Source organism: Confluentibacter flavum, assembly GCF_002843175.1.
Lineage (GTDB): Bacteria > Bacteroidota > Bacteroidia > Flavobacteriales > Flavobacteriaceae > Confluentibacter > Confluentibacter flavum.
On record NZ_PJEO01000011.1, the window covers coordinates 1 to 115,343 of the forward strand.

Genomic DNA, 115,343 nt, shown 5'->3' on the forward strand with positions numbered 1-115,343 from the left:
GGGTTTGTTGTATCGTCAATGGTAATTGTTTGGGTCACGTTTATGCTGTTACCGTTTCCGTCATTGACGTTGTAGGTTCTTGTAATTGTGCCGTCGTTCACCAGCGGGCTGGCAGAATCGCTCACGAAGGTTACCGTGGGCGTTCCACAGTTGTCCGCTTCATCGTCCACGACCGTTACGTCTGGCGCGGGCACGTCCGCAAGGCACTGCACGCTTATTGGCGCAGGGTTGGAAGCCGTCGGGTTTGTTGTATCACTAACATTAAAAGATCTTGTTGCAATATTTGTAATTGAAGGTGATTCAATTTCTAAAGTAAGTAAATAATCATCCGAGGAAGGAGGAAGAAAGCTTCCAGTTGTGGTTATGGTTTCATTAGCTAATGAGCCACTAGTAGGACCAGTTGATTGTGATATTATATTGTTACTGGAATCTGTAATAGTCCATGTAAAATTCACATTTGTATCTGGACCACTAAATCCTCCGGTAAAATTTATTGTGCTTCCCGGACAAACAGTATTAGGGTCACTTGGCGGAATAGATATTATTGCTTTTAAAGTTCCTCCGGCTGTAACTATCTCTCCAAATGAATATACCCCTGATCCACCTCCGGCACAAGCTGCATATACTTCACCATTAATAATGATTTGATCATTGTTAGTGCAATTACCTGTGATTGTACCACCGTTATCAATTAGAACTGCTGCATTGGCACTCGGAAAAGTTAAATGCACTTTGTTGCCATCAAATGAAAGTATTCCGCTAGAACTTATTGTTAAATTTTCTGTTGTTAATGTTGTTATGTGCTGTGAAGATGTGCCATCTCCTAATATTAATGTTCCATCTATTATAACATCACCTAAATTTTCTGTTGTCAAGTTAGTGTCAATCGTAATGGTATGACCAGTAAAAATGGTAACATTTGGGTAAGGTGGTGTTTTAATATTCTCCCCAGGATATTCTGTAGCTGTATCCCAAGTAGCTCCATTGAAAACTTCCCACGATGCGGGGTCATCCCAATCACCACTTCCAATTGATCTAAAATCTCCTGTAACATCAGCAGCTACGGTGAACGTTGTTGATGTTAATAAGTTTGAACTTGTAACATGATATAGCTTGCTAGACTTGGTATTACTATATTTTTTAGCATCATCATTTTGTTTCATTGTATTTTCAGAAAACAAATCAACAAAAAAGCTAATGATTTTGTATTGTAAGTTATAGGTCGGTAGTGAGCTGGTATAAAAGACATCAGCATTAGTATAGCTACTAATAAGAAAGATGCAAATTAAACTGTATAATTTTAAAAAAGTAATTTTTTTCATATATAGCTAATATTTAGGGCACTGCAACAATATAAACATACTGTCTAATGAATTTTTAATTCAAAGACAATCGTTTTTGGTTTAAGTTGCTATTAACCAAGTTATATGAGGGATGTTGTAAAATTACTACTAAGCCAAGCCATTGATAAAAAATACTCGTTGAAATACATTTTTATTCTTTAGTCAGTATTAATTAAATTTTAATTCATGGATTAATATGGCTTTACTGATTTATTTACAGGGCTAATATATAATTATTTTTTCTTTTTACTCGATAAAAAACAAATAAATCCGATAAAAAGCGTTATTTCTAATTAAAAAGTCCCAGAGATTTGTTTTCGGAATCATTACTATCAAATAGAGAGTGGAATTTTTTTACAATAAAAGTGTATTACCTTATTAGTACTTTTTTAGAAATGGAGCCTTCTTCAGTTTGTATTTTAATTATATAGACTCCTGTACTTATCTGATTTGTTTTATACTCCATATAATCATTAGAAGTACCTACATTGAATTTATTAATAGATTGCCCTAGAATAGTCATTATTTCAACAGATTTCAATTGTTTTAAAGTGGGATTATGAATGACAATGCTTTCTTTTTCACTTGAAAAATATACTTGAATAGTTTCATTTACAATGTCATCGGAATTTAATGATTGTGAGTCCGAATTTTTAAACACAATTTCAAAACGATTTAAATAACTGCCGGGAGAAAGATAAACTTCATAATTACTTTCTTTTAAAGGGTGCTGGATGCTTAATTCTTTGTCATTTAAGTAAATTTTCAGGTTATCAGGTATGTTTTCAAGTATGTCCATTTTAATTTTTGCCATTCCCTCTTTGCTTACTTTAATTCCTAAAGGAAGTTTTTGAGTATCACTGAAATTATCAACACCTTGAATCACATATTGATCATTACCAGATATCCAAAACATATCTTCTTTATTATTTTCAATCAATGGCGCATCATAGCCTCTATCAAATCCACTTGAAGCTTTTTCATCAACACCGGCCACTATTTGTCTGTGATAACCTTTGGGAGAGTCGAACATTAATTTGAATTTTTGTCTTTCGTCTACCTCAGAATCTTTTATTTGGGCTGTTTTAGATTTTGTATTGCTTGGCTTTATAAATAGTGAAGGGTCTAATGCTTCTGTTTTAAAATCACGTTGGCTGTTTTTGAATGTTACGGTTCCACCGGCATCGGATACTACAAAAAACCCTTGGCTTAGGGGAATGTATTTTTTTGGTGTTTTTGCCCCGCTTACCCCTGTAGCATTAATTCTTGTGTCGGTTGATACCGCTATGGCACTAGACATTAGGTTGTAGGTAGCATAGCCGCCTTGATATTCTGCCAGTACATGTGTATTGCTTGCAAAATGATCCCAATAATATAAGGTACCATCAATGATATCTGTTGCAGCTTTTCCACCACTTGCAACACTAATATTGTCTTTTATAAACTCATCGGCATCTAATGCTGATGGGTAGGGATTCCCAATCAAATAATCATTTCCAGGTGATAAAGTAAGGGTTATATCACCATTATTGGGTTTCCCGTTGAACACATAGTTTTGTTGCGTTGTAATGGCTCCTCCCGTATTTTGAACACCCTTCATGGTAAAACCTTCGCCTGCTAATACAGTGCCAGTACTTCTTACATGTTGCCATTGCGAATAGGTGTTACTGGTTCTATTTGAATATTTCCATATCCAATAGTCTGCAATACTTATGGGTGTTGTGCCGGGGTTACCAGGATTACCATTATAACCGGAACCTAAAAAAGTGATGTTAACGGGTGCTGCAGCAACCGAACCATCCCTTAAAATACTTGGAAGTGTAAAACTATTGTTGTTGCTGGAGTTATTACGTATACCTACTGGTGATGACCAATAATTATATGTAAATAAATCTTTGGTCCCTTGTTGATCTCTTTCAATATAACCCTCGCTTGTTATATCTATTTCACTATCTGCTCCCTGAACCAGTTGTGATTCATCTTCTAAATCTATAAAACCATCTAATTTTAGATACCAGCTTATATTCAGTTCAGAATTATTTTGAATACTAAATTCGATAGGATTTGAACTTGCATCAGTGGCATCGACTATAAGGCCAACATGCTTTTGGTATGCATTATATGTAACATCATCGTGTGAAATTTTTACGATTGACCAATCATAATTTATAACATCGTTTCCATTAACCCCAGTTGCAGGAATATCAACTGCTGAAGCTAAATTTCCACTTTGTTGTGTTACAAAAGGTAGCGGCGCCGATTGTACGTCAATTATTTTGGTGTTGTAAATATGAGCTCCTGTTCCAGTGTCTATACTGGCTGTTGTTAGATCGTCTATGATATCATCTTTGTAGGCATCCATTCTAAAATAGCGTGCTAGGCTAGACCAGTTGAGAGGTGTAATGGTGCTTTCATCTACAAAATCCGTTACAATTCTAGGGATGATAACGCCGCTGGTTACACCCGAATTATCTTCAATTTCTTGATAAATCATTTTGTGCAATTCATCTTCAGATAGGGCTTTGTTAAATACCCGGAATTCATCCATGTAGCCATGAAAGTGTTTGTTGCCTGCTGATGATCTTCCTATCATAAAGTTTGATGTATCCAATATGCCACCCGAAGTGTGGCTAGCCTCTTCAACACCATTAATATAAAGTTTGGTACTACCAGATTCTGTAGTTGCTGCAATGTGTGTCCAAATTCCATCTGTTATAGCAGTGGAAGACGTCAGTGTTATTCCTTCAACAACGAGGCTTATTGTGTTATTGATATCATTGACCCTTAAATAAAAGTCATTTTGTCCTCCAATGATTCTATCTTCATTTAATGTATTGTTTCCATTGGATTTGATAAAAACCATGATACTGGCTTCTCCAGAGCTTATCACATTTGCATCTTCGCCATAATCATTGCGACCATCAAAGAATAAATGTAATTTTCGGTCTAAATTCCTTGGTGAACCAAAAACATTATCATCTGTATCAAACAAATCCACAATACCATCTCTGTCTAAATCATTGGTATCGTCTATGACGCCATCGTTATTGGCGTCAAGACTAGCGTACAAAGTTCCTGCAATATCATAAGTAGAACCATTGGACGTTGTGTCTATATAATCTGGAATGCCATCTAAGTCGGTATCTTTAACATAATAAACCGTTCCGGTAACCGTACCTTGGCTACTATTGCCATAGGCATTGGTATAGTTATTGGCAGAACTATGAAAATCATAGATGTCCAATATGCCATCTCCAAAGTATTCGGGGATACCATATCCGTAAACATCCTTTTCACGAAATGCTTCAGATTCTGGGCCATCCCCAACACCATCGCCGTTAATATCGCCATCTCCATTTTGGAAGTAAACGTCTCCAGAATTTCCGGCGCCAGATTCATCTACGTCGAAAATACCATCATTATCACTGTCTAAATCCAGATAATTTGGCACACCATCGCCATCTGAATCTAATGCTATGTTGCCCGCAGCACTATCGTGTAAACCATCACCATTGGCATCCACCCATGCAACATCCATTTTTCCGGTTCCATTACTCAAGTTGCCTAAACCTATTTCAACAATGTCTGGAATACCATCATTGTCTGCATCGAGATCAAATATATCTGCTATGCCATCATTGTCATAGTCACATAAGGTTTGTCTTATTTCGATATCATCAATAGCTAAATCATTACCCAATCCTCCAGGAGCATTGTTGATAAAAATGACTTGAAATTCATTAACACTTAAAATCAGGTCTTCAGAATAATTAAACCAGCCATTGTCTGGATTTGCTGGGTTCCATGGATCAATATCGCCAGTTTCAAAAAAAGCATCTGCTGCCCCAGGTATCGCTAAATTATCTAGTATATTGCCATTTAAGTCTTGAAATTCAACCCTGATGTTTGGTCTTATACGGGTTGCTATGTCTGGGTGATCAAACCTATCAAGATTTAGGGCATAAAAACTGTAGGTAACGGGTACATTTGGTAGGGCTCCCGTAATTTGAGCCGTATAGAAAACACCGGGATCAAAAGAAGCATTAAAAACCGCCATTCTACCGTTGGTATCTCCAGGCGTATGGTCATCACCAGTATACCATAAATTATCAGCCCAACTGGCAAGTTCGCCATTAGGCGTTTGATTAATGCCATCTCCATTTGCAACTTTATAGTATACCGTATATTCGCCATCATCTAAATCGGCATCATCACTAGCTGTATTCATACAATCGTCGCCAGTACCATCTTCCCAACAATAATCGGTCATGGCAGCATAACTTGTATTAATGGTTGTTCTGGCAGTGCCCGTCCCGAATGTTTCTTCTAGGAATTTGTAATTTACGGAATAAGATATTGGTGAAGAGCTACAGTTGTTTTCTTCCTCTGAATCAATAATACCATCGTTATCGTCATCGATGTCCTGATCATCAAACACACCATCATTATCACTATCATAAAATAATTGTACCGTAGTGCCTTCAATCACAAAATCATAAACCGCCTCATCGGAGTCGTTATTATTGATGGTTACCGTACATGTTTGTGAACCAACACTAATTCCTGTATAAGTGATGCCAAAAGTTGTTGTGCCACCCGATGTAACAGGAGTACTGTATGCTGTTGTAATTGAAAAATTAGTGGTGTTTGATAGTGTGATGCTGGAAATTGTCAGATCTGCCGTTCCTGCGGTATTATCAATGGTAAAAATTTTTTCTAATGAATTACCCATGTTTACATTACCAAAGCTGGTGCCATCTGCACTTTGCGGTGTTGTGTCACCATCTACTATTTCTGTAAGCACAGAGCCTCCCATGACTTTTATTTCTGGAGTGGGAACGGCACCTGTTCCTGTAATATTAAAATTATATGGGTTCTCGTTACTGTCATTATTGGCAATGGACAATGTTGCCGTTTTAACCCCCGCTGAAGCAGGGTTGAATTGAATGCTAAATGTGGTGCTACCGGCACTCGCAATTGTGGGGTTAGGTATAACGGTTACAGAGAAATCGGAAGCATTTGCTCCAGAAATAGCAATGTAGGGAGATACATCTGTTAAACTTAAACTGGCATTTCCTGTATTTTGAATGGTAAATGTCTTGGTTGTTGGAGAACCAACATAGATGGTACCAAAATCGGTGTTGTCTGTAAGTGAAGGAGATGAGTCTCCATCAACTATGGTAACCCCATTGCCTTGAATGTTTACTTCTGGACCTCGTATGGCTCTTATGGTAAAGGTCCAAGCATTGTCGCCTCCATCGTTGCTGGCATTACTGCTTGCTACGGTTACTGTTGATGTATAAGTTCCTACTGTCAGCGAATTTAATGTTATTATAAAAGAAGTCTCAGCATATTTTCCTAGACCCACAGGTGCTGGATTTGTTGTTATCGTAAAATCGGTTGAATTGGATAATGTAATACTCGTTACATTCAAAGTTGTGTTTCCTGTACCTTGACTATTTTCTATAAAAAATGTTCGTGAGGTAGTATTTCCAAAATCGGTATAATCTGCTGTTTGTGGAGTTGTATCGCCATCTGTTATAGGAACAGTATTTCCTCTGACAGTAATTTCCTGTGCGCTCAGGGTATTAACTAAGAGCAATAATATAAGTATAGAAAAAGCGAGAGTTAATTTTTTCACAATAGGTTAAATTTTAGCTTGGGACTAATCATTCGCTGTCAAATATATAATTATTATCGACGTAAAGCAAAAATAACCGATTAAATGTAATGTTAAATATATAATTGATTGATTTTCAATAAATTAAATGTTTTGTTAAAACTGAATGGCAGAATTATTTATTATAATCTTTATCCAAATTGCATAAATTTTAATGTTTTTTAGTTAAAAAAAATGGTTGATTTTAAAATCAACCATTTGATAATGAAAACATTATAGTATTAAAGAATATCCTGTGAACTGTCGGTTTAAACTAGAATGAACTGTTGAACATTTCAACAATAAAAATGAAGAATGCTAAAGGAAATTGTTGTTAGCTTTTGTTTTGTGTCTGGTTTTGTATCGTTTTTAAAACCCTTTTATAATATGGCCTATTTGAAGCTACAAAATGTCCATTAGTGTCACTGTGTTTCAGTAAATTTTCAAATTCATCAAAAGAGACTAGTTTTAAGGATTCAACTTCTTCAATTTGAAGTTTTAATTCAGATAATGGTACTTTTAATTCAGCTATAAACGTGTTATGGAATTCATTATCAATAATACCGCTTTCATAACTTTGGAAACATTCAAAAACCCCTATTTTTTTTAAATCTGATTCTGATAACGTTAAACTAATTTCTTCTTGGCATTCCCTAATGGCTCCATTTATAATACTTTCTCCTGCATCAACGTGGCCAGCTACTGAGACGTCCCACATGAGCGGACAAATACTTTTAGAGGCTGAGCGTTGCGCTAAAAGTATCTCGCCCTTTTTTGTGTATAGCCAAATATGTGCCGTGTGGTGGTATAATCCTTTTTGATGGATGACCGATTTTAATTCTGAAATCCCCATCAATTTTCCCGAAGCATCGGCAATATCTATAAATTCATCCATTTAATTCGTTTTTAATGCGGTCGACAAACATTCGAAAAGTATTTCAAAATCTTTACTTGTGTTGAATACGTGACAGGACACTCTAACATAGTGGCCCCTAAATGCTACAGAAACATGTCGTTTTTCAAATTCAGCTTTTAAAATATCAATATTTGTATCTTTGGGTAATTCTATTCCAAACAAGTGCTTCGCCCTAAATTCGGAATCTTCCATGTTACAACCTAATTTTTTTATATTTTCTATGACATCTTTTGAAATGGTATGGCAATACTTTTGAATAGCTTCAGGAGTCCATTCCAACAATAATGCAATGGATTCCTTAAGCATCGATACAGCAATGAAATTAGCATTTTCACCTACATTGTATCTGCTTGCATAAGGTTTATACGTATCTTCATAATTGGTCAGCCCGGTAAAATTTTCACTGTGAAGGCGGTTGGACCAGTTTTCCTCAATGGGGATGCCATGATCGAAATAAGGACCATAATAAGCCAATCCGCTCGAATAGGGTCCAAATAACCATTTGTAACCGGCACAAATTAAGGCATCGGGTTGTATCTCTTTGACAGAAAAGGGGAGAGCACCAACAGATTGGGACCCATCAATAATAAGTAGTGCATTGTATTTTTTTGTCTTTTCCTTGATGGCTTTTAAATCGAACAAAGTGCCATCAGACCAGTGAATATGACCCATGGCAACAACTGCTGTTTTATCTGAAATACCATCTAAAATGTCCATGTTCCAATGTCTGCCACAATGTTCTTTGGATGAGGGCTTTTTTACAGTTTTTATAACAGCATTGTATTTTTCTGCCAGACGTTTCCAAGAGTAATAATTACTAGGAAATTCGTTTCCAATCAGTAAAATTTCATAACCAGCATGCAGTTTTATATTATTTGCAACCGTAGCAATACCATAGGAAGCCGACGGAATACTAGCAATACGTAGAGGTTCATCTACATCTATAAGTTTAGCATAACTGGATTTAAGTTCTAAAAGCGGATTAAAAAAATCATCCGCTTTAGTTATGTATGGTCTGCTTTTTCTGTCTATGGCCTGTTTACCAGCTTCATTAGTCACATTAGGTAGCGGCGATAGATTTGCTGCATTTAAGTAAACAATATCATCAGGAATATCAAATAGATGCTTTTTGTTTTCCATAGAAAGCGCTTAAATTTTTAATACTAATAAAAACTATTCAAAATAACTAAACGTATCGTTGTTTTTGATGCTTAAAAGACTTTCGTAAATCAATTTAATAACATTTTCAACATCGTCTCTATGAACCATTTCCACAGTAGTATGCATATAGCGTAGCGGTAACGAAATTAAAGCCGATGCCACGCCGCCATTGCTATAAGCAAATGCATCGGTATCGGTTCCTGTCGCTCTTGAGAGTGCGTTACGCTGAAACGGTATTTTTTTTGCTTCTGCGGTATCGGTTATTAAATCACGTAATTTTTGTTGCACAGCAGGAGCGTAAGCAATAACGGGGCCTTTACCAATTTCCAAATCACCTTGTATTTTCTTTTCAATCATAGGTGTGGTGGTATCGTGTGTGACATCGGTTACAATCGCCACATTCGGTTTGATGCGGTGTGTAATCATTTCAGCACCACGCAAACCAATTTCTTCTTGCACCGCATTTACAATATACAAGCCGAATGGTAAGGTTTTTTTGTTTTCTTTCAGCAATCTGGCGACTTCGGCAATCATAAAGCCTCCCATGCGATTATCGAGTGCGCGACAAACAAATTTATCACCATTTAAAATATGGAATTCATCAGGATAGGTAATAACACAACCCACATGAACCCCTAATTTTTCAACATCATCTTTGGTTTTACAACCACAATCAATAAAAATATTCTCGGGTTTTGGTGCTTCTTCTTTAGATTTATCTCTGGTGTGAATAGCTGGCCAGCCAAAAACGCCTTTTACAATACCATTTTTAGTATGGATATTTACCACTTTACTCGGTGCTATTTGGTGGTCACTACCGCCATTTCGTATGACATAAATTAGACCGTTATCACTAATATAATTCACATACCACGATATTTCATCGGCATGCCCTTCAATAACGACTTTATATGTTGCTTTCGGATTGATAACGCCCACCGCAGAGCCATACGTATCGGTAATAAATTCATCGACATACGGTTTTAGGTAATCCATCCATAATTTTTGCCCTGTCCATTCATATCCAGTTGGGGCTGCATTGTTCAAATATGTTTCTAAAAAGTCCATTGACTTTTTATTAAGTATGCTCTTGTTTGCCATCTATAAAATTTTGCACTAAAATAATAATATAAATACAAAAAGAATGTTTTACAGAATGTAAATTATTAATTTTGGTGTATAATGGCTCCAACACATTTATAGATGATTATTCTAAGGTATATATTCTTAATTTTTCCGGTTTTACTTGTTGCGCAAACTGTTGATACACTCAAAGATGCAACATCCGAAGGTTATGTTTTTTTTGAAGGTGATTCTATTCCTACGATAGAGTTAAATGAAGTAGTTATTTTGAACAAGCTTAATTTTGGTAACAGAGAAGATAGGTTACGTTATTTAATTTTAAGACGGAAAACATTAAAAGTATATCCGTATGCAAAACTGGCCGCTGACAGATTGGATTCCTTAAACAACCGTTTGGCAATGATGAAGCGACGAAGTGACAGAAATCGTTATACCCGAATGATTCAAAAATATATTGAGGGCGAATTTTCTGACGAACTAAAAAAAATGACCCGTACTGAAGGTCAGATATTGGTAAAACTCATTCATAGGCAAACAGGAGAAACCACTTTTGGGTTGGTAAAAGAGTTGCGGAGCGGTTGGCGTGCCTTTTGGTACAACACCACGGCAAGTATGTTTAATATTTCATTAAAGCGAGAATTCGACCCTATGAATGTTCAAGAAGATTATTTAATTGAAGATATTTTAGAGCGTAGCTTTCGAAGTGGCTTATTACCGCGTCAGGACTCGGCATTAGATTTTAATTTTGCCGATTTAACCGAAAAATGGGCCACCAAAGCTAAATAACCTTATGTAATGCGCATACAATCCGATTTTGAAGAAAGACTTAATGCTATCTCTCATGGTATTGGTGCTCTGCTAGGTATTTGCGCTTTGATTCTATTAATTGTTTACAATACCAACAAAACAGATTATAGTTTGTTTAGCGTTATTGTATACGGCATATCCATCATCGTGCTGTTCTCAGCTTCTGCCTTATACCATTCCGTTAAAAACGAAAAAAACAGACATCTTTTCAGAATTATAGACCATATTAGTATTTACTTTTTAATTGCCGGAACGTACACGCCTGTGCTGTTAATCACTTTAGAGCAAAGTAGTGGCTGGATCTTATTTTATACGGTTTGGGGCATAGCATTATTTGGTGTGGTTTTAAAGTTGTTTTTTACGGGGCGGTTTGAAATATTCTCCACCTTGTTGTACTTGGTTATGGGTTGGCTTATTGTATTCGATTTTTCAAATTTATCCAAAGCCATTGGAAGCAAAGGTATTTTATGGTTATTTGCAGGAGGCTTATCCTATTCCATTGGTATTATTTTTTATGCCATTAAGTTGATTCCTTACAATCATGTTATTTGGCACCTCTTTGTTTTGGCTGGTGCTATATGTCATTTTTTTATGATTTTCCTTTACGTCATATAGAAAACCTTTAATTTGTATCCTGAAGAAAGCGCTATGATTAAAATTAAGCCAGCCACTACTAAATCCGATTTTGAATGCATTTCAAAATTGGCGCACGAGATTTGGCATGAACATTATCCTGCCATCATTAGTTTAGAGCAAATAGCCTATATGCTGGAAAAATTTAATTCCGTAACGGCTATTGATAACCAAACCAAAACAGGGTCTCAATTTTTTTATATGACGTACAATGATGTACCAGTAGGTTATGCGGCCATTAAAAAAGAATCGGACTTTTTATTTTTAGAAAAACTTTATATTTTAGAAGGGTACAGAGGAAAAAAAATGGCCACAGCCGCCATCCAATTTATGGAAGCGTTTGCTAATTACCTAAGCATATCCAAGATAAAACTTAACGTTAATAAATATAATGTGAATTCTATTCTAGCCTATAAAAAAATGGGTTTTGTAGAAACGAAATCCATGGTTACGGATATAGGCAATGGTTTTGTTATGGATGATTATGAAATGGAGAAAGTATTTTGAGTTAAGAGTTAAGAGTTAAAAGTTAGATAGTCATAAGGTTATATAGTTAGAAAGTTTAATTTTGCCAACAGCCAACAGCCAACAGCCAACAGCCAACAGCCAACAGCCAATTTAATCCTCAATCACCTCTCGATACTCCTCAAAAAACGCTTCAAATAGAGCCATTTTCTCATTAAAAAAAACCATCACATCTCGCCAATTGTTTTTATTGTGTATGGATACTTTTTGGTCTAGAAGCACATAAATCCTAGAAATTTCTTTACCGTTTTCCAATAGGAATGCTTCTTCATATATAGCTTCAGGTAAATACTCTTCTGTTAAAATGAATTTTAAAGCTACCAATTTTTCCCAGAATCTAATTCTATATTCCATCCCGATAGCTATCGGGACATCTAAATCCAATGCGACCAAAGCAGACTTCGTATCAAAATGAAATTTAAAAGAGAATCCTTTTAGTTTGGTGTCGTACAAAATCCATTTTCTGGGAAACGATTTCCCATAACTGGTCCAAAATTCCTGTCGTAATAAGCGTGATTCTTCTTTGCTAAACACGTTTTAAGTTAAGAGTTAAGAGTTAAAAGTTAAGAGTTTAAAAGTTTAATTTTGCCTACAGCCTAGAGCCTACAGCCTACAGCCTACAGCCTACAGCCTACAGCCAGCACCCAAGACCTCCTAAATCAAATAAGCCATAGCAACCCCTAAAATAATAGCTACGAGTTTCGATAAATTGAATTTATGTCCTTCGCTACTTTCAAATAAAATAGTTGTTGAAATATGAAAAAAGATACCAATTACAAAGGCATTGATGACATGAACATAATCTTGGACAACATCAACCGTATTTGAAATTAAGGTTCCAATAGGTGTCATTAATGCAAAGACAATCAAGAAACTAGCTATTTGTATTTTGTTGTAGTTAGACCGAAGTAAAAACATAGAAATAAGAGTGGCAATCGGTATTTTATGTACCAATATACCATACACCATATCGTTATGGTCATGAATGGAAAAGCCTTCTAAAAAACTATGGATGCAGAGACTTATAAACAACGCCCAAGGAAAAGCAGTAGCGTTTTTGTGGATATGGATGTGTCCGTGTTCGGCACCTTTAGAGAAAAATTCCAATACAATTTGCAATAAAATACCACCCATTATAAAAAGGCCAGCAAGCTTTGTGTCCAAATGTTCGTAAACCTCGGGGAGCATTTCAAATAAGGTTAACGCCAATAAAAACGCCCCACTAAAAGAGAGTAGGAGTCTGGTGTTAAACATTCTTTTTTTAGTGGAAATGATGGCTAGAGCCACTCCAAATATAACTGCCAATATAGGAAAAAGATAATTGTTCATGTATTTTACAAAGGCTATTTAAAAATCATTACCAAACGTTCCGAAGTTTGCGGCCTAAATTTATTCAATTTATAGTCACCAAAAACATCTAATAAATACGTATCTGCTTGTTCAAAAAGGGCTTCAAAATCTTTCAAGGAAAACGCTTTTACTCGTTCTTGGTAATGATGCGCTTCGCCATCCGCTTCAAAGGTAATATCTTTTATAATATATCCATTTTCAACAAAGCGTTTCAAGTTAAAATCAATCTCCCCAACAGTTTTAATTTCTTCAGGTACGAGATTTTCAATCACCAGAGCACTGTTCATAAAATCAATCACACCAAACCCAGTCTCGTTTAAATTGGCTTTGATGGCTTTGATGGTATTTAGGTTATCTACATCAAAATCAAAATAGCCAAAGCTGGTATATAGATTAAAAACCGCATCGAATTGGCGTTTGTAGGGTTTGCACATATCGTGCACATCAAAACGCAAACGGTGGTTTTCATGTTTTTTGGCATGCTTGATATTGTTTTCAGAAAGGTCAACGCCGGTCACATCATACCCAATGGTATTGAGGTACATGGCGTGGCGGCCCCTACCACAAGCCAAATCTAAAATAGTGCCTTGTTCTGGAATGTTCAAGTAATTGGTAAGCGTATCCATAAACGCATGCGCCTCGGTATCATTGCGATCCCTGTATAAAATGTGATAATATGGTGTGTTAAACCACGATGAAAACCAATTGGAAGTGTCTTTACTCATATACTTTTTTAGAAGGTTTTCACAGATAACCTTAAATATCAATAAACATGACGTTTGCCACAAAATTACATTATTTTTGTAATGTATTTAATGTAAATAATGGAAGATAATTTTAACATGGTAGCCAAAACCTTATTTGGTTTTGAAGAACTATTAGCAAATGAATTGACCCAACTGGGTGCACAAAATGTAAAAACGGGCATTCGTAGCGTGAGTTTTACGGGTGATAAAGGCTTTATGTATAAAGCCAATTTGGGCTTACGTACCGCCATTAAAATTTTAAAACCCATAGAAACCTTTACGGTAAGCAATGAGCAAGATTTGTATAACAAGCTCTACGCCATGTCATGGGAAAACTACATGACATCCACAGGCACCTTAGCGGTTGATGCGACTATCCACACCGAATTATTTACAAACTCCCTATATATTGCCCAAAAAACCAAAGATGCCATTGTCGATAAGTTTAGGGATACGACAGGCGACCGCCCAAATGTGGATTTAAAGTTTCCCGACTTAAAAATCAATGTGCATATTGATAGGCAACAGTGCACCATTTCGTTGGATTCTTCTGGGGAGTCCCTGCATAAACGAGGCTATAAAACAGCGACCAACATCGCGCCCATCAACGAAGTATTGGCAGCAGGATTGATTATGTTGTCCGGTTGGGACGGACAAACCGATTTTATGGATCCCATGTGCGGGTCTGGGACCATGTTGGTAGAAGCTGCCATGATAGCCTGCAACATTCCGCCAAACTTAATGCGTAAGGAATTTGCTTTTGAGCGTTGGCAAGATTGGGATGTGGATTTATTTGAAAAAATTGAAGAATCCCTGCTTAAAAAAACACGGGATTTTCATCATAAAATTACGGGCTATGATAAAGCCCCAAGTGCGGTGATCAAAGCCAAGGAAAACATTAAAAATGCCCAGCTTGATGACTTTGTTGAAGTAAAACACGAAGATTTCTTTAAAACCCAAAAAGGAGGTGATGCCAAATTGCACATGGTATTTAACCCGCCCTATGGTGAGCGTTTAAATATTGATTTACAAGACTTTTATAAAAACATAGGTGATACCCTAAAACAAAACTACCCGAATACCGATGCGTGGTTTATTACCAGCAACCTCGAAGCCTTAAAGTTTGTGGGTTTACGTCCTTCAAGAAAGATACATTTGTTTAATGCCAAGTTGGAGGCCCGTTTGGTAAAGTTTGAAATGTATTCAGGTAGTAAAAAGGGGAAGTATATGAAGTAGGGTTTGGGAGTTGCGCTTATCTGTCTCGTGTATGAGTAGTAGCGGATTTTTACGCTCAAACTTTTCGGTTGTGTATGACCTTTGTTTTATGTTTTTTACTATCGATTTATCACTTAAAGCGCTAATTCTTATACACATCTAAAGTTAGGCAATCATTTTTATTTTTTACTTTGCAATTTTCAAGTATTGACCTTTGGTTAAGATCAAGTATTCTCAAATTTAATTTTCTCTATTAAATCTATGAAATATTGAGGGCTCCAAATATTTAAAACATCATCATTTTGGATAAACCTAACAACATCATCTTTAATACTGCTAAAAGAAACTGATTTGATTTTGGTATCTAATAGATTGATAATTTGTTCATTAGAAATGCTATCATCTTGCCAGTCGTTTGTATCTTTTGCCCTAGTTATAAAATGATTTACATCCAAAGGAATTCCTTTTTTGATATACCATTCTAAGTCATACCAATCCCTTCCTTTGACTCTGTTTTTCCACTTTCTAAATAGCAGGGCATGGATTTTACCTGCAAATAAACTTGGTTTCGTAAAACATTTCACGTAAAAAGAAAATGGACGGAGTAATAACTTTTCTTCGGTTTTGAAATTTAATGGAGGCTGTCGGTCAACTTCTATTTTTATTTTCAAAGTCTTGTTAGAACGTACCCCAGTTTCTTTGATGATGTCTTCGAGTACAATTTCTTGCCAAACTGTTTCAGCTTTCAGAAAAGCAGAATCAATAGCTGTTAGTTTTGTTTTTTTCTTTTCCTTAATACTAACAGTCAGTCCCAATGACTTAAATTCATCTAGAATAGCTTTGAAATATGGCTCAATTGAAAAATTAGAATTAGGTTTAAGTAAAGAAAAATCCAAATCTTCTGAATATCTATCCAACCCATAAAAAATCCGGAGAGCGGTTCCTCCATAGAAAGCTGCTTTCTCAAAAAAATCAGTTCTTGATAAACCTGCTAAAGTAATTTCTTGCATTATTTCACGTAATGCAGATACTCTTTCTTCTTCATTTTGAGGGTTATATTCCTCTATCCACTCTTTTATCATAATTCTATAAGCGTTTTAATTAGCATTTTTAGACTACTTTTTTTAGGAGCATTTTTAATCCATAATTCCATAACTTCCGTATCTAATGTACTTAATACTTCACTATCCATACGAAGATCTTCCATTAAAAATTCTCGCGTTTGTTTGATACTTCTAAGATAAATTTTTGGTGTAAGCACAATTTTGTCACACAAAGCTTTTTCAGGTGAGGCAACTAACATTGTTTGCTTAGGTGAATATCGTATGTTTTTTATTCCATAAGAATAATAAGGAATCTTTAATTGTTGGTAACTAAATCGTCCTACAGGAGTTTTATATAATTTTGAAGTTTTTATGGTTACTGAACTTATTTCATAAGCTTTTTCTGGTATCATGGCCCAATAAGACAATGCTGACTCTAATGACACATAACTTGGTCCTCTAAGGTGATTCGCTATTAGAAAAGGTTCTGGTGTTGTTAAGTCCATTTTAGGTCCAGTTATATATAGTCCTCTTCTAATAGAAATAAGCTCTTTGCTCTTAAGTAGCTCACTGATTTTATCATTTGGACTCTGATAATCGTTTAGTAATTCTAAAATTAGATGTCTAGATATAGGAGCTTCAGTATATTCCTTTATTTTTTTTCTAAAATTCATATTGTAATTATTCTGTATGATAATCGTATAATATCCGATTAACACATGTAAATATAGTAATAACATGTGAAAAAACAAATAAATAATCGGAATAATTCCGATTATTTATTTAAATTATTACAATTATTTTATAGGAGGTTATTTAATCTACTTCGTTATTTCCACATAAGCACATGTTTTGCAAGAGCTAGGATGGTTGAAGACGACCCGCTTATAACTAGCTTTAATGTTACCACGATTAGGGATATGAATCTGTTTTAATGATTTATATCTACTGAAACAAGTTCAGTACGGATAAGCGAAGTTAAAATTTTATTATCAGAAAATAAATATGTGATTATAAAGAGTTTTGAACAAATAAACTGTTAAATAATAACAAAAAACATCCAATATATTCAGCTGGAGGTTTATAAATAAGTTTTTATATTATAATAGCATCCCGCCGGTAACTTCTATGCGTTGGCCGTTGACCCATTTAGCATCTTCGGTACATAAAAAAGCGACCACACCTCCAATATCGTCGGGTTGGCCTATGCGCCCCAATGCGGTTGAGTTTGATATGAAATCTATTTTTTTGGTGTTGGTTTTGTTTTCACCGCCACCAAAATCGGTTGCAATGGCACCAGGAGCGACTACATTGGCCGCTATTTTTCTGTGTGCTAATTCTTTGGCTAAGTATCTGGTAAAAACTTCTATGGCACCTTTCATGCAGGCATAAGCTGAGGCACTTGGGAATGAATACCGCACCAATCCCGAGGAAATATTTATAATCCTTCCACCATCATTTAAATAAGGCAATGCTTTTTGTGTTAAGAAATAAACGCCTTTAAAATGGACATTGTACATCTCGTCAAATTGGTCTTCGGTGGTGTCGATGATGTTTTGGTAAATACCTGTCCCAGCATTGTTTATAAAAAAATCGAAACTGCTTTTTCCTGTTTCCGATATTAAATAGCTGGAAAGCTGACCAAAAAAATCATCAAACCCTTTGGTGTTACTGGTATCTAATTGAAATGCCTTTCCTGTTTTACCTAATTTGGTGATTTCGCCAATGACTTCATTGGCAGCAGAGGTGTTGGAATGATAGGTAATCATAACGTTGATGTCTTTTTTTGCTAGACTAATAGCTATATCCCTCCCTAAGCCTCTACTGCCACCTGTTACAAGTGCAAATTTATTTTTTGACATGTTGTATGCTTTTTGTTTTTTATATATTGATATTCAATTAATCCCACCAGGCCTCACCATCAACCAAATATTTTTCCTTAATGAGTTTTTCATTCAGTTCAATACCAAAACCAGGTCGGTCACTTAATTGGATATGACCGTTTACAATCATTTCTTTATCATAGCCCAACACATCTGGGTCGCCATTAATGCCACGACCAGCTCGATTTATAGGGTTGAATATAAAGGCTTCGTGTGCTACAAACTCACGCACCGATGCAGCGAAATTAGCCGAGGCAATGGTCGCCACAGGACCTGCCACATTATGTGTACAAACAGGCATATAATACAGTTCCGCCAAATCCGCTATTTTCTTGGCTTCCAGTAAGCCACCTGCCATAGAGACATCAATTTCAATCATGTTCACGCCTTGGTTAACGATAAACGGACGGAAATCATCACGTGTGTATAGATTTTCACCCGTTAATACAGGCACAGGTGATTGTTCTGTTAATTTCACCCATTGCTCATTATAAGCAATAGGAAGCGGATCTTCAATCCATGCAGGACGCATGGGGGCTACGGCACGACATAGGCGCAGGGAACTATCGAAATCAAATTCCCAGTGGCAATGCACGGCAATATCAAATTCAGGACCTAAAGCTTCACGCATGTTGGTAAAACCTTTGGCAATGGTATCAACTCCTGTATTGGATAAACGACGATTGTCCAGTTGATTCCATCTTTGGTCGCGGTCTATATCACTTTTACAGGCCGTCCATCCTTGGTTTTTCATGAGTTCAGCAAATTCCTGTACCGAATCCATTTCCAACATATTTCGAGGTCGGGCAGAGGCATAGGCACGGACTTCATTTACGTGGGCACCACCACCTAATATTTTGCGCACGGGTTGGTCGGTAATTTTACCAATCAAATCCCAAAGGGCAAATTCTACACCTGTAATGGCGTGGGTTGCCAATCCGTGATTGCCTCCGTAGTAGGAGGTTCGGGTACTCATTTTAAATATCAAATATTCTAGATCCATTGGATCTTTGCCCAGTAAAATGGGTTTACAAACATTAAGAACAATGTCCTTTGCGCCATGGCCATTTTCGTCGTGGTGGCATTCGCCAATACCTACTAAACCGGCATCGGTAGTGATTTTTACCAATGGACTCACACGCATACTGCCCATTTTAGTAAGCACACATTTAACGTCTGTTATTTTTACCTTTTTAGCTAGTGGATTTGCCCAAAGGTTGTAATAAGGCACAAACATCATGGCAGGTGTGGTGATGGCCATGTTGCGAATAAACGTTCGTCTTTTCATTGTTGTTTAGTTTGAGTTGGTCAATAAATATAAAAAATATAGGTAATTAGTTGAAGCTCTGAATCTAAATTTATTTCTTTTGGAAAACCATTCAATGCATTTTTCTACTATATATCACAAATAGTAACGCCTTGTTTTAGGGCAGCTATTGGATCGTCCCAAGAAGGCACAAACTCTTGAGCGACATAGCCTTTGTAGCCCGTTTTTAAAATGGCTTTCATGATAGCAGGATAGAACAGCTCTTGGGTGTCGTCAATTTCATGTCTTCCCGGGTTTCCTCCTGTATGGTAATGGCCAATATAATGGTTATAATCTTGAATGTTTCTAATAATATCCCCTTCCATGATTTGCATATGGTATATATCGTATAATAGCTTTATATGATTGGAATTCAATTTTTTACAGAGTTCCACGCCCCAAGATGTGTGATCGCACATATAATCTTTGTGGTCTACTTTGGAGTTTAGTAGTTCCATCTGTAAAACAACGCCATGCTTTTCTGCGAGCGGCAAAATTTGTTTCAAACCATTTACACAATTTTGTAATCCTATTGAATCATCCATGCCTCTGCGATTGCCACTAAAACAAATAAGATTTGTATAGCCGGCTTTTGCTACTTTAGGAATCATTTCAGTATAATTTTTAATCAATTGTGCATGGAATTTAGTATCGCACCAACCATCGGTTAGACCAAGTTCTGCTCCCCAGCACATCGATGCGTGAATGTTATATTTTTTCAATAGCGGCCAATCTTCTGGGCCTACCAAATCCATTGCTTTTATGCCTAAGGTATTGAAGTGTTGTAATAATTTCTCTAAAGGAATGTCTTTGTAGCACCAACGGCAAGCACTGTGGTGTATATTGTTTTTTAATTCTGAAAATTTTTGATTTAGATTAGTTGATGGGAAAGCTTCTAAGTAGGTTAAGGTTCCTACTGAGACAGCCATAGTTGAAGCAATAAATTTCCGTCTTTTCATTTTAGTTTTAGTTTAGCACTTAAATATAAAAAAACTCCAGCGTAAAACGTTGGAGTTCAAAAGTTAAAATTTTATAAGTCTTAAATTAATTAGGTTTATAGCCTAATTTTTGACTTGCCCAAGGAATAAAATGTTGAAAGTTTGGGGCATCGGTATGTCCTCCATCATGTTGTCTCCAAGCAAGTTCACCGTCAAGCATATCGGTTAACATGGGAGGCATCACTTCTTCATTATAATCGTTAGAAACACCTAAATCTTTTGCACCAAGTAGTTTAAATACAGAACCAGCGGCAATGGTTGCTTGATAACTTCCTTTTTGATCCAACCAAAGTGCATCACCTTTTTCAGGAATGCCATAACTTATAAACGTTAGTTTAGGCGCTGTCAATGCAATCAGTTGATGGGAATCAACCGATAAATCACAACCTGTCATTTTTCCGAGTTTGCCTTTTTCGGAAGAATATTTAATGTAATTACCAGCCATCCAATGATATTCACCAGAACTACCAAGGTTTTCAACAGCTTCACCAAATACGCGACGGTGTAAGGTCGCACCGCCTTTTCCTGAAGAACCAATCAGTCCCAAAGCGAAACGTGGTTCAAAAGCTAAGGTTACAAGAGCGGCTTTTCCGTAACGGGAAACCCCTTCTATGCCTACTTTTTTAGCATCTACTAAGGGGTCTGTTTCTAAATAGTCCAAACCACGAGCAGCCCCCCAAGCCCAAGCCCTAAGTGCTCCCCATTGTTCTGGAGTACGTGCTTGTCCTTTATTAGTTAATCCAATAATACCTCTTGTAAGTCCAGCACCATTGTCTGCTTGAATACTACCAGTTGATATGGTGGCGTAACCCCAGCCCGCAGCCAGTAATTGCTCGGTTGGTGGCGAGTTACCATCTACAGGAGGCGCAAAAAATCCAGGACCGGCTAATCTTGTGATGGGTTCGTATGCTGGATAACGCTCAAAAACGGCTTTCATGTCAGGGTCATTGGAAATCATCATGGCTTTGAAACTTTTATTGATTTTCTCCAAATCATCTGGGCTTGGTTGTGCAGGAGCTGGTAGTCGTGGGTTACCAAACATCATGAGTACTGGCACAGGGCCTTTTACATTAGTAGGTAAAACTACTACCATTTCTATGTCGACATTAATTAGAGGATAGGCGCTATTATCGACGTGGCCAACTAATTTTTTTGCAATGACGGGAATGCGTCCAACTCGTTCATTATCAGTTATTTCAACTTCCCAGGTTACATTGGGTACATTATCAGGAATGCTCCCATAAACTTCACGTTCGAATGCTTCAACAATCTCTGGTCTTCGGGTATTCCACCACATATCAGGAGTGGTGACTTTTTTGCCATTATTGGTGACCAAAATTTCAGGTAATTCTGGGCATGGGTTGGCTACAGCTTCGTCATAGTTAGCCGAGTTTGGGTTTGTGGGGTCGCCACTTTTGCCCGGTCTTACCTCGGTAATGCCGAATTGCTGCATCATATTAGCATGGTCTTCTTGAGCTGTGAAAGTTGTTAATGGAGGGTATTTACTAGTGTCAATGGGCGCGTTTTGTGCAACGGCAACGTTAATGGCGCTTAACATCAGTGTAAATAGTACTAGTTGTTTCATAATCTTAGTTTAGTTTGTTAATATAGGTGGTAACCAAATCTAAACTTTTTTTATAAGCCTAATATAAAAAATATGTTAAAATGCATTTGGTATCTGATTAATCAGGGGGCAGTACTGTCGTGGATTAAGAATGTTATTTTAATGTCAATTGAAATTCGATTTTGAACTTTATTAAAAACAATGGTCTAAGTTTCGACTTCCCGTTTCATTTTTCTACTTTTGCAAAAAAAATAAGCAAAGTATTATGTTATCAGTTTCAAACCTTTCAGTTCAATTTGGCAAGCGCATTCTTTTTGATGAGGTAAGTACCACGTTCACACAAGGAAATTGCTATGGTATTATTGGCGCAAACGGTTCTGGAAAATCGACATTTTTGAAGATTATTTCTGGTAAGTCAGACCCAACATCTGGACAGGTACATTTAGAACCTGGTAAACGTATGTCTGTGCTAGAACAAGACCATAATCTGTATGATGAGCATACGGTTTTAGAAACGGTTTTGATAGGTAATAAACCACTTTTTAAAATTAAAAGTGAGATGGATGCTTTGTATGCCGATTATTCTGATGAGAATGCCGATAAAATTGGCGAATTACAAGTACAGTTTGAAGAAATGAACGGTTGGAATGCTGACAGTGATGCCGCCGCCATGCTATCAAGTTTGGGGATTAAAGAAGAGTTTCATTATATTTTGATGAAAGACCTTGATGGTAAACAAAAAGTACGTGTGCTTTTAGCACAGGCCTTATTTGGAAATCCGGATGTGTTGATTATGGATGAGCCAACCAACGACTTGGATTATGAAACAATTCAATGGTTGGAAAACTTTTTGGCTAATTACGAAAACTGTGTGATTGTGGTGTCTCACGACCGTCATTTTTTAGATGCCGTTTGTACCCACATTTCTGATATTGATTTTGGAAAAATTAATCATTATTCCGGTAATTATACATTCTGGTACGAATCCTCACAATTAGCGGCTCGCCAACGCGCGCAACAAAACAAAAAAGCTGAAGAAAAGAAAAAGGAACTGGAAGAATTTATCCGTCGTTTTTCTGCCAACGTAGCCAAAAGTAAACAAGCTACAAGTAGGAAGAAAATGATTGACAAACTTAATATTTCTGATATCAGACCAACAAGTAGACGTTATCCTGCCATTATTTTTGAGCGTGACAGGGAGGCAGGCGATCAAATTTTAAATATTCAAGGCTTAGCAGCTTCAACAGAAGGTGAGGTATTGTTTAAGGATATCGATTTGAATCTTACCAAAGGTGATAAAATAGTGGTTTTTTCAAAAGATTCAAGGGCAACCACCGCATTTTACCAAATATTAAATAACAAAGAAAAACCAGATGCAGGAAAGTTTGATTGGGGTATTACAACCACGCAATCTTATCTTCCGTTAGATAATAGTGAATACTTCGACAATAATTTATCATTAGTAGATTGGTTACGCCAATGGGCAACGACTGAAGAAGAACGTGAAGAAGTTTATATCCGTGGCTTTTTAGGAAAAATGATTTTTAGTGGGGAGGAAGCCTTAAAAAAATCGAATGTGCTTTCTGGAGGTGAAAAAGTGCGTTGTATGTTAAGTAGAATGATGATGGTAAGAGCCAATGTTTTGATGCTTGATGAACCAACGAATCACTTGGATTTAGAAAGTATTACCGCCTTTAACAATTCACTTAAAAACTTTAAGGGTACTATGTTGTTTACAACCCATGACCATGAGTTTGCCCAAACGGTTGCCAACAGAGTAGTGGAGTTAACACCAAATGGCATTATTGATAGATACACAACGTTTGATGAGTATATGCAAGACTCTAAAATTAAAGAGATTCGTAACAAAATGTACGCAGAAGCAGTTTAGTTAAGCTTCTAAATCTGAAGTAACGCTTTCTACAATTTCTATAGCTTCGTTAAGTTCATCTTTATTTACAAAAATTTGTTGAAGGCCGGGATTGGTGGCACCAAAAACGGATATAAGGCCAGATTCAGTTTCGTCTTTCACCACAGGGCTAATACCAATAGCATTTAGTCTATCGGCGATGAGTTGTACAACTATAAAACTTCCTGTAAATACTTTTATATAATTAGAATCAGTCATGGCTCTTTTCGTTTAGTACGTTCTTTAAATATACAAAAAATAAAGCCAGATAAACTGGCTTTATTTTTTTATTAACATTCAAAATAATATAATTACCTCAATTCAGCACCTAATTGGCTTTCAAATTGTGTTTGAAGCGTGCTCATTATTTTATCTATTTGCTTATCAGTAAGTGTGTTGTTTTCGTCTTGCAACGTAAAACTAACCGCATAACTTTTTTTGCCTTGTGGTAAGTTTTTGCCTTGATACACATCAAATAAATTGATGCCCTTTAATAAACGTTTTTCACTTTGCTTAGCAATAGTATGGATGGATTCAAACGTGACGCTTTCGTCAATTAATAAAGCAAAATCCCTGCGTACTTCAGGATATTTAGGAATGGCTTTAAACTTAATCGAGTTGGACTTTATAACCTCTAAAATGGTATCCCAATGTACATCGGCAAACATTACGTCTTGGGAAATATCAAAATGTTTAAGAATGGATTTTTTAACAAGGCCGAAATCAACCAATTGCTTTTTTCCAAGACTTATAGCCAAACCTTCACTAAACAAATCATTATTAATAGGGGTTTCATTATATCTTGAAATTCCTAATCGCTCTAATAAAGCATTAATTGTCCCTTTAAGAAAAAAGAAATCACTTTTTTCGTTTGGAGCATGCCAATGTTCTTGATTTTTATTTCCAGATACAAAAACGGTGAGGTGTTTAAATTCCTCTCGTTTCTCGTTAAAAGCATGATAGGTCTTACCAAATTCGAACAATTTTAAATCGCCACGTTTTCTATTGATATTATATGAAAGCGCTTCTAGTCCAGAAAACAATAAAGATTGTCTTAACACAGATAAGTCGCCACTTAGTGGATTTAATATGGTAATATTATGTTCTTCTTTTAATTGACCGGTTAATGCAATATAGCTGGGCGTTGTAAGCGAGTTCGCCATAATTTCCAAAAACCCTTGTGCCGCTAGTTGGTTGCCGACAACGTTTTGTATTTTATGGTCTTCAAAACGAGATAAACTGGAAACGGAAGCATTTAGTTTTTCGGATGTTTTAATGTTATTGTAGCCATAAACACGCAGAATTTCCTCGATAATATCAGCTTCGCGAAGCACATCATTTCTATAAGCTGGCACGGTTAGGCCTAACCCCGTTTCTGTTACGTTGTTTACTTTTATTTCTAAGGATGTTAAAATGCGCTTAATTATTTCCTTCGGAATTTCTTCACCTATTAGTTTTTTGGCGTTTTCAAAACTTAAACGCACCTGAAAATCCTCGATTTTTTTAGGATAAATATCAACAATATCACTAGTAATTTCACCACCAGCAACTTCTTGAATCAATAATGCAGCACGTTTAAGTGCGTATTCGGTAATATTGGGGTCAATACCTCGCTCAAACCTGAAAGACGCATCGGTATTCAATCCGTGTCGTTTTGCGGATTTCCGAATGCTTACAGGATTAAAATAAGCGCTTTCCAAAAAAATACTGGTGGTATCATCTGAAACACCTGAGTGAATACCACCAAAAACACCAGCAATACACATGGGTTTTTCAGCATCACAAATCATTAAATCATCTTCATGCAGTTCGCGTTCAACACCATCAAGGGTTGTGAATTTTGTTCCAGATGGGACTGTTTTAACTTCAATTTTATGGCCTGTAATTTTAACGGTATCAAATGCGTGGAGTGGTTGCCCCAAGTCGTGCAACACATAATTGGTGGCATCAACAATGTTGTTTATTGGTTTTAATCCTATGGCTTTTAAACGGTTTTGCAACCAAGCGGGAGATGCTTCAACCTTTATTCCAGAAATGGTTACACCGCAGTAACGAGGTGCCAATTCTTTATTTTTAACATCAACATCTATTTTTAATGTTCTATTATCAACATGAAAGGCACTAACGGATGGCGTGATAAACTCCAAACTTATGTCTTTTTGAATCAACCCAGCTTTTAAATCGCGAGCAGTTCCTAAATGGCTCATGGCATCAGCCCTGTTTGGGGTTAAACCAATTTCGAAAACATGGTCGTTTTCAACCTCAAAAATCTCTGCTACAGATATACCAACTTGAAAGGTATCGTCCATAACCAAAATGCCTTCGTGCGATGCCCCCAAACCAAGTTCGTCTTCGGCACAAATCATACCATGGCTTTCTTCCCCGCGAATATTTCCTTTTTTAATAGTCCAAGACTCACCTTCTTTGGTGTAAAGGGTCGTTCCAATAGTTGCTACAGGTACTTTTTGACCAACAGCCACATTAGGAGCGCCACAAACGATTTGCAAAGGATTGTCTTCTCCTATATTAACGGTTGTGATTCTTAATTTATCTGCATTGGGGTGTTTGATACACGTTAAAACCTCGCCAACAACAACACCTTCTAGGCCCCCTTTTACAGATTGATAGGATTCTATGCCTTCTACTTCAAGTCCTAAGTCTGTTAGTAATTCGCTGGTTTGTTCCGGAGTCCAATCAATTTTAATAAATTGTTTTAACCAGTTGTATGAGATTTTCATGAAGTATTACTGTTTTAATAAGCTAGCAAAGATAAAATATTGACGTTAGCATTCAAACATTGCTATGTAATTTATGGATAAAATAGTAAGCGGATTTTTTAGCCGTGTATGGTTTCAGATTTGCCATAGTTTTTTATAACATGGCTTTCAAATTCAACAAGTTCTTTCCAGCGTTTATCGACGTCAATGTCTTTTCCGTATTTTCTAGCGAAGCCTATAAACGTTGTGTAATGGCCCGCTTCGCTTATCATTAAATCATTATAGAATTTTGAAAGTTCTGGGTCTTTTATTTCTTTGGAAAGAAGTTTAAAACGTTCGCAGCTTCTGGCTTCAATCATCGCTGAAAACAACAGTCTATCTACCATACATTGCAGTCTGTTTCCACCTTTATTCATGAATTTATAAAGTTCGTTTACATAACTATCCTTACGTTCCCTGCCTAGCTTGTAACCGCGCTTCTTAATGATTTCGTGAACCATTTGAAAGTGTTCCAATTCCTCTTTCGCAAGTTCTAACAAATCTGTAACCAAATCGGTATGCTCAGAATTTAAAGTAATTATGGTGATGGCATTCGTGGCTGCTTTTTGTTCGCACCAAGCATGGTCGGTCAGTATTTCTTCAATATTACTTTTTACAATATTTACCCACCTGGGGTCGGTTTCTAATTTTAAATGGAGCATGATTTAAATTTTAAGTAAATATAAATAATTGCAATACGAATAAACCTTTGCTTAAATAAATTACACCAAAAGAGTCAGTTTAATAAATTAAAAGGCAATAAAAATAGAATTATTCTACAACCAATTTAGCAGAGTATAAATTATTTATGCTGCTTAAAGTAAGAAAATAAAGGCCTGATTTTAAATATCCTATTTCCAATTCTTCAATATCGTTTTCGAATGTTAGATTCACTTTCCTCGATACTTGTTTGCCAACAATATCCATAATTGTAACTTTATAGGAATCTGGTTGTATACCAGTAATAGATATTTTGTTAGAAGCAGTTGCTGGGTTTGGAAAAACCTTGAATTTTTTTGCATTGATATTATCAGTAACCGATAATGTGTTATTGGAGCATGTTGCTTCTTCAATACTTGAACCAGTAGGATTGGATACAACGCTTTTGCTTAATACGATTCTGTCTAGTAGATGGAATTCTGATCGTGCAGATATTTCCATGGTATATATTCCAGGATCATCAAATTGCACAAATATCTCATAGCCATTGTTGTCGTTTGTGAGTGTAGACCAAGTCCAATTGGTAGTTCCGCTTGAGTATACCTTAAACCAACCATCAGCTCCTGCACCTTCTGGATTCGGAGTTTTACCGCTTCCTTTTGGATAAATAATGCTTGAGCCTTTTTGTGCGAAGAAATCATCAGCATCCGGAAAACGCAGCCAAGAATCATTTTCATCGGTAGAGCTCGTACCAGCACCCACTTTGCTACGCCATTGAAATTTGTAAACTCCAGTGTTATTTATCTTTATTTTTACAGAAAATTTACCGTTGCCTGGGGTGTTAAAATAACTCCCATTTCCCCATTCTAAATATCCACTACCTGAAAATCCCGTAACAGCATTTTCAACGGACCATTGACCGCCTGTGTCTATATCTTCAGCCTCTATAGCAACAATATTGTTTGATTCTTCATAAAAACAAGTTGAGTTTTGAGAAAATACACCACAGTGTATAAATATAATAGTGCAACAAGTAATAAATTTCATTTTTAGAGGGATTAAATTTTGTATTGAGAGCTTAATAAGAAATTGTGTTTTTTCTGTTGGCAATATTAGTGATTAAATTCTTTAAATGAAAATTAAATTCCCCACTAATTAATGCATTATCAACATACTAAATAAGAAAGGTTTTAACAAGTTAACTTATATAATTCCAAATATTCTTAAATTTTGCTAATTCTTGATACGTGTTAAGAATGACTTTATTTTTAGAAGTAGATAGTGATGGGTCGGTATTTAAAACCTTTTTTGCATAAAATCGAGCGTTTTGTAGTATGTCTTTATCCTTGATAATATCGGCGATTTTTAAATTTAAAACACCACTTTGCTGTGTACCCATAATATCACCGGGGCCTCGCAAACGCAAATCGACTTCTGCGATTTCAAAACCATCACTGGTTCTAACCATGGTTTCCAGCCTTGTTTTGCTGTCGTTGCTTAATTTATGGCTTGTCATTAAAATACAATAGCTTTGTTCGGCTCCTCTTCCTACACGTCCACGTAATTGGTGTAATTGCGATAAACCAAAGCGTTCGGCACTTTCAATAATCATCACAGACGCATTTGGCACATTAACGCCAACCTCAATAACCGTAGTGGCTACCATAATATTGGTTTCACCTTTTATAAAGCGTTGCATTTCATAATCTTTATCGGCTGGTTTCATTTTTCCATGTACAATGGAAATTTGATAATTTGGTTTAGGAAAATCACGCTCTATGCTGGCGTATCCATCCATCAAATCTTTATAATCCATGGTTTCGCTTTCTTGGATTAACGGATATACAATATAAATCTGCCTGCCTTTTGCAATTTCATCACGAATAAATTTGAAAACATTCAATCGATTTTTGTCATAACGATGTACGGTTTTTATCGACTTTCTGCCTGGTGGTAATTCGTCAATAATAGAGATGTCTAAATCACCATAAACCGACATGGCTAAGGTCCTTGGAATGGGCGTTGCCGTCATGATTAAAACGTGTGGAGGGATGAAAGAAGCCCCGCCAACCTCCCCAGAAGGGAGGCTTTTATGCCACAATTTACTCCGTTGCTCCACCCCAAAACGGTGTTGTTCATCTATAATAGCGAGCCCCAAATTTCTGAATTTTACTTTGTTTTCGAGTAATGCATGTGTGCCAATTAGGATGTCTAATTCACCATTTTCCAACATATGGTGAATTTCTTTTCGTTCTGAAGTTTTAGTTGAACCAGTCAATAGTTTAATACTGATATTCAATTTATTACACAACTCGACTAATCCGTTATAGTGCTGGACTGACAAAATTTCAGTCGGAGCCATTAAACACGCTTGAAAACCGTTGTCAAGTGCGATTAACATTGACATAAGAGCCACAATGGTCTTACCAGAACCCACATCACCTTGTAAAAGCCGATTCATTTGTGCATTGCTACCCAAATCATGTCTAATTTCTTTAAGAACGCGCTTCTGTGCATTGGTCAATTCAAAGGGCAAATGGTTATTAAAAAAGGCATTGAAATAGGTACCAACTTTTTCAAAAGGAAAGCCTTTTATTTTCGATTTATGAATAAGATTTTTTAGAATAAGTTGCAACTGAATATAGAATAATTCTTCGAACTTTAATCGGTATTGCGCACGTGCTAATAGCTCTTGGTTTTTTGGAAAATGCACGTTAAAAAGCGCTTCACTTTTGTTAATTAATTTTAGTTCAGAAAGTATATTTTCAGAAAGCGTTTCCTTAAACCTACCATTGGTTTCCAAAAAAAGTTGTTGCATGATTTTACTAATCACACGATTTGTGATGCCTTTATTGGATAGCTTTTCTGTGGATGGATAGACTGGTTGCATGGCAGAACGTAGATTTTTTTCATGGTCTTCAAGTAATTCCATTTCGGGATGCGGCATACTAAATTTGCCATTGAACCAGTTGGTTTTTCCGAAAATAACATAAGGTGTGTTTAATTTGATGCTTTCCCTAATCCATTTTTGACCTCTAAACCAAACCAATTCCATAGAGCCCGTACCGTCTTGAAAGGTAGCAACCAAACGTTTCCCTTGTTGTTGTGCTACTTCTTTAAATTCAGTAATTTTTCCAATCACTTGCACATCGGCATTATTGCGTTGTAGGTGGTTGATTTTATAATATTGTGTTCTGTCAATATATCTGTTTGGGAACAAGTTAATTAAGTCCTGATAGGTGTGAATACCCAATTCCGTACGCAGCAAATCGGCCCGATTTGGACCAACGCCTTTTAAATAATCTATAGGAGTTTGAAGATTGGTAATCATAGAACTAAAATACTGCTTTTGGTAATAATGACAAGGATTATTATTATTTTGGCTTAACCTTTGTTACAAACACGTTATGAAGTTAATTACCAATCTTTTTATCATATTTTTTTGTGCCTTTATACAAGCGCAACAAACTGAATATGTCGATTTTAAAACGGCAAAAGCTATGCTTTATATTGATCCTTATAAAGCTGAACTAATTGGGAATATTGAATATACATTTGACATTTTAAAAGAAACAGATTCAATTGTCATAGATGCTAATAATATTGATTTCGATTATGTAGAAGTTAATGGGTTAGAGTATTTGATAAACTTACCTAATATGGCTAAGTTCGATGGCAAAATTTATTTTCAAATAAAACCATCAAAGAATAATGTTATGATTTTAAAATATCATTCTAAACCCAAAAGGGCTATGTATTTTATTGATTGGGAGAATGGAGGTGACAATCAACAGGTTTGGACACAAGGACAAGGAAAATACTCGAGCAATTGGTTGCCTAGCTTTGATGATATGAATGAAAAGGTTGAATTTGATTTAACCATCACCTTCGATAAAGACTATGAAGTCGTTGCCAACGGAAAACTAACAAATAAACAAATCAACGACTCAACAACAACATGGCATTACGATATGAAACAGCCCATGTCCAGTTATCTGTTAGCATTGGCAATTGGTAAGTATGATAAGAAAACAGAAACATCAAAAAGCGGTATTCCTTTGGAAATGTTTTATTACCCCAATGATTCATTAAAGTTGGAACCAACGTATCGTTACACGAAACACATGTTTGATTTTCTAGAGGAAGAAATTGGAGTCCCTTATCCTTGGCAAAATTATAAACAAATACCAGTAAAGGATTTCCTTTATGCCGGCATGGAAAATACCAGTGCCACCATTTTTTCTGATACCTATTTGATAGATTCTATTTCGTTTATTGATAAGAATTATGTAAATGTTAATGCCCACGAATTGGCGCACCAATGGTTTGGCAATTTGGTAACCGAAACTTCTGGAACCCACCATTGGTTACAAGAAGGCTTCGCGACCTATTATGCATTGTTGGCTGAAAAGGACATTTTTGGAGAAGACCATTACTACTGGCAATTGTATCAATACGCTCAAGAATTGTTGGAACAAGATAACGCTGGAGGAGGCACCTCGCTTTTAGATCCAAAATCAAGTAGTACTACATTTTATAAAAAAGGAGCTTGGGTATTGCATATTTTGAGAGAGCTGGTGGGCGATGAGGCTTTTAAATTGGCTGTTAAAAATTATTTAGAAAAGCATCAGTTTAAAAATGTTGAAACCAATGATTTTATAAGTGAAGTAGAGAAGGCAAGCGAACAAAGTTTGGGTGAGTTTGTTGAAGTTTGGTTGAAAAGTGAGATGTTTGATTATGAAAAAGCCATGGAGAGTTTGAAAAAATCTACGTTTATTCAAGAATATTTAAAGATCGATTGTAAGGAGAATACCTCTAAATGTGCTGAATATTTAACTTCAAATATGTCTGATGAAGCCAAAATTAAAGTGGTTTCACAAATATTTAATGAATTAAAAAAAGAGCATTTTAATATCGGTTTAAAAGTCCGCCAAGCGATTGCAAAATTTCTTTCTAAAATCCCTTCAGAATTAAAAGCAGACTACGAAACGCTTTTAAATGATAAATCATATATAACCATCGAATTGGCACTGTATAATCTGTGGAATAATTTCCCAGAAGATAGGCAAGTATATTTAACCAAAACAAAACACATTCATGGTTTTAATGATAAGAACATAAGAATGCTTTGGTTAACATTAGCCTTGGTTACTGAAGACTTTGAACCAGAAAATAAGTCGACATACTTCGAAGAAATGACTAATTACACAAATCCAAAGTATCATTTTGAAATACGCCAGAATGCCTTTCAATATTTAAAATTGATAAACGCTTGTAATGAAACCTGCCAAGCAAATTTAGAAGACGCTGCAAAACATCCTGTTTGGCAATTTTCGAAAATGGCAAAAGACTTGCTTAAAAAATAGTTGCTATTTTTAAAATGTTATATTTAACCATTAAATTTTCTAAATGAAAGCATTAGTCATTTCTGGAGGTGGTAGTAAAGGGGCATTTGCAGGCGGTGTTGCGCAGTATCTTATTGAAAGCAAAAGGTGTGATTACGATATGTTTATTGGTACTTCTACAGGGAGTTTACTGGTGTCTCACTTGGCTTTAAACAATGTTGAAAAAATCAAAGAAGTCTACACAAGTGTTTCGCAGGATTCTATTTTTGATATTTGTCCGTTTCTAATCAAAAAGAAAAAAGGAGGTATTGAAACCATAAAAATACATCACTTTAATGTGATTAAAAACTTTTTAAAAGGAAGTAAAACATTTGGAGAAAGTCATAATTTAAGACTACTTATAAAAGAAACGTTAACACAAAGTGAATTCGATATATTAAAAAAGGGTGGAAAAGATATTATTGTTACGGTTTCAAATTTATCATTAAACCAAGTGGAATATAAATCCATCAAAGATTGTGATTATGAAGAGTTCTGCGAATGGATATGGATTTCATGTAATTATATCCCTTTTATGTCTTTGGTGAAAAAAAATGGTTGCGAATATGCTGATGGTGGTTTAGGTTCTATGATTCCCATTGAAGAAGCCATAAAAAGAGGGGCTAAAGAAGTAGATGCCGTTATTTTGCAAACTGAAGTCACCCAATTAAATAGAATGCCATCATTAAATGCTTTTTCATTATTGACCAATATGTTTTCGTTTATGCTTGACAGAATAGAATCCCAGAATATAAAAATTGGCAAGTTTGTTGCTTCCAATCAAAACGCTATTATTAATTTTTATTATACGCCTACCGTATTAACAACTAATTCCTTAATCTTTGAAAAAGAGAAAATGACCAAATGGTGGCAAAGCGGTTTAGATTATGCCAAATATAAAAACGAACAAGTAAGCCCCCTAAAAGAAGAATGAGAGCATTAGTAATATCTGGAGGAGGTAGCAAAGGAGCCTATGCAGGTGGTGTTGCCCAATATTTAATTCAACAAGAAGGTAGGGAATATGATTTGTTTTTGGGAACGTCAACAGGTAGTTTATTGATACCCCATTTGGCAGCTGGTAAAATTGAGAAAATTCATAAAGTATTTACCAGTGTCAAACAAGGCAATATTTTTAATATTAACCCTTTTGTGCAACGCAGAAAAGAAGGTAGGGAATTTGTTTCCATTAACTTTTTAAATACACTTATTCAATTCGCAAAAAGGAAACGAACTTTTGGCGAAAGCAAGGCGCTTTTACGTTATTTAAAACGAAATTTTACTGAAGAAGAATATCATTTAATTCAGATGACCAAAGAAGATGTGGTTGTAACGGTTTCGAACTTATCAAAAAACAGGATTGAGTATAAATCCATAAAGGATTGCACCTATGATGAATTTTGTAATTGGGTCTGGATTTCCTGTAATTACATTCCGTTCATGTCTTTAGCAACGGTTGACGGATTTGAATATGCAGATGGTGCCTTTGGTTGTGTAGTGCCCATTAGGGAGGCTATTTTAAGGGGCGCCACAGAAGTTGATGCCATTATTTTGGAATCTGAAAATATGGAATACAATAAGGTATTGGGCAAAAATCCGTTTTCACTTATGATGAGTTTGTTTGGACATTTGCTAGACGGCGTCGAAAAAAGCGATATTACTATAGGAAAACTTGCTGCCAAAAATAAAGATGTAAAACTTAATTTGTATTATACACCATCTAAGCTCACTGAAAATTCTTTGGTTTTTAATAAAAATCTTATGATGTCTTGGTGGCAACAAGGCTTTGATTATGCTAAAGAAAAGTGTGCCCAGGGCAGGTTTAACGAATTAAGAAATGATTAATTAATGCTAAAATATATCGGCAATTTCATCTTTTATTAATGAAAGTGCCGCATCGCTAGGAGATCGCCTCTCCATCATTTCAGTTAAAATAACCTCTCTCAATTTGTCTGCCGAAGTCGTTTTTTCGGATAAACTAGCTTTTCTAATCAATTGAATAGTCGCATTTTTAGCAGCTAAAATAATATTCCAACATTTCTCACTGACATAAATTTGTTGCGTTAAATTATGCTCTAATTCATGCTCAATGGTTTGTATAAGTAAAGCTTCGTAATCTTCTTTATTTAAGTCGTTTGGAGATATTCTGATAAGAAGTTTGTTAGGAGACATTCTTTCCAAAAAAAGAGCTAAACGCTCATAAGCTTGTAGCCGTATTGGCAAGGCGTTAACCTGTAAATCTTTCTTTAACAAAAAGCGTCTTCTGCCATCTTCATTTTTGGTATGCTCTTTAAAAAAATAGTATGCAATTAATCCAGTAATTAAAGAGGGAATGGCGAAAAAAAGCATGTCAATAATTCTTTCAGAATCCATAACAATTATTATTTATATTGAAATGTTAAATGTAAAGATATTTAAAATATGTTGTTATAAAGTATTGAAAGTCTATCTTTATGTCATGGACAAGAGGTTGAAAAAAGGATATATCATAGGCTTATTTGTGTTCGTTTTGCTCATTATAAGCGCTTTAACAGTAAATTTTATTATTAAAAACAAAATTAAAGAGGGTATAAACAATTTTTCTGAAACTATTAAAATTGAATATCAAGACATCCATGTTAATTCCTTAACAGGAAGTGTAGGATTAATAGATCCAAAAATTTTGGTTTACGGAAATACAACCAACAATATTAATGTTCAGATTGAATTAAAAGAGTTGTCCATTAATAATTTAAGTTACTGGGATTATTTCTTTAATGATATAATTAATGTAGATAATATTTCTTTAAATCAACCTAAAATAATCTATCATTATAATAGTTTGGTAAACTTAAAATCTTCAAATTCATATAAGGATTCTTTTAAAAAAACTATTGAAATTGGAACTATTGAAATGTTCAATGGTTATTTGGAGGTGTTTAATGTTGCCAATGATTCGTTGATATTGAAGTCTGAAGCAATTAATGGTAGGGTAAACACTGTTGCCATAAAAGAATCAAGCCTTAAACATAAAACACCTGTTACTTATCAGGATTATCGTTTAACCTACAATAATTTTTTTTGTAAGCTTAATGACTTTGAAAACTTATTCATAAAACATGCTAATTTTAACACAGATTTTTTTAATATTAAACACGTATCCATAAAAACCAAGTATTCTAAAGAGGCATTATCAAAACAGATTTCTGTGGAACGTGATTATTTTGATTTAACCATAGATTCTATATTGGTTAAAAATCATGATTTTGGGATAAAAAATGATTCTTTATTATATTTCAGAAGCAATCAAGTGGACTTTTATCAGCCTAAATTTGACATCTATCGAGATAAATTAGTTGCAGACGATTTAAGTTATAAACCACTGTATAGTAAATTGTTAAGAGGTTTGAACTTTGATATGACTTTGGATAAATTTTTTTTAAATAATGCATCTTTGGTTTATACCGAAAAAATTAAGGAGGAGACTGTAGGCGGAAGGCTTGAGTTTTCAAATTTAAATGCTGAAATTATTAATTTAAGTAATACATATAAGCAAGGTGAAACTAAAACCTCAGCCCATATTGATGCTATTTTCATGCAAAATACACCTTTAAATATCGACTGGAATTTTGATGTCATGGATGATAATGATGAATTTGTATTTAAAGCAGACATAGGGACATTGGATGCTAATCATATGAATCAATTTATGGAGCCTAATCTTAATGTAAGATTAAATGGAGAAATCAATAAAAACTATTTTACTATTAACGGGAACGATCATACGTCACGCATAGATTTAAAATTGCAATATGATAATTTTGATATCGTGATTTTAAAGAAAGATGGTAAAGAGAAAAATAAATTGTTGTCAGGACTAATCAATCTATTTGTTTCAAAAGACAGTAAGAATAAATCTAGTGAATTTAGACATGGTCAGGGAACGGACATAGAAAGGGATAAAACAAAATCGGTATTTAATAATTTGTGGCTCAACATAAAAGCAGGATTATTAAACGCGATGACAGGTGATGGTAAGAAAAACTGAACTTATTAAAAGTTAATTGTTTATAATTATTGATTATAAAAACCAGCTAAAAGCCTAACAATGGTTAATTTCACACCTCAATTACAATAAGTTTTGGAAAAGTATTTAAGTCAGTTAAACGAAGCACAATTAGAGCCTACTTTACAAAAAGATGGGCCCATGATTATTATTGCCGGTGCAGGTTCTGGCAAAACACGTGTACTTACATTTAGAATTGCTTATTTGATGAGTCAGGGTGTTGATTCTTTCAATATTTTGGCTTTAACATTTACCAACAAAGCCGCAAAAGAAATGAAAGAGCGAATTGCTACTATTGTTGGAAGTAGTGAAGCTAAAAACTTATGGATGGGGACATTCCACTCTGTTTTTGCTAAAATTTTACGTAGCGAAGCAGATAAATTAGGCTATCCAAGTAATTTCACGATTTACGATACACAAGATTCAGACCGATTGATTGCTTCTATTATCAAGGAAATGAATCTCGATAAAGATATTTATAAATACAAGCAAATTCGTTCTAGAATATCATCTTACAAAAACAGTTTAATTACGGTTCGCGCTTATTTTCAAAATCCAGAATTAATTGAAGCCGATACCATGGCTAGACGACCACGTTTAGGGGACATTTATAAAGAATATGTAAACAGATGTTTTAAGGCTGGCGCCATGGATTTTGATGATTTGTTATTGAAAACCAATGAATTATTGACGCGTTTTCCTGATGTATTGATGAAATACCAAAACAGGTTTAAATATATTTTGGTAGATGAGTATCAAGATACCAACCATTCGCAATACTTAATTGTGAGAGCACTCTCCGATAGATTTCAGAATATTTGTGTTGTAGGTGATGATGCCCAAAGTATATATGCGTTTCGTGGCGCCAACATCAATAATATTTTGAATTTTCAAAAGGATTACGATGATGTGAAGGTCTTTCGATTGGAGCAAAATTACCGTTCTACAAAAAACATCGTTAATGCAGCAAATTCCATCATTGAAAAAAACCAAACCAAACTCGATAAAGTCGTTTGGACTGCCAATGATGAGGGTTCAAAAATTAAAGTGCATCGATCTTTAACAGATGGTGACGAAGGGCGGTATGTAGCGAGCACTATTTTTGAAGAAAAAATGAACCATCAATTGAAAAACAGTGATTTTGCCATTTTGTACAGAACCAATTCGCAATCGCGAGCGATTGAAGAAGCGTTGCGTAAACGGGATATTCCTTATCGAATTTATGGAGGCACATCTTTTTATCAGAGAAAGGAAATTAAAGATGTATTATCCTATTTGAGATTGATAGTAAATCCAGCTGACGAGGAAGCTTTAGTGCGAATCATCAATTTTCCAGCTCGTGGCATTGGTCAGACCACCATCGATAGGCTAGTTGTAGCGGCTAATGGTTATAATCGAAGTATTTTTGAGGTTTTAAAGAATATCAATAAAGTAGACATTAATATAAATTCTGGAACAAAAAATAAGCTTCAGGATTTTGTGACGCTTATTGAGAGTTACCAAGTATTGAATCAAACAGCTAATGTGTTTGAGTTGGCAGAGTATGTTACCAGAACCAGTGGTTTAATAAATGAATTGAAAAAAGATGGTACACCCGAAGGCGTTACCAGAATGGAGAATATTGAAGAGCTTTTAAATGGTATGAAGGATTTTGTGGAAGGTCAGAAAGAAGTGGCTGATACCACAGGATCTTTAGCGGAATTTTTAGAAGATGTAGCCTTGGCAACCGATTTAGATGCTGATAAAGGCGATACCAATCATGTGGCATTGATGACCATCCATTTGGCTAAAGGATTGGAATTCCCGAATGTGTTTATTGTTGGATTGGAAGAAGATTTATTTCCTAGTGCCATGAGCATGAATACACGAAGCGAACTGGAAGAGGAACGGAGATTATTTTACGTAGCCTTAACACGGGCCGAAAAACAAGCCTATTTAACCTATGCTTTATCAAGATACCGTTGGGGTAAATTAATTGATTCTGAACCTAGCCGTTTTATAGAGGAAATAGACGAGGAATATGTAGAAATTTTAACGCCACCTGAAGAACTTAGATTTAACCCTATGCTGAGCGCTGATATTTTTGGAGACGTTGAGCCTAACAGAATCCGATTTAAACCAGCGAAACAAGTTGAGTTTAATAAAGGAAAAATTTCAAAAGAAGAGCCTACAAAATTTCAAGGAAGTTCGCCAAAAAATCTAAAACCAGTCGGACAAACAAATGGTAACGTTAATTTATTCGACAGTAAATTAGTAGTTGGCAATTTAGTTAAGCACATTCGTTTTGGTACGGGAGAAGTTCTTAAAATAGAAGGGGCAGGCGCAGATATAAAAGCTGAAATTAATTTTCAGCATGGAGGCGTAAAAAAATTATTATTGCGTTTTGCTAAATTAGAAGTCGTTGGATAATTCTCAAAATATTTGATTGCTTAAAGATGTGTTTGCATAAAAGATTTAAGTTTTAACCAAGTGTCTAATAGTTCTAAACCTTCCCAACCATGACCTTCGTTGGGATACAAAGTGAATTCATGCGTAACACCTAGGTTTTGAAGTTTATCCCTTAAATCCGTTCCTTGGGTAATAGGAATTAAAGGATCTTGTCCACCATAAAATAAAATGGTTGGTGGTGCCGTAGCAGACACTTGGTGATACGGACTTACTTCTTCTAAGAAAGATAGCTCTGTATTTACGCCAAATGAGTTTAATGCCTCCTGTAAAACAGGATCGGTATTGTTTAAGTATGCAGGGTCTGTCAAATTGGTTGGCCCTACAATACTGCAAACCATTTTTATGTTTTTAAAATCATCAAAAGCATAACTCCATAAAAGCGATAAATGTCCTCCCGCGCTAATCCCTATAAATCCGAAATCTTCAGATATAGTGTATTTAGCTTTGTTTTCTTTTAAGTAATTTACAATGGAGCTAATATCCTCAATTTGCATAGGGTAAGCACTGTTGTTTGTATTTGCTAATCGATAATTAACATTAACAATTGCTAGATTAGTGAAATCTTGTTGAATAATATCTTTAATGGCATCCATATCGCTTTTATCACCAGAAGTCCAACCTCCGCCATGGACCAAAATTATTATTTTAGTGGTTGATGTTCGGTTGGCGGGTAAGTATAAATCAAAACGTTGATTCTCATTATTACCATAAGAAACATCAAGTTCTTGATAGTATTTGGAGGGATCTAATGGGACATCAGTCAATATATCTTCATCCGCTTTGTTTGAACAACTATATATAACAAATAATAAGAAAATATACTTTAGGTGCTTCATAATAAAAATAATATTTACTTTGTAAACGCTAAAGCAAGATACATATTATGGCAGAGTTTATTAGAATATACGAAGAAAACCCAAATCCGAAAGAGATTGAAAGGGTAGTGGCTATTCTAAAAAGAGGTGGTTTAATTATTTATCCTACAGATACGGTATATGGTTTGGGATGTGATATTACCAATTTAAAAGCGTTGGAACGTATAGCAAGAATTAAGAACGTAAAACTTGAAAAGGCGAATTTTTCTTTTGTTTGTCATGATTTAAGTCACTTAAGTGATTATGTAAAACAAATTAATAGTTCAACCTTTAAGATTTTAAAACGAGCCCTTCCGGGGCCTTATACATTCATTCTTCCTGGCTCAAACACCTTGCCTAATCCTTTTAAAAAAAAGAAAACAGTTGGTATTAGGGTGCCTAAAAATAATATAGCCATTGAAATTGTAAAACTCTTGGGAAATCCTATTATTTCAACATCAATTCGTGATGAAGATGAGGTTTTGGAATATACAACAGACCCAGAGCTTATTTTAGAAAAATGGGATGACTTGGTCGATTTGGTAATTGATGGTGGTTATGGCGACAATCAGGCGTCTACTGTAATAGATTTATCTGAAGACGAACCTATTGTTGTTAGGGAAGGTAAAGGGAGTTTGGAGATATTTTAGTTTGTTAGCTGTTGGTTCTTGGTTCATGGAGCATGGTTCCTGTTAAGAGAATAAAAATTGCAACAATTCTATAGTTTATATTATAAATAGAGCAATTTAGGTAGTTGTTTGGGATAGGGATAGGAGTGAAAAGCCCACAGAGAGGAACGAGTAAAGACTTGTAACGCATAGCCAGGCCTTTAGGTAACGTCATCTACTGAAACAAGTTCAGCATAAAAAAAAGCCCAACCTTTCAGTTGAGCTTTCTTATATGATTTTAAATTCTAATTAGTTTTGAGCAGAAAGATTTTTCATTTCTTTTTCAACCATATCATAGAATTGGTCAATTTTTGGTAATACTACAATACGTGTACGTCTATTTGTAGCTCTGTTTTCAGCAGTATCATTATCAACCAAAGGAACATAATCAGCACGACCAGCGGCAATAAGTTGTTTTGGGTTTACACCAAGACCTTGTAAAACTCTTATAATAGATGTTGAACGTTTTACACTTAAATCCCAGTTATCCAATAACACACCACTTTGGTAAGGTACACTGTCTGTATGACCTTCAACCATACATTCGAAATCAGGTTTGCTATTTACAACTTTAGCAACTTTAGCTAAAACTTCTTTAGCTCTTGTAGTTACGTTATAGCTACCACTTTGGAATAATAATTTATCAGCAATAGAAATAAATACAACACCTTTTTCAACATTGATCTCAATATCTGGATCGTTGATTCCTACTTCACGTTTTAAGCTAGTCACTATAGCAAGCGTGATGCTGTCTTTTTGATTTAAAGCATCTTGTAAACGTGTGATTTTCAAATCTTTTTCTTTTATGCTTTCAAGCGTTTTTTCAATATTGCTAGCACCTTTAGATGATAAAACCGTTAAGTTGTCATTGGCTTTACGCAAATCTGCAACTTGTTCTTCAAGTGCTGTTGCTCTTGCAGTTGATGTTGCTCTTTCTTCTAAGCAAGAATTTAATTTTACTGTTGCAGAATTAAGCAAATCTTGAGTTTCTTTTTGTTTTGCCTGTAAGTCTGTGAATTGTTTTTTTGACACACAAGAACTTAATAGTAGTATTGTAGCCAAGCTAAATAATAAAACTTTTTTCATAATTATTGATAAGGATTAATTTCTAAAAATATTATACACAAAAATATGGAAAATTCGATATAATTTAACACTTTAACAAAACTTTTATTAAAAAACTATAAACATTTATAGGTTGTTTTTTTATTTAGGAAATAATCAATTACAATGGATGTTTTGCTAAAATATTTTATTTTATTTTTTTGGAGTTTTCGTTGTTTTAAATAGTAAGGTAAGTACCTGTAAAAACTAACATGCGATTTTAAAATGGCTAAGGAATGACTGGGTTTTAATTCGAATAAAAATTTAACGCTTGCAACTCCATCTAAAGTTAGACGAAAAAACATCACAGGAAACAAAGGCCCTTTTGCATTTTTGATTAAGGTGAATAAACTATTTCTAAAATTCAAATACGTTTTTTTAGAATTTGATTTTGACAGCGTAGCACCACCCAAATGATACACTTTAGACTGATATACATATTTAATGTTATAACCTGAATTTTTAGCTCTCCAACACAAGTCTATTTCTTCTATGTGTGCAAAAAAGTGCTCGTCAAAACCATTTAGTTTTTTAAATACCTCGCTTCTTACAAAAAAACAAGCTCCAGAAGCCCAAAATATATCTGCAATATCATCATATTGTCCAATATCTTGTTCTAAAGTATTAAATAGCCTGCCTCGGCAATACGGGAAGCCATATTTATCAATAAATCCGCCAGCCGCACCAGCATATTCAAAATAATCTTTGTTTTTGTAATCTAAAATTTTAGGCTGGATGATGGCTGTATTAGATTCGTTTTCAAATACATTAATAATTGGTGTTATCCAGTTTTTAGTGACTTCAACATCGCTATTCAACAGACAAAACACATCGGCTTCAATGTGTTTTAAAGCGTCATTATAACCTTTGGCAAAGCCACCATTTATGCTATTTTTTATGATTTTTATACTTGGGTAGTTAGAACTTACAAAAACAATGGAATCATCTGTTGAAGCATTATCAACCACGTAAATCGTTGCGTCATTCGAATGTTCAACAACCGAAGGCAAAAACTGTTCTAATAGTTTTTTTCCGTTCCAATTTAATATAACGACAGCTATTTTCATTTATGTTCCGAATTCACGAATATTATAGTTTACATTACCTATAATCAGGTATATCTCTTAAAAAATTATAACGTTCGTTTTGATAATCCATTTGGCAATAATAATGATTTAATCCGTTGGTAACCATCAAATATGTAGCATTTAAAGTCAGGTTATATTTTGCAATTTGATCGAATGTTACTTGATTAATGGGAATATTTGGTGCTTTGCATTCAATGATGATTAAAATACTGCCATCTGTATTAAAAACGACTATGTCGTAACGCTTACTTAAATTGTTGATTTTTAATTCCTTTTCAACATTAATTAAAGATATAGGGTAATTTTTTTCATTAATTAAATAATGAACGCAATGTTGCCTTACCCATTCTTCGGGTTGTAAAACCACAAACTTTTTACGTATCACGTCGAAAATAGAAATTTTATTTTCGCTATTTTTGAATCGAAACGAAAACTTTGGAAAGTTGAGTTGTTGCAAAACGGTGTTTAATATTTTTCCAAAGTTAATCTTCAATAATCAAATACCAAATTCGTGACTTGTTTTTTGGGATTTAAAATTTATAATTTTTGAAATTTCTCAGTTTTGGAAGAAGTAAAACAATTAGTAACCGATATTAAAAATGGTATTATTAAACCTATTTATTTTTTAATGGGTGAAGAGCCTTATTATATTGATAGGATTTCAGAGTTCATCGAAAAGAATGTTTTAAGCGACGAAGAAAAAGGTTTTAACCAAATGGTTTTGTATGGTAGGGATGTTACCATTGAAGATATTGTTAGCAATGCCAAGCGTTACCCCATGATGGCAGAACGCCAAGTCATTATTGTTAAGGAGGCACAAGATTTATCCAGAACCATTGAGAATTTGGCTGGTTATGCTGCACATCCGCAACCCACAACGGTTTTAGTTGTTAACTATAAATACAAAAAAATTGATAAGCGTAAAGCCCTATATAAAGCAGTTAATAAAATCGGTGTTATTTATGAAAGTAAAAAACTATATGAAAATCAGGTAGCCGATTGGATTCGACGGGTTTTAGCTTCTAAGAATTATACCATATCTCCAAAAGCGGCACAAATGCTTGTGGAATTTTTGGGAACCGATTTAAGTAAAATAAATAACGAACTGGATAAACTTCAAATCATTTTACCTAAGGGAAGTAATATCACACCCGAGGCTATTGAAGAAAATATTGGTATCAGTAAAGACTACAATAATTTTGAATTACAAAAAGCCATTGGCGAAAGAGATGTTCTAAAAGCACATAAAATTGTCCATTATTTTGCCGAGAATCCAAAAGATAACCCCATGGTTGTTACGGTTTCTTTATTGTTTAATTTCTTTTCGCAATTGCTTCATTTTCATGGTTTAAACGATAAATCCCCTAGAACTATCGCTTCTGCCTTAAAAATAAATCCGTATTTCGTTAATGATTATATTACTGCTGCACGCAACTATCCTATGAAAAAAGTAAGCGGTATTGTTTCAACCTTACGCGAGTTTGATGTAAAAAGCAAAGGCGTTGGCTCAAATGCTGTTCCGCAAGGCGATTTACTTAAAGAACTATTGGTGAAAATAGTATCTTAGCCTTTCGAATAATCACATTTTTAATTTTACTCCATGAAAAAAAATATCCCATTAGCGGTAATTCTAGTTATTATGCTTATGACGTTTCATATAAGCTATTCACAAACAAAGAAAACTGAAATAACATTGACTAAACTTTGGGAAACGGATACGATATTAAAAACAGCCGAAGCTGTGAGATATCATCCAGGAAAAGATATCATTTATGTATCAAATATTGGAGGATTACCGCCCAATAAAAAAGATGGTGATGGCTATATTTCCCTGCTCAGTAAAAATGGAAAAATTGTTAAACATGATTGGGTTACAGGAATCCATGCGCCAAAAGGGCTCAACTTTTTTAATGGTAAATTATTTGTTGGTGATATAGACACTGTTGTTGAGATAGATGTTGAGACCGGTAAAATAGAAAATAAACACCCTATAACCAATGCTGTTTTTATCAATGATTTGGATATAGATACCAATGGCGATATTTATGTAACGGACTCTCAGGACGAAAAAATTTTTAAGCTTGTAAATGACGAATCTTCGTTGTGGCTTGATTTAAAAGGATTTTATCCTAATGGTATTTTAGTTGAAGACAACAGAATACTTATATTATCTTCCAGTAAAGGAGAATTAATTACGATAGATAAAATAACAAAAGAAAAAACAGTATTGGCATCGGGCGTAAGAGGAGGCGATGGCATTGTACCAATCAATGAAGGTTATATACTTTCGGCTTTTCAGGGTGAAATATATTTTGCTGATAAAAACATGCTAAATACCCCTGCAATAAAATTGTTGGACACTAGGGCAAATAAATTGAATGCTGCCGATATGTCTTTCATTCCAAAAGAAAATATATTGTTGGTTCCTACTTTTTATGGAAATACAGTGGTTGCTTATAAGTTGGATTACAAATAAATCGAAGCTGTTAACATAACCATTGTAAACACGGTTAAAATAATTACTAACGGTATTATGAATTTCAACCATTTATCATACCCAACTTTTACAATAGCTAAGGACGCCAATATTAATCCCGTCGGACTTATAAAAGCAAACAGTCCCATGCCGTATTGATAAGCATTTACAATGGCTTCTCTACCAATACCAACACCGTCCGCCAACGGAGACATAATAGGCATGGTTAAAACGGCCATTCCTGAGGACGATGGAATAAAAAAGGATAGTCCACCATAAATATAAAGCATGGCATTTATGAAAATTCCTTTGTTCATACCGTTTGTAGCATTGCTCGCATAATATAGTAGCGTATCACTAATTTGACCATCCACCATTAATATAGTGACGCCTCGTGCGATTCCAATAATCAAAGCGACTCCCAATAGTTCGCTGGCACCTTTTACAAAGGTTTCTACGAATGTATATTCATCAATTTTAGCTATAAAACCTATAATTATGACCCCGACAAAAAAGACAGTTGTCATTTCAAGAAACCACCACTCCAATTGTGAGACGCCATAAATCATAACAAAAAAGCACATGATGAAGGTAAATAAGATGAGTCTTAATCGGTTGTTTAATGGTATTGTTGAATGTGTAGAATTTCCAAAATGTTTTTCAATCTCCTCTTTCTGACTAAAAATAATAGATTTTGAAGGATATTTTTTAACACGTTGTGCGTAGCGAAGAATGTATAATATACAAATAAGAGTTCCTAAAACTAACATGATTATTCTGCCAGTTAATCCAACCGTCCAATTAATACCCGCGGCATCAGATGCTATAATGGAACTGAATGGATTTGTTGTGGAAAAGGTGGTTCCTATTGATGACCCAACATAAATGCACGCAAGTGGTACCATCGCATCATATTTTGCAGCTAAAAATATAGGAATCAAAATAGGGTAAAATGCAATGGTTTCTTCAGCAAGACCAAAAGTGGTTCCTCCAACAGCTATCAATATTGTAACAAAAATGATGAGTAAATATTCCTTTCCCTTTAATACGCTTGCTAACCATGCTATTCCAGATTCAAAAGCCCCAGTAATGTTCATAATGCCTATGAGTCCGCCAATGAACAAGACAAGAAAAATAATATCCGCCGCTTCAATAATCCCTTTAATAGGGGATTTTATAAATGCAACAATGCCTTGGGGTGTATCATCTACTTTATGATAGGTGTTTGGGATGCTAATTGGTTTCCAAATATCACCACTTGTGAATTTTTCTATTGGGATTTTAATGTCTAGCGTATCTAATGTTTCTTGGGAAGCTTCTAAAGTTTCTATTTTATTTAAGCTTGTTCGAGTAAATGTGTTTTCATTTTTATTATAAGCCAAAGAATCAAATTTTCCAGAAGGAATAAACCATGTAAGGATAGCCACAAGACCAGCGATAATAAAGAGTATGGTTTGTGCAGTTGGGAATTTTATTTTTTTCAATCTCTAATAAGTTTTAATATGATTAAAGATAGTATTATTTTTATTTCGATTATTAAATTAATAAAATGAATGTAGACATACACGACAGTTGGAAACCATATTTACAAGACGAATTTGAGAAACCATATTTTAAAGATTTAGTGAATTTTGTTAAGAATGAGTACGTTAATAATCAATGTTTTCCTCCTGGAAAGCAAATATTCAACGCATTCAATTGTTGTCCGTTTGAAAATATTAAAGTTGTTATTATTGGACAAGATCCGTATCATGGTTATGGGCAAGCACACGGTCTTTGTTTTTCTGTAAATGATGGTGTTAGTCATCCGCCATCGCTCATCAACATTTTTAAGGAAATCGAACAAGATTTAGGTATTCCTTATCCAAAAAGTGGCAATTTAATGCGTTGGGCGGAGCAAGGAGTGTTATTGTTGAATGCTACATTAACTGTAAGGGCTAATCAAGCTGGAAGTCATCAAAACAAAGGATGGGAAACTTTTACGGATACTATTATAGAAATAATTAATGATAAAAAGGAAGAGGTAATATTTTTGTTATGGGGGGGTTACGCTAAACAAAAAACCAAATATATTGAGGATACTAAGCATAAAATTTTAGTGTCAGGACACCCTTCTCCATTAAGTGCCAATAGAGGATACTGGTTTGGAAACAAACATTTTAGCAAGACTAACTTCCTGTTGGAGCAAGTCTTTCAGGCACCGATTCAATGGTAAGACTTGTATTTAAAACCACAGTTTTCTTAATATCTTGTTTTTGTTTTGTGATTTTATTACAACTAAATTTTAGTAATAATAAATTAATGAGAACCAATACTGAGAGGGATACTGTAATTGTAAATAACATAGGCATTGGGGTTAAATGTTCGACAAAATACAACTATTATAGATAAAAAACAAATTTTCAACAAAAATAAGCTATATTATACTACAAACAAATACTTATTTGTAAGTATTTTTATTTTTTTACATAATCAAAAAATTTAACTTAATTTTTAGTGTTTTAAGTGTTTTTAATGAGTAAAATCAAGAATCTGGTTATTTTATGTTAATTTTTTAAAAATTATGTTTTTCCATTTCGGTTTGTAATAATTTTTTCAAATTTGCATTGAAAACAAAATATAGTTTATTTTTGAACAAACTAATAAAATGAAGCAAGTCAACTGGAAAACCGTTAAAGAATATGAAGACATCACATATAAAAAATGTAATGGTGTTGCCCGTATAGCATTTAACAGGCCAAATGTGCGTAATGCTTTTAGACCAAAAACCACTAGCGAATTGTATGAAGCATTTTATGATGCTGGTGAAGATATAAACATAGGTGTTGTTTTATTATCCGCAGAGGGTCCTTCCACTAAAGATGGTATTTGGAGCTTTTGTTCAGGAGGCGATCAAAAGGCCAGGGGTCATCAAGGTTATGTGGGAGAAGATGGCTATCATCGATTAAATATTCTAGAAGTTCAACGTTTAATTCGCTTCATGCCCAAGGTTGTTATAGCTGTAGTGCCTGGTTGGGCTGTTGGCGGCGGACATAGCTTACATGTGGTTTGCGATTTAACGTTAGCTAGTAAAGAACATGCTATTTTTAAACAAACAGATGCCGATGTCACTAGTTTTGATGGAGGTTATGGTTCTGCCTATCTCGCTAAAATGGTTGGGCAAAAAAAAGCTAGGGAAATATTCTTTTTAGGAAGAAATTATTCGGCTCAAGACGCTTTTGATATGGGCATGGTAAATGCCGTTATATCCCATGATGACCTCGAAGCTACAGCATATCAATGGGCTGAGGAAATATTAGCAAAATCACCAACATCTATTAAAATGCTTAAGTTTGCCATGAACCTTACAGATGATGGCATGGTTGGCCAACAAGTATTTGCAGGCGAAGCTACTCGTTTGGCTTATATGACCGATGAAGCAAAGGAAGGGCGAAATGCTTTTTTAGAAAAGCGCAAGCCTAACTTTGAAAAAAAATGGATTCCTTAAATGAAAAATATTAAGCTGTGGATTTCTAGTATGCGTCTTAGAACGCTTCCTTTATCTATTTCAGGCATTATTTTAGCATCTTTTTTAGCAGAATACAATGGTTTTTTTGAATGGGATATATTTATTTTTGCCATTTTAACAACCATAAGTTTTCAAATATTATCAAATCTTGCAAATGATTATGGAGATGGTGTTAAGGGAACGGATAATAACGACAGAATAGGTCCTGAACGCGCCATACAAAGTGGCAGTATTTCTCCGGATAGTATGTTCAGTGCCATAAAAATTTCTATATTAATTTCAATAGTACTAGCCTTTATGCTTATTTTTTTGGCATTTGGGGTAAAGCATTTTTTATTAACCGTCATTTTCTTTTTATTGGGCATAGCTTCAATAGTGGCTGCAATTCGTTATACGGTGGGCAGTAATGCTTATGGATATAATGGATTAGGAGATGTATTTGTGTTTCTTTTTTTCGGATTGGTTAGTGTTATTGGTTGCTATGTGTTGTATGCTAAACAAATTGACCATGTGGTATTTTTGCCCGCTTGCGTTATTGGGCTGTTAAGCGTGGCTGTTTTAAATCTTAATAATATGCGCGATATCATTTCTGATGAAAAGTCTAGTAAAATCACTTTAGCGGTTAGACTAGGCGCCAAAAATGCCAAAATATATCATTTAACGTTGATCGCTTTCGCTATTTTATTATCAATACTTTTTGGAATATTATATTATACGTCTATTTATAATTTAATTTTTATAGTAGCTTACATACCATTAATAAAACACTTCATTAAAGTATATAAAAATGAAGATTCTCAGGTTTTGGATGGTGAATTAAAAAAATTGGCTCTTACCACATTTCTTTTGGCAATCCTTATGGGAATAGGGCATTTGTTATAGTTTTTTTGTATTTTTCTTTTTTTAAATTTTATTTTTTAAATAATGAAACACCCATATGAATTGTATTCACACACATAAGGATTATTATTCAGGGCGTTCCTTCCGATAGCTATCGGGATGACCAAATTAAAACAATTAATATAAATAGATGAAAATAACATTTTATGGACACGCTAGTTTAGGCATTGAAGTAAGTGATGTAACGATTCTAGTAGATCCTTTCATAACAGGAAATCCTAAGGCATCACATATAAATATAGATGAGTTAGAAGCCGATTATATTTTTTTAACCCATGCCCATCAAGATCATATTTTAGATGTAGAAAACATTGCCAAACGAACAGGTGCGATAGTAGTATCTAATTTTGAAATTGTTACCCATTTTGAAAAACTAGGTATTGAAGGACATCCCATGAATCATGGCGGTCAATGGGATTTCGAGTTTGGTAATGTAAAATACGTCAATGCCATACATTCATCATCTTTCCCGGATGGCACGTATGGTGGTCAACCCGGAGGTTTTGTCATTGAAGGTGAGCATAAAAACATATATATCGCTGGCGATACGGCCTTAACCTTTGATATGAAACTCATTGCACTACAAACTAAGTTGGATCTAGCCATTTTATCAATAGGAGACAACTTTACAATGGGAATACATGATGCCATCATAGCAAGTGATTTTGTACAATGTGATAAAGTTTTAGGCTGCCATTTTGATACGTTTGGATATATTGAAATTAATCATGACGAGGCAAAGCAAATGTTTTTTGAAAAAGGAAAAGACTTGATGCTTTTGGAGATTGGCGAAAGTATTGAGTTATAAATGATAACAGCATCCTCTAAAAAGTATATTTTAAATTTTAAACAACCTAGTGGAACATCTCGAGGGATTTTAAAAACCAAGGAAACCTGGTTTATAATACTTCAAGAAGGCATAAAACAAGGCATTGGTGAATGTGGTGTTTTTAGAGGCTTATCAATTGATGACAGACCAGATTACGAAGCTAAATTAGAGTGGACTTGTCATAATATCCATTTAGGTTTAGATGCTCTTTTAAATGAATTAATAGCATATCCAAGCATTCAATTTGGTTTAGAAACAGCTTTTAAATCATTATTTTCAGAAGATAGATTTGAAATATTTCCTTCAGAATTTACAAAAAGTAACGATTGTATTCCAATAAATGGTTTGATTTGGATGGGTTCTGAAGCCTTCATGAAACAGCAAATTAAAGAAAAAATAGACGCAGGATTCCGGTGTATAAAAATGAAGATTGGTGCTATCGATTTTCAAACGGAAATCAATCTTTTAAAAGCCTTAAGAAAAGAGTTTACTTCAAAAGAAATTGAATTACGCGTGGATGCCAACGGTGCTTTTTCATGTTTCGAGGCATTGGAAAAATTAAAAATACTATCAGAATTCGATTTACATTCCATAGAACAACCCATAGAACAAGGTCAGATTGAACATATGACACTTTTATGCCAACAAACGCCCTTACCCATTGCCCTAGATGAAGAATTAATTGGAATATTTGATGTAACACAAAAGAACATGCTGCTACAAACCATAAAACCTCAATACATCATTTTAAAGCCCAGTTTGGTTGGTGGTTTTAAAGGTTGCGACGCATGGATTGATATAGCGGATAAAAAAAATATAGGCTGGTGGATAACCAGTGCCCTTGAAAGTAACGTTGGGCTAAATGCCATTGCCCAATATACTTATATGAAACAGAATATTATGCCACAAGGACTTGGAACGGGCAGTTTATTTACAAATAATTTTGATTCACCCCTTGTGGTTAAAAATGGTACATTGCACTACGATAACTCAAAAAAATGGACATTTAATTTATAAGAATATGTATATAGAACAAGCGTTTAAGGTGTTGCATGAATGGTGGCGTTATTTCATTGGTCTTTTTATTGTGATATTAGCCGTTATTGCAGGTCAAATTCCATTTGCGGCAGCTGTTTTCATGAAATCATATGAAACGGGAGAAGATTTGCAAGGCTTAGACAATTCAACAGTAATGTCATTATTAGAGCCAAATTTAAATCTTTTTCTAATGCTTTTGTCATTTGCTGTAGGTTTGGTGGCATTGCTTTTTGTTGCTAAATTTTTGCATAAGCAAACGGTTGTACAATTAACAACAGCTAGATCTAAAATTGACTGGAAACGCTTTTGGTTTTCGTTTTTTTTGTGGGGAATTATATCAAGTGGTTTTATATGGTTCGATTACTTTATGTCACCAGAGGATTATGTATTGAATTTTAAATTAGTGCCTTTTATAATTCTTTTGTTAATAGTGGTCATTTTTATTCCATTGCAAACCAGTTTTGAAGAATATTTATTCAGGGGGTATTTAATGCAGGGCATAGGACTGGTTGCTAAGAACAGATGGGTCCCTTTATTAGTAACATCATTGGCTTTTGGACTATTGCATATTGCCAACCCCGAAGTTGATAAATTGGGATACAGTATCATGATTTTCTATATAGGTACTGGCTTATTTTTGGGAATTATGACGTTGATGGATGATGGTATGGAGCTTTCTCTTGGGTTTCATGCGGCAAATAATTTTTTTGCGGCTCTTTTAGTGAGTGCCGATTGGACAGCCTTACAAACGCATTCTGTTTTAAAGGACATCTCAGAACCGTCCAAAGACATGTTAACCGAAATGGTTTTGCCTGTTTTCCTTGTTTTTCCTATCTTACTTTTAATAATGTCAAAAAAATATGGTTGGAAAAATTGGAAAGATAAATTATTTGGAAGTATTTTAGAGCCTGAAAGAGAAACCATAAAAAGTATAGGAAATAATGATGAAAATACCACCAACCTTTGATAAAGTACATTTAAAATTTAAACTTAATTCTGGCAATTACCAGTATGATGATTTATATGATGTAGCCTATAGCTTTATTAAAGAAGGGGAACATTACGAAGAAGTTTTCGGTCATTTTTTAATGGACTGGCTCGATAAAAGAGATTATATAATTATTAAAACGTCGGGTTCTACTGGTAAACCCAAAACTATTGAAGTAAAAAAGCAAGCTATGGTAAACTCTGCTATTGCTACTGGTGATTTTTTTAATTTACAACCAGGAAACAAAGCATTACATTGTTTACCATCAAATTACATTTCCGGTAAAATGATGTTGATCAGGGCTATGATTTTAGGTTTGGAGTTAGATATCGTTAATCCAACGTCCGAGCCCGTATTTTTAAAAAACAAAAAATACGATTTTTGTGCCATGACACCCATGCAATTGCGAAACACCCTTGATAGGACCCATAATATAGAAACCATAATTGTAGGTGGCTCAAAGGTTACCAATTCTTTAAAAGAAGCCATAGCCAACCATCCTGCCAAAATTTTTGAAACTTATGGCATGACGGAGACAGTAAGTCATTTTGCTTTAAAACAATTAAATAATTTTACAGAAGAGCAGCGCAATAAGCAACAGCATTTTAAATTATTGCCAGGTATATCCATCTCTCAAGATGAAAGGAAGTGCTTAGTGGTTGAGGTTCCCTATATTTCGAAGGACAAAATAGTCACCAATGATGTTGTTGAAATACATTCTAAAACTGAATTTGAATGGATAGGACGTTATGACAATGTGGTAAATACAGGTGGTGTTAAAGTATTTCCAGAACAAATAGAAAACAAGCTTGCCGGAATTATAGACAAGCGATATATTATAGCTTCTGAGCCAGATGACCTTTTGGGCGAAAAATTGATTTTAGTAGTAGAAGATAAAACCAATCAATTAGATCCTTCGGTTTTTGATAGTCTTGAAAAATTTGAAAGACCAAAGGTTATTTACAATTTGGAAAAATTCAGCGAAACAGGTTTTGGTAAAATTCAGCGTAATAAAACATTGGCGATGTTACATCTATAATGTTTCTATAGCTAAATTATAATCGTACTGTAAATCTTCATGTAATGAAGCGACAATCTTTTTAATGAGAAGTATTTGGCGCTTATATATGTTTTCCAGTTGTAAGCTATTCTTGATGCTGGGTTTAAAGTCTTTCATCTTCTCACAGAAATAAAGCAATAATTCTACTTCGGTTTCTTTTTTTGGGGAATACCGAATATACTTTTTGGTTTGTGTTAGAATCTTTCTAATGCTTTTTCTTATGTAGAAGTAACTATTTTTATTTATGGCGTCAAATCCTTCATCCATAGACTTTTTTATACTTTCAATATAAGCATCTTCATCAGCTGATTGAAATAAAAGATAGGAGAGAAGTTCTTTATTTTCTTTTTTGAATCTTGATAAGCGAAGACAAATTTCTTGTAATTCATCAGAAGAAAGATGATTTAATTCTTGCTTAATATCTTTCAGAGGAATGGCTTTCATTTATAACATTTATATCCATGTTATGGAATTATTTTTTAGTGCCATCTATGGAATATTTTCCAGCACCAGCTAGAAAAATGGCAACAAAACAGATAATAAATAGTAACGCCTTTTCTTTTGTTCCAATATCATCATTGGCATGCACTATAAAAGCAGCAACAGCCATAGTAATTATAGAAGGAATCGTGGCGATTTTTGTTTTGAATCCAATGATTATAAATATTGGAGCAACCACTTCACCTATTAAAGCGAATATTAATGATAAGGTTTCACCAACACCAATAGGGTCTGCAAATTTAATTGGACTAGCAAAAAGCATGTTTATTTTAGGGATTCCATGCGTAAGCATTAATCCACCTGCTCCTAGGCGGAGTATTAATAAAGCTAAATCGGGAAAATTCTTTTTCATAGAATTGTGGGGTTAATAATCATAAAAATACACAAAAACTTATTATTGATTTGTAGAAAACATAATTAGTGGTATGCTATCTTAATTTTGGGAAATTTTCAGGGTTCGATTCATGCATCACTTGATAAACAGCTTCAAAAATATCTTCGGCCGAAGGCTTAGAGAAATAATCACCATCATCTCCAAAGGCAGGTCTATGCGCTTTGGCTGTCAATGTTTTTGGTTGGCTATCTAAATATTGATAGGCATTTTGGTTGTTTAAAATTTCATTTAATATATAGGCAGATGCTCCTCCCGGTACATCTTCATCTATCACCATGACTCTATTTGTTTTGGCAATGCTTTTTACTATATCGTGATGGATATCAAAAGGAATCAAAGATTGTACGTCGATAACTTCGGCATCTATGCCAATAGATAATAAATCTTTGGCGGTTTGTTCTACAATTCGGAGGGTAGAACCATAAGACACCAATGTAATATCATGACCTTCTTTAATTGTTTCAACTACACCAATAGGTGTCTTGAAATTGCCTAAGTTGGTCGGTTTGCTTTCTTTAAGCCTGTAACCATTCAAGCATTCCACTACCAAAGCAGGATCATCACTTTGTAATAATGTATTATAAAAACCAGCAGCTTTAGTCATGTTTCTTGGCACTAGAACATAAAGTCCTCTTATTAAATTTAAAATGCCACCCATTTGAGAACCAGAATGCCATATACCTTCCAGTCTATGTCCTCGAGTTCTTATAATTAATGGCGCTTTTTGGCGCCCTTTAGTCCTGTAATGAAGAGAGGCTAAATCGTCGCTAATAATTTGTAAAGCATACAACACATAATCTAAATACTGGATTTCGGCAATGGGTCGGAGCCCTCTTAAGGCTAATCCAATACCTTGACCTATAATGGTTGCTTCTCTAATTCCAGTATCTGTAACACGATGTTCGCCATATTTTTCTTGTAACCCTTCTAAACCTTGATTAACATCACCTATTTTTCCAGTGTCTTCTCCAAATATCAATACTTCTGGATATTTTTTTAATAGCGCATCAAAATTATCCCTAATAATAATTCTGGCATCAACCTGTTCGGACTCATTATTATAAGTTGGCTTTATTTCAGTTACATGTAAAGCCGATCTGTTAGTTTCACAATATAAATGTGAACTGAATTTAGGTTGTGCAAAATCAAAATAATTATTGATCCATGAGTTGAGCTGTTGTTTTTCAACAGTATTTTCTCTAATGGTATATCGCAAAGCCTTTCTGGCATTAGACAGTAAATCTTTTCTAGTAGGCTCGTTAATGGAAACTAATGAGTCTTTTATTTTTGATATGAATATGCCATTGGCACTAGTAGCAGCGACATTTTTAAGTAGCGATATAAGCTCTTGTTGTTCTTTTTGCACGGGTCTTAAAAAAACTTCCCAAGCATTTTTTCTACATTCCTTTACGTCTCTTCTTATGATTCTTTCAATACTAGTAAGGGTCTCGTTGGTTGCAATGCCACTATCAATAATCCATTCACGCATTTTTTTATTGCAATCGAATTCCGCTTCCCATGCCAATCTATTTCTGTCTTTATAGCGTTCATGAGATCCAGATGTAGAATGGCCTTGTGGCTGTGTTAATTCTTGCACATGAATCAAAACAGGAACATGTTCGTTTCTAGCTATCACAGAAGCTTCTTGAAATGTTTCAATACAATTGGCATAATCCCAGCCTTTTACTCGTAATATCTCAAAACCCTTATTTTTTTTATCACGCTGAAAACCTTTTAGTATTTCGGAAATATTTTCTTTGGTAGTTTGATATTTGGCATGAACAGAAATACCATACTCATCATCCCAAACACTTATCACCATCGGTACTTGTAAAACGCCAGCGGCATTTATGGTTTCAAAAAACAAGCCTTCACTGGTACTTGCATTTCCTATGGTTCCCCAAGCGACTTCGTTGCCGTTTACAGAAAAATTGGCGGGATTGATATCTTTTAGTTCTTTATATATTTTTGAAGCTTGTGCTAAACCAAGTAAACGTGGCATTTGTGCAGCAGTAGGTGAAATATCGCCACTAGAATTATATTGTTTGGTTAGGTCTTTCCAATTTCCATTTTCATCAATGCTATGGGTTACAAAATGACCTCCCATTTGACGTCCGCCAGACATAGGTTCTAGCTCTAAATTGGTATTGGCATATAAACCAGCAAAAAGTTGATCCACAGTTAATGCACCAATCGCCATCATAAAGGTTTGATCCCGATAATAACCAGAACGCCAATCTCCTTTTTTAAAGGCTTTTGCCATTGCTAATTGAGGAACTTCTTTACCGTCACCAAAAATACCGAATTTAGCTTTACCCGTTAATACTTCCCTTCTTCCAAGTAAGCTGCATTCCCTACTGGTTACGGCTATTTTGTAATCATTTAAAACCTCTGTTTTAAAATCTTCAAATGAAATATTACTTTTTAAATCTGGAACAGTATCCATACAGGTAGAGTTTCGCTTCTGCGAATTTAACTAATTTTTATGGCACTAACAATTCTATAATCTTACTTTAGTGTTGATTCTTTAAAAAAAATCAGTCAAAGATGAAAATTGCATTAGATAATTTATGAAATGAATCATTTCATTTAAAAATGATTAAAAATTTAACAGTTTTAATACCAGCGTCTTCTAAATAATCCTAATAAAACTTGAGGATCTACCGTAAACTTAAATCTAATTTTTTGTGAATAATGAGGTTGCGCTAATTCCCAACCTAAATTGGAATAAATAGGAAGATAAATTTCAAAATAATCGGTTACTAAATTGATTCTTATACCAGAGCCGTACACAAATTTAGGATTACTGTATTTGTTTTTAACAATACCAACATCGCCATAGGCTAAAATGTAATTCCAAAGGGTGGTACTAGTGTTTATTGTTGAAATCCATTGATTTGCAAAAGAAGGATCTAACTTAGATTTAAATCCCCCTTCGGCTTCTATATATTGCTGACTAAAAATACCTGAAGATTCAGAACGTCCTAGATAATTATAATCAAATAAATAATCTGTAGGCCTATCTAATGCGAAACTAAAATAGTTAGAATTGGCATCATTTTTATTATTTAAAAACGCCCCCGTGAAAAACCGCAGATTAAATTGGCGATTGCTTTCAAAGAGCTTTCTGTATTCATAATTAAAAGACACTTTGCTAAAGGTTTCTGCTATTTGAAAATCTGCTACCCATTTATTGAAATTAATCAGATTGTCATTTGAACTAATGAAATTAACATTAAATACACCATAATTTGGTTTTGTGATATTCAGTAGATGAGACGTGTCTTCGTCTCTTTGGATGTTAACATATCTAAATTTCAAGGCTTTTCTATTATTAGAGCGAAAGTCATCATCTTCTCTAAAAAGGAAAGAGACTGAAGGCATTAATTGTCTAACAAATAAATTCCTAGCATAAGAGCTGTATGAACCGCTTAAACCGAAACTCATGTAGTATAAGTTGTTATTTTCAATATTGTGAATATAAAAAACAGACCCAGAACCCGTAAAGGATTTAGAATTAAGCGAATATTTAGGCTGTATTTTATAGTTGAAAGGTCTTCTTAACAAGGTGCCATTATATATTTTAGCACCCATTGTGACACCATCATAAATATTATTAAATTCTAACAGGGGCATAAAAAAAACTTGACTATAATTTGGGTCTTCTACGTCTTTAAAAAGTCTAAATTGCAGTGGTTTATTATTAAAAAAGAATCCTTTTAAAGATTTCCAATTATCCCTTAAATTATATTCAGGAATGACTTGATTATAATTTAAAACCAATTTATTGGCATTATTTCGTGGGATGGAAATCGTTTTTTCTTCTTTAATATTCTCTATCCATGTTTTAGATACGATGCTATCATTATTTAATGCGTATAATGATATGGGCATATTGTTGTCCCTTTTGTTTTTAATGGTTAACCGAATAGAATCTTCGGTCTTTTTTACATTTTTTATTTTATAATCTATCTTTTCGCGAGTTTTTATATAATCGTTAAAAAACCAGTCAATATTCTTTGACGTTTTAGATTTTATAAAAGTTTCAAACTCTTTGGGCGATGTAGGTTTAAGTTTGGTACTTGCTAAATAATATTTTAAAGCGTTTTTTACAATATCATGATTTACAAAATCATCAAGGTATTCAAAGCCAATCCCAGCTTTGTATTTATTAGCGATATTTTTGTTGAATTTTAATAAAGAATCTTTAGCCATAGCTAAAGGCTGATCCCTGTTGGTTCTAGCCATAAGCATATAGGCTAGATCGTATTTGTCATTATATTTTAAATCGGCTGCATGAAAGGATCTAATGCCCCAAATATTGGCAATAGAACCCAAAAATTTCATATCTGGATAATTTTCTTCAATATAATTAATCATGTAATACATTTGAATACCATCAATAAGCCATTGGTCTTCTCTTGGATGGATGAGTAATGTATTTTCCAAATAATTTTGTAGGCCTATTTTTAATAATTTTAATTCATAATTAAAACTATCAGGGTAGGTGCGAATGAACTTTGGTAAAAAATTAAGTCCGTATACAGGCTCTTTTTCAATATCTATTTGAGATAAAAGAAGTTTTTTATGGGGATATTCACCAAGATTGGTTAATATAAATTTAGAGACTTTCTCAATGGTTAAGACTTTATCTACAAGACTTAATCCTTCATCATTAATATTGGTGACAAACGCTAAATTTTCATTTTCTAAGGTTTCAAAAGTTTTAATTTTATTTATAAATAGCTTGTTGTTAACTCTATTGTTTCCTTTTAATATAACTTTCTGTTTATCATTTATTTGGGATATCTCATCTATATCTAATTCTGAAGTAAGATAATATCCTTTTGGGTAATCAATTTCTAATCTAATATCTGATTTGGGAATGAATAAATCATCTAAATTTTTATTGCTATAATAGTGCCATTCACCATCGTAAACGGCAGGTGTTATATACCAATATCTTAAGTTTGTATCACCAGTAGGTGTCATGCCATAATTTGTAAATTTATCACTGGGAATTTTTACAATATATTGAAGGTCTATAGTATAAACATCATTAGGTTTTAAAGGTGAAATCAAATCAACTTTTATAACATCTATTTGATTTTTAAGTTGGTTGTAGACTACATCCTGATTGTTCTGCTTAATGGATGTAATTACCGAATAACCTCTATCTTCATTTTTGGCTAAATGAAAATCATTAATATATTCATCTGCCAATCGTTCGGCCAACGCTGTTTTTTTAGTTGCATAACTTTGGTTCCAATCGTTTAAATATATGCTTTGTAATGTGTCTTGCGAGGTGTTTTGGTATGTTATTGATTGAGAGATTGTAATTTGCCCAATTTCCATGTCAAAATCAGCTTTAAGGTCAATATTATTTTGACCAAAAACTGTTATACATGAAATGAGAAAAAGGAAATTTAGGAAACGCAATTTCAATTTACAACAACAACATTAATAGATTCATATTTTTATAAGGCATGGCAATATAGTAAATTAGTTGATTGTTTCGTTTAAGTTACATACAAACGTAAAAATCACTATTAAAGTATTTAGAAATTAGGGCTTAACGCTGAGCCATTATAGAATGAATTGAGTATACTTACCACTTCATCTTCAGTATCTACGAGATGTATTAAATCCATATCCTTAGCACTTATGTTTGCATAATCATCTAAAAGCGTTGCTTTTATCCAATCCAATAATCCTTTCCAAAACGTTGTTCCCACTAGAATAATTGGAAATTTTTCAATTTTGTGGGTTTGTATTAATGTGATGGCCTCAAACAATTCGTCTAAGGTTCCGAACCCGCCAGGCATAACCACAAAGCCTTGTGAATATTTAACAAACATAACTTTACGAACAAAAAAGTAGTCGAAATCTAAGTTCTTATCAGAGTCTATGTATGGGTTATCATGTTGTTCAAAAGGCAAATCAATGTTTAAACCTACCGAGGTGCCACCAGCTAAATTAGCTCCTTTATTGCCCGCTTCCATAATACCCGGGCCACCTCCTGTAATAACACCGTAACCTGCTTCAACAATACGCTTTGAAATTTTTTCTGCAAGAAGGTAGTTTGGGTCTTCAGATTTTGTTCTTGCTGAACCAAAAATGGATACACAAGGTCCTATTAAACCCATCTTTTCGAACCCATAAACAAACTCTCCCATGATTTTAAAAATCGCCCAAGAGTCGTTGGTTTTTATTTCATTCCATCTTTTATGGTGTTTATCTTGTGTCATAGATTTTCAATGTTTTATTTTAGATTAATATTTCTATATAACCAGAATGTATCAATTTAATTCTTTTTTTAGAAATTTTGCTGTGTAACTTTTTTTATGTTTTGCAACCTCTTCTGGTGTACCTTCAACAATTATTTGTCCGCCACCTTTTCCGCCTTCATAACCAATGTCTATTATGTGGTCAACGGTTTTAATAACATCCAGATTATGTTCAATGATAACCACGGTATTCCCTTTATTGGCTAACCTGTTAAGGACAATCATTAGCACTCTAATGTCTTCAAAATGAAGTCCCGTTGTGGGTTCGTCCAATATATAAAAGGTGTTTCCCGTATCACGTTTGCTTAACTCTGTTGCCAGTTTTATACGTTGGGCTTCACCACCTGAAAGTGTAGTACTTTGTTGTCCTAAGGTAATATAACCCAACCCTACATCTTTAATGGTTTTAAGTTTATTATAAATTTTGGGAATGTGTTCAAAAAAATCCACAGCCTCATTCATGGTCATATTAAGCACATCGCTAATGGATTTTCCTTTATAGCGAATTTCCAGTGTCTCTCTATTAAAGCGTTTCCCTTGACAGGTTTCGCATTCTACATAAACATCTGGTAGAAAATTCATTTCTATAACTCGTAAACCACCGCCTTGGCAGGTTTCACAACGCCCACCAGCTACATTAAAACTAAAACGCCCAGCTTTATAACCACGAATCATAGCTTCGGGGATTTTTGCATACAGGGCTCTAATTTCGCTAAAGGTTCCAGTGTAAGTTACTGGGTTGCTTCGAGGTGTTCGGCCAATGGGAGATTGATTGATATCGATAACTTTATCAATATGTTCTAATCCTCTTATGCTTTTATAGGGCATTGGTTTTTTTACACCGTTAAAATAATGTGCATTTAAAATAGGGTATAAGGTTTCATTTATTAGGGTGGATTTTCCACTACCGGAAACTCCTGTAACTCCAATCATTTTTGCCAAAGGAAACCTTACGGAAACATTTTTTAAATTATTTCCCGTGCAGCCTTTTAATTCTAAAAACTTGCCATTGCCTTCTCTACGTTTTTTGGGAATTTCTATTTGTTTGGTGCCATTTAAATAATCCGCAGTAAGTGTATGGTGGGTTAAAAGTTCTTTAGGTGTACCAATACTGATGATTTCTCCACCAAATTTGCCCGCTTTCGGACCTATATCAATTACATAATCGGCACGCTCTATCATATCTTTATCGTGTTCAACAACAATAACTGAATTCCCTAAATCCCTTAATGATAGTAATGAATTGATTAATTTTTCATTATCACGTTGGTGAAGCCCAATGCTAGGTTCATCTAATATATAAAGTACACCAACCAGTTGAGAGCCAATTTGGGTAGCGAGACGAATACGTTGCGCTTCACCACCGGATAGTGATTTTGAGCTTCGGTTTAAGGATAAATAATCCAAGCCAACATCCAATAAAAACTGTAATCTAGCTTTGATTTCTTTAATAATTTCTTCAGAAATTTTTAATTGTTTTTCAGAAAGATGATTATGCAAATCGTTAAACCAATTTGTTAGTTCAACAATATCTGAATTGGCTAATTCCGCAATATTTTTATTGTTTATTTTGAAATATAGTGATTCTTTTTTTAGTCTGGAACCTTGGCATTCGGGACAAACAATTTTATCCATATAGTCTTTCGCCCAGCGTTTTAAAGAGGTAGATTCTGCTGTCTTATATTGATTTTCAATAAAGTTGGCAACGCCTTCAAAATCAATTTTATAATCACGTGTAACCCCCAATGTTTTACTTTCCACCGAAAATTTTTCATTGCCACCATACAAAATCATTTGTTTGGCGTCTACAGGAATATCTTTATAGGCATCAGTCAATTTAAAATTAAAACGTTGGGCAATGGTTTCAAATTGTTTAAATATCCAACTGTTTTTTTCTGGACCATGAGGAGCTAATGCACCACTTTTGATAGACAAAGTTTCATCTGGAATGATTTTCTTGGTGTTAACTTGATACAATTCACCAATACCATTACAATGGTCGCATGCGCCTTTAGGTGAATTAAATGAAAAGTTATTAGGTTCTGGATTGGGGTATGAAATCCCCGAGGACGGACACATTAAATTTCTGCTAAAATATCGTACTTCGTTAGTATCTTGGTCAATCACCATCAAAACATCTTCACCATGATACATCGCTGTATTGATGCTTTCCGTTAGGCGTTTATCGTTGTCAATGGTGTCATCAATTTTTAATCTATCAATTACGATTTCAATATCATGCATTTTGTAACGATCCAGCATCATGCCTTTGGTGATGTCTTTTATGTCGCCATCGGTTCTTACCTTTACAAAACCTTGTTTGGCAATTTGCTCGAACAATTCACGGTAATGTCCCTTTCTTGAACGAACAACAGGCGCTAAAATATTGATACGTTTATCTTTAAAATTAGTAATAATAAGGTCTTTAATTTGCTCATCATTATAACTTATCATTTTATCGCCCGTATTGTAACTATAGGCATCACTGGCGCGAGCAAATAATAAACGAAGAAAATCGTAAATTTCGGTAATGGTGCCCACCGTGGATCGAGGCGATTTACTGGTTGTTTTTTGCTCGATGGCAATAACAGGTGATAAACCATCAATTTTATCAACATCAGGACGTTCCAATCCACCTAGAAATTGTCGGGCATATGCCGAAAAGGTTTCTATATAACGACGCTGTCCTTCGGCATAAATAGTATCAAAAGCTAATGATGATTTCCCACTTCCAGATAAACCAGTAATAACCACTAATTTTTCACGAGGAATCGATACATCAATATTCTTAAGATTGTGCACTCTGGCACCTTTTACTTCAATAAAATCCTCAAATTGGCTCATAAATTGGCAAAAGTGCAAAGGTACAATTTTAGTTATTAAATTTATGTGAAGATTTAACTCTAAAAAGAAAACTAGTTACTCTTTCAAAACTTCAAGATGAACAATTAAAAAGCCAGTTAGTTTGTGTTTTGTTATTTCCATAAAGGCTATTTTTGATAAATCAATTTCTCTATCTTTAACAAAAGGACCTCTATCGTTTACCGTTACGATTACAGATTGGTTATTAACCGTATTTGTTACCTTAATTTTAGTTCCAAATTTTAACGTTCTATGGGCTGCGGTATATAAATTATTATCAAATTTTTCACCACTAGCAGTTTTTCTACCATTAAATTTATCGTGGTAGTAAGAGGCATGCACATTTTCTTTATAAGTTATGTATGTGAGTGAGGAATCTACGGCAATAGTATCAGTTAAAACAGTATCTATATATATGGTATTAAAATGTGATGTATTGTTTGTGCTTATTTTAGAAGGCGTATTAATAAAACTAGTTAAAAAAATAAGTAAGCACACAAAACTTATGGTTTTAATAAATAATACGAGTAGCTTCATGTTTTTAAGTTTACTTATTATAAGACTAATATAGCTTTAATAGTTTAAAAATAAGTTTAAAACGAAACCGTTCTGTTTTTGTTGTAATGTGTTAAGGTATTTTAAGTAATAAAAACAAAAGAAGCTACATAAAATATGTAGCTTCAATACATGTTTAATAAAATAATATTATTGGTTTGCGATTGAAATTTCACCGGCATTTAATGATTTTTCATAGTTTGCCCTTACCTTTTTTACGAATCCAAAGAATTGTGTATTGTCTTTTTTCTCTAAAATCACATAGGTATTTCCGTTAGATTTGGTTATCACTTCTTTGACTACTACATGATTTCCATGAACACTTTTGTAATTAGCAACTCGTCCTCTTTTGGCAATCATATTTAACTTGGGAAAAAAGATATGATTATATTCACTTCCAGAAGGTGTGTTGATTACCAATACGTCGCCTACTTGTGGTTCATTTTGGTTTGGTAAGGGGTTATTATTGGCAAATGAAAGACCAACAACAAAAAACAGTAAATAGCATATTTTTCTCATAATTCATAAGTTTTAAATGGTTAAAATTATTTATTTGTCACGAAAATAGCTCTTGGGTTGCATATTTTAAAATCTGTTAAGACTAATTAACTTTTGTGTTTTTTAGTTGTTTTTTCTTTGATGCCCTATAGGTTTAGGGGTTAATTTTATCCTTTAATTGAAGTTTTCATTTCATGTGCTTGGGAACAAATAGCACATTGGTTTTTGGCGTAGATTTACATGTGGATACCCCATAAAAAAGCAGGGTTAATACTTTATAAAATAAATGTGAAGTTTAACATATTGTTAATATTTTATTTATGATTTTTCTTTCAAAAGGAATCAACCAAATATTAATGTTCCTTTGTAAATTTTAATGTTTTGTTTCATAAACTTTTTTTATAATTGCAGTAGAAAGATATTTAATATATGGCTACTATGAAATTATTAGGAATTGGCTCTCGAATTAACCATTCGGAATATGGAAAAGGCGTTGTCACCAATGTGACCTCGCAGCATTATTGGGTAACATTTATTGAAAACGGATTGGAAACCATTGATTTAGATAGTGAATTTGAGGTCATTGAAGCAGCCGAGGGCGATGTGGATACCGTTAGTTTTTTTGATATAGAAAGCAGTTTGGTAGATATCCTTAAAAAGTGGAGCGATGTTAGTGAAGTAGTTCCCATTGCAGATAAATACAAAGGTGGAAGACTTATTTTAGAACCTGCTGATACCAATTTAAAACCTTATGAGTTGCCCATCGATACATTTTTTCATAAAATTACCATGGTGCGTGATAGATTACGGGTTATGGAACAACGTATAAATGCCAGTGATTTAGACGAACAAAGTAAAATAGATTTACAGCAATACATCACTCGAATTTATGGTAGTTTAACTAGTTTTAATATTCTCTTTAAATCTAAAAGCCATCAGTTTGTGGGACAAAAAGGAAGTTAGGGCATTTTAATATAGAATGAGTTTATGAAGGCTAAACGTAAGTTTGGCTTTTTTTATACTTCACTCATTCAAAAGGCGATTTCACTCATTATTGGTTTTATAATAAGATTGTTGGGTTTAGTTTTAAGCTAAACTTTTAAAATCGACTATTATGAAAACACTATTCACATGCTTACTTGTACTGATTTCTTCCATACAATTAAACGCCCAAGACCGATTGATTATTGGCAAGGTTACGGATTCAAACGATGGTTCACCTTTGCCTGGTGTTACCATTTTGGTAAAAGGAACTACAAACGGGGCAGCAACAAATTTTGATGGACTTTATCAAATTAAAGCAAAAGACTCAGATGTTTTGGTGTTTGCTTATATTGGTTATGAAACTAAAGAAATAAAAGTTGGATCCTTAACAACAATTGATGCAGCTTTAGAAACTTCAAAAGAAGCTTTAGAAGAAGTAGTCGTTGTTGGTTATGGGATACAAAGGAAGAGCTATAGTACAGCTTCAGTTACATCTGCTTCTGCTTCAGAAATAAAACGACAAAAGCAAAAAGCTTATCACAACCAATTGGCTGGACAAATACAATCTACGCCAATTACCCAAGCGTTAGCGGGAAGGGCGGCAGGGGTACAAATTACTGAAGGAAGTAACGATAAAAGTACCAGAATTTTAATTAGGGGACAGGCTTCTTTAACTAAGAATTCACAACCTTTATTAGTGGTTGATGGTTATGTAAGATCTTATAATGATTTAGAGGGACTTAATCCTAAAGATATTCAAAATATAGATGTGTTAAAAGATGCTTCAGCAACGTCACTATACGGAAATAGAGGTGCTAACGGAGTTATTGTTATTTCAACTAAAGGTAATTCTGAAACATTGAAAAATGAACCCTTGTATATTGTTGATGGGGTGCCCATAAAAAAAGAAAATAATCATATAATTAAAAATTTATCAGAAACGGACATAGATAGTAAAATTGCATACAACAAATCTGAGGCCAAGGAAAAGTATGGACAAATAGCTAAAAATGGATGTGTGGTGATTACAACCCATAATGGGAATTTCAGGTTGAATAATGAAGAAAGTTATGCGGTTATAGAAGAAAATAATTTTGAAAGGACATCATTGTCACCATTATCAACCTTTTCAATCGATGTCGATAAAGCAGCGTATAGCAACATAAGACGCATGATTAATAATGGTGAATCCATCGATCCAGATGCAGTTAAAATTGAGGAAATGATTAATTATTTTGAATACAGTTATCCGCAACCAATAGGTGAACATCCATTTTCAATCAATACCGAAGTAGCGAAAACACCTTGGAATAATGACACTAAAATTGTTAAAATTGGTTTACAGGGAAAAACATTTTCAAATGATGAATTGCCACCTTCAAACCTTACATTTTTGATTGATGTTTCTGGATCCATGTCTTCAAATAATAAATTGCCATTATTAAAAACGGCTTTTAAGTTGTTGGTTAACCAACTAAGGGAAGAAGATAGAGTATCTATTGTGGTATATGCTGGTGCTGCTGGTGTGGTTTTAGAACCCACTTCAGGAAAGTATAAAGACAAAATAATTTCTGCTCTAGATAAACTGGAGGCTGGAGGCTCAACTGCTGGAGGACAAGGTATTAATTTAGCTTATAAACTTGCAGAAGAAAACTTCAAAACAAAAGGAAATAATAGAGTGATTCTTGCCACAGATGGCGATTTTAATGTAGGAGCATCGAGTGACAAAGACATGGAAAAACTAATTGAAGAAAAGCGTAAATCTGGCGTGTTTTTATCTGTGCTAGGTTTTGGTTATGGAAATTATAAAGACTCTAAACTCGAAATTTTAGCAGATAAGGGAAATGGAAACCATGCTTATATTGATAGTATGCAAGAAGCTCAAAAGGTGTTTGGGAAGGAATTTGGAGGCACTTTATTCACCATAGCGAAAGACGTTAAAATTCAAATTGAGTTCAATCCTAACAAAGTACAGGCATACAGACTTATTGGTTATGAAAACAGAATGCTGAATGATGAAGATTTTATAGATGACACCAAAGATGCAGGCGAATTGGGCAGCGGTCACACGGTAACGGCACTTTACGAAGTTATTCCAGTTGGCGTGAAAAGTAACTATTTAAAAGAAGTTTCAGATTTAAAATATACTAAATTGGAAGTTTCACAAAATCATTCAGATGAATTGTTCACGGTAAAATTCAGATATAAAAAACCAAACGGTGATAAAAGCATAGAAATGGTGCATATACAAAATGATGAAGTCAAAATGCCTTCGGAAGATTTAGAGTTTGCTTCGGCTATTGCCTTATTTGGAATGCAGCTAAGACAGTCAAAATATCATAACAATTCAAAAATAGAAGATGCAATTAATTTGGCTAACAAAGGCAGAGGAGAAGATAAAGACGGTTATCGAGCAGAATTTATAAGGCTGGTATCATCTTATAAAAATTTGTAATAATTAAATGCGACCAAAAAAGGTCGCATTTTTTTTGTATTTTAAATCGCTTAAAACCAACTAGCTATGAGAATTCCATTTATGGTCGTTTTTATACTTTTTTCCATTGCCGTGTTTTCTCAGGAAATACCGTCTAAAGATGCTGTTGATGATACATTTGTTAATTCTACTTTCGAAAAAATCACAGGGAATGTTACAGATGGCTCGGGTACACCATTATTAGGGGTAAATGTCATTGTTAAAGAAACTAAATTAGGTACACAAACCGATAGTAAAGGGCACTATTCTATAAAAGCAAAAAAAGGAAATGTCTTAGTGTTCAGTTTTGTAGGGATGTATACCCAAGAAGTAACTTTAGAAGACAAGGCAGTTGTAGATATTGTCTTTAAGGAGAATATTGAGACATTAAAAGAAGTTGTTGTGAATGTAGAAAAGATAAGCAGGAAGGAAAAAGCCAAAAGTTATGCTTCAACGGTTATTACCAGCGATAAATTGATTAAAGGAGGATACACCAATGTTATGCAAGCTTTACAAGGAACAGTAGCGGGATTTCATGGTGGATTTATAAGGGGAGGTACAACTTTTGAGGGTACACCACCGCTTTATATACTTGACGGGGCGCCAACAGATATAGGCTTTCTTGAGAATAATATTAACATAAATGAAGTAGAAAAAGTAGAAGTCATTAAAAGTGCTTCTCAATCTTTGAGATATGGACCAAGAGCCATAGGAGGAGTTGTAATAGTAACCACAAAATTTCATAACAATTTTTTGGAAGGTAACATTGGCTATTCCAACACCAATCCTAAAGTAAGCAAATATCAAGGAAGTTTACAGGTTGAAGAAAGTATGAAGGACAAGCCATATATAAAAGAACTTTCCAATGCTAATTCACTAGAGGAAGCATATAACATATATCTTGAACAAAAGGAACAATTTAGCCATTTGCCAACTTATTATTTTGATATTTACAATTATTTTAAAAAATGGAACGATAGAAATTATGGATTAAAGATATTATTCAATGATGTAATAAAAGATCATCATAACCCAGAACAACTTAAAGCTTTAGCCTATATATTGGAAGCAACAAAAGATTACAAGTTGGCAATTAACATATATAACCAAATTTTTAGATTGCTCCCAGGCGATCTCCAGTCCTTTAGGGATTTGGCACTGATTTATAAAAATATTGGTCTTGAGCAAGAGTCCACAGCAATTTTAAGTAGCCTGATATCAGATGAAAAAAATGACAATGAAGGTGTTTTAGAATTTTCGGATATAGATGATATTTTAGTGAACGATGGCGTGAATGCAACTTACGATATCAGGATTCTAGCAGATTGGAATCGATATGATGCTGATATTAATCTACAGGTAATCGACCCTTCGCGTGAGATATGTAATTATGAAAACCCAAAAACAAGGCAAGGTGGCCAACTCGCGCAGAACGTGTCACAAGGCTATGGCCCAGAAGAATTCACACTTAAAAATGCGAAAAAAGGCACTTACTTTATAATGGTTAATTATTCACTAAAAGATTCGGAAAAACCAACTATGCCAACGTATGTTAAGTTAACCATGTTCAAAGATTATGGTAAACCAACGGAAACAAAAGAAATTAAAGTTTTACAACTCTTCGAACCGCAATACGGACTTGTTATCGCTAAATTGGATCTGTAATAATTAGTTATAAAAACCGTTTTTATCACTTAAAAACAGGTCTTTTTAATTGGTAAATCAATGCTAAAACAGCTATTAATAAACCAAGAAATTCCCGCGTACCTTCTAAATAAGGCTTTTCATAAACCATTTTACCAAAGAGTTCTTCTTTGTGATCAATATTAAACCAATCATTAAAATAAGGAAAATAACTTACGGAATAAATAATTAAACCTAAAATGAGTATCCACAGCAAAATTTTGGGAATCTTTTTATAATTAGCCAGCAAACAAATTATAGCTATCATACCATAAATTGTAAACCAAACCAAAGGATCTGGGTCATTTAATTGAACTAAAGCAAATAAAACAAAAAGAATGAACAGAATGATATTTATGATTTTTCTGGATTTGTTTGTGTTTTGGTCTGCGGTCATGGTTATTTTTTTTATTATTGTAGGTTATAAATATAAAAAATATATTTGGTCATTTTCAAGGAGTAATGTTGTTGAATGTTCAAAATTTATAGTTTTTTTATTTATCACATATTCTAAAATAAGTAATTTAAATATGATTTTAAGTAATTGCCATTAAAAACAAGTTTTTTTTAAAAAAATAACTTCAAAGACAATAAGTCGATATCAGATGACCATTAAACTACAATAAATATATATATGAAACACACCACCACACTAAACTATTTTATGGCATTAGTAATTTGCTTCTTTACTTCCTGCAAAAGAGATGCTGTAGTAACTGAGGCAGTTGTCATTCCAGAAGAAGAGCCTAAACAAATAGAATTTTTGCCTTTTACTGAGTTTAATTTAAACGATTTATCTTCTTTTAAACCAACAACAAATAATTGGCAGATTGTAGGTAATGCTGTTGCCGACAGGGTTAAAGAAAGAACGTTGACCTTTTCTGAAGGAACAGGGATTTTAGTAAATTCTGGCGATAAAGATGCTAACGGACATATTTTCACGTCTTTTGAGCATGGTGACATAGAAATAGAATTGGATGTTATGATGCCCGTAAAATCAAATTCTGGATTATATTTTCAAGGCAGATATGAAGTGCAGCTATTTGATAGTTGGGGTGTTAAGGAACCACAATATTCTGATATTGGAGGGGTTTACCAAAGATGGGATGGCGCAAGAGGTCAGGGAAAAGAAGGATTTGAGGGGCAAGCGCCAAAAACCAATGCCGCTAAAGCACCTGGTTTATGGCAGCATTTTAAAATCATTTTTCATGCGCCAAAGTTCGATGCCACTGGAAATAAAATTAAAAATGCTTGGTTTGAGGAAGTTTGGTTGAATGGGGTTTTGATACAAGCTAATGTTGAGGTTTCAGGACCAACACAAGCGGCAGCTTTTGAAGATGAAAAACCTAAAGGCTCTTTAATGATTCAAGGCGATCATGGTGCTGTAGCCATCAAAAATATTCAGTATAAACTCTATGAAGACAAAAAATTTTCATTTTCCAATATAGTAAACAAAGAATTTGAAGGCAATTATCAGGCTCTAATAAATATGGATAGCATTAGACTGGCAAGTGAAAAAGAAGTTAATAATATCGATTTGTCAGAACTTGCATTAAGTAATTCAAGAAAAATTGTGTCTTATTCAGGAACTATGGATATCCCAGCTGCTGGAGTCTATCATTTTGGAATGGGATTAAATGGTGGTGGTTTATTGTTGATTGACAACGATACCATTTTTAATTTGAATGAGGATTATGGCTATGAATTCCAACAGAGATTTGTCGAGTTGACTTTGCAAAAAGGCTCCGTGCCATTTGTTTTAGTTTACAACAAAAAATTCCCATGGAGGGGAGAACTTGACTTAAAAGTGGAAGGTCCTGGAATACAAAGTTATACCCTTCTGGAACCCATAACCGACACAAGACCTAGAAGACCACAACCAGAAAGAATTCTTATCGAACCTAAAGAAGATATCATTGCCCAAAGAACCTTTATTATGCATAAAGACATAAAGAAGGTATTTAGCATTTCTGTAGGTAGCCCATTTGGTATTCATTATGCATTCGATTTATCAAGAGGGTCGTTATTAATGGCCTGGGATGGTCAATTTTTAGATGCAACCCCCATGTGGGAATCTAGAGGTGAAAGTCAATTGGTGGAGCCAAATGAATTTCATGTGGCAATTCATGGAGGTTTTGAATTTGCCTATTTGGAAAGTGAAGATTCCAATTGGCCAAGTATGGACGACGATATTGGTTTTAAACAGTTGGGTTATGAGTTTAATCAAGAAGGAATCCCCATGTTTTTAAGTCAAATCAATGGAACAAGTATTACCAATACATTTAAACCATCATCTAGTCAGCGTAAAATCGAACGACATATCGTTGTAAATGCTGATAAAACTATTTGGCATAAACTAGCCGAAGGGGAACGTATTGAAACATTGCCAAACAATACCTATATAATAAACGATGAAAGTTATTATGTTGATGTATCTGGAAGCAGTAAGTTCAAACCAATTATTAGAACCATCAATGGTATGGATGAGCTTATCGTGAAAATTCCAGCAGGGAAACAAAATATTAACTACAGTATTATCTGGTAATCTTAAAGAAAATAATCATGCAAAATATAAATAAGATATTAAAATTAGTATTGTCTTTTTGTTTGTGCCAATTGTCTTTTGCACAGGTATCAAATGATTTACAGAAAAAAGAGTCTGAGTACTACAAAATAATCACGGTGCCAATTCCTAATGATGTTATTCTAGAAGTTGGGGGATTGTCTTTAACAGATGATGATAAATTAGGGGTTTCAACCAGAAGGGGAGACGTTTGGTTAATTGATAAGCCGTATAGCCAAAGCCCCACCTATAAAAGATATGCTCATGGATTACACGAACCATTAGGGTTAGCTTACAAAGCTAGCGGATTTTATCTATCTCAAAGAGGAGAACTTACCCGATTAGAAGATAAAAATAATGATGGTGTAGCTGATGTATATAAAACCGTTTATTCATGGCCTTTGTCGGGAAATTATCACGAATACTCCTACGGTCCAAAATTCATGAAAAATGGTGATATGTTGGTCACTTTAAATCTTGGGTGGATTGGTCATGGTGCTAGTTTAGTGAAATGGCGAGGATGGATGTTAAAAATTACTCCTGAAGGAGCCATGACACCTATAGCAACCGGATTGCGTTCGCCAGCTGGTTATGCCATTAATGGTGATGGTGATATATTTTATACTGAAAATCAAGGAGATTGGGTCGGTTCTGGTAGAATGACACATCTGGAAGTTGGAGATTTTGCAGGAAATCCGGAAGGATTAAGATGGACAGGCGAAGCTGAATCTCCAATAAAAAATTTAAAATTTGAAGATATTGAACCGGAATCTGGACTGACTTTGTATGAATATGCAAAAAAAGTACCAGCATTAAAAGCCCCAGCTATATGGTTTCCTCACACTATTTTAGGGATTTCAACATCAGACATGCTATACGATACAACTAAAGGTAAGTTTGGTCCATTTGAAGGACAGATATTTGTTGGCGACCAAGGTCACAGTAAAATTATGCGTGTTTATATGGAAAAAGTGAACGGTGTATATCAAGGTGCTTCGTTTGGGTTTAAAGAAGGGTTTTCTTCGGGAATTTTAAGAATGATTTGGGGAAGTGATAACAGTATGTTTGTTGGTATGACAAGTAGAGGATGGTCATCGACAGGGAAAGAGGACTATGGATTACAACGTTTGGAGTGGACAGGAAAAACTCCTTTTGAAATAAAAACCATGAACGCTTTAGCAGATGGCTTTAAGTTGGAGTTTACGAAACCAGTAAACAAAAAAATGGCTGAAGATACCGCCTCTTATAAGTTAACAACATTTACATACTTGTATCATTTAACGTATGGTAGTCCTATTGAAGACCAACAAAGCGCCATGATACATAAAGCAGAAGTATCAGAAGATGGCATGTCGGTTAAACTTACGGTGCATGGTATGAGATTAGGGTTTATACATCAATTGGAAATTCCGAATTTAAAATCCACTACAGGAGAATTATTGTTGCACAACACAGGGTATTACACTTTAAATGAAGTTCCTGGAGGTGTTTTAAAATCATCTCAAATGAATGAGATGAAAACATCAGGAAAGGTCGTTGATCAACCTAAAAGAGTTACTAAAATACCTAGTGCTTGGGCAGGTAAAATTGACAAAAAACTATTGGTGGGAACCATTCCTGGATTAAAATATGATGTCACTGAATTGGTTGTTGATAGAAATAGCAAAATTGAGCTGACTTTAAATAATAATGACGATATGCTCCATAATGTGGTTGTTACTAAGACAGGAGCAGACACACCTACAAAAGTTGGGGAAATGGCATTGAATTTAGGCTTGGATGGCCCAGACCTTAACTATGTTCCAAATTCAGATTTAGTATTATTCCATACGGGTATTGTTGGTCCAGAAAGTTCTGAAAAAATTTATTTTCAAGCACCTAGTGAACCAGGGACCTATTGGATTGTTTGTACATTCCCAGGGCATTCAATGACCATGAGGGCAAAGTTCATTGTGAAATGATACTATTCTTTTATTAGATATTTAAGTAAAAAAAGGGCAGCAAATAGTTGCCTTTTTTTATTGCTGCATTTTAAAATAATAATCTAATGAATGCTTGCCCGAACCATATAATAAGAAAAATGAACAAATGAATAAAGTAATTATAGCCAACATTAAATTACCAGTATTCATTTCTCCCATGAAATTGATGAGGATTGCTCCAATTAAAATCGGTATTTGCGCAATAATGGCCCATCTGGTTAATAATCCAAAAGCAATTAAAATGCCGCCAAGAAAATGCGCTGGAGCAACATAGTGAACAATGATCATACCACCTGCCATATTTTGTAAAGGCTTAAATAACGACATGAGCATGGCCGTATCAGACATAAAATGAATTCCTTTAATAAATAAAAATATACCTAAAGCAATTCGAAGTAAATCAAGTGGTAAATAGGTATGACTATTTGCCCACTTATTAAGTGTTTTTATTGTATCCATGATTGAAGTTGTTGATTTTCAATAGAAAAGATACAAAAAAAAATAATATAATTAAAATTATACCTGTAAAATCCCCATGTTAAAAGACTTTTCAATAGGGGCATGGTTTGCCGCTTCAATGCCCATACTAATCCATTTTCTGGTGTTTAACGGGTCAATAATGGCATCGGTCCAAATCCGGGCAGCAGCATAATATGGCGATACTTGATTATCGTATCTGTCTTTTATTTTATTAAAAAGTTGTTCCTCTTTTTCGGGAGTGATTTTTTCGCCCTTTTTCTCAAGCGAGGCTTTTTCAATTTGAAGTAATACTTTTGCGGCCGAGTTCCCACTCATAACTGCTAGTTCGGCACTAGGCCATGCAACAATAAGTCTTGGGTCATACGCTTTTCCACACATGGCATAATTTCCTGCTCCATAGCTGTTGCCAATAATAACAGTAAATTTTGGAACCACACAATTACTAACAGCATTCACCATTTTTGCACCATCTTTAATAATGCCGCCGTGTTCACTTTTGCTACCAACCATAAACCCAGTTACATCTTGCAAAAATAGCAACGGAATTTTTTTCTGATTGCAATTGGCTATAAATCGGGTAGCTTTGTCTGCACTATCATTATATACCACACCACCAAATTGCATTTCACCTTGTTTGGTTTTTACAAGTTTGCGCTGATTGGCAACAATGCCAACCGCCCAACCATCTATTCTTGTGTAGCATGTAATAATCGTTTTGCCATAACCTGCTTTGTATTCATCAAATTCTGAGTTATCCACCAAACGTTTGATAATGTCGTACATATCATATTGTTCCACACGGCTTTTTGGTAAAATGCCATAAATATCTTCAGGATTTTCCTTAGGCTTTTCTGGGTTAATTCTATTAAAGCCAGCTTTGTTGTAATCCCCAATCTTATCAATAATATTTTTAATGGTATCCAAGGCATCGGCATCATCTTTAGCCTTATAATCGGTAACTCCAGAAATTTCACAATGCGTGGTAGCACCACCTAAAGTTTCATTATCAATGTTTTCCCCAATAGCAGCTTTTACCAAATAACTTCCGGCTAAAAAAATACTCCCTGTTTTATCAACTATTAAGGCTTCATCGCTCATAATAGGCAAGTAAGCCCCCCCAGCAACACAACTGCCCATAACGGCAGCAATTTGGGTAATGCCCATACTGCTCATAATAGCGTTGTTTCTAAAAATACGTCCAAAATGCTCTTTATCTGGAAAAATATCTTCTTGCATAGGTAAATAAACCCCGGCGCTATCTACCAAATAAATAATGGGCAATCTATTTTCTATAGCGATTTCTTGGGCACGTAGATTTTTTTTAGCGGTTATAGGAAACCAAGCACCAGCTTTTACAGAGGCATCATTAGCAACAACAATGCATTGTTTACCTTTTATATACCCAATTTTAACAACCACACCAGCTGAAGGACATCCGCCGTGTTCTTCATACATATTGTCTCCTGCAAAGGCAGCAATTTCTATCGATTTAGAGTTAGGATCCAGTAGATAATTTACACGCTCATGAGCCGTCATTTTACCTTTGGCATGTTGTTTTTCTAAGGCTGCTTTACCACCTCCTAAATGTACTTTAGCAAGCTTTTTGTTGAGCTCTGATACAAGCAGTTTATTATGGTCCTCATTTTTATTGAACTCTATATCCATTTACAGTTTGTTTGATGCTAAAGTACAAAAGTTGATTTTCCTATGAAATAGTTATTTTTTATTTAAATTTAGGCTTTATAGTCTTAATAAAATCATAAAATATATTACATGGAAATATATTCCTTGGAAAATAAATTTATTATGAGTATATTTGCTCCATAATTAAAATATATCATAATGAAAAACATAATTGCTTTTGCGGGTAGTAACAGTAAAAACTCAATAAATAAAGATTTGGTTACTTATGCGTCAACCTTAGTTGAAAACGCAACCATTAATATTTTAGATTTAAATGATTTCGAATTACCTCTATACGGTATTGATTTAGAGCATGAGCAAGGTATCCCTGAAAATGCCCATAAATTTTTAAATTTGATAAAAGAATCCGATGGTATTTTGTTGTCATTGGCAGAGCATAATGGCGCTTATTCCACGGTTTTTAAAAATCTATTTGATTGGCTGACAAGAATTGAAGGAAAAATGTTTTATAACAAACCCATGTTATTAATGGCAACGTCGCCAGGAGGTAGGGGAGGATTATCCGTTCTAGAGATAGCAAAAGGTAGATTTCCATTTCACGACAGCAACATAGTGGAAGTTTTTTCATTGCCTTTTTTTGGAAATAATTTTGCGGACGGAAAAATTACAAATGAGGATTTTAATGGTCAACTAAAAAATGCCACTGAGCAATTTAACAAACAAATTTAATTATGGAAGTAAAGCAATCAGATAACGAAAAAAAAGGGTCGTTTTATATTGAAATAGACAACATGAAGGCTGCCGAAATGACTTATACGCATGCAGGGCCCAATAAAATAATTATTGATCATACGGAGGTTAGTGATACTTTAAAAGGACAAGGTATTGGTTATAAATTAATTGATGCTGCTGTAGTATATATTCGTGCTAACAACTTAAAAGTAATTCCTTTATGCCCTTTTGCAAATGCTTTTTTTAAAAAGAGAGCAGAAGAATATGCAAATATTTTAGCTTAAATTAAATAGATATGGGAGATATAAGTAAAGACATAAATTCAAAATTTGCCAACAATAGAATTAAAGCGTTGTTGAATATTTTATATACAGCAAACTGGATTTCAAGTTATCAAAATGAATTTTTTAAAGCTTATGGAATCTCACCGCAACAATACAATATCCTTAGAATATTAAAAGGTGCAGGAGAACCTATTAATGTTCAAATAGTAAAGGATAGAATGATTGAGCGTTCGCCAAACGCCACGCGTTTAATGGATAAGTTATGCGCAAAAAAATACATTGAAAGATTAGCTTGTTCAGAAGACAGACGAGTTGTTAAAATAGTAATTACCCAAGAAGGAAAAAATCTTTTAGAGTCTATACCGGATAGTTTGAATAACGATTTATTGAAAAATTTAAACGAAGAAGACGCTGAGCAGTTAAGCAATCTGCTTGATAAAATGCGATAACATTCCTGCGATCCCGATAACTATCGGGAAGGAATCTATAAAAGTAAGAGTAATTAATAATCAGATTTCCGCCTCGCGGAAATGAAAAAATTAAAAGTTATGAACCGAGCCTGAATAATGAGTTCAATTGGATTGAAAATTTTATAAGGCGAACACATTTTACCAAAATTTAAAATAGAAATTAAAAAATGAAAACAATAATTCATAAAGCAGACAGTAGAGGATTTGCAAACCACGGTTGGTTGGAAGCAAACCATTCATTTAGTTTTGCAAACTTTTACGATTCAGAAAAGGTGCATTTTGGCGCTTTACGTGTTTTAAACGATGACATTGTAGCCCCAAAAATGGGTTTTGGAACACATCCACATGATAATATGGAAATCATTACCATTCCATTAAAAGGCTTATTAAAGCATAAAGATAATATGGCTGATGAATGGATACCGGTTAAGCCTGGTGAAGTTCAAATAATGAGTGCTGGAACAGGTGTGCAGCATTCTGAAATAAATGGTTCGGCAGATGAACATTTAGGGTTATTCCAAATTTGGGTAATGCCAAACAAACAAAATGTAAAACCGCGTTACGACCAAAAAGCGTTTGATGTAAATGAACGGAAAAACAAACTTCAAACCTTGGTGACATCCATTGATGAAAACCACGACGGAAGCTTAAAAATACATCAAGACGCTATCATATCTTTAATAGATTTAGATAAGGGAAAAGTATTTGGGTACTCGCTGAAGAGCAAGAACCATGGCGTGTATGTTATGAATGTTTATGGCAAAATAATTATAGACAACACCACTTTGGAAACTCGAGATGCGATAGGCGTTTCAAATACGGAATCATTTGAAATTAGTGTAGAAGAAGATTCAGGTATATTATTTATTGAAGTGCCCATGACCTTTTAAAATAATATAAAAGCATCCTCTAGAGGATGCTTTTTCATATAACCGATTATTTATACTGTTCAAAGTATATATTTCACTAGCCTTTGTTATTTAAATATTATTGCAACTTTAAAATTAACCCCAAATTTAAAAGATGATAAAAAAAGAATTTATACTAGTTATGCTAGTCGCTAATGTTTTTATAACATATGCCCAAACCCCAGAGTTAACAAAAAAAGATTCCACAATTGTAAGTTCATGGATTGCAGGTATTGGTTTTAATGCTGTCGATGATTCGGGCGATCAATTTAATAGATTGTTTGATGTTGAAGAATCCTGGAATGCGGTGCCTTACCCTTCTAGATTAAGTATAGGAAAATATTTTAAAAATGGATTAGGAATTGAAGCCATTGCCTCCTATAACAAATATAAAAAAGATAAAATTGTAGATGGTTTGCCTATTGCGAACGACGAAGATTATTTCTCTGTAGATAGTAGATTGAGTTATGATTTAAACAAAATTATAGGTGAAACAGGTTGGTTCGATCCTTATGTTGGAGTAGGAATTGGTTATACAAATGTCAATGATATTTCTCGAGGCACATATAATGGAGTATTGGGTTTTAGAACTTGGTTTTCTGACCGAATTGGCTTGGATGTTAATTCATCAGGAAAATGGGCTATGAATTCAAATTATACAAATCATTTACAACATGCTGTTGGTGTTGTATATAGATTTAATATTGAAAAAGAATTAAATGAAGACGGAGAAGCGAAACTGGAACTAATTGAAGCATTAGAGAAAGAAGCCACTAGAGTTAATGATTCTATCGCTTTAGCAAATGAAAATAAGTTGTTAGCTGAAAGATTAGAAAAAGAAAAAGAAGCCGCAAGACTTGCTCAGCTTGAAAAAGAAAAAGAAGAAGCGCGAGCTAAGGAAAAAAGCGATATACAAAATAAAATAGATGCCTTAGAGAACGTTTATTTTGCTTTAAATTCGTCAAACTTATCATCTTCATCTAAAAATATATTATCTGATTTAACTTTAATCTTAAGCGAACATCCTAAATTACAATTAGATATCAGTTCCCATACGGATTCTAGAGGCACTGCTATTTATAACCAATGGCTTTCTGAACGTAGATTAAAAAGTACGATAGATTATTTGTTAAATAATGGCGTAGGAACAGAAAGGGTTACAGGAAAAGCCTATGGTGAAGAAAAATTAATCAATGAATGTGACGATAACACTAAATGTTCTGAAATCAAACATAAAGAAAATAGAAGATCGGAATTTAAAATTGTTAATTATTAGGTAGAAATTTCAATATTATTGTTTCTATTGATTTTTAATAGAATTTTAAAATCTTATAATTAAGCATCCTTATTGGATGCTTTTTTATTTAAAAATACGATATTTGTGTTTCAAATTGCGCAAAGGATTGTAGTGGCATCCTTTTTATTTGTTTTGAAATACATTTTTATAACGTTTGGTATAACAAATAAAAAAGATATAGCGAAAAGCCTGACCATGCCCTAAGTGTGGATGCGCCCTAAACAAAATTTTAATTATGGCTATGAATAAAAATACAGTCCTAGCTTGGGCTACAACAATTATGATTTTAGTTGGTTTGCTTTTAATAGGTTTGGGAGCGTTTAAATATGATGATGTTGCTGGCTGGGGATTTGCAGCTGTAGGTCTAGGTTTTTTTGCAATTGCTTGGGTTTTTAATGCTTTAAAAGGGAGGGTATAATGAGCGACGATAAAAAAGTAATCTTTTCAATGACTGGTTTAACCAAAACCTTTCAAGGGGCGAATACCCCCGTATTAAAAAATATTTATTTAAGTTTCTTTTACGGAGCCAAAATCGGGATCCTAGGTTTAAATGGGTCTGGTAAATCTACATTGCTTAAAATTATTGCTGGAATTGATAAAAATTATCAAGGTGATGTTACGTTTTTGCAAGATTATTCCGTTGGATATTTGGAACAAGAACCAAAATTAGACGATAATAAAACCGTTATGGAAGTGGTTCGGGAAGGTGCCGCAGAAACCGTTGCCATTCTTGATGAATACAACAAGATAAATGATATGTTCGGTTTAGAAGAAGTGTATTCCAATCCTGATAAGATGGAAAAGCTTATGAATAGACAGGCAGAACTTCAAGATCAAATTGATGCCGCCAATGCTTGGGAACTAGATACCAAACTAGAAATTGCCATGGATGCTTTGCGCACTCCAGATGGTGATAAAAAGATAGGTGTTTTATCTGGTGGAGAGCGTCGCCGTGTGGCATTGTGTAGATTGTTATTGCAAGAACCAGATGTATTATTATTGGATGAGCCAACCAACCATTTAGATGCAGAATCTGTGCATTGGTTAGAACATCATTTGGCGGAATATAAAGGAACCGTGATTGCTGTAACCCATGATAGATACTTTTTGGATAATGTTGCGGGTTGGATTTTAGAACTTGATAGAGGTGAAGGCATTCCATGGAAAGGGAATTATTCATCTTGGTTGGACCAAAAATCCAAGCGATTGGCACAAGAAAGTAAAACGGCTTCTAAACGCCAAAAAACATTGGAACGCGAGTTAGAATGGGTCCGTCAAGGAGCAAAAGGTCGACAAACCAAACAAAAGGCACGTTTGAATAATTACGATAAATTATTGAGCCAAGACCAAAAACAGTTGGATGAAAAGCTTGAAATTTATATTCCAAATGGCCCAAGACTTGGTACAAATGTTATTGAAGCTATTGGTGTTAGCAAAGCTTATGATGATAAATTATTGTATGAAGATTTGAATTTTAAATTACCTCAAGCAGGGATTGTAGGTGTTATTGGTCCGAATGGCGCTGGTAAAACTACTATTTTCAGAATGATTATGGGCGAGGAAACTCCAGATAAAGGCGAGTTTAAAGTTGGAGACACTGCTAAATTAGCTTATGTAGACCAAAAGCATTCCAATATAGATATTGAAAAATCTATTTGGGAAAACTTTAGTGACAGTCAGGAATTGGTCATGATGGGAGGAAAACAAGTTAATTCTAGGGCTTATTTAAGTCGTTTTAATTTTTCCGGAAGTGAACAAAACAAAAAAGTAAAAATGCTTTCTGGGGGTGAACGTAACCGTTTGCATTTAGCTATGACACTTAAAGAGGAGGGTAACGTGTTGCTTTTAGATGAACCTACCAACGACCTTGATGTAAACACATTACGTGCTTTGGAAGAAGGTTTGGAAAACTTTGCAGGATGCGCCGTTGTTATTAGTCACGACAGATGGTTTTTAGATAGAATATGCACCCATATTTTAGCTTTTGAAGGTGATAGCCAAGTGTATTTTTTTGAAGGAGGTTTTTCTGAATATGAAGAAAATAAAAAGAAACGTTTAGGTGGGGATTTGATGCCGAAACGAATTAAATATAAAAAATTGGTTCGCTAAAAGTTGGTTTAAGTAATAATATAAAAGTCTGCAATCGCAGGCTTTTTGTTTTATTGATACATATGTCCGTCGGTAAAATCTTCATATTTTTCTTCGTCCTCTTTAGCTAACTTTTCACTTATTTTGTCAAGTCGTTCATTTTCCTTTTTAAGTTTATATGATTTTCTAACTCCTAAGATAAGTAGTACAGCAAAAAAAATAACAACAATAGTTAATACGATAACTGTTTGCGTTTGTTCAAATAAAATAATTGATAAAGATTGTATTAAAATATAGTTCAGCATCAATAATAATAATAGATAAGGTTAATAGCCTACCAAATATACTATTTTTTGTTTATTATACAATTCAAAAGGAAAGTAGTACAAATATAATGCCTTCTATTTCTGATTCTTTATAATCTTGAGAGCCATCATCAGATTCATTTTAAGTTAAATTTTAACCACAATTTTACATATATATATATATATGATTTGGTAATTTTTTGCGACATTGCTAGTAAAAAATAATAGACTTAGATTTGATATGTTAGTTGAAATAAATGAAACAAAACACAGATTTTAAATGATAACAAATCGTATTAAAAACATAGTAAGTAAATTACTCTCCGACAATTATTACATCTTAAAAAAAATAACGTTTGATTTTAAACTGAGTAACGGCACATGGGTAACTCAATCAAGAGAAGTATATGATAGAGGTGATGGCGCAGGGATATTGCTTTATAATAAAGAAAAGCAAACCGTTATATTGACCAGGCAATTTAGAATGCCTACCTATATGAACGACAATCCAGATGGCATGTTGGTGGAAATTTGCGCGGGGATGTTAGATAAAGACCATCCAGAAGCTTGCATCATAAGAGAAACCGAAGAAGAAGTTGGTTATAGGTTGCAGAAAGTAAAAAAGGTATTTGAAGCCTATAGTTCGCCTGGGGTGATGACCGAAAAAATGTATTTTTTTGTTGGTGAATATACAGATGCCATGAAAGTCAGTTCTGGTGGCGGTTTGGAAAGCGAGCATGAAGATATTGAAGTGCTGGAAATTCCCTTTAAAAAGGCTGTGGACATGCTAAACAATGGCGATATTATAGATACCAGAACCATCGTGTTATTGCAATATGCACAAATTCATAAGCTATTGGAATAAAACTGTTGTTTTACCTAGTGATGTCTAATTTTAAAACGGTCAATTCGAGTGTTTTTTGAGAAGTAAAACGGAACAAAAAATGTATCGAGAATAGTTTTTATAATTATAACCAACTTTTTTATATTATCTTTTTAATGACCCGAAGCTTATGGGTATGACTTTTTTTATCGACGTTATAAATGCCATAATGGTCTAAACGGTCTATCCGTACTTTGCCATGAGCATGAATGATATAATTATCCCTCATAATAATGCCCACATGAATAATAGTTCCTTCATCATTATCAAAAAAGGCCAGATCACCAGGTTCACTTTCTTCAATAAAACTTAAGGCCTCTCCTTGGGTTGCTTGTTGAGAGGCATCACGCAAAAGTTTGTAGCCATTTAGTTTGTAAACCATTTGGGTGAATCCAGAACAATCTATTCCAAATGGTGTTTTACCTCCCCATAAATAAGGACTGTTTAAATATAAAAAAGCGGTTTCTATGAGATTATTTTTAGACAAAACACCTTCAACGATGTTGCCATCGTGTGAGTGATTCAGTATAGATAATGCATTTAATGAAGTCCCTAACAGGATAGGATGTAATTGATGTTTTTCATCTTGAATAAACTCAACTAAATCAATCGATAATTTAGGACTGGATGTATCAAGTGATGCATATTGACTTTCATCAATGTCTTGATATTGTTTATTATCAATCCAACCTTCATAACCATCAAAAGCCAATCTGATTTTACTCCAATATTTACGTTGTTCCAATACCTTAAAAAAATCACCATATATTACTTGGGAAACCAGTTCACTTTTATCTGTAGGTTCTAATCTTAAAGGAACCATGCTTAAATTACAAACTCCGTATTGCATGTTACTATCTATTGGCTAAGGTATTGTTAATAATTAGATATGGTACCGCCATTTGAAAATTTAATTTTAAAAAAGAGATGGATTGTATTAAAAAGTATATCATCAAAAACTATTTAGTAACGCTCAATAATAACAGCAGAGGCACCGCCGCCGCCATTACAAATGGCTGCCGCTCCAATTTTTGCATTATTTTGCTCTAATACATTTAGTAAGGTAATTAAAATTCTAACGCCAGAACATCCCAGTGGATGCCCTAAAGATACGGCACCGCCATTGACATTCACGTTTTTATCTGTAAGTCCTAAAAGTTTCATATTCGCTAAACCAACTACCGAAAACGCCTCGTTAAACTCAAAAAAATCAACATCATTTATAGCAATTCCTGCGTTTTTTAAAGCTTTAGGCAATGCTTTTGCGGGTGCTGTAGTAAACCATTCAGGTTCTTGTGCAGCGTCTGCATAGCCTTTTATGGTAGCCAAAATTTTCAAACCTAGTACTTCAGCTTTTTCTTTACTCATCAAAATCATGGCACCAGCACCATCATTTATAGTTGAAGCATTAGCAGCTGTAACGGTACCGTCTTTTGTAAATGCAGGACGTAATGATGGAATTTTATCTAGACTAACATTCGTGAATTCCTCATCCACACTAACCATAATAGGTTCGCCTTTGCGCTGTGGCACTTCAACAGGCACGACCTCATTATTAAATTTACTAGCTTTCCATGCGTTGCTAGCACGTTTGTAAGATTGGATGGCGAAGGCATCTTGATCTTCACGAGTAAATTCATATTTAGCGGCACACGCATCAGCACAAACGCCCATGGCATTTTGGTCATAAGCATCTACCAATCCATCTTTTTGCATGCCATCGATTAATTGGGTAGATCCAAATTTAGTACCTGTTCTTGCATATAAATAATGGGGAATTAAACTCATATTTTCCATGCCACCGGCAACAACTATATCATTATCACCAATGGCTATGCTTTGAGCTGCTAGCATCACGGCTTTCATACCAGAAGCGCAGACTTTATTTATGGTTGTGCAAGGTACTGTATTAGGTATGCCGGCATAAATGGCTGCTTGTCTTGCGGGAGCTTGTCCAGAACCCGACTGAACAACTTGTCCCATAAACACTTCATCTATTAATTCTGGATTAAGATGTATCTTATTTAAAGCGCCTTTTATAGCAACAGCACCAAGTTGTGGTGCAGGAATGGTTGATAACGCTCCCATAAAACTACCAATTGGTGTTCGGGTTGCAGATACAATAACCACTTCTTTATTCATCATTTAAGTTCTTTAACTAAGTAAGTACGAAATTAATCATTTTTTGGCAGAAATAAGATGGATTACTCTATTTTAAAAGTTAAAAGAAGCCCTAGAATTTATTACATTTGAAAAGAGCTTAGCTATAAGTTTCAATTAAAGCTATATGTTTGCTATGCGGATTCTCTATGATATTTAAAACAGTATAGAGAACATATAAAAACCTTAATGCACCAAATGCAAGACATTACAAATAAATTATATAAAAATCATTCTTTAATTTACAAAGGCTTACTTTTTGTATGTACCACGTTTTTAATTGTTTACCTATTTCCTAAAAGTGGAAAATTTAAGTACAATTTTGAAAAAGGAAAACCTTGGCAATCAGAAAACTTATATGCGCCATTCAATTTTGCCGTAAAAAAGTCTGATGAAGAAATAGCTGCTGAAAAGCAAAACATTATCGATCATTCGATTGTTTATTTTAATGAAGATGCTGCAATTGAAAAGAAAGTAGCTGATTTATTTAATGTTGAATTTAAAAAAACGTTTTCAGATTCATTGCCCAAATCAACGTTGGTCAATATATACAACACGGGAAATAAAATTATTTCAGAATTGTACCATTTTGGAATTTTAAATGAAGATTATAATTATCCTGATGATAGGGTTGCTGTTATTCTTGAAGGACAGGTTAAAAAGCACAATACCCAATTTTCAAATTTAATTAAACAAGATGAAGTAAAATCTTCCATTGTAAAACTACTTTCTGAGCATAATTTGGATGATTACGAAACCATGTTTGTATCCTTGTTTTTTGATCTTGTCGAACCTAATTTAACGTTGAATGAATCGTTTACCAATAAGGCGCTGAAAGATGATCTTGATAAAATATCTTATTCAAGGGGGAGTGTAGAAAAAGAAACATTAATTATATCCAAAGGAGAAGTTATAGAAGGCGATAAGTATCAAATATTACAATCACTAAAAGCAGAATTTGAATCACAGGTGTGGACCAAGTCTAACTATAATTGGATTTTATTTGCCTACACATTATTGGTTTCGTTAGCACTATTAATGTTGCTTTTATTTTTAAGAAAATATAGGTTGGATATATTTGAGAATAATACAAAAGTTACTTTTATATTTTTCAATATATTTTTAATGGTATTACTTACCACTTTGGTAGTTAATTACAATTCTAAATTTATTTATGTAGTACCCATCTGTATTTTGCCCTTGGTATTAAAGGCTTTTTTTGATGCTAGGTTAGGTATGTTTGCTCATGTTATTACTGTTTTGCTATTAGGGTCTATTGTACCCAATAGTTATGAATATATGTTTCTTCAAATTATAGCGGGCATAGTTACAATATTAACAGTTTCGGAGTTATATAAACGTGCTAATTTGTTTATTTCGGTAGCACAAATAACGCTTATTTACATTATTGCCTATTTTGCCTTTTTTGTAATTCATGAAGGAAGCGTAGATACTATTAATTGGGAAACATTTATTTGGTTTATTTTATGTGGTCTTGCCACTTTATTTGTGCAACCACTTATTTATGCCTATGAGAAAATATTTGGTTTGGTTTCTGATGTGTCGCTTTTAGAATTGTCCGATACCAATTCCAAATTACTTAAAGAACTATCAAATGTGGCGCCTGGGACATTCCATCATTCATTAAGTGTTGCAAACTTAGCAGAATCGTGTGCTAGTGAAATAGGTGCCAATGCCATGTTGGTTAGGGTAGGCGCCTTGTACCATGATATAGGGAAAATGAAAAGTCCAACCTATTTTACCGAAAATCAGACTACAGGAATCAATCCGCATGAAGAATTATCTCCCAAAGAAAGTGCCAAAATAATTGTAGATCACATTATAAATGGTATAGAGATAGCCAGAAAGTATAACCTTCCAGATAGGGTTATGGATTTTATAAGGACACATCATGGCACTAGTTCTGTTTATTATTTTTATATGAAAGAAAAAGAACTAAATGATACTGCTGAAAGAATGGATTTTTGTTATCCAGGACCAAGACCATTTAGTAAAGAAACCGCGATTTTAATGATGTGCGATAGTGTAGAAGCCGCTTCCAAAAGTTTGAATAACCCTACATCCATTAAAATTGATAGCTTTGTTGAAAGCATTATCAATAAGCAAATTGAAGAAGATCAATTTTTGAATGCAAACATTACTTTTAAGGAAATAGAATCCATAAAAAAAGTATTAAAACACAAGCTAGCAAACATTTACCATTTACGAATTGAGTATCCAGAATAGATATTCAAAAAAAGGATAAAAATAGTTGCGTTGTAAAAGATGATGCGTTACATTTGCAACCGCAATTTTATTGCAGAAGTTCTTTAAAATTCGGAGAGGTGCCAGAGTGGTAATGGAGCAGATTGCTAATCTGTCGACGCGTAAGTGTCGCCAGGGTTCGAGTCCCTGTCTCTCCGCAAAAGAAGATAATCATCTCGGGGTGTAGCGTAGCCCGGTTATCGCGCCTGCTTTGGGAGCAGGAGGTCGCAGGTTCGAATCCTGCCACCCCGACGAACCTAGTTTTAGGAAGTATCAAAACACTGTTAATTATATGATTATCAGTGTTTTTTGTTTTTAGGCATTTTTTTTGGTGCCAAATAAAAACAAAAAACAACATATAAAAGGTGTGCAATCAGGTGTGCGGTACCTTACCAAAATTGTCGTAAATTTAAAGAGCATTTAAAAGCAATTTGACTTTCGTTTTTTCAAAAAAATGTCAAACCAAAGCCGTTAAAAATGCAGACAAACAGCACCTTTTCAGTTATTTTCTTCACCAGAAAATCAAGAAGCACCGCGAACGAGCTATCCATCTACGTTCGCATTACGGTCACTGGACAACGTTCAGAAATAAGCCTTAAACGAATCGTTCTGGTTAAAGAATGGGACAGTTCCAAAAATAGGGGACGTGGAAGCACTTATGGAATGAGGGTTCTGAACTCCTATCTGGACCAGGTTTACAGCCAATTACTGGATTGCCATAAACAGCTGTTGGAAGAATCCAAGATCATTACAGCCAATGCCATTAAGGCAAGGTACTTGGGGGAGGACGATAACCACAAAAGCCTAAAGGAACTAATAAACTACCACAATACCAATATGGTCAGCGTATTGAAGCATGGCACTCTGAAAAACTACTATACAACAGAAAAGTATCTAATTAAGTTCTTAAACCATAAACTAAAAACAAAGGATATCTATCTAAAACAATTGAACTATGGTTTTATAATTGATTTTGAACAGTACTTAAGGAACTATAAGAACACTAAAAAGCAACTGGTGCTGAGCAACAACGGAGTGATGAAACATTTGGAACGCTTTAAGAAAATCATAAACCTGGGCATTAAATTGGAATGGATACAAAAGAACCCCTTTAACCAGTTCCAATTGAAGTTCGACAAGTATGATAGGGCATATCTAACGGAAAGGGAGCTAGAACTATTGGAAAACACTCACTACACAAATGAACGCTTGGAACGAGTCAAGGACTGCTTTATTTTTTCATGTTACACGGGACTTTCCTATATTGATGTCAAGGAACTTACGGTAGACCAAATAACCAGAGGGATAGACAAGAAGTATTGGATATTCACCAAAAGGGAAAAGACGGACGAAACGGTAAAAGTCCCCATCCTGCCCCCAGCTATGGAGATATTGGAAAAGTATAATAGTATTTCAGAAAACAGCCAAGTAGAAAGTCTGCTGCCGTTGAGTTCGAATCAAAAGACCAATGCCTATTTAAAGGAAATAGCAAGGGACTGCGGTATAAACAAGAACCTGACCTTTCATGTTGCCAGACATACCTTTGCCACAACCGTTATGCTTTCCAACGGCGTGCCCATAGAAACGGTTTCAAAACTTTTGGGACATGCAAAGCTATCAACAACTCAAATATACGCCAGAGTAGTAGAAACAAAAATTAGTGAGGATATAGGTAACTTATTGCAGCGGTTTGAGAACAAGAAGCAAATGAAAGAAAAAAAAAGCAAAGACAAACCGATTACACATATAAACTGAAATTCCCTTTTGGTGCGCTCCACTTCCTTAAAAAAGTTAGGAGTGTGCCAAAAGGGAATTTATATTCTGAATAAAAATTTATTTATCGAGCAACTTTTCTAAATAGGCTACTTTATCTTTTTTTACCTACTACCTGGTACCCAATTAGCAAGCTATGACGCCATAGAGAAGCTCCTTTTGCTAAGAACTTACCAACCAGAATAAAATCGACAAATCTTAGGGATCTTCCAAAAGGAGTTGTAAATTAATAGTTTATACGGGTTTAAAAGCCCCAACATCTATCGAGCTAATACTACGCAGTGTTTTTGGAAAATCGAGACCAAAACCTCCTTTTTTTAGTAAATAAATGATTGATTTTACTGGTCTAAGCAAGTTTTTTAGTAAAAACTAGATTTTGTCTCAAACTAAAGACATCAAAAGCCACTAAAAAGCAACAAAGCCTATCGAAAATCTACATTTTCACGGAAATATTCGTTGACTTAATTGGGTTATGAATGTTTTTCCGTGAAAAATGACTTCACTTGAATTGAATTATACTTTTGAAACTACCGAAAACTAAGGGCGCATAAACTGTAACATCGCTTTAGCGTGTTACCCTCTTGCTGTTCCCCCCCCTTAGTTTCATATTATCAATTTTCAGGGAGACTTTATTGATGAAAATTTAACTTAGCAGTAGCCTATATAAAGGAATACTTTTCTTAATTGTTAACTATAACTAAACTGAATATATGAGGATTACGTTTTTTTATTTTACAAAGTCTTTATTATAAAAAGGGTTGTTCATGTTTTTAAGTTGTTCACGAATAATGAACGTTTAAAAATAGTGAACATGAATGGTTAATTAAATATTTATGAGACGACGTAGGAGGTAAGTATAATGTGTGTGGAATGGGAATAAAAAACTACACTTTAAAGGAGTCTTTTTTGCTTGTTGGAAATAATGTGATTTGAGTAGTTTGTATTTACAAATTCTTCAAAATTAATCAAATCTGAAATCAATCTAGACTTTGATAAGCTCTTCAATGAATTAATCTTTCTCAAATGGCATTGCTTAATTTTTAATTCACTTCCACATAAACATAATTCGTTGCGGTTAGGTATTGAATTAGAAGCGACGGCATAGATAATATTAGTAATTATCTTAAAATCGTCAATTCCTAGTTCTTCCTTATAGTACTGAATAACACCATCAAAAAAATGCGCATATTCACCGTTGGCATAGTCTCCAGTTTCTTTTTTAAAAATATAATTTGTAAAAAATGGATAAACCTTATTTTTATAGAAAGTAGTTAGGTCGATTCCTTTTCTAGATTCTTTTTCAAGAATATGTTCTATATCTAAGCAGCAAAAGCCTTCCTTATCAATGTGATTATCATCTGTACGCTTTATGTGTTCAGTAATTTCTTGAATTCTAGAGCTTCAATTTCTAACATAGAGTTAGGAAGGCATCAGCCACCATTGCACGTATTATATGATATTTCTTCAGTGTTAAGTTTTGATTTACAACAGTTGTTGCCAACTTTTAATGAGGTCGAAAAGCATATATCTACAAACGAGTAGTGATATTTTAAAAAATATTAGTAGTCTGGATGAAGAATCCAAAAAGTCAATAGAAGAAATAATAAAGAATCTAAATAAATGATTTTTAACTATATCGAAGAAAAATCTGTAAACATTTTGAAGGAATTTGATCTTTTAAAATTACCAATTAATGTTAATAAGTTAGCAAAGAAGTTGGGAGTAGGAGTAGAAGCTTCAAATTTTAATGACGAGGTGTCAGGTTTATTTGTCATAAAAGATGACAAACCATTTATTGCTTTTAATTTAAATCAGAGCAAGAAAAGAAGAAGATTTACCATTGCGCATGAATTGGGGCATTTTGTTTTGCATTCTAAAAACAAATCTTTATTTATAGATAAGAATAAAAGTATAATGTATCGCAATTCAGAATCTACTACAGGTGAATTCCTTAAAGAAAGAGAAGCTAATGCTTTTGCAGCCGCAATATTAATGCCAATCCCTTTAATATTAGAAGAAGCAAAAGACTTAAATGGGGAAGATGTAATTGAAAAGTTGGCTAATAAGTTTAATGTTAGTACTCAAGCCATGTCTTTTAGGTTATTCAATTTAGGATATGACTTTAGAATGTTTTGATAAAAGTCATCCAAGCTGCATCTATTGATCTGTTTTATGGCATTGGTGACATCAAAACATATAGAACTGCAAACAAATGGCTCCATCCGCAAGTTTATCCACGAATGCAAAAAGATAACAACGGACGCCTAAGAAACAAAATTACCGGGGAAGAACTCAACCAGAAACCAAAGAAATCTTAGAGAAATTTAGCCTGCTGAACTAAAATGGACAAGTCAGGAAAGATTTGGTGACTTGACACAAAAAGGGGTAACTACAAAGGGAGTGAAAATACCACTCCCTTTACTTTATTATGGAATATCCAAAATTTGGATCTGCACACTTATCGGGATAACTTATCTTCCAGTACTGCTTTGATGCGGTTCATTATTTCAATTTTGAAGTGTAAAACAGGATAAATTTTTAAATTATCTCGATTTCCATGTTAAAACCAAGAAAAAAATATTTACTTAGCAAGAATCTCTAATCACTAATTCTGTTTGAATTACAATTCTTTGATGTTCGACTTTAACACGATTATGTTTACAATAAATTTCATGTAATAAAAGTGTGCCACTTTGTTTGCCCATTTCAAAACCATGCTGTTCAACTGTTGAAAGCGAAGGTGAAATAACCGAAGACATAAACCAATTACTAAATCCGAAAATTGCTATGCTTTCGGGCATTTTAATCTTGTTGTCGTTGAAATATTTTATGGCACCAATAGCAAGAAGATCGTTCACCGTAAAAACAGCATCAACATTATTTTTATGATCACTTAATAGCTTTTTGGCATTATTGTAGCCATCTTCAAAATCTGAATTATTATTGCATAGGTAAACTAATGATGAATCAAACTCTATATTATTATCTAATAAGGCTTTCTTATAGCCTAAGAATCTATCTATGGAGTTTTGTGGGTTTAAGTCTCCCCTAAAATGTGCAATTCGTTTATATCCTTTTTTTATTAAATATGAAACAGCGTCATATGCTGCTTTTCGATCGTCAATAATGACTTTAGAACAGTTTACATTTTTAGCAATTTTATCAAAAAGAATTAAAGGAATGTTGCTATCAATTATTTTATTTAAATGACCAAAATCATGGGTTTTATTGGATAATGAAATTAGAATGCCAGCAACACCTTTGCCGATAAGTAAATCAACTTGTTTTTTTTCAAGTTCATAATCTTCGTTCGATTGCATTAGTATTACCAAATAATTACTTTTTTCGGCCACCTCAAGAATACCTTTAATAACTCTCGAAAAAAAATAATGAACATTATCGGGTATAATAACTCCTATTGTTTTTGATTCTTGTTTTCTTAAACCTAAAGCAAAGGAATTTGGTGTGTAGTTTAGTTTAATCGCTAAATTCTTTACACGTAATTTAGTTTTTTTACTTACATCTGGATAGTCGTTAAGAGCTTTAGAAACAGTGGTTACAGACAATCCTAATTCTCTTGCAATTTGTTTCAAGTCAACTGGTTTCATCCTTAATTTTGTTTTAAAAGGATATATATTCTAAATAAGTATATCTAAAAGTAATGAAAATATAGTCGTGAATAACTAATTGCAATAGGTATTTAAAAAATTATTGTTTTATAGTATAATTCTTTTTATCCGTTCCTATGCCTTTTAGGGTTAAAGTTTTCCATTGTTTAGGTAAAATTGGATTTTTTTGAATAATACCTTGGTCTGTTATGTGCAATCCACCAAAACCGAATAAAATGGTTTGCAGCATACCTCCTGCCCCTGTGGCAAAATAGGGTTCATGTCCTGTAGCGGTTTCTGAAAGTGCTCCAAATGGAGGTCTTTTATTAGGCTTGTAGCTTTCTTTAAAAAGTCTGAACGCATTTTCGGCATCACCTAATTGCGCATAAATTGTGGCTAAAGCAGATTTTCCCATGGTTGGACCATCTCGTCTTATTCGAGGTTCGTAATATTTTAAATCTTTAATTATGGTTTCTTTATCATTAATAATGTTTAATGGAAATGCCAATAAATTCACATCGGCTTGCTTAATATCTTCTCCTGAATAGTTGCTGTGCTCCATAGTGGTGCCGTCAGGAAACTTATATAATTTTATATTATCGGCAACTGTTTTCCACAATGGGTTTGCAGGAATTTTTAGCTCATAGGCAGCAAAAATCGCAAATTGTAAGGTAGTAATGGCTGATCCATTTGTAAAAGCATTATCATCTACATTGGGGGCATCTTCATTAGCTCCCACTACATTTTTAATTGAATATGTGTTGTCTGCATTTTTACTAACACGACTCACCCAATAATCAGCAACTTCTTTTAGCATAGGATATCCGTGTTGTAAAAGCCAAAGTTTATCTTTTGTCACTCTATAATAATTCCAAAAGGCAATACCAACATCAGCGGTTATATGGTGTTCGAAAGTTCCTGTTAAAGCCCATGCAGGCGTAGCTTCTTCACCTGTATCGTCACTTTCCCAAGGGAACATAGCACCTTTATATCCAAAGTTAATGGCTTTTTCTTTTGCTTTTTCTAAACGGTCTGATCGGTAATTAACCAAAGACTTCGCTATATCCTGATTGAGTAATAATAATGGTGGATACATCCAAAGTTCAGTATCCCAAAAAATATGACCATTATAGTTTTGAGACGATAATCCCATAGGGGCGATACTTAAATTAGAATCTCCTCTACCAAAGGCATATAAATGGTACAAAGCCAATCTTACGTCTTGTTGCGTTTGCAGATCGCCTTCAATAATAATATCGCTCTCCCATAACTGCTCCCATAAATCAAAATGGTGCTTTAATAAATCTGTTTTAGGGGTTAATAAATTAAAAATCACGAAGCGTTCCGATTCATTTTGTGGGTCGGCAAAATCTTGTGTGGTACATTGGGCAGCGGTCCATGTAAACTCTAGAGAGGCATTTTTTTTAACAATCTTTTCAAAAGATAGTTGATTATTGTGGTCACTTACTTTTTCATGAATTAATTCAGGTCTTTGATTTTCTCTTGTTGAATTAATATGATGCCAAATAAAAGTTGCAGAAGTTGCTACTGTATGTCTGCCAAATTCACTCTTTGCAACAGTTTGTAATATAGGCATGGTAGTTTCATTGTCTTTTAAAACACGGAATGTGCTTATTGGATTTTGAAACGATTCCATGGATTCAATTTTTCCAATAACTTTTATTTTTATATCTTGGTTTGCTTCAATTTTAATATCAATATAGCTGCTAAAGGGCACATTTCTTAAGGCGTAAAATGTGTAAGAAATTCTGGCTTTATTTTTAAATATAAAAGTGGTTGTAAAACTTCCTTTTTTCATATTTATGGTCTGTTTCCAGTTTGTAATGGTATTTTCGGTTACTAATTCATCGTTAATGAATACGTCTAAGTTACCAAAATTCATACCTTCTAAAATACGACTTACGCCTAGTTGTGACGCTTTTTCATATACATTATTTAAAATAATTTGTTTTGTCTTAAAAGGCTCTTCAGAAGGTAAAACACCTATACGACCGTTAGCTACAACAATACCTGTATAATTTGTTTTATTTGTAGTTGAAATGTTCCAACCGTCGTTTTGAGCAGTTAAGAAAACGGAGTTGAAGACCAAGAAAATCGACAGATAAAATTTCATATTATCAAATTTAGTTTACTTAAAAAGCTAATCTATAATTTTTTAATCATCAAAATTAGCAAATGTTTAAAACTAAACTTTAATTTAACCGAAATCGATTTCGATATTCCCCCTCTCTCTCTGTTTTTATTCGAAGAGAATATCTTGAGGCTCTGCCTCCTTTAGATTTGACCTATGGATGATCATATTTTCAAAAGACATAACAAAACTTTGCTTCTGTATCATTTGGTGTTTCCTGTAAAATAAAAAAATCCAGTTATTACAGACAAAGCTGGAGTTGGTTTGAAAGAAATATGTATCGAATTGTCACAACGCTATGAAATACATTTTTAGAAGTTGGATATGAAGAAAATCATGTTATTTTTTGATACAAAGTGTTTCCAGTTTGTCGATGAGTGAAATATGTATGAAAGTAAAGAGTATCACCGTGAAATAAATTTTCAGACGTTTTCCGGAAGTAAAGTCAAAGCTTTTGGGAGGTAACTTTTGGACAAATGGCTAGTATGTATACACAGTAGGTCAATACTGGAACAAAAATTTTGTAAGAAAATATATTAAAAAGCAAAGCAAAGAAGTAAAATATCAAAAAGTGTATGAAGCTCAGCTTACACTTTTTGATTTCTTATACCTAGGCCTCTTCCCCGGAGTGGTTTATTAAAACTAAGCTTTAATCTCTCTTAAACGATTACTCTTAGTTTTGTTTTTAATGAAAATTATTAGAAAGCTAATTACTAAAATCTTAAAAGGACACTTATTATTATAGAGAAAAGTAATTATTTGTCTTAATAAACTATAATTATATATATTATTTGGGGGGGTATTTTGATAAAATAATAATTTTCGAAAACGATTTCGGTCAATTTTTGGCTTTTTTTTTTCCTATTTTTTTTCTTGGAGGTAATAAATTTAAATATTTGTTAAATGATTGTTAATTAACTCTCAATTAACTTAAGACAATCAAATAATTACTTTTCACAAGTAATCCAATTAAACTAAATTTAACTCGAACACTAATTAATTATGAAAAACAAATTACTAAACAATCTTTTACTTCCATTGGCGTTGCTTTTAGGAAGTTTTACTTATGGGCAAACTGTTTCTGGTATAGTTTCTGATATCTCTGGGGGTTTACCAGGAGTTAATGTGCTTGTAAAAGGAACAGCAAAAGGAGTCCAAACCGATTTTGATGGTAAATACACTATTGAGGGAGTATCCAACGAAGATGTCATTATATTTAGTTTTTTGGGGTATAAAACCCAAGAGATAGTTGTAAATGGACAAACTAAAATTAATGTAACCCTACAAGAAGATGCAGCAGAACTTAATGAGGTTGTAATTATTGGATACGGCTCGGTTAGCAAAAAAGATGCTACAGGTGCTATAGAAGTTGTTGGTGCAAAAGATTTAAACAGAGGCATTACAACATCGCCACAAGAATTACTACAAGGTAGAATGTCTGGTGTTCAGGTTACCACATCTAGTGGGGAACCAGGAGCACCATCTGCTATTAGAATTAGAGGTGCTTCTTCGGTAAGAGCAGGAAATGACCCGCTATATGTAATTGATGGCGTTCCATTTAATAACGACACAAATAGCCCTGGCACCGATACACCAGGTTTAGGAACTACAAGTGCAAAAAACCCGTTAAGCTTTATAAACTCGGCCGATATAGAGTCTATTACAGTGTTAAAGGATGCTTCTTCTACGGCTATATATGGTTCTCGTGGTGCGAATGGCGTTATTTTAATTACTACCAAAAAAGGTAAAAGTGGAGAAGGCAACTTTAATTTTACGGCTTCACAAACTTTTTCAAAAATTGCCAATAAATTAGATTTGCTAACTGCAAGCGAATATGCTAATTTAAATTCAGATAGCGATGGTGGAGCTAGCGAAACACCTTTTGATGATATTTTACGCAGTGCCAATACAGAAGAATATGGAGTTTCCTTTAGTGGTGGAAATGAAAAAGGCGCTCATAGAATTTCATTGGGTTTGTTAAATCAAGAAGGGATTGTTAAAAATACAGGGCTTGATAAATATACCCTTAACGGAAATTTTTCTCAAAAGTTTTTTGATAACGATCGTTTAAAAATTGAAGCAAATATAACGGCATCTGGTATAAACAACCATGCTACTGCAATTTCGGAATCTGTTGGTGCCGAAGGCGATTTAATGTTGTCTGCTTTAAAATGGAATCCTACAAATCCACTTATGAATACAGATGGTACATATAATCAACCATCTGATAACCAAAGAAATCCACTCGCACTTTTAGATTATTTTACTGATGAAACCGAAACAACTAAGATTTTTGGAAATTTATCAGCAACTTTAAACATTATTGAAGGATTAGATTATAAATTTACTTTTGGTGTAGACCGCACGGTTTCACACAGGGGGCTTGCCATGTCTAGTTTATTAAACACAAACCAATCGTTTGGTAGAGGATTGGCTTATTTACAAGAACGAAGATTTTTTAACAGGCTATTTGAAAATACTTTAAGTTATAACAAAGGTTTATCGGAAAGATTAAATTTACAAGCAGTTTTAGGGCATTCTTATGAAACTTTTGATTCATACGGAGAATCTCAAATTTTGAGGGATTTCACAGGTTATACAGATCAGAAATTTTATTTAGATAATATTTTTGCTGCCGAAACTAGTGCACAGCAAGGAGAAAGACCAGAAAGAAGTTCTGTAACTGGAATTCCAGTTTCATTACAGTCGTTTTTTGCTAGAACTATTTGGGATTTAGATAATAAATATATACTTACAGCAACCTTAAGAGCAGATGGATCTAGTAGATTTGGTTCGAACAATAAATATGGATATTTCCCATCTTTGGCATTTGGATGGAAACTTGCTGAAGAAGGTTTTTTGCCAGAATCTGTTGATGATTTAAAGCTAAGAGCCGGTTGGGGCATTACAGGAAATCAACAATTTCCAAGTGATGCATCAAGATTAATTTTTACACCACAACAAGGTGGTAGTGCAGCAATATCAAATTCTCCAAATCCAGACTTAAAATGGGAAACAACAACAACAACTGGTATTGGTTTAGATTTTGGGTTTTTTAATAAATTATCAGGGTCTTTTGATTGGTATAGCAAAAAAACAGAAGATTTATTGTTTAGACTTCCTGTGTCTCAGCCAGGGCCTCCTGGGGCTTTCTTTTGGAATAATTTTTCAGACGAGGTTAAGTCTTCTGGTGTAGAGTTGTCTCTAAACTATAAAATAATCAGCAATGAAGATTTTTCTTGGGAAATAGGAGGAAATTTTGCATTCCTTAAAAATGAACTTATAGGAAGAGATGCCTTTAAAAATGGTGTTTCAACAGGGTCTGCAGGGGGGCAAGGTTTATCAGGAGAACGCTTACAACTTCTTTATGGGGGCCAGTCGTTATACGCATTTTATCTTCCTGTATTTGAAGGATTTGATTCTAGTGGAAATCCTACCTATGCCGATACAAATGGAGACGGTGTAGTTAATACAAATTTTGATGTACCAGGTGGAGTTTCAGATAGAGTATTTGCTGGCGACCCAAACCCAGACGTAACTATGGGTATTAATACCAACATAACCTATAAAGATTTTGATTTAATAGTGAATGGTTATGGTGCCTTTGGACAACAAGTATATAACAACACTGCCAATGCATTATTTAATGCAAGTGCATTTAATAGAGGTGAGAACGTAACATCTAATGTGCCTACAAATGGAGAAAACCCAGCCTCTAGCCCTATTATTTCAACTAGATTTTTAGAGAATGCCGACTTCTTTAGATTAGCAAACGTTACTTTAGGATATACATTCTCTTCTGAAACACTAGCGACTATAAATTGGATTAAATCCCTTCGATTATACGTAACTGGACAAAATCTTTTTGTAATAACAAACTATTCAGGGTTCGACCCAGAAGTAAACACAAATAAATCGGTTGATGGCGTGCCATCTTTTGGAATCGATTATTCATCTTATCCAAGATCTAGATCATTAACTTTAGGATTATCAGTTAATTTTTAAAAATAAAAACTATGAAAAAATATGTATATATATTATCAAGTATAAGCTTAGTGTTAAGCTCATGTAGTAACCTAGAAGAAGATGTAGTAGGTGTGCTTGAAGCTGAAACCCTTTCTAACCAAGAAAAAGTAATAGGTCAAATAAATGGTGCGCAAAATCAATTGCAAGCATTTCAAAATACAGATTTTATGTTTGTGCTGCAAGAACATCCTTCCGATGAAATGGCCGGTCCAACAAGAGGAGCCGACTGGGATGATGGTGGTGCATGGAGAGATTTACATTTGCACACATGGAACTCTTCACACCCAAGGGTACAAGGTGCTTGGGATCAGATATTAGGAGGTTTGTTTTTTGCTACAGATGCCTTGTCTTACGAGCCAACAACCGAGCAATTTGCTCAGGCAACTTTTTTTAGATCGTTCTATATTTTTATGACAACAGATTTGTTTGGACAAGTTCCAGTAAGACAGCCCGGTGCGAGTTTTTCAGAAAACCCCGAGGTTTTAAAAAGAACCGAGGCTATAGCTCTTGCAATTTCTGAATTGGAAGCCGTAATTAACGATTTACCATTAGTTAATACACCTGGAAAACCTAACAGATATTCAGCAGCTGCTCTGTTGGCTAAAATGTACTTAAACAAAGCAGTATATTTAGCAACCGATGAAGATGGAACTCCACAAGCTGGGCCATTTACCTTCGAAAATGCCGATATGCAAAAAGTAGTACAATATTGTGATATTGTTTTAGGTGGGCCATTTACTTTACAAGCAAATTATTTTGATAATTTCAATCCAAGCAATACAAGCGCATCAACAGAAGCTATTTTATCATCTGTTAATACCAATGATAATGGTGGCGAGCTAAGAAGGATGTATTTTATGACTTTACACTACAATCAAAAGCCTAGTGGATGGAATGGTTTTGTTGCCCTTACAGATTTGTATAATAAATTTGAAGCAACAGACCCACGTCTTAAAAGTAATTTGCCATACTTAAACACAAATTCGGGCTTAACAGCAGGGATTTTACAAGGGCCTCAAGTAAACGAATTTGGGGCGCCAGTACTTAATAGAGCGGGATCTCAGCTAACTTTCTCTCAAGATTTTTCTTTAACAAATTCAGATGATCAAAAAGGGATGCGCGTTATTAAATATCTACCCGATTATTCAAACATTGATAGGCCAAATAATGATTTTGTAATATTCCGATTAGCAGACGTGTTGTTAATGAAAGCTGAAGCCATGGCAAGAATGAATCAGGATCCTTCTGCGCTATTATCACAATTGAGAACGGTTAGAGGAGTTGCTTACACAGGTGCTGGTTTAAGCGATATTTTGGATGAAAGAGCCAGAGAATTATATTGGGAAGGTTGGAGAAGACAAGATCAAATACGTTATTCAACATTTTTAGGAACTTGGCAAGAAAAATCAACTAATTCAGATAGGGCTAAAATAATTTTCCCTATTCCAGCATCAGCAGTATCAACCAATCCTAATTTGGTTCAAAACCCGAGCTATTAAGAATATTTTTAAGTTTGGTTAATTGGTTTTTTACTTAAAAAGGGATTATACTTAATTAATCCCTTTTTTTCTCTTTTTAAAAACAATTTATTTAAATTACTGGTAATCAATATTTATTTAAAACACCTAATGCTTTTACATCGAATGGTTAGAATATTCTCAATTTTATTACTATTATTTTTATTATCTGTTTCTTGTTCAAAAAATAGACAGCTACCTAATAATACACCTACATTATTTACAAAAATAGAAAGCAATGAAACAGGCATCAATTTTAAAAATACAATAAATAACCAAAAGGAGTTTAACATTTTTACATACAGAAACTTTTATAATGGCGGAGGTGTTGCTATTGGCGATATAAATAATGATGGTTTACCAGATATATTTTTTACAGCCAATCTTGGCCTCAATAAATTATATCTTAACAAAGGCAATTTTAAATTTGAAGATATTTCAAGTAAGGCTGGTATAAACGGAAACAACACGTGGTCTACAGGTGTTGTAATGGTTGATATAAATGCCGATGGCCTTTTAGATATTTATGTTTGTAATGCAGGAAACATTAAAGGGGATAATTTGAAAAATGAACTGTTTATTAACAATGGGAACTTAACATTTACCGAAAAAGCAGAAGATTACAATTTAGCAGATAGTGGATTAACAACACATGCAGCTTTTTTTGATTATGATGGCGATGGCGATTTAGATGCCTATATATTAAACAACAGTTTTATACCCGTAAACTCTTTAAACTATTCAAACAAAAGAGAGTTAAGAGATAAAGATTGGAATGTGCCAAGTATTTTAAAAGGAGGTGGCGATAAATTACTAAGAAATGATAATGGTTACTTTACAGATGTTAGCAAAGAGGCTGGCATTTTTGGAAGTTTAATAGGCTTTGGGCTTGGGGTTAATATTGGCGATGTAAATTTAGATGGGTATTTAGATATTTATGTTTCAAATGATTTTTATGAAAGAGATTACCTCTATATAAATAACAAAAATGGAACGTTTACCGAATCTATAAAAGAGTGGACTAGTCACATAAGTCAATCCTCAATGGGAGCCGATTTTGGAGATATAAACAACGACGGTAATCTTGATATTTTTGTGACCGATATGCTTCCAGAAGAAGATAAACGTCTAAAAGAAACTACACAATTTGAAAGTTATGATGTATATCAAAGAAAACTAGGGTTAGATTTTTACCACCAGTATATGCAAAACACCTTGCAGTTAAATATGGGTAACAATCAGTTTTCTGAAATTGCCAATTTAAGTGGTATTTCAAATACCGATTGGAGTTGGGGTGCCTTACTTTTTGATATGGACAATGATGGTTATAAAGATATTTTAGTATGTAATGGAATTTATAACGATTTAACAAACCAAGATTTTATGAATTTTTTTGCAAACGACATTATTCAAAATATGGTAGTAAATGGCAAAAAAGAAGAAGTAGAGCAAATAGTTAATAAAATGCCAAGTACTCCAATTAGTAACTATGCCTTTAAAAACAATAAAAACTTAAAGTTCAATAACCAATCAAAACAATGGGGTCTCGATACGCCAAGTTTTTCAAACGGTGCATCGTATGCCGATTTAGATAATGATGGCGATTTAGATATTGTTATAAATAATGTAAACCAAGAAGCGTTCATTTATAAAAATAACACCAATGCACTTACAAGAAATAATTTTATCAAAATAAAACTAAAAGGAAACCCCCCCAACACATTTGCTATAGGAAGCAAAATTAACGCATACTCTAAAAGTGAAATTATTTCGTATGAGGTAATGCCATCAAGAGGATTTCAATCTTCAGTAGATTATGTTCAAACTATAGGTATCGGAGATAAAACAATAGATTCTCTTAAAGTATTTTGGTCAAATAATAGTTCTCAAACTATAAAAAACATAAAACCCAACCAATCATACAGTTTTAATCAAATTGATGCCATTCCTTTAAATAGCAATACTTTAAAAAATACCTCTAAATTTTTAGCCGAGATTCAATCAACATTCGAGTCGCACCAAGAAAATAAATATATCGATTTTAATTATGAAGGATTAATTCAAGAAATGCTCTCCAAAGAAGGCCCAACAATTTCTGTTGCCGATTTTAATAACGATGGACTAGAAGATGTGTTTGTTGGGGGAACAAAAGAACAGGCAGCAAAAGTTTATATTCAAACAAGTGCAGGTAATTTTATACAACAAAGCAACACAAACTTTGAAAAAAACAATTATTTTGAAGATACCGCTTCGGCCATATTTGATGTAAATTTAGATGGATATTTAGATATATTAATTGGAGCAGGTGGAAATGAAGTAGGCAATGATAAACACTACAAAACAAGGCTTTATATAAATGACGGAAAAGGACAATTTTCTTTAAAAGAGGCTGGAATACCTATAACACAAAACAATACAGCTGTTATAGCACCTTTCGATTTTGATAATGATGGCGATATGGATGTTTTTATAGGTAGCAGAAGTGTGCCGGGAGTTTATGGTATAAACGCTAAACACCAATTGCTTGAAAATGATGGTAAAGGTAATTTTAAAGATGTTACCGAAAGTAAAGCCTATAATTTTAAAGATTTAGGTATGGTAACCGATGCCGTTTGGGAAGATATGGATGGCGATACTATTAAAGACCTTGTTGTTAGTATTGATTGTGGCGCACCAACAATCTTTAAAAACTCAGGGCGCAGATTGTCTATAATGCCAACCAATCTATCTAACTACAAAGGTTGGTGGAATGCTGTAAAAGCAAAAGATTTAAATAATGATGGAAAGATTGATTTAATTATAGGAAATAAAGGCTTAAATATGGTGTATAAACCAAAAAAGGATGCGCCTTTAAAAATGTTTATAAACGATTTTGATAACAACGGAACCATCGAGCAAATTGTAACACAAACACTAAATGGTAAAGATGTTCCAATTAATATAAAAAATGAGCTAACCGCTCAAATAGTCTCTTTAAAAAAGCAAAATCTTAAATATGCAACATATGCCACTAAAAGCATACAAGAATTATTCTCAAAAGAAGTTATTAACCAATCAATAGTTAGAGAAATAAATACCTCAGAAAGTTTGGTTGCTATTAATAAAGGAAATGGCAATTTTGAAATTAAAATCTTGCCAATAGAAGCCCAATTCTCTAGTATTGATGCTATTGTAATAGCAGATATAAATAAAGATTCTCATTTGGATTTACTTTTAGGGGGAAATAAATACGGTTTTAAACCCCAATTTGCACGTTTAGATGCTAATTTTGGAAGCTTGCTTTTAGGCGATGGTAACGCCAATTTTAAATGGGTAGATTATTCAAAATCTGGATTTTTTGTAAAAGGAGAAATTAAAAATATATCAACTGTAAAGGCAAAAAACAATACACATTTTGTAATAGGTATTAATAACCAGCAACCAAAAATATTTAAGCTAAACCATGAATAAATTTACGCTAAATATTGTACTAATGGTGCTTTTTTTTGGTTGCAAAAAAGACTCTGGGTATTTGTTTAAAATTCTACCAGAAAAAACAACAGGAATTACTTTCTCCAACACTTTAAAAGATACCACTGATCAAAATATTCTAGACTATTTATATTATTACAATGGTGGTGGTGTTGCCGTTGGAGATATAAATAACGACGGCTTTGTTGATATTTTTTTCATTTCAAATCAATCTAGAAATAAACTTTATATAAATAAAGGAAATTTAAAGTTTGAAGATATTTCTAGTAAAGCAGGCATAGAAGGAAACAGTACTTGGAATACAGGCGTAACCATGGCCGATGTAAATGGCGATGGTTTGTTAGATATTTATGTGTGCGCCGTAGTTGGTACTAATGGGTTTATTGGGCATAACGAATTGTACATTAATAATGGTAACGAAACATTTACCGAAGTATCGGCGGCATATGGTTTAGATATAGATAACTATAGTTCTAACGCTACATTTTTTGATTATGATTTGGACGGCGATTTAGATATGTTCCTGCTTAACCATGCCATACACACACAAGAATCGTTTGGAAAAGCAGACATTAGAAATAAGCGAAACTACGAAAGTGGAGACAAATTGTTTAGAAACGATAATAACCACTTTACAGATGTAAGTGAAGAAGCTGGCATTTTTGGCGGACCTAATGGTTATGGCTTAGGCATTGCTATTTCCGATTTTAATAGAGATGGATTTCCAGATATTTATATAAGTAACGATTTTCATGAAGACGATTATTATTATTTAAATAATGGCAATGGCACATTTACTGAAGCTTTGAAACAATATTTTGGGCATGTAAGCAAGTTTTCAATGGGTAGCGATGCAGCAGATGTAAATAATGATGGCTTTACAGATTTGTTAACCTTAGATATGCTTCCTGAAGATGAAACAATTTTAAAGTCTTCAATTGGCGATGACGACATCCAAATTCAAGAATTAAGAACCTCTGTTTACGGGTATAATTACCAGTATGCTAGAAACATGCTTCAATTAAACCAAAGCGGTAGTAGCTTTACAGAAACCGCGTTGCTAAGTGGTATTGCAGCTTCCGATTGGAGTTGGGGCGCCTTAATTTCAGATTATGACCAAGATGGGCTACAGGATGTGTTTATAACTAATGGCATACCAAAACGACCAAATGACTTAGATTACGTTAAATATATATCTAATAACCAAATCAAAAAAAAATTAAAGTCAACCAACTTAATAGATCAAGAAGCACTTAAATATATGCCAGAAGGCAAATTAAATAATGCCTTTTATAAAGGAACACCAAACCTAGAATTTATAAACCAAACTAAAGAGTTTGCAAGCCAAGAAGCCACTTTTTCTACTGGTTTATCATATGCCGATTTGGATAATGATGGTGATTTAGACCTTATTACAAATAACATTAATGCCCCAGCATCAATTTATATTAATAGCACAAATGCCAAGAAAAATTACTTAAAAATTCAGTTTAAATTTTCGAAAAAAAATAAATTGGGTATTGGTACTAAAGTGTTTGTATATGCCAATGGCACTATGCAATATAAAGAACTTTTTACCCAACGAGGTTTCCAATCGGCATCGCAACCAATTATTCATTTTGGGTTAGATACACTCAAAACCATAGATTCTATTAAAGTTATATGGCCAAATAATAAGTATCAAGTACTGAGAAAAGTAGCTGTGAATAAAAGCCTTACGGTTGAATTTAATAATGAAGCTCAAGATTTTAATTATTCGAGTTTACATGAAAACAAGCACATTGATTTTGAACAGGTTAAAAACAACTTAGGTATTAATTATAAGCACAAAGAAAATAAATATACAGATTCTAACAGAAGTAAATTAATTCCATATCAAATTTCCGATAGAGGTCCGGCACTGGCTGTAGGCGATTTGAACAACGACGGGAAAGATGATGTTTTTCTGGGAAGCAGTAAATATTTTGACTCTGAAATTTACATACAAGAAGATTCCCTTTTTGTGAAAAAGGAATTCCCAGTTCTAAAAAAAGATGCCATAACAGAATCGGTTTCTGCAATTATCTCAGATTTCAACAACGATAAAAGCAACGATTTATTTGTAGCCTCTGGAGGTGGTGAGTTTTTTGGAAAAGCGCAGCCCTTAAGCAATAAACTTTATCGTGTTTTAGATAACGATCTTATAAAATTACAACTTCCAGAAAATTTTGAAGATACCGCAGTTATAAAAGCAATAGATTATGATTCAGACGGTGATTTAGATGTTTTTGTTGGAAACGCAACCATATCAAACAATTTTGGCAGCATACCAGAAAGTTATATACTAATAAACAACCAAGGCTCTTTTACAAAAAAATCGCTCGGTAAATTAGGAATGGTTAGAGATGCCGTTTGGACCGATTTTAACAACGACAAGCAACTAGATTTACTGATTGTAGGCGAGTGGATGCAACCTACTTTTTTGCAAAATAATGGCGGCAAGTTTGTAGATAAAACAAGTACTTATATAAAACAATCGTTAGAAGGTTTGTACAGAGCAGTTATTCCTTTTGATGTAGATAGCGATGGCGATTTAGATTATTTGCTAGGTAACTGGGGAACAAACACGAAGTTTAAAGCTACAGAAACCTATCCAATGCTAATGTACTATTCAGATTTTGACAAAAATACTAAAACCGAAACTATAGTTGCCACCCATAAAAATGATAATTATTACACCCTAGAAGGCTTGGACGAATTAAGTTCAGAACTTGTAAGTCTCACCAAAAAAAAATTCACAACATATAAAGACTTTGCTGGTAAACCTATTAATAAAGTATTTGATGCGGAATTATTAGAAAAAGCCAAACTGTTTAAAGTTTATAATTTGGCTTCAGGAATTTTAAAAAATAACCAAGGAACTTTTAGTTTTATACCTTTTGACAATAGGCTACAAGTAGCTCCCATAAATTGTTTTGCCAAAATAAAAAAAGAAAATAAAGAACAAGTTTTATGTGCGGGCAACTACTTTGGAATTAAACCATATCATGGCAGGTTCGATGGTTTTGCGGGCGCACTAATAACCAACGAAAACAATATAGCACTAGGGCATGGCCTAGGTCTTAATTTTTTTAATAAAGCAGTTTCGAAATTACAAACCATCACAATAAATAATAAACAATACCTAATAGCAGTAATACACAATGGCAATGTTCAAGTTTACAATATTAAATAAAGGTTTAATCTTATTTTTAGGGTTATACACATTACAAAGCTGTACCAAAAATACAGCACCTATAGAAATTTCATCAACCCATTTTTATAATTCGGTAGATAAAGTAACCAAGATAATGATTCACGATATTTTCTCGCCGCCAGTAGCCAGTAGAATTTTTGTGTATCCAAATATTGCGGCCTTCGAAATTATTGCCCAAAATAACAAAAACTATAATTCATTAACGGGTCAATTAAAGGGCTTAACGGCAATACCTAAAAATAAAAATCCAAAAGTCAATTTAAATCTATCTGCTATCATTGCCCATATAGAATTAAGTAAACAACTTATTTTCTCAGAAGAGATGATAACCACTTACAGAGATAGTTTGTACGCTAATTGGGAAAAAACCAATAAAGAAGAATTAGAAGCGTCAAAACACTATGCATTAGAAGTGGCAAAGCATATAAAAAAATGGATGGCTACAGATAATTATATACAAACCAGAACCATGTCTAAATTTACTGTTAATTCCGACGACCCCTCTAGATGGCAGCCAACACCCCCAGCCTATATGGACGGTATAGAGCCTCATTGGAGCAAAATAAGAACCTTAGTTTTAGATTCTTCTTCTCAATTTAAGCCTAAAGCACCACCAGTATTTTCATTAGAAAAAAACAGTGAGTTCTATAAACAATTAATGGAAGTTTATAATGTTAGAAAAGATGTTACCGAAAAAGGAGATACTTCCAAAGAAATTTCAATTGCTCGATTCTGGGACTGTAATCCCTATGTTTCTGTAACCAAGGGGCACTTAATGTTTGCAACTAAAAAAATTACACCAGGGGCCCATTGGATTGGTATTACCAAAATTGCCTGTAAACAAAACAACTACAGTTTCGAGGAAACCGTTTATGCATATACAAAAACATCATTGGGTATTTTTGATGCTTTTATAAGCTGCTGGGACGAAAAGTACCGAAGTAACTTAATAAGACCAGAAACTTTAATTAACCAGTATATAGATGAAGATTGGAAGCCTATCCTGCAAACACCTCCTTTTCCAGAATACTCAAGCGGCCATTCGGTAGTATCCGGTTCGGCTTCTACAATTTTAACGAGCATTTTTGGAGATAATTTTCAATTTGATGACGATACCGAAACCCCTTATGGATTACCCATAAGAACATTTACATCGTTTAACCAAGCAGCAAGCGAAGCAGCAATAAGTAGATTGTATGGGGGAATCCATTACAGGGCAGCCATAGATGAAGGATTAAAACAAGGAAAAAATGTTGGTGGTTTGGTTGTACAGAAAGTTAAAATGAAAAATTAAAACATGAATATAAAGTTTTTTAAATATATCCTTTTGCTAGGCATTATTTTGGCTTTGGGTTGGTATTTTTTTATTAAAGGGCATGACTATAAAATTATTTTTGAAACTACCCAAGCACCAGGAATTGTTTACAGTACATTAACAGGGTGGAATAATTGGGAGCCAACAACCAATAAGGTTGTGAAAACAATTTCTAAACGCCCATTTACAAACCTATCTCAAGAGTTAAGTATTTCTTCAGATTCGTTAATAAGTATAGATTGGGTTATTAAGCGTAAAAACGATTCCACAACCCAAGTAACAGCGTTGTTAACAGATAAAAACCATAGTTTTTATCAAAAACTGAGAGTGCCTTTTTTTAAAACCGATTTTGTAAAATGTGCATTATCAACCTTAAAACATATTAAAGAAGGCTTAATTATTCACAAAAGCGAATATAAACTGTCACATGTTAGCCAATCTACCATCCCAAAGCAATATGGCGTGTATATGTCTTTAGAGTCTTCACTTCACGACAAGGCAAACCAAATGATTAAACATGCAGGGGTGTTAATGCAATATATTCGAGAAAACAATATTAAAATTAGCGGAGATCCTTTTGTAGAAGTTACACATTGGAATCTTCAAGAAGATACCATAAATTTTGATTTTTGTTTTCCTATAAGTAAGCAAGATAGCATGCCTATTTCTAAAAATATACACATTAAAGCATTACAAGAAAAAGCAGCCTTAAAAATACTATTTAACGGCAATTATAGAGTATCCGATAGGGCTTGGTTTACACTTCTGGACTATGCAGAAACAAACCATATTGATATAAAAAAATTACCAATAGAAATTTTTAAAAACGACCCCCATTCTGGTGAAAGCGAATTAACATGGGAGGCCGAAGTTTATATACCAATTAATTAATAAGTAAAACATACAATATTATGAAAACCTATTTCAAAATTTTATTTGTAATGACAGTAATTGCGGGATGCACACAACAGGTTAAATTGGAAAAAGAGTTAGTAAATTCCAATAAAAGATGGTGGAAAGAATCCATCATCTATCAAATTTATCCAAGAAGTTTTAACGATTCAAACGGCGATGGCGTTGGCGATTTAAGAGGCATTATACAAAAACTAGATTATATAAAAAGTTTGGGTGTTACCGCCGTTTGGCTTAATCCAATTTACGCATCTCCAAATGACGACAACGGTTACGATATAAGTAATTATAAAGAAATAATGACCGAATTTGGAACCATGCAAGACTTTGATGAATTGCTAAAGGGCTTGCACGAAAGAGGAATTAAATTTGTAATGGATGTTGTTGTAAACCACAGCAGCGATGAGCATGAATGGTTTAAACAATCTAGAAGCTCACGCGATAATCCGTATAGAAACTATTACCATTGGTGGCCTGCCGAAAAAGGAAAGCCAAATTACCGCTGGAGTTTCTTTGATGAAAAAGGCGAAGCATGGAAATACGATTCTATTACAAACTCATATTACTTACATTATTTTGCCCAAAAACAACCCGACCTTAATTGGGAAAACCCCAAAGTTAGGCAAGAGGTTTACAGCATCATGAAATTTTGGGCCGAAAAGGGCGTAGATGGATTCCGTTTAGATGCCTTTCAATATGTAAGTAAAGATACAACCTTTCCTAAGCTTCCAAAAAACTTCGAAAAAGACATTAATAAATATTACGGTATGGGCCCCAATTTGCATAAATATTTAAGAGAAATGTATGATGAGGTTTTAAGTAAATATGATGTTTTTGCAGTTTCTGAGGGTGCAGGCAGTACCCTAGAAGATGCGCATAGCCTGGTTGATGAAGATAGAAAAGAGCTTCAAATGGCATATCATTTTGAAAGTGTTGGTATTGGCAATAAGTTAGAAGGCTACAAGCTTTCTGAATTAAAAAAATCATTTACAAAATGGGATACATCATTTGCTGAAAAGGGTTGGATTTCCATATTTCTTAACAACCATGATAATGCAAGAGTTGTAAGTAGGTTTGGTAACGACAGTCCAGAATTTAGAGAAGTTTCGGCTAAAATGATTAATACCTTTATTTTAAGCATGAGAGGCACACCATACATATATTACGGCGATGAAATTAGCATGACAAACATTCATTTTGATTCTATTTCTCAATACAAAGATATTGCTGCTATAAATGGCTATAAAAAAGCACTATCAGAGAAAAAAGACATGGATGCTTTTATGCGAGATTTAAATTTTACTTCTAGAGATAATGGTAGAACACCCATGCAATGGGACACCTCAACAAACGCTGGTTTTACAACAGGTACACCTTGGTTGCCAGTAAATGAAAATCATAAAGAAATCAATGTTGCAGCCCAAGAAAACAATCCCAATTCGGTTTTAAACCACTTTAAAAAAATGGTGAAACTCAGAAAAGACAACGAGGTTTTGGTTTATGGTGCTTACAAATTATTAGATGAAAATAATGAAGAAGTTTATGCCTATACCAGAACTTTAGATGGTAAAAAAATGCTCGTGCTTTTAAATTTTACCAACCATGAATCTAGCATTAGTGTTAATGCAGCTAAAAAAATAGAATCGATTTTAATTAATAATTACAGTGATTTAATTAATAAAAACGGAAAAATTACCTTGAAACCATATCAGTCAGTTATTTGTTCTATCAAAAATTAATTATGAAATCGCCATTAACAATAAGTTTTTTGCAAAAAAAGACCAGTGAAAATAAGGCGATACCATATGACTTTAAAAAATAATGAATATTCACACATGAAAAATGTTATTTTATTAGTAACCGTATTTTTGGTTTTAGTTAGTTGTTCTAAAAAATCACAAAATAATGTACAAACCAATCAGCCCTCAAAAAATTGGTGGAAAGAAGCCGTTGTATATCAAATATATCCGCGAAGTTTTAAAGATACCGATGGCGATGGCGTAGGCGATTTAAAAGGCATTATTTCAAAACTAGATTATATTAAAAGCCTAGGAATAGATGTGGTTTGGCTAAATCCAATTTATGGGTCGCCAAATGCAGATAATGGTTATGATATATCAGATTATCAAGCTATAATGACCGAGTTTGGAACCATGGAAGATTTTGATGCATTGCTAAAGGGCATGCATGATAGAGGATTAAAATTGGTAATGGATTTAGTAGTAAACCATAGCAGTGATGAACATAAATGGTTTCAAGAAAGCAGGAAATCAAGAGATAATCCATACAGGGATTATTACCACTGGTGGCCGGCCGAAAAAGGTAAGCCCGCTTTTCGCCCTGGTTCATTTGAAGCCGATGGAAGCGGTTGGAGATACGACTCCATAACCAATGCCTACTATTTGCACTATTTTAGTTATAAACAACCCGACTTAAACTGGGAAAACCCAAAAGTGCGCCAAGAAATTTATAACATGATGCACTGGTGGTTAAAAAAAGGAATTGATGGCTTTAGAATGGACGTTATTCCGTTTATAGCCAAAGACACCACATTTCCAGTAATAACCCAAGAAGAACTAGATAAAAAATACGAAGGTCGTTGGGATGTTTATATGGCAAGCGGCCCTAATTTACACGACTATTTACAGGAAATGAACAAAGAAGTTTTAAGTAAGTACGATGGCATGTCCTTAGCCGAAGGTGCCGGCATGTTAAAATCTACCGCTTTAAATTTTGTAGATGAAGACCGCCATGAACTAAACATGGGCTATCATTTTGATGGTGTCAACTTAGGATATATATCAGGATATTTCAAGAAAATGAACCCAAATTGGAGTTTGGTCGAATTCAAAAAAATATATTCTGAATGGGATGCCGTTTATAAAGATAAAGGGTGGGGAACCATTTATTTAGGAAATCATGACCAACCCAGAATGGTTTCGCGTTGGGGAAATGACACACCAGAATTTAGAACTTATTCATCAAAAATGCTTACAACATTTTTATTTTCCATGAGAGGTACACCTTACTATTATTTTGGTGATGAAATAGGTATGACCAATGCTTATTTTAATAAAATTGAAGATTACAAAGATATTGAAACCATTGCAGAATACGAAAAAGTAAAGATTGCAGGAGGTGATTTAAATCAGTTTATTGAATACCAAAAAACTGGTGGTGCCAGAGATAATGGAAGAACTCCCATGCAATGGGATGATTCAAACAATGCAGATTTTACAACAGGTGAACCTTGGCTGTCGGTTAATAAAAATCACAATCAAATTAATGTAGAAGCTCAAGATAATGAACCAAATTCAATTTTGAATTACTTTAGAGATATGGTGAAGCTACGTAAAGAAAATCCAGCTTTAATTTATGGAGATTACCAGCTTTTGCGAGCAGAACACCCAGAAATTTTTGCTTATACAAGAACCTTGAATAAGCAAAAAATGTTGGTGTTATTAAATTTCAAAAGTAATAATTCAAACATTCAATTAAACGAGGTAAAAGACATGAATAAAACAATTATTAATAATTATAAGACATTAAATGTAAAGAATAATATAATCACTTTACAACCTTATCAAGCCGTAATTATATCATTAAATCAAAGATAAATTAGGATTATGATTGGGTGGGGATAAAATTATATATCATTCAGAGTATAAAGATGTATCTGATTTCGTTTTCTCTAAGTTTAAACAACAACTAAATAAAGACCATATTATTTGCATATATGTTAGTGGCGAGTCTGGTTGTGGTAAAACTTCATTGGCATATGCATTACAAGAAGATATAGAAAACACTTTAGGCTTAAAAGGATTTTTATTTCATTTAGATGATTATTATAGACAATCATAGTATGAGGCTAAAAGATTTAGGGAATGTTGGAATTGATGCGATAAAATTAGAATTGTTGGACACGCATTTAAATCAATTAAAAAATTAATAGTAAGTATTTATTAGGGCGTTTAGTGGATTATAAATCGAATATCATTTTAAAGGAAGAAGTAAACACATCATTCATTGTTGAAGGCACTTATTCAAGCCTGCTTAAAAATTCTGATTACAGGATTTTTATTGAAAAAACCTATAAAGAAACACATGTATCAAGAATAAAGCGAGCAAAAGATACTTTAAAGGATTTTAACTAACAAGTTTTAGAGATAGAACATCAAATAATTAGTAAACATATAGGAATGACAGATATTATTATAGATAAAAACTTAAAAATGCTTAATCCTAAAACTTAAAAAATGATAAAAAAACCGTCCTTAACGTTTTGGCAAATTTTTAATATGAATGTTGGGTTTTTAGGAATTCAGTATAGTTTTGGGTTGCAGCAAACGGCTATTAATCCAATCTTTCTTTATTTAGGAGCACTAGGAGACATGTTGCCTATTCTTAATTTAGGGAGACCAGTAACAGGATTGCTAATACAACCTTTAATTGGAGCCATTTCTGATAAAACTTGGTCACCACGTTGGGGAAGAAGAAAACCTTATTTTTTAATAGGAGCTTTAATGGGTAGTTTGTGTTTATTTGTATTTCCTCATAGTCCCGTACTCTGGTTGGCAGTTGGTTTGCTATGGATTTTAGATGTAGGTAATAATATGGCAATGGAACCTTATAGAGCTTTTGTTGGGGACAAATTACCTGAAAAGCAACTGAGTCTTGGTTATCAAATGCAGAGCCTTTTTGTAGGTGCCGGGATCTTATTAGCAAATGGCTCAATCGTATTATTTCAATATTTGTTTGGTGGCGAGTCTGTGGAACAAGCAGGTACAATTCCCCAATGGTTATATTATTCATTTTTTATTGGTGCTTTTTTGTACTTAACCACCATTTTGTGGTCAGTGCTTAAAATACCTGAAATTCCTCCATCAAATCAGGAATTGGCAGAAATTAATAAAAACAAATTACTACCTATTGGTAAGAAAACAGCAAAACCTTTTTATGAAATTGTTGAAGCTATTAAAGACATGCCAAAGTTTATGCGGAAAATTGGTGCAGTATATTTATTTCAATGGTATGCCTTGTTTATTTATTGGCAGTTTACAACACCACTATTTAAACAAACGCTAGGTTTTAC

The 115,343-nt window shown here is 34.0% G+C and carries 89 protein-coding genes, 2 tRNA genes and 1 pseudogene (1 of these 92 running past the window's edge); 50 read left to right on the top strand and 42 right to left on the bottom strand.

Features of this window, described 5'->3' with window-relative positions:
- The 5 genes from CSW08_RS01780 to CSW08_RS01800 all read right to left on the bottom strand — a co-directional run.
- Window positions 1-1,322 (bottom strand): HYR-like domain-containing protein (locus tag CSW08_RS01780; protein WP_157831412.1); only part of this gene is annotated, 1,322 nt, incomplete at its 3' end.
- Window positions 1,323-1,713: 391 nt separating this feature from the next.
- A complete protein-coding gene (locus tag CSW08_RS01785) occupies window positions 1,714-6,984 on the bottom strand; it encodes a choice-of-anchor D domain-containing protein (RefSeq protein ID WP_106658200.1) in 5,271 nt (1,756 codons plus the stop codon).
- 352 nt (window positions 6,985-7,336) lie between these two features.
- Complete coding sequence (locus tag CSW08_RS01790; RefSeq protein ID WP_106658201.1) at window positions 7,337-7,897, bottom strand: NUDIX hydrolase; 561 nt, start codon at window positions 7,895-7,897, stop codon at window positions 7,337-7,339.
- Window positions 7,898-9,058, bottom strand: a complete 1,161-nt coding sequence (locus CSW08_RS01795) for an aminotransferase class V-fold PLP-dependent enzyme (RefSeq protein ID WP_106658202.1) — start codon at window positions 9,056-9,058, stop codon at window positions 7,898-7,900.
- Between the two features lie 33 nt (window positions 9,059-9,091).
- A complete protein-coding gene (locus tag CSW08_RS01800) occupies window positions 9,092-10,180 on the bottom strand; it encodes a M42 family metallopeptidase (RefSeq protein ID WP_106658203.1) in 1,089 nt (362 codons plus the stop codon).
- A gap of 102 nt (window positions 10,181-10,282) precedes the next feature.
- Here CSW08_RS01800 and CSW08_RS01805 point away from each other — a divergent pair, with 102 nt between their 5' ends.
- The 3 genes from CSW08_RS01805 to CSW08_RS01815 are packed head-to-tail and all read left to right on the top strand — an operon-like array spanning window position 10,283 to window position 12,109.
- Window positions 10,283-10,948, top strand: coding sequence for a DUF4294 domain-containing protein (locus CSW08_RS01805; RefSeq protein ID WP_106658204.1), 666 nt, complete (start codon window positions 10,283-10,285; stop codon window positions 10,946-10,948).
- A gap of 9 nt (window positions 10,949-10,957) precedes the next feature.
- Complete coding sequence (trhA, locus tag CSW08_RS01810; protein ID WP_106658205.1) at window positions 10,958-11,584, top strand: PAQR family membrane homeostasis protein TrhA; 627 nt, start codon at window positions 10,958-10,960, stop codon at window positions 11,582-11,584.
- A 33-nt stretch (window positions 11,585-11,617) separates the two neighbouring features.
- On the top strand, window positions 11,618-12,109 hold the full coding sequence (locus CSW08_RS01815; RefSeq protein ID WP_106658206.1) for a GNAT family N-acetyltransferase: 492 nt from the start codon (window positions 11,618-11,620) through the stop codon (window positions 12,107-12,109).
- A 111-nt stretch (window positions 12,110-12,220) separates the two neighbouring features.
- Here CSW08_RS01815 and CSW08_RS01820 read toward each other — a convergent pair whose 3' ends face one another.
- From CSW08_RS01820 to CSW08_RS01830, 3 genes are all read right to left on the bottom strand, one after another.
- Complete coding sequence (locus CSW08_RS01820) at window positions 12,221-12,661, bottom strand: DUF4268 domain-containing protein (RefSeq protein ID WP_106658207.1); 441 nt, start codon at window positions 12,659-12,661, stop codon at window positions 12,221-12,223.
- A gap of 120 nt (window positions 12,662-12,781) precedes the next feature.
- Complete coding sequence (locus CSW08_RS01825; protein WP_106658208.1) at window positions 12,782-13,456, bottom strand: ZIP family metal transporter; 675 nt, start codon at window positions 13,454-13,456, stop codon at window positions 12,782-12,784.
- A 14-nt stretch (window positions 13,457-13,470) separates the two neighbouring features.
- Complete coding sequence (locus CSW08_RS01830; protein WP_106658209.1) at window positions 13,471-14,202, bottom strand: class I SAM-dependent methyltransferase; 732 nt, start codon at window positions 14,200-14,202, stop codon at window positions 13,471-13,473.
- A 99-nt stretch (window positions 14,203-14,301) separates the two neighbouring features.
- Between CSW08_RS01830 and CSW08_RS01835 the strand changes: the two genes are divergently transcribed.
- Entirely contained in the window at window positions 14,302-15,459 is a 1,158-nt protein-coding gene (locus CSW08_RS01835) for a THUMP domain-containing class I SAM-dependent RNA methyltransferase (RefSeq protein WP_106658210.1), read from the top strand.
- A gap of 203 nt (window positions 15,460-15,662) precedes the next feature.
- Here the strand turns inward: CSW08_RS01835 and CSW08_RS01840 are convergent, their stop codons facing one another.
- The 6 genes from CSW08_RS01840 to CSW08_RS01865 form a co-directional block, all read right to left on the bottom strand.
- Window positions 15,663-16,520: a nucleotidyl transferase AbiEii/AbiGii toxin family protein gene (locus CSW08_RS01840; RefSeq protein ID WP_106658211.1), complete on the bottom strand. Its 858-nt coding sequence runs from the start codon at window positions 16,518-16,520 to the stop codon at window positions 15,663-15,665.
- Window positions 16,517-17,155: a type IV toxin-antitoxin system AbiEi family antitoxin domain-containing protein gene (locus CSW08_RS01845; RefSeq protein WP_106658324.1), complete on the bottom strand. Its 639-nt coding sequence runs from the start codon at window positions 17,153-17,155 to the stop codon at window positions 16,517-16,519. Before CSW08_RS01845 ends, CSW08_RS01840 begins: the two co-directional genes overlap by 4 nt.
- A gap of 426 nt (window positions 17,156-17,581) precedes the next feature.
- A complete protein-coding gene (locus CSW08_RS01850) occupies window positions 17,582-18,343 on the bottom strand; it encodes an SDR family oxidoreductase (RefSeq protein ID WP_106658212.1) in 762 nt (253 codons plus the stop codon).
- A 37-nt stretch (window positions 18,344-18,380) separates the two neighbouring features.
- On the bottom strand, window positions 18,381-19,652 hold the full coding sequence (locus tag CSW08_RS01855; RefSeq protein ID WP_106658213.1) for a mandelate racemase/muconate lactonizing enzyme family protein: 1,272 nt from the start codon (window positions 19,650-19,652) through the stop codon (window positions 18,381-18,383).
- Between the two features lie 107 nt (window positions 19,653-19,759).
- Complete coding sequence (locus CSW08_RS01860) at window positions 19,760-20,629, bottom strand: hydroxypyruvate isomerase family protein (RefSeq protein ID WP_106658214.1); 870 nt, start codon at window positions 20,627-20,629, stop codon at window positions 19,760-19,762.
- Between the two features lie 85 nt (window positions 20,630-20,714).
- Entirely contained in the window at window positions 20,715-22,253 is a 1,539-nt protein-coding gene (locus tag CSW08_RS01865) for an alpha/beta hydrolase family protein (RefSeq protein WP_106658215.1), read from the bottom strand.
- Between the two features lie 244 nt (window positions 22,254-22,497).
- Here CSW08_RS01865 and CSW08_RS01870 point away from each other — a divergent pair, with 244 nt between their 5' ends.
- Complete coding sequence (locus CSW08_RS01870) at window positions 22,498-24,123, top strand: ABC-F family ATP-binding cassette domain-containing protein (RefSeq protein ID WP_106658216.1); 1,626 nt, start codon at window positions 22,498-22,500, stop codon at window positions 24,121-24,123.
- Here the strand turns inward: CSW08_RS01870 and CSW08_RS01875 are convergent, their stop codons facing one another.
- The 5 genes from CSW08_RS01875 to recG all read right to left on the bottom strand — a co-directional run bounded on the left by CSW08_RS01875 (window position 24,124) and on the right by recG (window position 30,888).
- Window positions 24,124-24,360: a putative signal transducing protein gene (locus CSW08_RS01875; RefSeq protein ID WP_106658217.1), complete on the bottom strand. Its 237-nt coding sequence runs from the start codon at window positions 24,358-24,360 to the stop codon at window positions 24,124-24,126.
- A gap of 92 nt (window positions 24,361-24,452) precedes the next feature.
- Window positions 24,453-26,879 (bottom strand): phenylalanine--tRNA ligase subunit beta, encoded by a 2,427-nt coding sequence (gene pheT, locus CSW08_RS01880; RefSeq protein ID WP_106658218.1) that lies wholly within the window; start codon window positions 26,877-26,879, stop codon window positions 24,453-24,455.
- A 98-nt stretch (window positions 26,880-26,977) separates the two neighbouring features.
- Window positions 26,978-27,559, bottom strand: coding sequence for a tRNA-(ms[2]io[6]A)-hydroxylase (miaE, locus tag CSW08_RS01885; protein ID WP_106658219.1), 582 nt, complete (start codon window positions 27,557-27,559; stop codon window positions 26,978-26,980).
- A 109-nt stretch (window positions 27,560-27,668) separates the two neighbouring features.
- The gene (locus CSW08_RS01890) at window positions 27,669-28,604 is read right to left on the bottom strand and encodes a T9SS type A sorting domain-containing protein (protein WP_106658220.1); all 936 of its coding nucleotides are present in this window, start codon (window positions 28,602-28,604) and stop codon (window positions 27,669-27,671) included.
- 151 nt (window positions 28,605-28,755) lie between these two features.
- Complete coding sequence (gene recG, locus CSW08_RS01895; RefSeq protein WP_106658221.1) at window positions 28,756-30,888, bottom strand: ATP-dependent DNA helicase RecG; 2,133 nt, start codon at window positions 30,886-30,888, stop codon at window positions 28,756-28,758.
- Window positions 30,889-30,964: 76 nt separating this feature from the next.
- On the opposite strand from recG, the gene CSW08_RS01900 reads away from it, so the two are divergent.
- Genes CSW08_RS01900 through CSW08_RS01910 form a run of 3 tightly spaced genes read left to right on the top strand, consistent with a single transcriptional unit; the run spans window position 30,965 to window position 34,783 of the window.
- Complete coding sequence (locus tag CSW08_RS01900; RefSeq protein ID WP_106658222.1) at window positions 30,965-32,923, top strand: M1 family metallopeptidase; 1,959 nt, start codon at window positions 30,965-30,967, stop codon at window positions 32,921-32,923.
- A gap of 43 nt (window positions 32,924-32,966) precedes the next feature.
- Window positions 32,967-33,875 (top strand): patatin-like phospholipase family protein, encoded by a 909-nt coding sequence (locus CSW08_RS01905; protein ID WP_106658223.1) that lies wholly within the window; start codon window positions 32,967-32,969, stop codon window positions 33,873-33,875.
- Window positions 33,872-34,783 (top strand): patatin-like phospholipase family protein, encoded by a 912-nt coding sequence (locus CSW08_RS01910; RefSeq protein WP_106658224.1) that lies wholly within the window; start codon window positions 33,872-33,874, stop codon window positions 34,781-34,783. Before CSW08_RS01905 ends, CSW08_RS01910 begins: the two co-directional genes overlap by 4 nt.
- A gap of 6 nt (window positions 34,784-34,789) precedes the next feature.
- On the opposite strand, the gene CSW08_RS01915 is transcribed toward CSW08_RS01910, so the two are convergent.
- Window positions 34,790-35,311 carry a DUF7935 family protein gene (locus tag CSW08_RS01915; RefSeq protein WP_106658225.1) on the bottom strand — a complete coding sequence of 174 codons (522 nt, stop codon included), beginning with the start codon at window positions 35,309-35,311 and terminating at the stop codon, window positions 34,790-34,792.
- A gap of 85 nt (window positions 35,312-35,396) precedes the next feature.
- Between CSW08_RS01915 and CSW08_RS01920 the strand changes: the two genes are divergently transcribed.
- Both CSW08_RS01920 and CSW08_RS01925 read left to right on the top strand, forming a co-directional pair.
- On the top strand, window positions 35,397-36,965 hold the full coding sequence (locus CSW08_RS01920) for a hypothetical protein (RefSeq protein ID WP_106658226.1): 1,569 nt from the start codon (window positions 35,397-35,399) through the stop codon (window positions 36,963-36,965).
- 93 nt (window positions 36,966-37,058) lie between these two features.
- Window positions 37,059-39,392 (top strand): ATP-dependent helicase, encoded by a 2,334-nt coding sequence (locus tag CSW08_RS01925; RefSeq protein ID WP_106658227.1) that lies wholly within the window; start codon window positions 37,059-37,061, stop codon window positions 39,390-39,392.
- Between the two features lie 20 nt (window positions 39,393-39,412).
- On the opposite strand, the gene CSW08_RS01930 is transcribed toward CSW08_RS01925, so the two are convergent.
- A complete protein-coding gene (locus CSW08_RS01930) occupies window positions 39,413-40,267 on the bottom strand; it encodes an alpha/beta hydrolase (protein WP_106658228.1) in 855 nt (284 codons plus the stop codon).
- Between the two features lie 47 nt (window positions 40,268-40,314).
- On the opposite strand from CSW08_RS01930, the gene CSW08_RS01935 reads away from it, so the two are divergent.
- A complete protein-coding gene (locus CSW08_RS01935; protein WP_106658229.1) occupies window positions 40,315-40,935 on the top strand; it encodes an L-threonylcarbamoyladenylate synthase in 621 nt (206 codons plus the stop codon).
- Between the two features lie 267 nt (window positions 40,936-41,202).
- Here CSW08_RS01935 and CSW08_RS01940 read toward each other — a convergent pair whose 3' ends face one another.
- The 3 genes from CSW08_RS01940 to CSW08_RS01950 all read right to left on the bottom strand — a co-directional run bounded on the left by CSW08_RS01940 (window position 41,203) and on the right by CSW08_RS01950 (window position 43,602).
- Window positions 41,203-42,039: an OmpA/MotB family protein gene (locus CSW08_RS01940; RefSeq protein ID WP_106658230.1), complete on the bottom strand. Its 837-nt coding sequence runs from the start codon at window positions 42,037-42,039 to the stop codon at window positions 41,203-41,205.
- Window positions 42,040-42,134: 95 nt separating this feature from the next.
- A complete protein-coding gene (locus CSW08_RS01945; RefSeq protein WP_106658231.1) occupies window positions 42,135-43,124 on the bottom strand; it encodes a glycosyltransferase family 2 protein in 990 nt (329 codons plus the stop codon).
- 34 nt (window positions 43,125-43,158) lie between these two features.
- Entirely contained in the window at window positions 43,159-43,602 is a 444-nt protein-coding gene (locus tag CSW08_RS01950; RefSeq protein ID WP_106658325.1) for a type I restriction enzyme HsdR N-terminal domain-containing protein, read from the bottom strand.
- A 105-nt stretch (window positions 43,603-43,707) separates the two neighbouring features.
- On the opposite strand from CSW08_RS01950, the gene holA reads away from it, so the two are divergent.
- On the top strand, window positions 43,708-44,712 hold the full coding sequence (holA, locus tag CSW08_RS01955) for a DNA polymerase III subunit delta (RefSeq protein ID WP_106658232.1): 1,005 nt from the start codon (window positions 43,708-43,710) through the stop codon (window positions 44,710-44,712).
- 33 nt (window positions 44,713-44,745) lie between these two features.
- On the top strand, window positions 44,746-45,621 hold the full coding sequence (locus CSW08_RS01960) for an SMP-30/gluconolactonase/LRE family protein (protein WP_106658233.1): 876 nt from the start codon (window positions 44,746-44,748) through the stop codon (window positions 45,619-45,621).
- On the opposite strand, the gene CSW08_RS01965 is transcribed toward CSW08_RS01960, so the two are convergent.
- On the bottom strand, window positions 45,612-47,105 hold the full coding sequence (locus tag CSW08_RS01965) for a YfcC family protein (protein ID WP_106658234.1): 1,494 nt from the start codon (window positions 47,103-47,105) through the stop codon (window positions 45,612-45,614). The genes CSW08_RS01960 and CSW08_RS01965 overlap by 10 nt on opposite strands.
- A 65-nt stretch (window positions 47,106-47,170) precedes the next feature.
- Between CSW08_RS01965 and ung the strand changes: the two genes are divergently transcribed.
- From ung to CSW08_RS02000, 7 genes are all read left to right on the top strand, one after another.
- The gene (ung, locus tag CSW08_RS01970) at window positions 47,171-47,836 is read left to right on the top strand and encodes a uracil-DNA glycosylase (RefSeq protein WP_106658235.1); all 666 of its coding nucleotides are present in this window, start codon (window positions 47,171-47,173) and stop codon (window positions 47,834-47,836) included.
- A gap of 432 nt (window positions 47,837-48,268) precedes the next feature.
- Window positions 48,269-49,108: a 1,4-dihydroxy-2-naphthoyl-CoA synthase gene (locus tag CSW08_RS01975; RefSeq protein WP_106658236.1), complete on the top strand. Its 840-nt coding sequence runs from the start codon at window positions 48,269-48,271 to the stop codon at window positions 49,106-49,108.
- Complete coding sequence (menA, locus tag CSW08_RS01980) at window positions 49,109-50,011, top strand: 1,4-dihydroxy-2-naphthoate octaprenyltransferase (protein WP_203226834.1); 903 nt, start codon at window positions 49,109-49,111, stop codon at window positions 50,009-50,011.
- A gap of 148 nt (window positions 50,012-50,159) precedes the next feature.
- Complete coding sequence (locus CSW08_RS01985) at window positions 50,160-50,837, top strand: metal-dependent hydrolase (RefSeq protein WP_106658237.1); 678 nt, start codon at window positions 50,160-50,162, stop codon at window positions 50,835-50,837.
- The gene (locus CSW08_RS01990; RefSeq protein WP_106658238.1) at window positions 50,838-51,875 is read left to right on the top strand and encodes an o-succinylbenzoate synthase; all 1,038 of its coding nucleotides are present in this window, start codon (window positions 50,838-50,840) and stop codon (window positions 51,873-51,875) included.
- A gap of 4 nt (window positions 51,876-51,879) precedes the next feature.
- Entirely contained in the window at window positions 51,880-52,863 is a 984-nt protein-coding gene (locus CSW08_RS01995) for a CPBP family intramembrane glutamic endopeptidase (RefSeq protein WP_106658327.1), read from the top strand.
- Window positions 52,838-53,923, top strand: a complete 1,086-nt coding sequence (locus CSW08_RS02000) for an AMP-binding protein (protein ID WP_317044917.1) — start codon at window positions 52,838-52,840, stop codon at window positions 53,921-53,923. The genes CSW08_RS01995 and CSW08_RS02000 overlap by 26 nt, the downstream gene beginning before the upstream one ends.
- On the opposite strand, the gene CSW08_RS02005 is transcribed toward CSW08_RS02000, so the two are convergent.
- The 8 genes from CSW08_RS02005 to CSW08_RS02040 form a co-directional block, all read right to left on the bottom strand.
- A complete protein-coding gene (locus CSW08_RS02005; protein ID WP_106658239.1) occupies window positions 53,918-54,388 on the bottom strand; it encodes a hypothetical protein in 471 nt (156 codons plus the stop codon). The genes CSW08_RS02000 and CSW08_RS02005 overlap by 6 nt on opposite strands.
- A gap of 28 nt (window positions 54,389-54,416) precedes the next feature.
- Entirely contained in the window at window positions 54,417-54,797 is a 381-nt protein-coding gene (locus tag CSW08_RS02010; protein ID WP_106658240.1) for a DoxX family protein, read from the bottom strand.
- A 76-nt stretch (window positions 54,798-54,873) separates the two neighbouring features.
- On the bottom strand, window positions 54,874-57,285 hold the full coding sequence (locus CSW08_RS02015) for an alpha-ketoacid dehydrogenase subunit alpha/beta (RefSeq protein ID WP_106658241.1): 2,412 nt from the start codon (window positions 57,283-57,285) through the stop codon (window positions 54,874-54,876).
- Window positions 57,286-57,455: 170 nt separating this feature from the next.
- On the bottom strand, window positions 57,456-60,194 hold the full coding sequence (locus CSW08_RS02020) for a gluzincin family metallopeptidase (RefSeq protein WP_238987178.1): 2,739 nt from the start codon (window positions 60,192-60,194) through the stop codon (window positions 57,456-57,458).
- Window positions 60,195-60,397: 203 nt separating this feature from the next.
- Window positions 60,398-61,087, bottom strand: a complete 690-nt coding sequence (locus CSW08_RS02025; RefSeq protein WP_106658243.1) for an LOG family protein — start codon at window positions 61,085-61,087, stop codon at window positions 60,398-60,400.
- Window positions 61,088-61,138: 51 nt separating this feature from the next.
- Window positions 61,139-63,970 (bottom strand): excinuclease ABC subunit UvrA, encoded by a 2,832-nt coding sequence (uvrA, locus tag CSW08_RS02030; RefSeq protein WP_106658244.1) that lies wholly within the window; start codon window positions 63,968-63,970, stop codon window positions 61,139-61,141.
- A gap of 75 nt (window positions 63,971-64,045) precedes the next feature.
- Complete coding sequence (locus CSW08_RS02035) at window positions 64,046-64,525, bottom strand: septal ring lytic transglycosylase RlpA family protein (protein ID WP_106658245.1); 480 nt, start codon at window positions 64,523-64,525, stop codon at window positions 64,046-64,048.
- A 168-nt stretch (window positions 64,526-64,693) separates the two neighbouring features.
- Entirely contained in the window at window positions 64,694-65,062 is a 369-nt protein-coding gene (locus tag CSW08_RS02040; RefSeq protein ID WP_106658246.1) for a hypothetical protein, read from the bottom strand.
- Window positions 65,063-65,479: 417 nt separating this feature from the next.
- Between CSW08_RS02040 and CSW08_RS02045 the strand changes: the two genes are divergently transcribed.
- From CSW08_RS02045 to CSW08_RS02055, 3 genes are all read left to right on the top strand, one after another.
- The gene (locus CSW08_RS02045; protein ID WP_106658329.1) at window positions 65,480-66,004 is read left to right on the top strand and encodes a hypothetical protein; all 525 of its coding nucleotides are present in this window, start codon (window positions 65,480-65,482) and stop codon (window positions 66,002-66,004) included.
- Window positions 66,005-66,155: 151 nt separating this feature from the next.
- Window positions 66,156-68,480: a VWA domain-containing protein gene (locus CSW08_RS02050; protein WP_106658247.1), complete on the top strand. Its 2,325-nt coding sequence runs from the start codon at window positions 66,156-66,158 to the stop codon at window positions 68,478-68,480.
- 66 nt (window positions 68,481-68,546) lie between these two features.
- Window positions 68,547-70,163: a carboxypeptidase-like regulatory domain-containing protein gene (locus CSW08_RS02055; protein ID WP_106658248.1), complete on the top strand. Its 1,617-nt coding sequence runs from the start codon at window positions 68,547-68,549 to the stop codon at window positions 70,161-70,163.
- A 25-nt stretch (window positions 70,164-70,188) separates the two neighbouring features.
- Here CSW08_RS02055 and CSW08_RS02060 read toward each other — a convergent pair whose 3' ends face one another.
- The gene (locus CSW08_RS02060; protein ID WP_106658249.1) at window positions 70,189-70,578 is read right to left on the bottom strand and encodes a transmembrane 220 family protein; all 390 of its coding nucleotides are present in this window, start codon (window positions 70,576-70,578) and stop codon (window positions 70,189-70,191) included.
- A gap of 237 nt (window positions 70,579-70,815) precedes the next feature.
- Between CSW08_RS02060 and CSW08_RS02065 the strand changes: the two genes are divergently transcribed.
- Both CSW08_RS02065 and CSW08_RS02070 read left to right on the top strand, forming a co-directional pair.
- Window positions 70,816-72,726: a 3-keto-disaccharide hydrolase gene (locus CSW08_RS02065; protein ID WP_106658250.1), complete on the top strand. Its 1,911-nt coding sequence runs from the start codon at window positions 70,816-70,818 to the stop codon at window positions 72,724-72,726.
- Window positions 72,727-72,743: 17 nt separating this feature from the next.
- A complete protein-coding gene (locus tag CSW08_RS02070) occupies window positions 72,744-74,705 on the top strand; it encodes a plastocyanin/azurin family copper-binding protein (RefSeq protein ID WP_106658251.1) in 1,962 nt (653 codons plus the stop codon).
- 57 nt (window positions 74,706-74,762) lie between these two features.
- Here CSW08_RS02070 and CSW08_RS02075 read toward each other — a convergent pair whose 3' ends face one another.
- Both CSW08_RS02075 and CSW08_RS02080 read right to left on the bottom strand, forming a co-directional pair.
- Window positions 74,763-75,185, bottom strand: a complete 423-nt coding sequence (locus tag CSW08_RS02075; protein WP_106658252.1) for a DoxX family protein — start codon at window positions 75,183-75,185, stop codon at window positions 74,763-74,765.
- Window positions 75,186-75,242: 57 nt separating this feature from the next.
- On the bottom strand, window positions 75,243-76,871 hold the full coding sequence (locus tag CSW08_RS02080; RefSeq protein WP_106658253.1) for an acyl-CoA carboxylase subunit beta: 1,629 nt from the start codon (window positions 76,869-76,871) through the stop codon (window positions 75,243-75,245).
- A 177-nt stretch (window positions 76,872-77,048) separates the two neighbouring features.
- Between CSW08_RS02080 and CSW08_RS02085 the strand changes: the two genes are divergently transcribed.
- The 7 genes from CSW08_RS02085 (at window position 77,049) to ettA (ending at window position 82,650) form a co-directional block, all read left to right on the top strand.
- The gene (locus CSW08_RS02085; RefSeq protein ID WP_106658254.1) at window positions 77,049-77,579 is read left to right on the top strand and encodes an NADPH-dependent FMN reductase; all 531 of its coding nucleotides are present in this window, start codon (window positions 77,049-77,051) and stop codon (window positions 77,577-77,579) included.
- Window positions 77,580-77,581: 2 nt separating this feature from the next.
- Window positions 77,582-77,866: a GNAT family N-acetyltransferase gene (locus tag CSW08_RS02090; RefSeq protein WP_106658255.1), complete on the top strand. Its 285-nt coding sequence runs from the start codon at window positions 77,582-77,584 to the stop codon at window positions 77,864-77,866.
- 11 nt (window positions 77,867-77,877) lie between these two features.
- Window positions 77,878-78,315: a MarR family winged helix-turn-helix transcriptional regulator gene (locus CSW08_RS02095; RefSeq protein ID WP_106658256.1), complete on the top strand. Its 438-nt coding sequence runs from the start codon at window positions 77,878-77,880 to the stop codon at window positions 78,313-78,315.
- Window positions 78,316-78,503: 188 nt separating this feature from the next.
- Window positions 78,504-79,226: a pirin family protein gene (locus CSW08_RS02100; RefSeq protein WP_106658257.1), complete on the top strand. Its 723-nt coding sequence runs from the start codon at window positions 78,504-78,506 to the stop codon at window positions 79,224-79,226.
- Between the two features lie 133 nt (window positions 79,227-79,359).
- A complete protein-coding gene (locus CSW08_RS02105) occupies window positions 79,360-80,520 on the top strand; it encodes an OmpA family protein (RefSeq protein ID WP_106658258.1) in 1,161 nt (386 codons plus the stop codon).
- 262 nt (window positions 80,521-80,782) lie between these two features.
- The gene (locus CSW08_RS02110) at window positions 80,783-80,959 is read left to right on the top strand and encodes a CAL67264 family membrane protein (protein WP_203226835.1); all 177 of its coding nucleotides are present in this window, start codon (window positions 80,783-80,785) and stop codon (window positions 80,957-80,959) included.
- Complete coding sequence (ettA, locus tag CSW08_RS02115) at window positions 80,959-82,650, top strand: energy-dependent translational throttle protein EttA (RefSeq protein ID WP_106658260.1); 1,692 nt, start codon at window positions 80,959-80,961, stop codon at window positions 82,648-82,650. The genes CSW08_RS02110 and ettA overlap by 1 nt, the downstream gene beginning before the upstream one ends.
- Before the next feature lie 50 nt (window positions 82,651-82,700).
- Here the strand turns inward: ettA and CSW08_RS02120 are convergent, their stop codons facing one another.
- Complete coding sequence (locus CSW08_RS02120; RefSeq protein WP_106658261.1) at window positions 82,701-82,934, bottom strand: hypothetical protein; 234 nt, start codon at window positions 82,932-82,934, stop codon at window positions 82,701-82,703.
- 280 nt (window positions 82,935-83,214) lie between these two features.
- On the opposite strand from CSW08_RS02120, the gene nudK reads away from it, so the two are divergent.
- Window positions 83,215-83,799, top strand: coding sequence for a GDP-mannose pyrophosphatase NudK (gene nudK / locus CSW08_RS02125; RefSeq protein WP_106658262.1), 585 nt, complete (start codon window positions 83,215-83,217; stop codon window positions 83,797-83,799).
- A gap of 118 nt (window positions 83,800-83,917) precedes the next feature.
- Here nudK and CSW08_RS02130 read toward each other — a convergent pair whose 3' ends face one another.
- Both CSW08_RS02130 and CSW08_RS02135 read right to left on the bottom strand, forming a co-directional pair.
- Complete coding sequence (locus CSW08_RS02130) at window positions 83,918-84,667, bottom strand: C40 family peptidase (protein ID WP_106658263.1); 750 nt, start codon at window positions 84,665-84,667, stop codon at window positions 83,918-83,920.
- 113 nt (window positions 84,668-84,780) lie between these two features.
- Complete coding sequence (locus tag CSW08_RS02135; protein WP_106658264.1) at window positions 84,781-85,959, bottom strand: acetyl-CoA C-acyltransferase; 1,179 nt, start codon at window positions 85,957-85,959, stop codon at window positions 84,781-84,783.
- 216 nt (window positions 85,960-86,175) lie between these two features.
- On the opposite strand from CSW08_RS02135, the gene CSW08_RS02140 reads away from it, so the two are divergent.
- The 4 genes from CSW08_RS02140 to CSW08_RS02155 all read left to right on the top strand — a co-directional run bounded on the left by CSW08_RS02140 (window position 86,176) and on the right by CSW08_RS02155 (window position 89,997).
- A complete protein-coding gene (locus tag CSW08_RS02140) occupies window positions 86,176-88,224 on the top strand; it encodes an HD family phosphohydrolase (RefSeq protein WP_106658330.1) in 2,049 nt (682 codons plus the stop codon).
- A gap of 92 nt (window positions 88,225-88,316) precedes the next feature.
- Window positions 88,317-88,400 (top strand) — tRNA-Ser (locus CSW08_RS02145).
- Between the two features lie 19 nt (window positions 88,401-88,419).
- Window positions 88,420-88,494, top strand: a tRNA-Pro gene (locus CSW08_RS02150).
- A 225-nt stretch (window positions 88,495-88,719) separates the two neighbouring features.
- Window positions 88,720-89,997 carry a site-specific integrase gene (locus tag CSW08_RS02155; protein WP_106658265.1) on the top strand — a complete coding sequence of 426 codons (1,278 nt, stop codon included), beginning with the start codon at window positions 88,720-88,722 and terminating at the stop codon, window positions 89,995-89,997.
- Between the two features lie 909 nt (window positions 89,998-90,906).
- On the opposite strand, the gene CSW08_RS18480 is transcribed toward CSW08_RS02155, so the two are convergent.
- Entirely contained in the window at window positions 90,907-91,407 is a 501-nt protein-coding gene (locus tag CSW08_RS18480) for an SEC-C metal-binding domain-containing protein (RefSeq protein WP_106658266.1), read from the bottom strand.
- 228 nt (window positions 91,408-91,635) lie between these two features.
- Between CSW08_RS18480 and CSW08_RS02165 the strand changes: the two genes are divergently transcribed.
- Window positions 91,636-92,151 (top strand): ImmA/IrrE family metallo-endopeptidase, encoded by a 516-nt coding sequence (locus CSW08_RS02165; protein ID WP_106658267.1) that lies wholly within the window; start codon window positions 91,636-91,638, stop codon window positions 92,149-92,151.
- A gap of 12 nt (window positions 92,152-92,163) precedes the next feature.
- Window positions 92,164-92,333 (top strand): annotated as a pseudogene (locus tag CSW08_RS18540) (IS1634 family transposase); the annotation flags it as partial.
- A gap of 267 nt (window positions 92,334-92,600) precedes the next feature.
- Here the strand turns inward: CSW08_RS18540 and CSW08_RS02175 are convergent.
- Both CSW08_RS02175 and CSW08_RS02180 read right to left on the bottom strand, forming a co-directional pair.
- Window positions 92,601-93,623, bottom strand: coding sequence for a LacI family DNA-binding transcriptional regulator (locus tag CSW08_RS02175; protein WP_106658269.1), 1,023 nt, complete (start codon window positions 93,621-93,623; stop codon window positions 92,601-92,603).
- 100 nt (window positions 93,624-93,723) lie between these two features.
- On the bottom strand, window positions 93,724-95,757 hold the full coding sequence (locus CSW08_RS02180; protein ID WP_106658270.1) for a glycosyl hydrolase family 95 catalytic domain-containing protein: 2,034 nt from the start codon (window positions 95,755-95,757) through the stop codon (window positions 93,724-93,726).
- A 1,020-nt stretch (window positions 95,758-96,777) separates the two neighbouring features.
- On the opposite strand from CSW08_RS02180, the gene CSW08_RS02190 reads away from it, so the two are divergent.
- The 11 genes from CSW08_RS02190 to CSW08_RS02240 form a co-directional block, all read left to right on the top strand.
- The gene (locus CSW08_RS02190) at window positions 96,778-99,780 is read left to right on the top strand and encodes a SusC/RagA family TonB-linked outer membrane protein (RefSeq protein ID WP_106658271.1); all 3,003 of its coding nucleotides are present in this window, start codon (window positions 96,778-96,780) and stop codon (window positions 99,778-99,780) included.
- Window positions 99,781-99,791: 11 nt separating this feature from the next.
- Window positions 99,792-101,300: a RagB/SusD family nutrient uptake outer membrane protein gene (locus CSW08_RS02195; protein WP_106658272.1), complete on the top strand. Its 1,509-nt coding sequence runs from the start codon at window positions 99,792-99,794 to the stop codon at window positions 101,298-101,300.
- Window positions 101,301-101,429: 129 nt separating this feature from the next.
- Window positions 101,430-104,768, top strand: a complete 3,339-nt coding sequence (locus tag CSW08_RS02200; protein ID WP_106658273.1) for a VCBS repeat-containing protein — start codon at window positions 101,430-101,432, stop codon at window positions 104,766-104,768.
- Window positions 104,761-108,003: a VCBS repeat-containing protein gene (locus tag CSW08_RS02205; protein WP_106658274.1), complete on the top strand. Its 3,243-nt coding sequence runs from the start codon at window positions 104,761-104,763 to the stop codon at window positions 108,001-108,003. The genes CSW08_RS02200 and CSW08_RS02205 overlap by 8 nt, the downstream gene beginning before the upstream one ends.
- On the top strand, window positions 107,978-109,318 hold the full coding sequence (locus CSW08_RS02210) for a vanadium-dependent haloperoxidase (protein ID WP_238987179.1): 1,341 nt from the start codon (window positions 107,978-107,980) through the stop codon (window positions 109,316-109,318). Before CSW08_RS02205 ends, CSW08_RS02210 begins: the two co-directional genes overlap by 26 nt.
- Window positions 109,319-109,321: 3 nt before the next feature.
- Complete coding sequence (locus tag CSW08_RS02215; protein ID WP_106658276.1) at window positions 109,322-110,230, top strand: GyrI-like domain-containing protein; 909 nt, start codon at window positions 109,322-109,324, stop codon at window positions 110,228-110,230.
- A 20-nt stretch (window positions 110,231-110,250) separates the two neighbouring features.
- Window positions 110,251-111,990, top strand: a complete 1,740-nt coding sequence (locus tag CSW08_RS02220; protein WP_238987180.1) for a glycoside hydrolase family 13 protein — start codon at window positions 110,251-110,253, stop codon at window positions 111,988-111,990.
- Window positions 111,991-112,056: 66 nt separating this feature from the next.
- Entirely contained in the window at window positions 112,057-113,868 is a 1,812-nt protein-coding gene (locus tag CSW08_RS02225) for a glycoside hydrolase family 13 protein (protein ID WP_106658277.1), read from the top strand.
- Between the two features lie 13 nt (window positions 113,869-113,881).
- Window positions 113,882-114,112, top strand: a complete 231-nt coding sequence (locus CSW08_RS02230) for a hypothetical protein (RefSeq protein WP_106658278.1) — start codon at window positions 113,882-113,884, stop codon at window positions 114,110-114,112.
- Window positions 114,113-114,225: 113 nt separating this feature from the next.
- On the top strand, window positions 114,226-114,405 hold the full coding sequence (locus CSW08_RS02235) for a hypothetical protein (protein ID WP_106658279.1): 180 nt from the start codon (window positions 114,226-114,228) through the stop codon (window positions 114,403-114,405).
- 102 nt (window positions 114,406-114,507) lie between these two features.
- Window positions 114,508-115,343 carry the 5' portion of an MFS transporter gene (locus CSW08_RS02240; RefSeq protein ID WP_203226836.1) on the top strand. It continues 508 nt past the right edge of the window, so only the first 836 of its 1,344 coding nucleotides appear in the window; the start codon lies at window positions 114,508-114,510; the stop codon falls past the right edge of the window.

What these genes read in the sequence shown, in the direction of transcription:
- CSW08_RS02085 (WP_106658254.1), top strand. Translation starts at nt 77,049, where the DNA reads ATGAAAAACATAATTGCTTTTGCGGGTAGTAACAGTAAAAACTCAATA.
- CSW08_RS01850 (WP_106658212.1), bottom strand. Translation starts at nt 18,343, where the DNA reads ATGTCAAAAAATAAATTTGCACTTGTAACAGGTGGCAGTAGAGGCTTA.
- CSW08_RS02120 (WP_106658261.1), bottom strand. Translation starts at nt 82,934, where the DNA reads ATGCTGAACTATATTTTAATACAATCTTTATCAATTATTTTATTTGAA.
- CSW08_RS02055 (WP_106658248.1), top strand. Translation starts at nt 68,547, where the DNA reads ATGAGAATTCCATTTATGGTCGTTTTTATACTTTTTTCCATTGCCGTG.
- CSW08_RS02165 (WP_106658267.1), top strand. Translation starts at nt 91,636, where the DNA reads ATGATTTTTAACTATATCGAAGAAAAATCTGTAAACATTTTGAAGGAA.
- CSW08_RS01985 (WP_106658237.1), top strand. Translation starts at nt 50,160, where the DNA reads ATGAAAATAACATTTTATGGACACGCTAGTTTAGGCATTGAAGTAAGT.
- CSW08_RS02200 (WP_106658273.1), top strand. Translation starts at nt 101,430, where the DNA reads ATGCTTTTACATCGAATGGTTAGAATATTCTCAATTTTATTACTATTA.
- CSW08_RS01795 (WP_106658202.1), bottom strand. Translation starts at nt 9,058, where the DNA reads ATGGAAAACAAAAAGCATCTATTTGATATTCCTGATGATATTGTTTAC.
- CSW08_RS01905 (WP_106658223.1), top strand. Translation starts at nt 32,967, where the DNA reads ATGAAAGCATTAGTCATTTCTGGAGGTGGTAGTAAAGGGGCATTTGCA.
- recG (WP_106658221.1), bottom strand. Translation starts at nt 30,888, where the DNA reads ATGATTACCAATCTTCAAACTCCTATAGATTATTTAAAAGGCGTTGGT.
- CSW08_RS02095 (WP_106658256.1), top strand. Translation starts at nt 77,878, where the DNA reads ATGGGAGATATAAGTAAAGACATAAATTCAAAATTTGCCAACAATAGA.
- CSW08_RS02135 (WP_106658264.1), bottom strand. Translation starts at nt 85,959, where the DNA reads ATGAATAAAGAAGTGGTTATTGTATCTGCAACCCGAACACCAATTGGT.
- ettA (WP_106658260.1), top strand. Translation starts at nt 80,959, where the DNA reads ATGAGCGACGATAAAAAAGTAATCTTTTCAATGACTGGTTTAACCAAA.
- CSW08_RS01825 (WP_106658208.1), bottom strand. Translation starts at nt 13,456, where the DNA reads ATGAACAATTATCTTTTTCCTATATTGGCAGTTATATTTGGAGTGGCT.
- CSW08_RS02140 (WP_106658330.1), top strand. Translation starts at nt 86,176, where the DNA reads ATGCAAGACATTACAAATAAATTATATAAAAATCATTCTTTAATTTAC.
- CSW08_RS01845 (WP_106658324.1), bottom strand. Translation starts at nt 17,155, where the DNA reads ATGAATTTTAGAAAAAAAATAAAGGAATATACTGAAGCTCCTATATCT.
- CSW08_RS02225 (WP_106658277.1), top strand. Translation starts at nt 112,057, where the DNA reads ATGACTTTAAAAAATAATGAATATTCACACATGAAAAATGTTATTTTA.
- CSW08_RS02110 (WP_203226835.1), top strand. Translation starts at nt 80,783, where the DNA reads ATGAATAAAAATACAGTCCTAGCTTGGGCTACAACAATTATGATTTTA.
- CSW08_RS01840 (WP_106658211.1), bottom strand. Translation starts at nt 16,520, where the DNA reads ATGATAAAAGAGTGGATAGAGGAATATAACCCTCAAAATGAAGAAGAA.
- CSW08_RS02005 (WP_106658239.1), bottom strand. Translation starts at nt 54,388, where the DNA reads ATGAAAGCCATTCCTCTGAAAGATATTAAGCAAGAATTAAATCATCTT.
- CSW08_RS01990 (WP_106658238.1), top strand. Translation starts at nt 50,838, where the DNA reads ATGATAACAGCATCCTCTAAAAAGTATATTTTAAATTTTAAACAACCT.
- CSW08_RS02130 (WP_106658263.1), bottom strand. Translation starts at nt 84,667, where the DNA reads ATGCAATACGGAGTTTGTAATTTAAGCATGGTTCCTTTAAGATTAGAA.
- CSW08_RS01945 (WP_106658231.1), bottom strand. Translation starts at nt 43,124, where the DNA reads ATGAAAATAGCTGTCGTTATATTAAATTGGAACGGAAAAAAACTATTA.
- CSW08_RS02070 (WP_106658251.1), top strand. Translation starts at nt 72,744, where the DNA reads ATGCAAAATATAAATAAGATATTAAAATTAGTATTGTCTTTTTGTTTG.
- CSW08_RS02020 (WP_238987178.1), bottom strand. Translation starts at nt 60,194, where the DNA reads ATGGAAATTGGGCAAATTACAATCTCTCAATCAATAACATACCAAAAC.
- CSW08_RS01805 (WP_106658204.1), top strand. Translation starts at nt 10,283, where the DNA reads ATGATTATTCTAAGGTATATATTCTTAATTTTTCCGGTTTTACTTGTT.
- CSW08_RS01995 (WP_106658327.1), top strand. Translation starts at nt 51,880, where the DNA reads ATGTATATAGAACAAGCGTTTAAGGTGTTGCATGAATGGTGGCGTTAT.
- menA (WP_203226834.1), top strand. Translation starts at nt 49,109, where the DNA reads ATGAAAAATATTAAGCTGTGGATTTCTAGTATGCGTCTTAGAACGCTT.
- CSW08_RS02215 (WP_106658276.1), top strand. Translation starts at nt 109,322, where the DNA reads ATGAATATAAAGTTTTTTAAATATATCCTTTTGCTAGGCATTATTTTG.
- CSW08_RS01855 (WP_106658213.1), bottom strand. Translation starts at nt 19,652, where the DNA reads ATGAAAAGACGAACGTTTATTCGCAACATGGCCATCACCACACCTGCC.
- uvrA (WP_106658244.1), bottom strand. Translation starts at nt 63,970, where the DNA reads ATGAGCCAATTTGAGGATTTTATTGAAGTAAAAGGTGCCAGAGTGCAC.
- CSW08_RS01815 (WP_106658206.1), top strand. Translation starts at nt 11,618, where the DNA reads ATGATTAAAATTAAGCCAGCCACTACTAAATCCGATTTTGAATGCATT.
- CSW08_RS01975 (WP_106658236.1), top strand. Translation starts at nt 48,269, where the DNA reads ATGAAGCAAGTCAACTGGAAAACCGTTAAAGAATATGAAGACATCACA.
- CSW08_RS01930 (WP_106658228.1), bottom strand. Translation starts at nt 40,267, where the DNA reads ATGAAGCACCTAAAGTATATTTTCTTATTATTTGTTATATATAGTTGT.
- CSW08_RS01890 (WP_106658220.1), bottom strand. Translation starts at nt 28,604, where the DNA reads ATGAAATTTATTACTTGTTGCACTATTATATTTATACACTGTGGTGTA.
- CSW08_RS02090 (WP_106658255.1), top strand. Translation starts at nt 77,582, where the DNA reads ATGGAAGTAAAGCAATCAGATAACGAAAAAAAAGGGTCGTTTTATATT.
- CSW08_RS01920 (WP_106658226.1), top strand. Translation starts at nt 35,397, where the DNA reads ATGGACAAGAGGTTGAAAAAAGGATATATCATAGGCTTATTTGTGTTC.
- CSW08_RS01835 (WP_106658210.1), top strand. Translation starts at nt 14,302, where the DNA reads ATGGAAGATAATTTTAACATGGTAGCCAAAACCTTATTTGGTTTTGAA.
- CSW08_RS02210 (WP_238987179.1), top strand. Translation starts at nt 107,978, where the DNA reads ATGTTCAAGTTTACAATATTAAATAAAGGTTTAATCTTATTTTTAGGG.
- CSW08_RS02015 (WP_106658241.1), bottom strand. Translation starts at nt 57,285, where the DNA reads ATGGATACTGTTCCAGATTTAAAAAGTAATATTTCATTTGAAGATTTT.
- CSW08_RS01830 (WP_106658209.1), bottom strand. Translation starts at nt 14,202, where the DNA reads ATGAGTAAAGACACTTCCAATTGGTTTTCATCGTGGTTTAACACACCA.
- CSW08_RS01800 (WP_106658203.1), bottom strand. Translation starts at nt 10,180, where the DNA reads ATGGCAAACAAGAGCATACTTAATAAAAAGTCAATGGACTTTTTAGAA.
- CSW08_RS01910 (WP_106658224.1), top strand. Translation starts at nt 33,872, where the DNA reads ATGAGAGCATTAGTAATATCTGGAGGAGGTAGCAAAGGAGCCTATGCA.
- CSW08_RS01935 (WP_106658229.1), top strand. Translation starts at nt 40,315, where the DNA reads ATGGCAGAGTTTATTAGAATATACGAAGAAAACCCAAATCCGAAAGAG.
- CSW08_RS01900 (WP_106658222.1), top strand. Translation starts at nt 30,965, where the DNA reads ATGAAGTTAATTACCAATCTTTTTATCATATTTTTTTGTGCCTTTATA.
- trhA (WP_106658205.1), top strand. Translation starts at nt 10,958, where the DNA reads ATGCGCATACAATCCGATTTTGAAGAAAGACTTAATGCTATCTCTCAT.
- CSW08_RS02175 (WP_106658269.1), bottom strand. Translation starts at nt 93,623, where the DNA reads ATGAAACCAGTTGACTTGAAACAAATTGCAAGAGAATTAGGATTGTCT.
- CSW08_RS02080 (WP_106658253.1), bottom strand. Translation starts at nt 76,871, where the DNA reads ATGGATATAGAGTTCAATAAAAATGAGGACCATAATAAACTGCTTGTA.
- CSW08_RS02190 (WP_106658271.1), top strand. Translation starts at nt 96,778, where the DNA reads ATGAAAAACAAATTACTAAACAATCTTTTACTTCCATTGGCGTTGCTT.
- CSW08_RS02040 (WP_106658246.1), bottom strand. Translation starts at nt 65,062, where the DNA reads ATGAGAAAAATATGCTATTTACTGTTTTTTGTTGTTGGTCTTTCATTT.
- CSW08_RS01865 (WP_106658215.1), bottom strand. Translation starts at nt 22,253, where the DNA reads ATGAAACAACTAGTACTATTTACACTGATGTTAAGCGCCATTAACGTT.
- CSW08_RS01960 (WP_106658233.1), top strand. Translation starts at nt 44,746, where the DNA reads ATGAAAAAAAATATCCCATTAGCGGTAATTCTAGTTATTATGCTTATG.
- CSW08_RS02155 (WP_106658265.1), top strand. Translation starts at nt 88,720, where the DNA reads ATGCAGACAAACAGCACCTTTTCAGTTATTTTCTTCACCAGAAAATCA.
- CSW08_RS01870 (WP_106658216.1), top strand. Translation starts at nt 22,498, where the DNA reads ATGTTATCAGTTTCAAACCTTTCAGTTCAATTTGGCAAGCGCATTCTT.
- CSW08_RS01875 (WP_106658217.1), bottom strand. Translation starts at nt 24,360, where the DNA reads ATGACTGATTCTAATTATATAAAAGTATTTACAGGAAGTTTTATAGTT.
- CSW08_RS02065 (WP_106658250.1), top strand. Translation starts at nt 70,816, where the DNA reads ATGAAACACACCACCACACTAAACTATTTTATGGCATTAGTAATTTGC.
- CSW08_RS02180 (WP_106658270.1), bottom strand. Translation starts at nt 95,757, where the DNA reads ATGAAATTTTATCTGTCGATTTTCTTGGTCTTCAACTCCGTTTTCTTA.
- CSW08_RS02100 (WP_106658257.1), top strand. Translation starts at nt 78,504, where the DNA reads ATGAAAACAATAATTCATAAAGCAGACAGTAGAGGATTTGCAAACCAC.
- ung (WP_106658235.1), top strand. Translation starts at nt 47,171, where the DNA reads ATGAATGTAGACATACACGACAGTTGGAAACCATATTTACAAGACGAA.
- CSW08_RS01915 (WP_106658225.1), bottom strand. Translation starts at nt 35,311, where the DNA reads ATGGATTCTGAAAGAATTATTGACATGCTTTTTTTCGCCATTCCCTCT.
- CSW08_RS02060 (WP_106658249.1), bottom strand. Translation starts at nt 70,578, where the DNA reads ATGACCGCAGACCAAAACACAAACAAATCCAGAAAAATCATAAATATC.
- CSW08_RS01940 (WP_106658230.1), bottom strand. Translation starts at nt 42,039, where the DNA reads ATGAAAAAAGTTTTATTATTTAGCTTGGCTACAATACTACTATTAAGT.
- CSW08_RS01860 (WP_106658214.1), bottom strand. Translation starts at nt 20,629, where the DNA reads ATGAAAAGACGGAAATTTATTGCTTCAACTATGGCTGTCTCAGTAGGA.
- CSW08_RS02010 (WP_106658240.1), bottom strand. Translation starts at nt 54,797, where the DNA reads ATGAAAAAGAATTTTCCCGATTTAGCTTTATTAATACTCCGCCTAGGA.
- CSW08_RS02000 (WP_317044917.1), top strand. Translation starts at nt 52,838, where the DNA reads ATGATGAAAATACCACCAACCTTTGATAAAGTACATTTAAAATTTAAA.
- nudK (WP_106658262.1), top strand. Translation starts at nt 83,215, where the DNA reads ATGATAACAAATCGTATTAAAAACATAGTAAGTAAATTACTCTCCGAC.
- CSW08_RS02075 (WP_106658252.1), bottom strand. Translation starts at nt 75,185, where the DNA reads ATGGATACAATAAAAACACTTAATAAGTGGGCAAATAGTCATACCTAT.
- CSW08_RS02045 (WP_106658329.1), top strand. Translation starts at nt 65,480, where the DNA reads ATGAAATTATTAGGAATTGGCTCTCGAATTAACCATTCGGAATATGGA.
- miaE (WP_106658219.1), bottom strand. Translation starts at nt 27,559, where the DNA reads ATGCTCCATTTAAAATTAGAAACCGACCCCAGGTGGGTAAATATTGTA.
- CSW08_RS02050 (WP_106658247.1), top strand. Translation starts at nt 66,156, where the DNA reads ATGAAAACACTATTCACATGCTTACTTGTACTGATTTCTTCCATACAA.
- CSW08_RS02105 (WP_106658258.1), top strand. Translation starts at nt 79,360, where the DNA reads ATGATAAAAAAAGAATTTATACTAGTTATGCTAGTCGCTAATGTTTTT.
- pheT (WP_106658218.1), bottom strand. Translation starts at nt 26,879, where the DNA reads ATGAAAATCTCATACAACTGGTTAAAACAATTTATTAAAATTGATTGG.
- CSW08_RS02205 (WP_106658274.1), top strand. Translation starts at nt 104,761, where the DNA reads ATGAATAAATTTACGCTAAATATTGTACTAATGGTGCTTTTTTTTGGT.
- CSW08_RS02195 (WP_106658272.1), top strand. Translation starts at nt 99,792, where the DNA reads ATGAAAAAATATGTATATATATTATCAAGTATAAGCTTAGTGTTAAGC.
- CSW08_RS01790 (WP_106658201.1), bottom strand. Translation starts at nt 7,897, where the DNA reads ATGGATGAATTTATAGATATTGCCGATGCTTCGGGAAAATTGATGGGG.
- CSW08_RS02220 (WP_238987180.1), top strand. Translation starts at nt 110,251, where the DNA reads ATGAAAACCTATTTCAAAATTTTATTTGTAATGACAGTAATTGCGGGA.
- CSW08_RS02035 (WP_106658245.1), bottom strand. Translation starts at nt 64,525, where the DNA reads ATGAAGCTACTCGTATTATTTATTAAAACCATAAGTTTTGTGTGCTTA.
- CSW08_RS02025 (WP_106658243.1), bottom strand. Translation starts at nt 61,087, where the DNA reads ATGACACAAGATAAACACCATAAAAGATGGAATGAAATAAAAACCAAC.